Origin of the sequence: Bacteroides sp. AF20-13LB (assembly GCF_003603065.1) — a bacterium.
Taxonomy (GTDB): Bacteria; Bacteroidota; Bacteroidia; order Bacteroidales; family Bacteroidaceae; genus Bacteroides; species Bacteroides uniformis.
The window spans coordinates 1-115,343 of record NZ_QTMH01000008.1 but is presented as its reverse complement, the minus strand read 5'-3'; the positions used below and the strand labels follow the sequence as shown (position 1 = coordinate 115,343).

Here is a 115,343-nt window from a genome sequence, read left to right as displayed (position 1 = left end):
GCTTTATAATGTCCCCGGTCGTACCGGCGTGAACATGAAGGCAGAAACAACCCTGCGCATTGCACGTGATTTCAAGAATGTGATAGCCGTCAAAGAAGCTTCGGGCGACATCACGCAGATGGACGACATCATCAAAAACAAACCGGCCAATTTCGACGTTATTTCGGGCGATGACGGCATCACCTTCCCTCTGATTACCCTGGGGGCCGTCGGCATTATCTCGGTCATCGGAAACGCGTTCCCACGTGAGTTCAGCCGTATGGTACGTCTGGCACTGCAAGGGGACTATGCCAATGCATTGACCATTCACCACAAATTTGCCGAATTATTCAAGCTTCTGTTTGTAGACGGCAACCCTGCCGGAGTAAAAGCCATGCTGAATGTAATGGGAATGATTGAGAACAAGCTCCGCCTGCCATTGGTGCCGACCAGAATCACTACTTTCGAAGCCATGCGCAAGATTCTGGATGAATTGAACATCAAATGCTAAGGCCTTATACCGCCCCTATAGGATATTAATTTCCAGTATACAACATATTAATATCAGATATGCAAGGAGTTAATTTTGTGGAAACACGGAATTAACTCCTTCTTTTTTTCCTATGTGACTATATTTATCAGTACAATAATCCCAAAACAGTCTACTGATTACGTTATAAAGCAAAAAGACATCTGGTTAAATCGAGAAAAAGACGTCTCTAGCTCAATCAAGACAAGACTATTATTTCAGCTAATCTATTAGTTCACAACACTGAACACTTTGTTTCAGCAGAGAAAAACACTTTGTTTTTATATGATGGAACAAAGTGTTCAGTCAAGGGAAACAAAGTGTTCTCCATAATGAAACAAAGTGTTTAGTTAAGGGAAACAGTTTGTTTCATTATGGAGAACACGCGCCAGTGCCATACAAGGGAAGAACATCAACTATATGCCATTGCTGTAAAAACAAAGAACCTCCGCAAGTTTTCTTGCGGAGGTTCTTTGTGATCGCGACAGGATTCAAACCTGTAACCGGCTGATCCGTAGTCAGCTACTCTATTCAGTTGAGCTACGCGACCCTTAAAAAAATTATGAAAACTTGTGACCGCGACAGGATTCAAACCTGTAACCGGCTGATCCGTAGTCAGCTACTCTATTCAGTTGAGCTACGCGACCCTTAAAAAAATTATGAAAACTTGTGACCGCGACAGGATTCAAACCTGTAACCGGCTGATCCGTAGTCAGCTACTCTATTCAGTTGAGCTACGCGGCCTCTTTGTTTAACGGGTGCAAAGATACGTACTTTTTCCGAATTAGCAAACGATATACAAACTTTTTTTGAAGAAATTTATTCGACAAAGCGATAATTAAACAACTGCCAGCCGATGGTCATCCCCACATTCCACTCCCTTCTCGGTGAGCTATAATGATTTACATAAGCAGAGATGGCTCCGAAGGGCAAATGACAAATAACAGAAACTTCTCCCATATACTCAAAGCGGGAGAATGCTTTTCCATAATATGCTTTATTCAATGCATTCTTTTTTATCGGAAAAATCGGTGTAAAGCCATAAAATTCTGTCCGGAACTGGAACATGTCGTTCAAAACATATATGGGTTTGATACCGGCAGCCACATACTGGTTGGCACGAAAAGCTTCATTGTACATCAGTTTACTATGCGGAGTCGGTGCAAATTCTCCTGCCTGCATCATGGTTGCCGTATAATTCTCAGAGAAATTTTTCGACGAATACAGTGCTTCTGCCATCCATCCCAGGGTGAACTTCGGCCCCATTGTGTGATATGCCTCTTTCATATAAGAAATTTGCAACCATGATTGCCGTTCTTGCGGAGAAGGACTGTACCCTTCTTGCGGATTCCCCGGTTCAAATCTTTCCCTCCCGGTAAATACCTGGGCTATCAGTTTCTCCAGATAGCCTTTTGTCGCGTATTGCCGCGTATTCAGGGTACTCCCATAGAAACCGATGGAACCTCCCAAAAGTTTGTAGGTACTTCTGTCCGAACGGTCCTTATCGAAATCTATTACGCTGGATTGAAAGTAGTTATCTTCCAGTTGGCCATATCCCAGACTGAACTCCGCACGCTTATTGGCCAAAAACGGCAAGGCAACCATCAACTTCACAAAACGTTCGTCCTTTGAATTGAATGAAGGTTTGTCATTCCTGGAAAACAGCTTGTCCTTCTTGTAGTAATCGAAGGTACTGATTGAAGCAATAAAACGAAAGGACGTAGATATGTGGGTAGGCAAATCAATCTTACCCATCAACTGGGCATTATTATAAATCTTACCCAACTGACCGTCAAAAGTGATTTCCTTGGAATAATAATTCAAGTTCTGATATCCTATTCCCAAATAGATTTGATTTGAGCTCGTGGTAGAGACACTGCCCCCCAGACGCACGGAAAAATTATCCTCCATCTTCACCTTCAAATGCAGCTCATACAAATCGGATTCCGAATCATACACAGCATGAGGAACTATTTCCGAAATCATATTATCTGCCAGCAAACGAAAATACCCGCGCTTCAAGTCTTCATAAGTAAAGACTTCATGCTCTTCATCATGGAACTCTTTTTTGATGTAGGCTTGCTGTTGGGCATTCGCCCCTTCAATAATGATATCCCGAAAACGGAATTGAGGCAGGTTACTCCGGAAGACAAGACGCCTCAAACGCACATTATCAGCATTCACCCTACGATGAACACGGCTTTTGATGGAATCCATCATATTAAGGGTACGATTGTAACCTATATCGTGCAATTCCTGCAGACGGTCAAAATCCAGCAAGTTGACATCATCATATTTGAAGGTCATGACTATACCCAACGAGTCCGGAATGGAGTAATCGGTCTTCTGCATAATCATATTCTCCAATTGGCTCATCAGGTCATTCTCCTTCGGCTTACCGGGATTGGCCGCTACCACACTGCCAATAATGACATCCGGATGAAAATCCTCCCGCATCACATCCGTAGGGAAATTATTGTAAATGCCGCCATCATAAGCAAGCGTACTGTCTATTTCTATCGGTTTGAAGACAAATGGAAAGCTCATGGAAGCACGTACCGCATCTCCCAAATCCCCTTTACTCAATACCAATGGCTTTTTATTGTACACATCGGATGCTATACAGCGAAAAGGAACAAACAGTTTGTTGAAATTACCGCCACATGCAGCCGTAGCACGTGCAAACAATTCCACAAATACCAGGTTCATCTGTATGGGGTTGACCATGCTTGTGGGAAGTATCTGGGGCTTTATATGCAGCGAGTCCCTAAAAGCAAAACGGATATTAAAAAATTCCGGTGAAGGACGATTCTTCTTAAAATAATACTCGTATTTAGGCTCCACTTTGCCCGAATACCAACGCTTAAAGTCGGGAGAGCGCAACAGCGCCTCCATATCGTCCGGGGAATACCCCATAGCATACAGAGAACCGATGATAGCTCCCATAGAGGTTCCGGTTATATAATCAATGGGGATATTATTCTCTTCCAAAGCCCGGATAATGCCTATATGAGTCATGCCTTTTGCTCCACCGCCACTCAGTACAAGCCCCACTTTCTGAGCTTGTAAAATAAAGCCACATAGAAGAAACGAAAAAAACAATAAAACTCTTTTCATAACTATGCTATTCCGAGTAAGATAAATGTTCATTGCCCCAAATATAAACAATAGTTTCTAAAAATGCCGTATTCAACGAAGAAAATCACACCCTAATTGGTGAAAATGAATAAAAAAAGGGTATTGCGACTCCGAAGAATCACAATACCCTTGCATATATTAAATGCAAATTTAAAGGGGCTTATTTTATCAGGTCAATGCTTCTCTTGACAAAGTTGTTCAAAGCTTCACCTTTCAACATACCATTCTGCAGCAGTGCCAAATCTATCAGTTGACGGACAACCTTATTCTTGGCAGCATAATCGGCGAAGATGCCTTCTTTCTGTGTTTTCAGTTCGTCCCACTTCTTATCCAGCTCATTCACTTTATCCTTTTCGGCAGTCGGTATATCCTCATCTTTCTTGCCTTCCTGCTTCTTTTTCAGGTCAGTACGCTGCTTGTTCACTTCATCCATCTCTGCCTGAACCGGAGCAACGGCAGCAGCACATTCCTTATCTTCATCTGCCAGAACTTCTTTTACCAGCTTATGGTCTGAATTCAATACCAGGTTAAACATATCCGGCATTTCGCCATAGAAGCTCATTCCAGCCTGGATATTCGCCATTTCCTTCATACGGCGCATGTACTCGCTCTGAGTTATCATGATAGGAGTGGCATTTTCGCCCAAAGCCTGCGCCGTGATGTTGAACTCCGTCTTATCCATCTTGGGCAACTGGCTCTTGAAGATGGAAGAAAGAACTTCCTGCTTGCCGGCTTCCAACGCTTCGTTCTTCTTGTCTTCCTTGACAATCAGATTATCAATAATATCGCTGTCTACACGAGTGAAGCGAACCTTTTCGAACTTCTGTTCCAACATGCTCACCACCGCAATGTCCAGCTGTCCATCCATCAACAGCACATTGTATCCTTTATTCGTAGCGGCCTCTATGTAGCTGTATTGTTCATCTTTATTGTTGGCATACAGATAAATCAGATTTCCATCCTTATCCGTCTGGTTATCTTTAATCAACGTCTTATACTCTTCGAAAGTATAATATTTGCTGTCTGTATCGGTGAAAAGGGCAAAATCCTTGGCTCTATCATAGAAATCTTCCTGCGTAAGCATTCCGTAGTTGATGAAGATTTTCAAGTCATTCCACTTTTCCTCAAACTGTTTACGGTCATTCTTGAAGATAGACTGCAAACGGTCTGACACCTTCTTCGTGATATATGTAGAAATCTTCTTCACGTTGGCATCGCTCTGCAAATAAGAACGGGAAACGTTCAATGGAATGTCCGGTGAATCGAGCACACCATGCAGCAGGGTCAAGAAGTCGGGAACAATACCTTCTACCGAATCCGTCACATATACCTGGTTGCAATAAAGCTGAATCTTATTCTTGTTCAACTCGATGTTGCTTTTCACTTTGGGGAAGTACAGAATACCGGTAAGGTGGAACGGATAATCCACATTCAGATGAATCCAGAATAAAGGTTCGTCGGACATAGGATAAAGGTCACGGTAGAACTTCTTGTAATCTTCATCTTTCAATTCGCTGGGTTTCAGCGTCCACAACGGGTTGGAGTCATTGATGATATTATCCTCGGCAGTTTCAACCTGCTTGCCGTCTTTCCATTCTTTCTTCTTGCCGAATGCAACCGGAATAGGGAGGAAGCTGCAATACTTCTTCAACAAAGAAGAAATGCGCGCTTCTTCAAGGAACTCCTTGCAGTCATCGTCTATATAGAGAACGATATCCGTACCACGTTCAGCCTTATCAGTGTCTTCAATCGTAAACTCCGGACTGCCATCGCAAGTCCACTTTACAGCCTGGGCGCCTTCCTGATAGGACTTAGTGATGATTTCGACTTTCTTGGCAACCATAAAAGCCGAATAGAACCCCAATCCAAAATGACCGATGATGGCATTGGCATCGTTTTTATATTTCTCAAGGAAGTCATTGGCACCAGAGAAAGCTATCTGGTTAATATACTTGTCTATTTCTTCAGCCGTAAGCCCAATACCATGATCGGACACCGTAATGGTATCTTTTCCCAGCGAAACATGTACGGTTAAATCGCCAACTTCACCCTTGAACTCACCGATAGAGGAGAGTGTTTTCAGCTTCTGTGTAGCATCAACCGCGTTAGAAACCAACTCACGGAGAAAAATTTCATGATCACTATACAAGAATTTTTTAATGACGGGGAAGATATTCTCAGTAGTTACCCCAATATTACCTTTTTGCATACTACATTTATATTTTTTAGATTTATATTTTTAATTATTCCGGCAGATATAGCACAAAAAAAATGCCAGCCCATAAGGACTGACATTTTGACGGTTTTTATAAAGAACTGCTTATACCTTCTTGATGCTCAGCTCATCTTTTTCTTTGTCTACTGATACATTTACCGTATCACCCGGCTGTAACTCTGCCGCCACTATCAGCTCGGAAAGTCCATCCTCCAAGTGGTTCTGAATGGCACGCTTCAATGGGCGCGCACCAAACTGTACATCGTACCCTTTCGAAGCAAGGAATGTCTTTGCATCATCCTCCACAACCAGCTTGTAACCAATTGCTTCAACCCGTTCGTACAAGCCTTTCAGCTCAATGTCCACAATCTTTGTGATAGCCTCCAAGGAGAGCTGGTCGAAAGTAATGATTTCATCCAAACGATTCAAAAATTCGGGAGCAAAAGTCTTGTTCAGAGCCTTTTGTATCACACTGCGCGAATGTTCATTGTCATCCGTGCGGTTTTGCGCCGCAAAACCTACGCCACGGCCAAACTCCTTCAACTGCCGCGTACCGATATTGGAGGTCATAATGATAACCGTATTCTTGAAATCGATGGTTCTGCCATAATTGTCAGTCAAACGACCTTCATCCAGTACCTGGAGCAAGATGTTGAACACGTCCGGATGGGCTTTCTCAATCTCATCCAGCAAGACAATGGAATACGGCTTGCGACGCACCTTTTCAGTCAACTGGCCGCCTTCCTCATAGCCCACATATCCCGGAGCGGCACCAATCATACGAGATACGGTGTATTTCTCCATATACTCGCTCATATCGATACGTATCAAGGCATCGGCAGAGCCAAACATATATTTTGCCAATTGCTTTGCCAAATGCGTCTTACCCACACCAGTAGGGCCAAGGAACATAAAAGTTCCGATGGGATGGTTCGGGTCTTTCAACCCTACACGGCTACGCAAGATTGCTTTGGTAAGTTTCTCTATCGCAGCATCTTGAGCTATCACCTTCGCCTGTAGTTCTTCCTTCATTCCGGCCAGTTTAAGTCCTTCTGCCTGCGCCATGCGCTGTACGGGTACACCGGACATCATTGAAATAACATTGGCTATTTCCTCTTCACCTACCGTTTGGCGGTCATCCTTCAAACGGGCTTCCCACTCAACCTTCATCTCCTCCAAGCGGACAGAAAGTTCCTTCTCACGGTCGCGGTAGCTGGCAGCCAGCTCAAAATTCTGTGACTTTACAGCTTCAGCCTTCAGGCTACGTGCCTCTTCAATCAGCTTTTCCTGTTCCTCAATTTCTTTCGGAACATTAATATTCGTCAAATGCACACGCGAACCCGCCTCGTCCAAAGCATCAATAGCTTTATCCGGGAAGTTGCGGTCGGTTATATAGCGTGCTGACAACTTGACACATGCTTCCAAGGCTTCATCCGTGTAGCTCACGTTATGATGGTCTTCATACTTCTCCTTGATATTCTTCAATATCTGAAGCGTTTCTTCAGCTGTGGTAGGCTCTACAATCACCTTTTGGAAACGACGTTCCAAAGCACCGTCTTTCTCGATATTCTTTCTGTATTCATCGAGAGTGGTAGCTCCAATACACTGTATTTCACCACGCGCTAAAGCTGGTTTCAGCATATTGGCAGCATCCATGGAACCGGCAGCAGCACCGGCACCTACAATCGTATGGATTTCATCGATGAAAAGGATGACATTCGGATTTTTCTGCAACTCGTTGATGATAGAGCGGATACGTTCCTCAAACTGACCACGGTATTTTGTTCCCGCCACCACAGAGGCCATATCAAGCATCACCACGCGCTTTTCAAACAAAATGCGCGAAACTTTCTTTTGCACAATACGCAATGCCAAACCCTCTACGATGGCAGATTTTCCGACTCCAGGTTCACCGATAAGCACCGGATTGTTCTTCTTACGGCGGCTCAAGATTTGCGCCAGACGTTCAATCTCGCGTTCGCGACCCACAACCGGGTCCAGCTTGCCTTCTTCGGCAGCCCGCGTCATGTCTACGCCGAAATTGTCCAGCACAGGAGTATCATTGGACGGCTTTCTGGATGCAGCCTGTGCAGCCGAAGCCGAACCAGCTCCCCCAGTACGGGAGGAGCGGGACATATTCATATCTTCTTCATCCTCTTCATCATCCTCGGTGAATCCCATTCCCGCATTCGGATTGGTCGATTTCATCGAAAGCTGTTCAAATACAGCCTGATAATCCACCCGGTGTTCTTCCAAAACAGTTGCAGCAAGATTGTCGCCATCTTTCAAGATAGCCAGCAATACATGTTCCGTATCGGCAGTTGCACTTTTCAGCAAACGCGCTTCAAGCATACACATCTTCAATATCTTAGCCGTCATCGGGGACAAGGGCACTTCAGCGTCCGGCAAGAGAGTATCGTCCTCGGCATCCTTTAGGAAACCCTCCAGACGACTTTTTACTCGTTTTAAATCTATATCAAGTTTCAACAATATTTCAATAGCTTTTCCTCCGCCATCACGCAGCATGCCGAGCAGAAGGTGTTCCGGACCAATATAGCGATTTCTCAATCGATTGGCTTCTTCCTTGCTATAAGTAATTATGTCTGAAACTCTTTGTGAAAATTGATTGTTCATATTTTATAATTCTCCTCAATTAAAAAGGTTATCCACGACAAAGATACGCATTTATTAATTCAGCGTATCATATTTAACTGATTTAATAGTATACAAATCCCGTGCCATAAATTTCAAATCTGTTTTTCCACTTTATACCTTATATATTAATAGCAATTTGGTGAGGAAGGGAGGGAGTACTTCCATATTTATGTTGCAGGCAACAAAGTTTATGGAGGAAAACTTTTGTATATCGTAAAAAAGCAGTACTTTAGCGTGGTTTTTCACGAACCCGAAAATGTATAATTAATAATCTTTTTAAATGCTTGAACAAGACAGAATTATAAAGATTAACATCGAGGAGGAAATGAAGTCATCGTACATTGACTACTCTATGTCGGTCATTGTTTCACGTGCCCTTCCGGATGTTAGAGATGGTTTTAAACCCGTTCACCGAAGAATTCTTTTCGGAATGATGGGATTAGGAAATACCTCCGACAAACCTTATAAAAAATCAGCCAGAGTTGTAGGTGAAGTATTAGGTAAATATCACCCTCATGGCGACTCGTCCGTTTACGGAGCTCTTGTACGTATGGCTCAGCCTTGGGCAATGCGTTACATGTTGGTAGATGGACAAGGTAACTACGGTTCAGTAGACGGTGACAGTGCTGCTGCCATGCGTTATACAGAGTGTCGTTTGCGAAAAATTGGTGAAGACATGATGACAGACCTTGAGAAAGAGACTGTTGACATGCAGAACAATTTCGATGACTCTTTGCAAGAGCCTACCGTCATGCCGGCCCGTATTCCGAATCTTTTGGTAAATGGTGCATCTGGTATTGCCGTAGGTATGGCTACCAATATGCCGACCCATAATCTATCTGAGGTTATTGACGCTTGTATTGCATACATTGAAAACAATGACATCGATATAGAAGAGCTGATGACGTATGTCAAAGCTCCTGATTTCCCGACCGGAGGCTATATATACGGTATGAGCGGTGTTCGCGAAGCCTATCTCACGGGACGCGGACGTGTCATAATGCGTGCTAGAGCCGAAATTGAGACTGGTTCGACGCACGATAAAATCGTTGTGACAGAAATTCCCTATGGTGTCAACAAAGCTGAATTGATTAAGAATATAGCCGATCTGGCCAACGAAAAGAAAATTGAAGGTATTGCCAATGCTAATGACGAATCCGACCGTGAAGGTATGCGTATCGTTATTGATGTAAAACGTGATGCAAATGCCAGCATTGTACTCAACAAGCTCTACAAGATGACAATGCTGCAGACATCTTTTGGTGTGAACAATGTTGCATTGGTACATGGCCGTCCACGTCTGTTGAATCTGAAAGATTTGATAAAACACTTCGTTGAGCACAGACACGACGTAGTCATCCGCCGTACTCAGTATGATTTGCGCAAGGCCAAAGAACGTGCACATATTCTGGAAGGATTAATCATTGCATCTGATAATATCGACGAAGTAATCAAGATTATCCGTGCTGCTAAAACCCCGAATGATGCTATATCAGGTTTGATGGAGCGATTCCAACTCAGTGAAATTCAGTCACGTGCCATTGTTGAAATGCGTTTGCGTCAGCTCACAGGATTGATGCAAGACCAGCTGCACGCCGAATATGAGGAAATTCAGAAGCAGATTGCTTATTTGGAAGAAATCCTTGTCAATGACGAACTCTGCCGCAAAGTCATTAAAGATGAACTGATTGAAGTAAAAGAGAAGTATGGTGACGAACGTCGCTCGGAAATTGTCTATTCATCAGAAGAATTCAATCCGGAAGACTTCTATGCAGATGATGAAATGATTATCACCATCTCGCACATGGGATACATCAAACGCACACCGCTGAGCGAATTCCGTGCGCAAAACCGTGGTGGGGTAGGCTCCAAAGGTACCGAAACCCGCGATGCAGACTTTGTAGAGCATATTTATCCTGCAACCATGCATAATACCATGATGTTCTTTACACAGAAAGGTAAGTGTTACTGGCTGAAGGTATACGAAATCCCCGAAGGTACTAAGAATTCGAAAGGTCGTGCCATCCAGAATTTGTTGAATATCGACTCTGACGATGCTGTAAACGCCTATTTGCGCGTGAAGAACCTGAACGACCAAGAATTTATCAACAGCCATTATGTATTGTTCTGTACTAAGAATGGTGTCATTAAGAAAACATTGCTTGAGCAGTATTCACGTCCTCGCCAAAATGGTGTAAATGCTATCACTATCCGTGAAGACGACCGTGTAATCGAAGTGCGTATGACAAACGGCGACAATGAAATCATCATTGCCAACCGTAACGGACGTGCCATTCGTTTCCATGAAAGTGCTGTGCGCGTTATGGGACGTACTGCCACCGGTGTACGTGGTATGACATTGGATGAAGACGGTCAAGACGAAGTAGTAGGTATGATATGCATCAAAGATCCTGAAGCGGAAACAATTATGGTTGTATCGGAACAAGGATATGGCAAACGTTCGGATATTGAAGATTATCGCAAGACCAATCGTGGAGGTAAAGGTGTGAAAACAATGAATATCACCGATAAAACGGGTAAATTAGTAACTATCAAGTCTGTTACAGATGAAAATGACTTGATGATTATTAATAAATCCGGTATTACCATCCGTCTGAAAGTCGCCGATGTTCGTATCATGGGACGTGCTACACAAGGTGTGCGTCTAATCAACCTTGAGAAACGTAATGACGAAATCGGCTCTGTATGTAAAGTCACTTCAGAAAATGAAGAGGAACTTATAGAGGAGGGGGAAGAAAATACCCTTGAAAGCCCTCAGAACGAGGTAAACAATGAAAATGAAGAATAGACATAATATTAATTTAAATTTTCTACAATCATGAAAAGAGTATTATTTTCAATGGTTTTACTACTTGTCGCAAGCTTTACTTTCGCCCAAGAAAAGAACGTAAAAGAGGCTAAAAGTATTGCTAACGGAGTAAATCCTGACTTTGCCAAAGCAGAGGAACTGATAAATCAGGCTTTAACCAATCCCGAAACAAAGGACAATGCCGAAACGTGGGATGTAGCAGGTCTTATCCAAAGAAAAAGAAGTGAGAAAGAAATGGAAAATGCCTATCTGAGAAAACCTTATGACACTCTTCAGGTATATAATAGCGCATTGAACATGTGTAAATTCTACTTCAAATGTGACGAATTGGCACAAATTCCCAATGAAAAGGGCAAAATCAAGAATAAATATAGAAAATCTAATTCTGCTACAATTTTAGCAGAACGCGGTAATCTGATCAATGGCGGTATCCAATTCTTTAATTTGGCCTCACAGAAAGAAGGCGATGCAGCCAATGAAGACAATAAAAAAGCATTAGATTTCTTTGCAACATACATTGATATTGCTATCAACCCGATGTTTGAAAAGGAAAATCTATTACAAACAGATACTGTATTACCCCAAATAGCATATTATGCAAGTTTAGCAGCTGCTAAGATGGAAGATTATCCTAGTATTTTGAAGTATGCTCCTTATGCGCAAGATGATAAAGAAGTTGGGAAATACGCAATGGAATTTATCTCTACTGCATTGAAAGCTGAAGGTGATACTGTTAAATGGATTGCTTCTTTAAAAGAAGGTATCCAGAAATATCCTGAACATTCATTCTTCTTCGGTCACTTGATTGATTATTATAGCAATAACAACAAATATGACGAAGCTATGCAGTTTGCTGATGATATGTTGGCTAAAGATCCTAACAATACATTCTATTTGTATGTAAAAGGCTACCTTTATCACAATATGAAGGACTATGATAAAGCTATTGAATTCTATAAAAAAACTATAGAAGTAGATCCTAATTATGCAGAAGCATACTCTAATTTAGGCTTGATTTACTGCTTACAAGCACAAGATTTCTCAGAAAAAGCAACTACAGATATTAATGATCCGAAGTATAAAGAAGACCAGGCTACTCTGAAGACTTTCTATGAAAAGGCAAAACCTTATTATGAAAAGGCAAGAGAACTGAAACCTGATCAAAAAGATTTGTGGTTAAATGGTCTGTATAGAGTGTATTATAATTTGCAAATGGGCCCTGAATTCGAAGAAATTGAAAAGTTGATGTAATACTTTCATAATAATAAAAGCCTAATTAAATTATTAATTAGGCTTTTATTATTGTTATATCATTAAGTAAAGAATGTTATTTCTTAAGTGAGGGAGAGAAGAAATTAAAATTAGATTAAATTATTCCAGCGCTATATTAAACATAATGCTGATATTGAATAGAAACCATATATACCTATATTCAACACCTAATTCGGTCTTCCGTAAATTACCAACAATGGTGTATCAGAATGGAAAATCATCTTTCTGGCAATGCCAGGGTTAAATAAGCGCGAAAATATATTTCTTTTATAAGAAGTTAATGTTATAATATCAATATGATTACTTTTGATATAACTGTCTAAACTACTAAGCAGATTATCGTTCTTTACCACATCATAGTATATTTCCAATTGTGGATATTGTTTTTGAAAATATTCCTTAATACCAGCCAGTTTTATTTCATTCCATGTATTCTGAACATCTGAAAGATGTATCAGAGACACTGAAAACTTAAATGATTTCAGATTATTTATTAGCGAATCAAAAGCTATTAAATCACGTTGATCAAAATTAGTAATGAATGCAATACGCTTAGCTTCAGAAAATTGCTTGAATGGAGTATTTTCAGGAATGGCCAATACCGGTACACGGCTACGTTCAATCACTTCAGCCGTTACACTGCCGATCAAATCAATATCCTTCTGACTTTTACCACGAGTTCCCATTATGATAATGCGTGGCCGATATTCCTTGGTATAGCGGAGTACCTCTTCTTCAGGAATACCTTCACGCAAAACACAAGTATATTTAATATCTGGAAACTCGCCGGAAGCTACCTTCTCTTTTACTTTATCAGATAATGCATTCAAATCAGCATGAACTTTTTGTAAGATACTCCTTACATTCTCCTCATCACTTAGCTGATAGTTAAATACGTCTCCGTATGGCAAAGAAGTTGCATATATAGGAGTAAAATAAACATGTAGCAAAACAACTTCTGCACCTATATTCTGAGCGAAATTGAAACCGAACTCGCAAGCCTTCAAAGAATAATTGGAAAAATCCACTGGAATCAGCACTTTATTACTAACCTTCTCCAGTTTAGGTGACTTCCCCCCCACTACCTCTTCAGATAACCACGCAGAGCTTTCAGTAATTTTCAGAGCATGAGGTAAGTCACTCTCCTTAATACGTACACGTACGCCAGAAGAAACAACCGGTTGTATCTGGTTTACATTGTGAATATAAGTCTCAATACCTTCATTTTCAAGAACATTTTTCAATATTTGAGCTTTCGCGTACGTTAAGATTGCCAAAGTAACTAATTTATCTTCCATATATCATTGATTTTGAGATTAAAACAAACAAGAAATCCCAATTGTTGTCAGCAATTGGGATTCTATCTAACTTTCTCTTCTTAAGCTCGAACAGCTTCTTCAGTCTTACCTGCCATTTCATCTAAAATTTTTAAAGCTCGCTCTAAAACAGTAGTATCATCAATCATAACCAATCCACCATCTGGTCCAGGTTCCAAGTGAATCCCAACACTTTTCCCCTCCTTAAAATTGTGTCCACCGAAAAAATTTCTTACAGTGTCAACATTCAGTCCAAGTTCATCGGCTATTCTATGCATACTACCACTAGGCAATGAGTCTTTAATCTTACGTAATTCATTAAATGTTATTGTTCTCATATTCATAAATTTAATGGTTAATACTCTGTACTTTTTATTATCACGCTATAAACTTAAGGAAAAAAAAGGATAAAACAAACTATTTCTTTATCTTTTTTCAAAAAGAATATTGCCTCTCCAAAAAATAATCATTTTCAAGTATGCAGAATTATAAGTACAGAGAAAAAGCTCCTAAAAATAGACAGAAACAGCTCGTATAAAGCAGAATTATCGGGTTTATACGAGCTGTTTTTAGAATACAGGGAAAATTTAAATACCTTCTATGGCAGAAGCTGGAACCCACCCTACTTTACCATCTTCCAAACGAATTTCTTTCCATTCACGCATAGAGTTGTCTTTTATCTCAACTTTACGTCCCTCATGAAGAATGAACAGACTTGTACCACTTTCACTGGGAGTACTACGCACTGTGACACTAGGTGCCAACACTATAGCTTCGTTACGTTCCATCAGTTCGCCTTTTTGCTGAGCAGCAAACACATTACTCAATATAACAAGAACCAGGAATACTATTCCTGCAATAAATCCCACTTTCTTTCCCGTAATCTGTTTTGAAAAGAAAAAGAGATAGAACGAAACGAGTAATAGTACAAAGAACACAATCCCCAACTTAGCCCATGCGTCTACGCTAAGACAATTAATCAACGATTTAGTCCAAGATACAAAGAAAACCTCAGGAATTGGGATTACCTTATCGATTGTCTTAGAACGTGCTATCTCCAAATTTGCACGAATATCAGCATTACCAGGTTCCAACAACAAGGCACGCTCATAATTCAATATAGCTCTTGCTATATCATCTGCCTTATAATAACTGTTGCCAAGATTATAATAGACCTCTGCAGCCTCTCCCTTCTTTAACAGATTCTCATATATTTGAATGGCAGAAGCATAATCATTCCGTATATAAGCGCTGTCACCTTCAGCCTTTGTCACATTGCTTTCTTGCCTTGCAGCAGAGAATTCCGCATGTGAACCGACGGATGTAGAGTCACTAGCAGTCTGTAATGTATCTACAGATGCAGAATTCTGCCCATAGGCAGTAATTGCCATCACTAGACTAAGAGTAAAAAACAATATTTTATTCATTACCATTTCCTCCTGATTAATGTTTTATCGAGTTTTCCATTTTACTGATAACTTCCAAAGAAGCTGAATATACCTTATCCATAGCCTGGTTATCATCACCCGGAGCAAAGCGGGCAAACTCACAGTTATTCAATGCATCGAGGAATTCCTTTATCAACGCATCATTCACACCATAATTACGAAGTTCCTCTTCGATATTATCCTTAGACAAACGGGATACCGGAATGTTCAGTTTATCACTGATATACCCCCAAAGAGCCTTCAAAACCTCATCATAAAACGCATCTTTCTTATTCTCAACCAATAATTTACCAGCTTGCTTCATACGTTTCACCGCCACTTTATTGGCTTTCTTGGTACGCATCTTTGCTACATTTGCATTGGCTGCTATTTGCTTACGATAGATGATAAAGAATGTAATGAATGCAATACCCGGTATCAAATAAAGTAACCAATACGTCAACGAACCGAAGAAGAAATCACCTTTGGGAGACAGAGTAACATTATTCTGCTTGATAAAACGAATATCCTCGTTCAATACTTTCAACTCTTCCTTGCTTGTAAAGTTTGCAATAGTCTGAGCAGCATTGCCTGCTCCCTTTTCCACATGCAATTCATACTCTTCCGTAGTCAACGTTTTATACGAACGGGAATTAATATCAAAATAACTGAACTTTACGGCAGGAATCTTATAAGTTCCCGCATTACGAGGAATTGCCAGATACTCAATGACCTTGCTACCGGAGAGGCCCGAATTTGTCAGACGGAATTTATTGTCCACCTTCGGATCATATACTTCAAAATCCTCGGGGAATTTAACTTCCGGATTAGAGAGCAATTTCAGATTACCGGTACCAGAAATGACAAGTTTGACAGTAACAGCATCATTGGTCTTGACATTTGTACTATTGATAGAAGAAGTTATATTGAACTCTCCCACTCCTCCCGAAAAATCGGCTGGCTTACCTGCCGGCAAGGGCTTTACGTCAATTGTCAGTTGCGGAGTCAAAATTGTCTTTTTAACTTCTACGTAATTGCTTCCTCCATTGAAAAATGCCTCGAACGGATCAGCAACTTGTGTAGCCTTTGCAATGGAAGCATCAAAGCGTGCTGCATCAATTGTCAGCTTACCGTCTTGTTGCGGGAACAACACAAACTGACGATAGATTGTAGACTGATAATTTCTACCTTTATAATGCTCCAATCCCCATCTTCTGTCATTAGGCAATTCTACTTCCTGAGAATGGAATCCTTTGAAGTCAGGCAATTTCACATTATCAAACATACGTAAGTCCACCAAGGTATATATCTTGTATGTCAGCAGAAAAGCCTCTTGTTCATACACCGTCATCTTACTGGCAGTAGCTGTAATAAACAAATCACTATTCGATACAGATGTCCCGGAAGAAGCGCGGCTGGCAGTGCCCTCACTCTGTTTGCCACCATTTCCAGAAGCTCCATTAGCAGCCTGATCTGCCGGAAGAACCCTTACTTGTACAGAATTCGAAACCATTTGGTTACCATCAGCAGTGATAGTGGCTCCTGGAATAGTAAAATCACCTTCTGCAGTCGCCATTAAAATATAAGTGAATGTAATACTGCTGGTTGAAGTCGTCTGCCCATTAATCATCTGCACGCTACTCTGTTGCGAGCGGCTGGGCCCCATCAACACATCAAATCCCTTCATAGAAGGAGCACGAAAGTCCCTTACCTTTTGTGTAGTCACCGTATACGACAGTCTGAACTGGTCTCCTACCGCCACAGCGTCAGGAGCGGACGCAGTAAACGATACCTTGCCATCGGCAAAGGCATTCATACTGACTGCAATCAGTGCTATCCATAAGAAAACTATTTTTCTCATATATTATTCCTATTATGTTTGTTACCAATCTTTTTCCAGACGACCTCCTTGAAGTACCTGCTGCTTTTTCACTTTATCCTGCACATCCTTCTCGTCTTGCATGACAGAGTTTAACAGCTGCTCGGCATTTTCCTTAGACATCTCATTATCTTTCTTTTCCGGCTGAGAAGGTTGTTGTTGCTGGTCTTGATTCTGTTGCTGGTCTTTCTGCTGATCCTGCTGTTTATCCTGCTCCTTCTGTTGGTCCTGTTTATCCTGATCTTGATTCTGATCCTGGTTCTGCTGCTGGTCTTGCAATTGTTTCTGTGCCAAAGCAAGGTTATAGCGCGTTTCATCATCTTTCGGATTATTGCGTAACGACTCCTTATAGGCTTCTACCGCCTTTGCATAATCCTTCTGAGAATGAAAGATGACTCCCATATTATGATAAATCTGTGCTAAGTTCGATTTGTCCTTTTCTATCTTGGTAGCTCCCACATATTGCTCCATCGCTTCCTGCAGCTTGTTCTGCTGGGTCAATGTATTTCCCAGGTTGAACATGGAAACCGTTGACTTCGGGTTTACCTCCAAAGCCTTCCGATAGTTCACTTCTGCATCCACATATACGCTATCCTTAAAAAAACGGTTTCCCTTACGGATATAATCGCGTTCCGCCTTCTGTGCAGAAGCTGAAACTGCCACTAACAGCAGCAAAACTATTCCAATATACTTTTTCTGTAACATACGCATCATTTCTTATTAGAGAATAAATGAATGTTGCGGAACAGAGGATTCTTGCGCTCCAATATCAACATCTCAGCCAGTAACAACAGCAGAATAATCCATGCCACTGCCTGAAACTGTTCATTGAATTCCGTGTACACCTGTGTTTCCACATCTGCCTTTGCCATCTTGTTGATTTCCTGACTAATCGCTTTCTGTGCACCGTTGGTATTGTCTACGCGCACATAAATACCATTTCCTGCCTGAGCAATTTCCTGACACATCTGCTCATTCAAGCGAGTAACGATTACATTACCTTCACGATCACGACGATAATCATTAGTACCCTCTATTGGAATGGGGGCACCCTCAGGCATACCTACCCCTAATACATTGACCTGGATACCTTTCTCTGCAGCAGCCTTAGCAGCTTCTACGGCACCACCTTCATGGTTTTCACCGTCGGTGATGACAATAACAGTACGTCCCACTCCTTCTTGAGGTGTAAAACTCCGGGCAGCCAGATTTATTGCAGCTCCAATTGCCGTACCTTGCTTGGAAATCAGCGAAGGGTCGATGGACTCCAAAAACATCTTGGCAGAAATATAATCACTCGTAATAGGTAACTGGGTAAATGCGTCACCTGCAAAAACAATCATACCGACCTTGTCATTCTGCATCTTATCTACCAACTGCGCCACCAGCCGTTTTGCCTTCTGCAAGCGGCTTGGCTGTACGTCTTGTGCCAGCATGGAATTGGATATATCCAACGCAATCATCACTTCCACTCCCTGGCGTTTTACCGTCTCCAGTTTGGAACCAAACTGCGGACGTGCCAGCAGTACCGTGAACAACCCGATAGCCGCAAAAACCAACCAAAACTTCACATCCGGACGGTATTTGGAAACATCCGGCATTAGCTGTGCCATCAGTATAGGGTCACCAAATTTACGAATGGCTTTCCTCCTCCGATAATTGGAGTACAAGTAGAAGGCCGCCAATAAAGGCAGCAGCAGCAACAAGTACAAATATGCAGGTTCTTCAAATCGAAACATCTTTTTATTTACAATTTAGCAATTTACAATTTACAATTTGGCTACGCAATGACTGATACACTAAAAGACATTCTCCGTTTTTACGGTATCTTCTTCAATATAGAGTTGCGTAACAGTACCTCCAGTAATACACACAAGAAAGCAGCCAACGCAAACCAGCGGTACTCTTCCTGGCGCTTGCTGTATTCTTTTACATTCAATTTTGTTTTCTCCAGCTTGTCTATCTCCTCGTACACTTCCTTCAACTTCGAGTTGCTGGTGGCACGGAAATAGTTACCTTCCGTTGTTCCGGCAATCTGTGTCAAAGTCTTTTCATCAATTTCGACGGGCATATTGACATATTGCACTGTTCCGCCTACCGGATAAGGATAAGGAGCCATACCATTGGTTCCTACCCCAATAGTATAAACGCGAATGCCAAAACTCTTGGCTATTTCAGCAGCCGTCAAAGGAGAAATATCACCTTTATTATTGACACCGTCCGTCAGCAGAATAATGACTTTCGACTTTGCCTTGCTATCCTTCAAACGGGTAACGGCATTGGCAATACCCATACCGATTGCCGTTCCGTCTTCAATCAGCCCACACTTCATATCTTTAAGCAAGTTCAACAATACGGCATGGTCTACTGTCAACGGACATTGCGTAAAGCTTTCTCCAGCAAACAAAGTTATACCTATATTGTCATTCGGACGTCCGTTAATAAACTCTGCCGCCACATCCTTCGCCGCTTCCAACCGATTAGGTTTCAGGTCTTCGGCCAGCATACTGGTAGAAACGTCCATAGCAAGCATGATATCAATACCCTCAATCTCACTGTTCTGCCAGCTATCGGTGGTTTGCGGACGTGCCAAAACAAGAATAATCAGTATCAAGGCAATTATCCGCAATACAAACGGTACATGCAACAAATAGTTCTTATAGCTTTTAGGGGTATGGGCATACACACGGGCATCCGAAATCTGAAGCGTAGCTTCACTACTCTTCCGCTTCATAATATACCATACTATATAAGGTATAAGCAACAGCAGCAAAAATAAATATTCAATATTGGCAAAAACCATATTTATGTACGATTTAACGATTTACAATTCAGCTTCGCTCCAAACATCCTTCATTTTTCACTCATGTATATCCGATTGAAGTCACTTTTCCAGCATTAAGCAAAATAATTATACAACTCCAATCCGATATATATCAATGAACAGGCAAGAGCTACAGCCAACACCACAATACCCGCTCCCAGCAAAATCTTGGTACGCAAAGAACGTTTCTCGATAATGGTAATCTCAGTAGGCTGCGGCTTGGCATTCTCCTCTTCTTTCTCCTTGGTTTCATTAATAAAGTCAATGGCATTAATCAAGTTAGCGTCATTTTCGTTCATCAATGGATTATGCTTGGCAAATTTCACCAAATCAGCAGTCTGGAACAATTCACGCAAATCTGATATAGCTTCCTTATCTTTCATTTCCAGCAACTTATCTATGATTTCCGTAGAAGTCATTTCCAAAGCATTGAAACCAAAACGGTCTTTTATATATGTACGAAGAGCATCAGTCAATTCCGTATAATATTCCTTCGGTTCCCCTTTCTGCCATACCTTCTCATTCTTGATACGTTCTATCTCCTGCATAGCCAACTGATGGGGAGGCAGCTTAGGTTCTACCTTCACCTTACGGATAATAGGCTTATTGTCGAAGAAGCGCATTATCAGATAGACAAGTAATATCCCTATCGGGATAATCAGCGCACCACAAGCCATAAGACCATACCAGTCTTCCCAGGCAAAAGGCGCTTGCATCACTGTTTTGGGACCGAAGAACTGTTCCGGATTCTCCGGGTCTAACGGGACATTCACCGAATATACTTTCAAGGCCAACGCTTTGGAGCGATACTTCTCATTATCCACTGTCACTTCCATAGGCGGCAGATAATAAAGAGCCGAGTCGAAAGAGGTAACTGTATACTCTTGAGTTATCAATGCACGCCGGCCATCATTCAGCAGTTGCGTATCCAGCTTGGCCACATCAATAATTTCAACCCCATTCACCAGCGTATCGGTATATACCGGGAATATGGCACGCTTATCGGCATCCAGAGATACTTGAAGCTTTATCTTTGCCTGCTCTCCAATAAGAATCTGCAAAGAGTCAATCGTAGCATCTACCGTTACCGACTGGGCTACTACCCTTCCCGACCATGCTATCAATAACGCTATCAGAAATAAATATCTTTTCATTTTCCGATTAATTTCGTTTCGCAAACAAATTCATCAATGCCTTGACATAATCCTGGTCGGTACGTACCGACACATTGTCGACATTACTCTTGGTAAACGTTTCATTCAATTCCGCCTGCTTGTTCACCCACCAATCATGATGGGCACGGCGCACGGCACGCGAGGAGGTGTCAATCCACTGCTCATGTCCCGTCTCGGCATCCCTAATCTTCATCAGTCCCACGGGTGGCAATTCTTCCACACGACGGTCGTACACCTGAACGGCAACCAGGTCATGCTTACGATTGGCAATGGTCATGGCGTTCTTGAAACTTTCCTGGTCGATGAAGTCGGACAAGACAAATGCCGTGCAACGGCGTTTCATCACATTCGTCAGATATTCCAATCCCAAACGGATGTTCGTCCTCCGGCTTTCCGCATGAAAATCTATCAGTTCGCGGATGATGTAAAGTATATGCTTACGTCCCTTCTTGGGCGGAATAAACTTCTCAATCCGGTCCGAAAAGAAGATGACACCAATCTTGTCATTATTCTGAATGGCAGAGAATGCCAGTGTAGCGGCAATTTCCGTCACCATATCCTTCTTCATCTGCTTTACCGTACCGAACTCCAAACTACCGGAAACATCTACCAACAACATCACTGTCAATTCGCGCTCCTCCTCAAACACCTTGACGTAAGGCTTGTTGAAGCGGGCGGTCACATTCCAGTCAATGTCGCGTATGTCATCGCCAAACTGATACTCGCGCACCTCGGAGAATGCCATACCTCTACCCTTGAAGGCAGAGTGATACTGCCCGGCAAAGATATTGTTGGACAATCCGCGCGTCTTTATCTCAATCTGACGGACTTTCTTCAAAAGTTCTGTTGTTTCCATTGATTTATTTTAATAATCTCATTTAAGCACACAAGCGCAATTTAGTTTATAACAGAAACTTCCCTATGAAAAGGGGTGAGGTTTTCGGTACTCAACCCTAAGGTTTACCACGCTAAACCTCAGGTATAGGATTGTAAACCTCAAGTTTACGAAAACCTCTATTATGCGTTAGGGCACTTCAACCTTGTTCAGTATCTTGCTGACGATTTCATCAGATGTCATATTGCTGGCTTCCGCCTCGTAAGTCAAGCCGATACGGTGGCGAAGTACGTCGTGTGCCACAGCGCGCACATCCTCCGGAATGACATAACCGCGACGCTTGATGAACGCGTAGCTACGGGCAGCCAAGGCCAAGTTGATGGAAGCACGGGGCGAACCGCCGAAACCAATCATGTCTTTCAGTTCTTTTAAATCATATTTTTCCGGATAACGGGTAGCAAATACAATATCAACAATATATTTTTCTATTTTCTCATCCAGATACACCTGGCGAACCACTTTACGAGCTTCAATAATTTCGTCTGCCTTCAAAATGGGCTTCACTTCAAATTTATCACCATTGATATTCTGACGGATAATCAGTTTCTCCTCTTCCAGCTTCGGATAGTCTATTACGACTTTCAGCATGAAACGGTCCACTTGCGCTTCGGGCAGCGGATAAGTACCTTCCTGCTCGATAGGATTCTGTGTGGCAAGCACCAGGAATGGTTTGGGCAACCCGAAAGTTTCATTGCCGATAGTAACTTGACGTTCCTGCATGGCTTCCAGCAAAGCACTCTGTACTTTGGCCGGAGCACGGTTGATTTCATCAGCCAAAACAAAGTTTGCGAAGACCGGACCTTTTTTTACTTGGAACGTTTCATCCTTCTGGCTGTAAACCATTGTACCTATTACGTCGGCAGGCAACAAGTCAGGCGTAAACTGAATGCGGCTGTATTGCGCATCAATCAACGAAGCAAGCGTCTTGATAGCTAAAGTCTTTGCCAAACCGGGCACACCTTCCAACAACACATGTCCATCGGACAACAAACCAATTAACAACGACTCTACCAGATGCTTTTGTCCTACAATGACCTGGTCCATACCTGTGGTAAGATTGGTAACGAAAGCACTTTGTCTTTCAATCCGCTCATTCAGTTCGCGGATGTCAATTGTTTCAGCCATAAATCAATCTATTTTTTAATGTTTAATTTCTTCATTTATCCGGTTTTGAACCGGCAATTATTTTTTTCGCTCCCAAAAGTACGGGAATAAATTAACCATACCAACTAATTTTTATTAAAAAACTATGCGAAACCTTTTAGATTAAACTACTTTCATAGAGTTTAGTATTTAACAAAAAAGAAGCAGTAATTTTTTACTGCTTCTTGGCTAATTTCGGTATCTTGATAGTGGTACCATAAGGTACATTATCCGGATTCTTGATTACGCCGGGATTATGCTTCACGATATAAGGCCAAAGAGCTTTTGTCCCATAAAAACGAAGCGCTACCCTAGTCAGCGTTTCCCCTTCCTTGATGGTATAAGTGGTTTCTGTTCCCACAATCGTATACCCCACAGAATCCGGCTCAAACGGTGCAACTGTCTTTTTCTGCTCTTTTTTAGGAGCGGGAGACTGTGCCTGTACATTTTCCTTTGGAGTTGTTGTAAGCGCAGGAGTTGTTGTAGCAACAGTTTCTGCCACAGTATCTGTCCGGGCAGGAACTACAACATCTTTTGAAACAATGCTGTCTGTCAAGGCAATATTGTCTTGACCGACAGGGACATCCACCTTTTCAGTAACAGATTCCTTCACATCCGAGTCTGCAACCTCTTCTACAAGAGGCTTTGCAGTAAGTTTGTCAAGCAAGTCCGGATAATACATGAAAGCTACGGCACCACCACACAACAACACTACAAATACAACGATGCCTATAAAATATTTCATAGTCGAAGAATCTGCCGTATCTTTTATCACTGGCTCAGACGGTTCCGGTTCAACAGCAACTATATTTTCAGGCATTGCTTCAGGTTCAGTTTTTTCCGGTTTCTCCTCTTCAACTTCCGGTTCGGGCTCAACTAACGGCTCTTCGACTACAGTTTCCACCAAAGGTTCTTCTATCGTGGCTTCTTCCACTAAGGCAACCTTCTCCTCCACCTCTTGTTCCGGAGTTTTGATTTCAGTATCTTCATCATCTTCACTGTCATTTTCCTGCAGGGTGTCCTCAAGCACCGTAGCGTCATTCAAAACTACAGTTTCAAAATGCGAAAATGGTCTATTGATAATATCTTTCAAAGCCGGTTCCGGTGTAAACGACACTTTTGTATGCCCTTGTATCTCAAACCTTTCCCCCGTATTCACATTAACGCTTTCACGACTCCCGACATCTATCAGCTTGAAAGTCCCCAAACCTCGTATCTTCACATATTTGTCCTTCTCCAAAGACTCCTCAATCAGCTGGAAAAATTCTTTCACAAAACTATCCGCATTCTTCTTGCTCATGCCATGCCTTTCAGCCAGCGTGTCAATCAGGTCTTGTATGTTCAGTTTCTCATTCATAATACGGGAGATTTTTTAAAAGCCGGTTACTTAAACTTATCCTTTAACAATGTACTCGGCTTATAGGTCAACACCAATTTGGGAGGCACCAGCATACGTTGCTTTGTAGTCGGATTCACAGATATACGCTCTGCCTTCTTTTTCACTTCGAATGTACCGAACCCTTGTATAGAGATAATATTCCCCTCCTCCAACTGCCGTGTCATATCTACCAGCAATGAAGCAACCAGCTCAGAAGTATCTTTCAATGTGTACCCTAACCTCCGCGACAATTCAGAAGTAAACTCTTTGTTATTCAAAATGTAAGCCTTTAAATTGAACTACGGTGCTATATTAGCAAATCTTCTTCACATATGCAAGAAGATAAGGAAAAATCTTTAAATTATTCGTCCAAAAAGGTCGAAATCATCGGAATTTACTATCTCTACGTGGTAAAAGTTACCTATATGCAACGCCCTGTCTCCACGCTCAATCAAAACCTCAGGATCCACTTCGGGAGAATCAAATTCTGTACGTCCAATATAATATTCGCCTTCCAGCCGGTCAATGATTACTTTCATCTGCCTGCCTACTTTCTCCGCACTCAACTCCCCTGAAATGCCTTGTTGAATAGACATTAACTCATCCAAGCGCGCTTGTTTCACTTCCTGGGGAATAGAATCCTCATATTCAGCAGCGGCATACGTCCCTTCTTCTTCCGAATACGCAAAAGCCCCCATTCTATCGAAACGCACTTTACGGACAAACTCTTTCAGCTCCTCAAAATCGGCTTCAGTTTCTCCTGGATGCCCCACCATCAGTGTAGTACGGAGATGGATACCGGGAACCTCCTCACGGAATTGTTCTATCAGCTTATACGTCTCATCCTTCGTCACATGGCGGCGCATCTTTTGCAGCATATTGTCGCTGATATGTTGCAGGGCAATATCCATATATTTGCATACATTGTCACGCTCGCGCATCACACGGAATAAATCAGCCGGAAAATGTGCCGGATAGGCATAATGCAAGCGTATCCACTCCACTCCGGGAATATCCGAAATCCGCTCAACAAGCTCGGGCAACATTTGCTTCTTATATAAATCTACTCCGTAATAGGTCAACTCCTGGGCTATAACCTGGAATTCCTTTACACCCCGTGCAACCAGATACTTCACCTCGTCAAGTATTTCCTCCATCGGGCGCGACACATGCCTTCCCGTAATGATGGGAATAGCGCAATAAGAACATTTACGGTCACACCCTTCGGATATCTTCAAATAGGCATAATGCTTGGGAGTGGTCAATGTGCGCTCTATGTGCAGCTCGTCATGATAGGCCTTTCCCAAATCCTGCAGCAACTCTCTCCAATTGAATTTACCATAGAATTTATCCACCTGGGGAATTTCAACGGCCAATTCCTTCAGATAACGTTCCGAAAGGCAACCCATTACATAAAGCTTCTCCAAGTTTCCTTCCTCCTTGGCCTGCGCAAATTCCAGAATCATATTAATGGATTCCTCCTTGGCGTCACCGATGAAACCGCAAGTATTGATTACGGCAATCTGTCCCTTCGGTCTTTCCGCATCATGTGTCACATGGAATCCCACTTCCTCCAACTGACGCATCAAATGTTCCGAATCCACCAGGTTTTTAGAACATCCTAAAGTGATGATATCTATAGTCTTCCGTTTCATGCATTCTCCCCGAACAGTGAATCAACAAATTCCTTTTTACGGAACACCTGCAAATCTTCCATTCCTTCACCCAATCCAATATATTTAACCGGAATTTTAAACTGGTCTGAAATGCCGATGACTACGCCACCCTTGGCTGTTCCGTCCAACTTTGTAACAGCCATTGCCGTAACCTCCGTTGCCAGAGTGAACTGCTTGGCTTGTTCGAATGCATTCTGTCCGGTTGAGCCATCCAACACAAGCAACACCTCATTCGGAGCATCAGGAACAACCTTCTTCATCACATTCTTGATTTTCGTCAGTTCATTCATCAAACCGACTTTATTATGAAGGCGTCCTGCCGTATCTATAATTACCACATCGGCATTATTGGCAGTTGCGGAACTCAGTGTGTCAAAAGCGACAGAAGCCGGGTCAGCACCCATTTTCTGCTTTACAACAGGCACACCTACCCGTTCACCCCATATCACCAACTGCTCCACAGCAGCAGCACGGAAAGTATCGGCAGCACCCAGATAAACAGACTTTCCGGCTTTCTTGAACTGATAAGCCAGTTTGCCAATCGTAGTAGTCTTCCCTACACCATTGACGCCCACTACCATAATGACGTATGGTTTCTTCGCAATCGGCGCTTCAAAGTCATCCACATCCTCCGAATTATTCTCTGTAAGCAACGCTGCGATTTCATCACGTAAAATATGATTCAGCTCAGTGGCATTCATATATTTGTCGGCTGCTGCACGCTTTTCGATACGTTCAATAATTTTCAGTGTCGTTTCCACGCCCACATCCGAAGTTATCAACACCTCTTCCAGATTATCCAATACTTCATCATCAACTTTTGACTTTCCTGCCACAGCACGCGCAATCTTGCCAAACACACTTTCTTTGGTCTTAGATAATCCTTTATCTAATGTTTCCTTTTTTTCCTTGGAGAAAAAACTAAAAAATCCCATACACTAATTATTTTTATGCAACCTGTTTTCGCATTCCCTGCAAAGATAGTGCAAACCGGATGCAGAATAAAATGAACCCGTTCATTTTTTATGCTGAGGTGCAGCCTATCTTCGCATTTTCAGCAAAGATATAACAAAACTGACGAATATTAAAAACTTCGTCCTCTTTTTAAAAAGAAATCCCCTTACCGGAAATACCGACAAGGGGGATCTTTATAAGTCATCAGCGCTTTACAGCCACTGTATTTATCTTATTTCTTAAAGAAGTTCTGAACATCTTCATTACGGACCATCTGTTCATCAAAGATGTAAGCACCAGTCTTAGGAGACTTCACCATTTTGATAACCTTTGTATAAGAACGTCCTTCTTTGCTTCCTTCGTGCAAGGTTGCTACCGCTTTCTTTGCCATAAGTTATAGATTTATTATTTAATTTCTTTATGTACTGTCACTCTCTTCAGAATCGGATTGTATTTCTTCAACTCCAATCTCTCTGTGGTATTCTTTCTGTTCTTCGTCGTAATATAACGAGAAGTACCCGGCATACCGCTATCCTTGTGTTCTGTGCATTCCAGAATCACCTGTACTCTGTTACCTTTTGCTTTCTTTGCCATAATCAGTATTCTCCTCTACTTTAGCCAATAACTTTAATGCTTTTCCAATCACAATAACCTTTAGCTACCGCATCTTTCAAAGCAGCGTCCAGTCCTTTCTTATTAATAATGCGCAAACCATTAGCGCAAATGCTAAGGCTGATCCAGCAATCCTGCTCTACATAGTAGAACTTCTTGTTAAACAAGTTCAAATCAAAGGTTCTCTTTGTTCTTCTCTTTGAGTGTGAAACATTGTTGCCAATCATGGCCTTCTTTCCGGTAATTTGACAAATCTTTGACATTTCTATCTTAATTTTATAGTTTTCTTTTTTGCCTATTTCAAACAGAGCGCAAAGTAAGCACTTTTATCGTTACCAAACAAGTTTTTCTTAAAATAATTCACTGTATGATAGCATTTTTTCCTCATTTCAGCTTCTCACAAAGCAACAAAAGGGCATTTTGAATTGCTTTTTCCACATTTCCCTTTCTTCCCTCGTCCCCCTCCTGCTTCATGGCAACTATTTCATTTTTATAGGCAGCAGCTATCCACACCGTACCCACTGGTTTTTCCGGAGTCCCACCTCCAGGACCTGCAATACCGGAAGTAGCCACTGCACAATCTGTTTTCAGCGTTTTCATCGCACCTTTCACCATTTCTGTAACAGTTTCGCGGCTTACTGCTCCATGTTTTTCCAAAGTTTCGGCAGATACATGCAGCAAAGACATCTTTATTTCATTGGAATACGCCACTATACTACCATTAAAGTATTCCGAACTGCCGGGAACGGAAGTAATCAGAGCGGCAATCCCTCCACCCGTACAACTTTCTGCGGTGGAAAGGGACAATTTCTTTGCTTTCAGCAGCTCTCCTACCTTTTCTTCCAACTTCATACCTTATTATATATTATCCTAAAGTTACGCGTGAATAAGCAGGTGCTTCCATCGGACAAAAATCCTTATCCATATACTTGAAGTATCCGGTAATGGCAATCATGGCAGCGTTATCCGTTGTGTAGCTGAACTTCGGAATAAATATTTTCCAACCATACTTCCCGGCATGCTCACGGAAAGCATTACGCAATCCGTTATTGGCAGAAACGCCTCCTGCAACAGCCACTTCCTTTATTTTATATTGTTTGGCAGCTTTGCGCAACTTATCCATCAAGATATCTACAACGGTAGCTTCCAGTGATGCCGCCAAATCCGTCTTGTGATGTTCGATGAAATCGGGGTCGTCCTTCATCCAGTCGCGCAGAGAGTAAAGAAACGAGGTCTTAAGTCCGCTGAAACTATAATCCAACCCTGGAATATGCGGTTTGCTGAACGAGAAGGCTTTAGGATTACCTTGCCGAGCCAGTTTGTCAATAATCGGACCACCCGGATATCCCAATCCCATTACCTTCGAGCATTTGTCAATGGCTTCACCGGCGGCATCATCAATGGTCTGCCCCAAAATTTCCATATCGTTATAGGCTTTCACCAAGATAATCTGTGAGTTTCCACCGGAAACCAGCAAGCAGAGGAAAGGAAATTCCGGCTGCACATTATCTTCACCTTCTGCTTTAATGAAATGAGCTAACACATGACCAGTCAAATGATTAACATCAATCATAGGAATACCTAATGAACGGGCAAACCCTTTGGCGAAAGATACCCCCACCAACAACGACCCCATCAATCCCGGTCCACGCGTAAAGGCCACAGCACTCAATTCCTCTTTGGTTACTCCGGCGCGTTTCAATGCCTCATGCACTACCGGAACTATATTTTGTTGGTGCGCGCGGGAAGCCAGTTCAGGCACTACCCCGCCGTATGCTTCATGCACAGCTTGGCTGGCCACCACATTCGAAAGCAGATAACCATCTTTGATGACAGCTGCAGAAGTGTCATCACAAGAAGATTCTATTCCCAAGATTATTGTACTCATAATGTTTATTTACGTTTAAACGCTGCAAAAGTAGTGATAAAAGTACGATTCATAACGTATTATTTCATATTTTTGTTGGCTGATTATAAAAATTAACCGCCTATCAGAAAGCTAAAAAAAACAGTACGCTGGGTACTCGGTATTGTATTGGGATTGTATATCGGTACCATATTGTTGCTGAACATTCCATCCGTTCAGCGACAAATGTCTGTATTTGTTGCCAATGAACTGGCTTCCATACTGGACAGCAAGATTTCCATTGGGCGAATAAACATAGGATTGCTGAACCGCATCATCATCGACGACCTGCTCCTGGACGACCAGTCTGGCAAGGAAATGCTGAAGGTGACCCGTCTTTCTGCCAAATTCGATATTCTCCCCCTATTCAGCGGCAAAATATCCATCAGTAACATACAATTGTTCGGCTTTAACATCAATCTGAACAAGCAGACTCCCAAGGATAAACCTAATTTTCAGTTTGTACTCGACGCATTCGCATCCAAAGATACGGTTCAAAAGAAAAACAACCTGGATCTCCGTATCAATTCCTTACTGATACGCCGCGGAAAGGTTTCATATGATGTGCTGTCCGAGAAAGAGACTCCGGGAAAGTTCAATCCACAGCATCTCCGCTTGCGTAACATTATTGCAAACATCTCCCTAAAAGCATTGCAAAATGATTCTATCAATGCTGCCATCAAGCGTCTGAGCATCGAAGAAGAACATTCCGGATTTGAATTGAAGAAACTAAGCCTAAAGGTTATCGGCAATGACCAACGGATGAAAATCGAAAATTTCGCCATCGACCTCCCCAACACCTCTTTGGCAATGGATACTATACACATGGATTATGACAGTCTGGGGGCATTTGACAATCTTGCCCAAGATGTCCGTTTCTCATTCCATTTGCTGCCCTCTCAAATCGCCTTGCAGGATTTATCGGCTTTTGTTCCGGCTTTTGGTTCTTTCAAGGAAAAATTGCAAGTAGAGGTACAGACGGACGGCACTGTCAATCAACTGAATTGCCCGCACCTTTCCGTCTCTGTCGGAAATCATTTTTATCTGAGGGGAGACGTATCACTACAAGACCTTTCCCATCCGGAAAATGCTTATATATTCGGCAATTTGTCCAATTTGTACGCAGACCCGGAAGGAATTGCCTTCTTTGTCCGGAATTTCAGCAAGAACTATAATGGAGTACCTCCCGTCCTGCAACACTTAGGAACGGTTTCCTTCCGTGGAGAAGTATCGGGCTACTTCACAGACCTCGTAACTTACGGACAAGTACGCACTGACATCGGAACCATCCAAACTGACGTAAAACTAAGTTCTAACAAAGATAAAGGTTATTTTGCCTATTCCGGTGCAGTGAAAACCAAAGAGTTTGAGCTGGGCAAGATGCTGGGTAACAAAAAACTGGGTAAAGTAACTTTCAATCTGGATGTCAACAGCAGCCATTACGAAAACCAATACCCATCCGTACTGCTGAAAGGGCTGGTTGCCTCCATTGATTACAGCGACTACAATTACGAAAATATCACCCTGGATGGAGAATACAAGCAGGGAGGCTTCACGGGAAAAGTCGCCTTGGATGACACCAATGGTTCTGTTATTTTGAACGGTACCATCAATACCGCCAGTCGGGTACCGACTTTCAACTTTCAGGCAAGCATCGACAAATTTCGTCCTCATGCCCTACATCTGACACCCAACTATGAAGATACGGAAATATCAGTCAAAGTCAAGGCTGACTTCACCGGCGGTTCCATTGACGAGATGAACGGTGAAATCAACGTTGACAGCTTACTGTTCGCAGCTCCGGAAACACAATACTTCCTGGACAATCTGAAGATATCCGCCATCAGAGAAAGCGAAGACCAGAAACGGCTGACCATCCAATCCAACTTTCTCCAAGGTCGCATAGAAGGCGATTATTCTTATCGTACCCTGCCTGCCAGTGTACTGAATATCATGCGTCGTTATATCCCCGCCTTGATTCTGCCAGACAAGAAACCCATAGAGACGGAGAACAATTTCCATTTCGACATGCACATTTACAATACGGAACTACTCTCCACCGTCTTTCAGATTCCGGTAAAAGTATATACCCATTCCACCATTAAAGGATACTTCAATGACAAGGCACAGCGACTCCGTGTAGAAGGCTATTTTCCCCGTCTCCGCTATGAAAACAAATTCATCGAATCCGGAATGTTCCTTTGCGAGAATCCCGGTGACCAGTTCCATACACGCCTACGCTTCAGCAACCGCAAATCAAGCGGCGCTGTCAATATAGCTTTAGAAGCGCAAGCCCAGAACAACAGCATACAGACCACGCTGAACTGGGGTAACAGCAGCACTGTAACCTACAGCGGGAAACTCGCCGCCGTCGCCCACTTCATCCGTGAACAGAAAGAAGCGAATGAAAACAAGAGGAAACTTCCCCCCTTAAAAACCGTCATTGATGTCCAGCCCACCAACGTGATACTGAACGATACGCTATGGGATATACATCCCTCCCAAGTGGTACTCGACTCCGGCAAAGTGTATGTCAATGATTTCTACTTCAGCCATAAAGACCGGCACTTGCGTATCAATGGTATCGTTTCACCACAACCCGAAGATACAGTACGTCTGGATTTGAAGGAAATCAACATCGGTTATGTGTTCGACATTGCAGACCTCGGAGTCAATTTCAAAGGAGAAGCCACCGGTCCGGCTTTCGCCAGCGGAGTACTGGAAACCCCCGTCATGAGCACCGACTTGTTTATCCGCAATCTCGGATTGAACGAAGGCTTGCTGGGTGATGCCAACATACACGGAGAATGGCACCACGACGTGAAGGGCATCTATCTGGATGCCCATATCCGGGAGAAAGATATCGCCAAAAGCCATGTGTATGGCTATGTCTATCCCTTGAAGCCCACCAGTTCATTGGATCTCCAAATTGAAGCGGGCGGTACCAACTTGAAGTTTATACATCATTATATGAGCAGCATCACGCCCGAATTCAACGGACGTGCCACCGGCCATGTACATTTCTATGGCAAATTCAAGGCTCTCACCATGGAAGGGCGTGTATTCGGCGATGCTTCCATGAAGGTAGACGTGCTCAACACCACTTTCTCCGTCAAAGACAGCATCTACATCGAGCCCGGCGGGTTGACCTTCCGCAACAACCGCATTTTCGACACGCAAGGGCATCAAGGCAGCATGAGCGGCTATCTGCAATATCAGCATTTCAAGAACCTGGAGTACCGTTTCAATTTCAATGTCAACGACATGCTGGTGATGAATACCAAAGAATCACCGGACTATCCCTTCTACGGCACCGTCTACGGTACGGGGAATGCCACTATTGCCGGTAATGCCCAAGATGGCGTTAACATTGACGTTGCAATGACTACCAATCGTAACACCACCTTTACCTATATAAAGGATAACGTATCTACAGCAGTCAGCAACCAGTTCATCAAGTTTGTGGACAAGACGCCACGCCGTGCCGTACAAGACTCTGTTCGCCTTTCCGACTACGAGATTGCCCAAAAGGAAATCGAGGAAGAGAAAGAGAGCGACACTGACATCCGGCTGAATCTCTTGGTAGACGCCACCTCCGACGCTACCATGAAGATTATCATGGACCCTATCGCCGGCGACTATATCAGTGGACGGGGAACCGGAAATATCCGTACTGAGTTCTTCAATAAAGGAGATGTAAAAATGTTCGGCAGTTACCGGATAAACCAGGGAGTCTATAAATTCAGTCTGCAAGAGGTTATCCGAAAGGACTTTATTATCAGGGATGGAAGTACCATTACATTCAACGGTTCGCCGCTGGATGCCACTCTGGACATAAAAGCAGGCTATACGGTCAACTCAGCATCCTTAAATGACCTAATGCCCAACGAGGCAACCTCCGGCTACATCAGCCAGACAAATGTAAAAGTGAACTGTATGATGGACCTTACCGGACAATTGACTTCACCCGATGTAAAATTCGACATCGAGCTGCCCAACGAACGCGATGAAGTGCAGGCCATTGTCCGTAACTATATTCCTACTGACGAGCAAATGAACATGCAGATACTCTATCTGTTGGCTATCGGCAAGTTCTATACCCCGGAAAACTTGGGAGCCACCCAGAATTCGAATATGATGTCCAGTGTTGTTTCATCCACCCTTTCCGGACAGTTGAATAACGCTTTATCGAACATTCTCGATGTTAATAACTGGAACTTCGGCACCAATTTCAGTACCGGTGAAAGAGGCTGGACAGACATGGAGTTCGAGACCATGCTTTCGGGGCAATTATTGAATAACCGACTACTTATCAATGGTAATTTTGGCTATCGTGACAATCCGATGGCAAATACCAATTTTGTGGGAGACTTTGAAGCAGAATGGCTCGTCAACCGTTCCGGAGACATCCGCCTGAAAGCGTACAACGAAACGAACGACCGCTACTACACCCGGACAAATCTGACAACACAAGGTATTGGCATTATCTTCAAAAAGGATTTCAACAAATGGAGTGAGCTCCTTTTCTGGAACAGATGGAAACTCAACCGGCTGAGAAAGGAACAAAAAATAAAACAAGATACTCTATCCACTGATAAAATAAACACAGAACAGCAGATGCCCGAGACACAATCAAAACGGAAAAGGGAGCAAAAGTAAGATTGACGTTCTTACTGTCCACATTGAAGATTTTAGAATAAGTAAATAGGCTCAAATACAGTATTTAACATGGCTACACCCTTTGTACCTAAAGGTGTAGCCATCACTCTACGATGGTATAGGCATTCAAGGCAAAGGGTGTAGCCATAAAAATACATCAGAAAGGTAATGGCCCGTCCGACCCCACACCTCCAAACGGGTTGTCCGTCTGTGGCGGAAAATCAGCAGCCGATGGAGGAGGCGGTGTTGCCGTACTTCCGATAGGCGCATTCATACGTGAACCGAATGTAGCTCCTCCACCCTCCGTCGGAGGTGGGATAACCATATCATCCTCCGGATTCTGGAAACGGGTGTACTGTCCGATAAATCTCAGACGCACATCCCCCACGGCACCGTTACGGTGCTTTGCTATGATGATTTCCGCCATACCGCGCAAGTCACTGCCATCGGCAGAAGTATAAATCTTGTAATATTCGGGACGGTGGATGAAGCACACCATATCGGCATCCTGCTCGATGGCACCGGATTCACGAAGGTCACTCAACTGGGGACGCTTGCCTTCCTCGCCTTCACGGTTCTCCACACCACGGTTCAACTGCGACAAGGCGATGATAGGAATGTTCAGCTCCTTGGCCAAACCTTTCAATGAACGCGAAATGGTACTGACTTCCTCCTGACGGCTACCAAAAGACATTCCGCTTGCATTCATCAGCTGAAGGTAGTCGATGATGATAATCTTCACTCCGTGTTCACGTACCAGACGCCGTGCCTTCGTACGGAGTTCGAATACCGACAAAGAAGGCGTATCGTCCACATAAAGCGGAGCATCCAGCAAGTCACGCAGTTTGTAATCCAACTGCTGCCATTCATAGTCTGCCAACTGGCCACTCTTGATTTTCTCACTCGGAATCTCGCACACGTTGGATATCAGACGGTTCACCAGCTGCACGTTACTCATTTCAAGCGAGAACAGTGCTACGGGATTGCGGAAATTCACGGCAATGTTTTTTGCCATGGAAAGTACGAACGCCGTTTTACCCATGGCAGGACGGGCCGCAATAATGATGAGGTCGGACTTCTGCCATCCGGAAGTCATCTTGTCCAGCTTGGTATACCCACTTTCCAAGCCACTCAAACCATCGGTACGGGCGGCAGCTTTCTGAATCAAATCATAGGCTTCGGCAATGACAGGATTAATTTGTGTATAATCCTTCTTCATGTTCTGCTGGGAAATCTCGAACAGCTTTCCTTCGGCCTCCTGCATCAGGTCGTCCACATCCAGCGTCTCGTCGAAAGCCTTGCTCTGGATATTGCTGGTAAAAGTGATCAGTTCACGTGCCAAAGCTTTCTGTGCAATGATACGTGCATGGTATTCGATGTGTGCAGAAGATGCCACCTTACTGCTAAGTTGGGTAATATAGAACGGGCCGCCCACTTCCTCCAATTCTCCCCGCTTGGAAAGCTGCTCCTTCACGGTGAGGATATCGACCGGCTTCTGATTCACGGCCAAATCGGTAATAGCGGAATATATCAACTGATGTCTATGCTCATAGAATGACTCCGGACGAAGAATTTCACTTACCAGCGAATAAGCGTCCTTCTCAATCATCAAGGCTCCCAAGACAGCTTCTTCCAGCTCCGGCGCTTGCGGCTGGATACGTCCGTAGTCTGTTACGGGCTGTGGTGCCTTTCCTTTCGGAGTACGGGATGTTCTTCTTTGTTCTGCCACTTTAAGAATTAAAAAATGAAAATTAAAAATTAAATGAACTTCCCTTTTTAGAAAGGGGAAGCAAAGATAGTGCAAACCGAATACATAACTTTCATGCTTGCATGAAAAAGTTATGTTGAGGTGCAGCCTATCTTCGCTCGTATGGCAAAGATAAGCGAATTTATTTATAAGCAGTAAATAAATCATTGTTAAGTTTTCAATCTACTATGAACAGAAATCACTAACTTTGTCTTTGGAAGCTGCACTCCAATAGCTTCTCCTTTTAATTTTAAATTATTAATTCTTAATTTTCAACGCCATGCTGACTTTTCCAAATGCCAAAATAAACCTGGGACTGAATATCACAGAAAAGCGTCCGGACGGATACCATAATCTGGAAACCATTTTCTATCCGGTTCCCATAGAAGATGCTTTGGAAATAAATATCTTGAACGAAGGAAACGGAAAGTTCCGTCTGCATCAAGCAGGTCTGGAAATTGAGGGAGAAGCAGAGAGTAACCTGGTAGTGAAAGCCTACAAGTTACTGGATGACCGGTTCAACCTTCCTCCGGTAGATATTCATCTCTTCAAGCATATTCCCTCGGGAGCCGGACTGGGTGGCGGTTCGGCCGATGCAGCCTTCATGCTGAAGCTTCTGAATAATAAGTTTGAACTCGGACTGCCGGATGACACTCTGGAAGAGTATGCCGCCAAGCTGGGTGCCGATTGTGCCTTCTTCATCAAAAACCGTCCGACTTACGCAGAAGGTATCGGAAACATATTTTCTCCCCTTCCCCTCTCACTGAAAGGATATCGGATATGGTTGGTGAAGCCGGACATTTTCGTCTCTACACGGGATGCCTTTGCAAAAATAAAACCGCATCATCCGGAAATGTCCCTGAAAGAAATTGCCCAACTTCCCGTAGAAGAATGGAACGGACGAATGGTCAATGACTTTGAAGAAAGCGTATTCCCCCAATTCCCGGCTATTAAAGAAATCAAGGAAGAGATGTACCGGCAAGGAGCTGTATATGCCTCCATGAGTGGTTCGGGGTCATCTGTTTACGGATTATTCAAGGAAGATGCCGTATTACCGGAAGTGGATTTCGGAGAAAAAGCTTTTGTATACAAAGGCCGGTTCACTGATATTTAAAAATGCATCAACCAATATACTGATTTCCGGAAACAAAAATACAACAAGGTTGTTCTTACAGAAAACTCAAAACAACCTTGATTATGAAAAAGTTCAAATTCTGTATTCTGGCAGGACTACTTGCCTTGCTGTCGGTGTCCGCTTTTGCGGAAGGACGTCTTCCTGCAAATATACAAACAGCTTTTCAAACGCTCTATCCTCAAGCAACGGATGTAGAATGGGAGCAAATGGCCGGTTGCTACGTGGCAGAATTTATTGCAGATGGTCAGGAAATTGATGTCTGGTTCAATAAACAAGCGGAGTGGGTTATGACTGAAACGGATGTAGAGTCACTGGAAAAAGTGCCGGCTCCCGTGGCAGAAGCATTCATGAGCAGTACAATGACCGGCATGAGATTAAGGGATATAAGAATCATCACCTTTCCCAAACATCCCACAGTGATAATAATTGAGGTGGAACAATACAATTCCGATGAAGAATTCCAACTGTTCTATGCTCCGGATGGAAAACTATTACAAAGCCTCGATGTAACAGAACTTGGAGGAGAGATTTATCCCGGACTCTTTTTCAATGATTAATACTGACGATTGGTGATTTGTTGATGGTATCCATTCATCAACAAATCACCAATCATTCATCACTAATCATTAATATACCTCTACCCTATCAGCAATACGCTTCGCTTTGTCGCGCAGCGTGTCAAGATCACTGTCAAGAGGTGCATAACACAGCACTACACCCATACGGCGGTTTACGCGGGTAGTAGGCTTACCAAAAATACGCAGATAAGTATCCTCTTCTTTCGTAACCTCTTCCATGCCACGATAATTGGGACGTTCCTGACTGGCTATCGGAGAAAGGATGACAGCACTGGCTCCTATACGCTCCTGCTTGATGCCAGGGATAGGCAGACCAAGCACCGCACGACAGTGCAATTCAAACTCATTCAGATTCTGGGTTCCGGCCAGGGTTACCATACCCGTATCGTGCGGACGTGGAGAGAGTTCGGAGAAATAGACACCGTTCTCATGGCTGAGAAAGAATTCCACTCCCCACAATCCGGCACCGGTCAAGGCACGGGTCACTTTCTCTGCCATATCCTGCGCCTCCCTTAGATGGGCAGGGTCAATATGGGCAGGCTGGAAGCTTTCACGATAGTCCCCACCCTTCTGTACATGGCCGATAGGCGGGCAGAACAAGGTCGGACCATTCTTCTGTGTTACGGTGAGCAGTGTTATCTCACTGTCGAACTTGATGAACTCTTCAATGATAAGTTCTTTGATGTCTCCACGGCTACCATTACAGCCATACTCCCAGGCATGCTCCAGTTCGTCGGCACTCTTTACGAGAGACTGGCCTTTACCGGAAGAGGACATCAGCGGTTTCACCACACACGGGAAACCTATCTTTTCAGCAGCAGCTTTCAGTTCATCCAAAGATTTGGCATAAAAATATTTAGCAGTCTTCAATCCCAGCTCTTTAGCTGCAAGGTCACGTATGGCTTTACGGTTCATGGTAAAGTTCACGGCGCGTGCACTGGGCACTACCTGAATGCCTTCTTTCTCGAAATCATACAGACGTTCCGTACGGATAGCCTCAATTTCCGGAACAATAATATCCGGCTGGTGTTTGCGTACTACACGTTCCAAAGCATCTCCATCGAGCATGCTGAATACCTCACATTCATCTGCCACTTGCATGGCAGGCGCTCCGGCATACGAGTCGCAAGCAATGATATACTGGCCCTTACGTTGGGCAGAAATAACAAACTCCTTGCCCAACTCACCGGAACCTAACAATAAAATCTTTTTCATCAATTCTTTTATTTACAATTTTATATATTTACGATTTGACGACGTACGATGTACGATTAGAGTTACTTTAGACAATAAACCGCCACAAGCCAAAGCAATCCCAATCGTACATCGTAAATCGTCTAATAGTAAATCCTCTTATTGGTGTTGTTCTCTCAACAAGTCATTCACCGTCTTTACCGGATTGAATGTAGTCAGAGGCACTTCTACAAATACTGTGTTCCAATCACTCATAGCCCCGTTCCACAAACCGGGAAGTTCAAGCGCCTTCAGGTCCTTGCCGTTCTTGGACTTATAGGAGATGAACCCCGTCGCTTTATCCACATACTTCACAAGATTGAACTTATGTCCTTTATAGTCACGTACGGCGCAAACCAAATCCACCGGATTGAAATGGGTACCTTTTTCAAACATTTCCTTCTTTTCCGGGTCGTCCATATCAATCTGCGAACTTTCCAGAATCTGCAGAGAGATAGTACCGTCACTGTTGTATGCCAGGAACGGACCTCCGCCCGGTTCGCCTACGTTCTTCACCATACCGCAAACACGCATCGGACGGTTCAGCTTCTCTTTCAGATATATAACCAACTCGGCATCTTCCAGATTCTTTGTCTCCGGATTCTTGCAATAGAGTTGTTTCTGCAGGAATTGCAGAACTTCAAGAATTTGCTCGTGTGTATACTTCCCGCTGTCAAGCAACTGCAGATAAGCAAACGCTCTCTGCTGTAACGCTACCAGCACACCGGCAATCAGTTTCTTATATAATACGGTGTCACCTTTCAGCTTGTCGGGTACCACATTGTCTATATTCTTTATGAAGATAATATCCGCATCAAGGTCATTCAAGTTTTCAATCAAGGCGCCATGACCGCCGGGACGGAACAACAATTTGCCATTGTCGCGGAAGGGTTTGTTTTCCATATCGGCGGCAATGGTATCGGTGCTCGGCTTCTGTTCCGAAAAAGAGATGTTATAATCCACCCCATACTTCTTTGCATAAGCGGCAGCCTTTTCGTCTACCAAAGCCTTGAACAAGGCACGATGTTCGGGCGAAACCGTGAAATGCACATTCACCTTACCGTTCTTATTGGCAGCATACAATGCTCCTTCTACCAAGTGCTCTTCCAGCGGCGTGCGGCTACCGTCTTCATACTTATGGAACTTAAGCAATCCTTTGGGCAGAGCACCATAGTTCAGTCCGGCCCCTTCGAGTAAGGCAGCAACAACCGCCTTGTAGTTTCCAGCGGCAACCAAAGTCGGTATATCCTTTCCGGCAGTCCTCTGGCAAGCGGTATTCAAGTCATCATAGAAGGCAAACTTCTCTATTTTCTCAAAGAAAGTCTTTTCAAAGTTTGTCTGGGGAGTGTCATAGTCTGCCCCGAGAAATTCAAACAAGTTCTTGAACATACGGCTGGCAGCACCCGAAGCAGGCACAAACTTCACCACCACTTTATCGGTTTGTGTATATGCCTCCCAGGCATCCAGGTATTTCTTCTGTTCATCCGTATCCGGAGCCAGTATACCCTTTTCTACAGAAGCGGCGGCAGACAGCTTCAAGTATGGAAAACCTTTTTCGAAACAAGCCAACTGTTCGGCTATTTGTTCTTCGGAGATGCCTTTATTTTCGAGCAACTCTTTGTCTTGCGGTGTTATCATAATATCTTGTTTTATTAATTCATGCCCAAAAATACAAAAAAAGCAGAACTGCCGTCAAGAAAATGAAGAAAAAACTTACCTTTGAAGCATAAAATACGGACGATTATGGAAACTGATGAATTTTTCACTATCAAAGAGAAAGATTTACTCTTCTCGCTCTACCGCAAACTGTTGCAACTTTCCGGAGAAACCCTCCAGAAGGGGGACTGCAAAAAGCTGAAAACACATCTTGTCAATACTATACAGAACAACCGTATCCAGCGTGATATATTCGGTTTGAATCCCGTCATCAAAGATATGCAGACGGCTGTCATTGTAGCGGAAGAAATCGGAATGAAGCGTGCTTCTATCCTGGGGCTCATGCTGCACGACTCCGTGCGCTGCGGCACTTGTACCGCTCTGGAAGTGGAGCAAATCTATGGCGAGGATGTGGCAGGCATCATCCGGGGATTGATACGTGTAAACGAACTTTATTCCAAAAGCCCTACCATCGAGTCCGAGAATTTCCGCAACTTGTTGCTGACTTTCGCCGAAGACATGCGTGTCATTCTCATCATGATTGCCGACCGCGTAAACATCATGCGGCAGATAAAGGATTGCAAGAACGATGAAGCCCGTCGGCAGGTAGCCAACGAAGCGGCTTATCTCTATGCGCCCCTTGCCCATAAGCTGGGTCTGTACAAATTGAAGTCGGAACTGGAAGACCTCTCATTGAAATATACAGAAAAGGAAGTTTACTACCATATCAAGGAAAAACTGAATGAGACCAAGGCATCGCGTGACAAGTACATTGCCGCCTTCATTGCACCGGTACAGAAGAAGCTCGAAGAAGCCGGACTGAAGTTCCATATTAAAGGACGCACCAAGTCCATCCACTCCATCTACCAGAAAATGAAGAAGCAGAAATGCCCCTTCGAAGGCGTGTATGACCTGTTCGCCATCCGCGTCATCCTGGACTCTTGCCTGGAAAAGGAGAAACTGGAATGTTGGCAGGCCTACTCCATCGTAACAGATATGTACCAGCCTAACCCGAAAAGGCTACGCGACTGGCTGTCCGTACCTAAAAGCAACGGATATGAATCACTGCACATCACCGTGATGGGCCCCGAAGGCAAATGGGTGGAAGTACAAATACGTACCGAACGCATGGATGATATTGCCGAACGAGGCCTGGCCGCCCATTGGCGATACAAAGGAGTGAAAGGTGAATCTGGTCTTGACGAATGGCTGACTTCCGTACGCGAAGCCTTAGAGAGCTCGGACAGCAACGGACTGGAAACGATGGACCAGTTCAAACTGGATTTGTACGAAGACGAGGTATTTGTATTTACCCCCAAAGGTGATTTGTTCAAACTTGCCAAAGGCTCCACCGTGCTCGATTTTGCGTTCCACATCCATAGCAAACTGGGCTGCAAATGTATCGGTGCAAAAGTGAACGGCAAGAATGTACAGCTGAAGCAAATGCTGCATAGCGGTGACCAGGTGGAGATAATGACATCGAATACGCAGACGCCCAAGCAGGACTGGCTGAACATCGTAACCACCTCCAAGGCACGCACCAAAATACGCCAGGCATTGAAGGAAATGGCTGCACGCCAGCACGCCTTCGCTAAGGAAACCCTGGAACGCAAGTTCAAGAACCGGAAGATAGAGTATGATGAAGGAACCATGATGCGCCTCATCAAGCGCCTCGGTTTCAAGATAGTGACCGACTTCTATCAAGCCATAGCCGATGAAGAACTGGATGTCAACGAGATTATAGACAAATACCAGGAACAGCAAAGACGGGAAAATGATACGCGCGACGATATTGTCTACCGCAGTGCTGAAGGCTATAACCTTCAACAAGGCATACCGGAAGAGATAGGTACCAAAGAAGATGTACTGGTCATTGATCAAAATCTGAAAGGATTGGATTTCAAGTTGGCACGCTGCTGCAATCCCATCTATGGAGATGATGTATTCGGCTTTGTCAGTGTGACGGGAGGTATCAAGATACACCGTTGCGATTGTCCCAATGCCAGTGATTTGCACTCACGTTTCGGCTACCGTATCGTGAAGGCACGCTGGGCCGGAAAGTCACAAGGTACACAGTACCCCATCACCCTGCGCGTAGTGGGACACGATGACATCGGCATCGTGACCAACATCACTTCCATCATTTCCAAAGAAACGGGTATTACTTTGAGAAGCATCGGCATTGACTCGCATGACGGGCTGTTCTCCGGAACACTGACCATCATGGTGAGCGATACGGGACATCTGGAAGCACTTGTCAAGAAACTGAGAACAGTAAAGGGAGTGAAACAGGTTTCAAGGAATTAAGCAACAACTATAATCCATGAAGTACGACTTTAAAAAGCAGTTGCGCAGTTTCGGATATGCCTGGAAAGGTATCCGGTGTTGCATAGGAAAAGAACAGAACCTGAGCTTCCATCTGATAGCTACGGCTGTGGTAGTCATTGCAGGATTCGTTTTAGGCATTACTCGCATGGAGTGGATGATAATCATTCTCTGCATCGGAGTGGTGATAGCAGCCGAACTGTTCAATACCGCCATTGAGAAGCTGGTCGACCTGGTGTCTCCCCAACAGCATCCCGTGGCAGGGCAAGTAAAAGACATAGCCGCCGGAGCAGTACTGGTATGTGCTGCAACGGCGGCCATTATAGGATTGATTGTATTTATCCCTTACCTCACCCGCTTCTTCTTATAATAAGGATAGGTCAGCAGTACAAAGAAAAATACGGCAAGCATAGCAGCAACAGACGCCACATGGTATATCTGCGCTTTGTCCATCAGGTGGCAAGCCACAGCCATGCCCACCAGCAGCCCTGCCTCCATGAACAAATGGCAAGTGGTGTTTGCCGTTCCACGCTGGCAATGGTGCGACAGCTTGACGAACATCTTCATGAACGGGACTGTAATGAACACCAATACAGCCAATGCCGCCAATGACCAGTAATCGCCCACAAACATCAGTGGCAGCAACGCTCCCGGTACAAAAGCAATCAACAGCATATTGATGGCAGGTACCCATGCACGCGGCAATAAGAAGCGGTCCATATTGCACAACGACACGCCTATCGGAGCACGGAAAGCCACATATACCCTCGATGCGAAAAATATGCTAGCCAGTCCGGCCGCTACGGACAGATAGGTCACCATACGGAAACCATACATCTTATACATTCCAATGCCCAACACAACACCCACCAGCATGCCCAAGCGTGCAGCCCATGCATATACCATGTTTCCTGCGCTGCGGCGCGCGGAAGTCGTTATGTCGATGGCCACCGTAATGCCCGCTGTGGTTGCCAGCCCGAAACATGCTCCCTGCACAGCGGCAAGCAGCAGAAATTTCGTATAACCATCCACAAAGGCATATCCCAGAACAGCCGCCAGCATAATGAGTGCGGAGTAAAGGAGCACGTGTTTCCTTTTATATTCATCGACCAGATAGGCATGGAAAGGACCGACAGCAAACATGGCCACCGCAAAGACCAGAAACATGCTGCCCGCCTGCCCGACGGAAACACCCAACTGCTCTCCCATCACAAAAGGAAGCAAAGGGAAAAGCATATAGACGGATATGAACAGCAACAGATTTGCCGTACACATCCGCCAAAAATTGAGTGTCATGAGTTTGTTAGTACTGTTCTTTCTCATTCGGGAAATCTAAATTCTTCACATCGGATACATAACGGCTGATGGCATCCGTCATCACTGTATGCAGGTCGGCATAGCGACGCAGGAAACGGGGACGAAAACCGTTATTCATACCCAGCATATCCTGAACCACCAACACCTGGCCGTCCACATCGCCACCGGCACCGATGCCTATAACGGGTATAGTCAGCTCGCTTGCCACGCGGGCAGCCAATGCGGCAGGAATCTTCTCCAATACCAGTCCGAAGCATCCGGCTTCTTCCAGCAAATGCGCATCGCGTACCAGTTTCTCGGCTTCGGCATCATCCTTGGCACGGACCGTATATGTTCCATACTTGTTGATGGATTGGGGCATCAGTCCGAGATGTCCCATGATGGGAATACCGGCGCTGAGGATACGCTTCACCGTACCGATGATTTCCTCGCCTCCCTCCAGTTTGAGGGCGTCGGCATGGCTTTCTTTCATAATACGGATAGCGGAAGCCAATCCCTCCAGTTCGTTGCCCTGATAAGAGCCGAAAGGCATGTCGACAATGACCATGGCACGCTTCACACCGCGAACCACGGATTTGCCATGATAAATCATCTGGTCGAGCGTGATGGGAAGCGTGGTGACATTGCCTGCCATTACATTGGAAGCGGAATCTCCCACCAGAATCACGTCTACCCCGGCACCGTCCACAATCTGCGCCATAGTATAGTCATAAGATGTCAACATTGATATTTTTTCGCCTCTCTGTTTCATTTCGATAAGGCGATGTGTAGTCACTTTACGAGTGTCGTCTGAAATATAACCCATGATAGTATTTACAATTTGGCAATTTACAATTTACAATTACTCAATTTAATTTTCGGCGCAAAGGTAATCCTTTTTCTGATTACTTGTGCAATTGAGTTAATTTATCGTAAGTGAATCCCTGAAAGTCATCCAATACATAATGACACAACGGAGCTATGTCTTCACGGGAATTGGTGGTTGCCAACCCTATAACGGTAGCTCCTGAAGCCATGCCGGCTTTCAGCCCGTTGAAGGAATCCTCGAATACATATGTGGTGTCGGGAGTTGTGCCGAAAACCTCCATACCCAACAGAAAACAATCCGGTGCAGGCTTGGAAGCCGTAAACATCTCGGCCGTAAGGATACGGTCGAAAAGAGTCTTTATTTCGGGATGAACCCGATAGACAGCTGCCATCTTCGCTTCGTTGGAGCTGGTCACTACGGCAGTCTTCACCCCATTCCGGTGTAGGTCGGCAATGAAGTCAAGCACTCCGGGAATAAAGTCGAATGACATTTCCTGTTCAAAGCGGTTCAGCCGTTCGGTAATTTCGGCCTGTTCCTTCGCCATGTCCGGAAAAAAGGTATCATAAATATAGACCAGCGTCTGGCCCTTCACCCTGCCTTCAATATCATCCATACCCAAATACTGCTTTCCCATTTCATGCCAGAAGTGGCTGTACTGTGTCTCCGTGTCTACCACCACGCCGTCAAAATCAAAAAGTACGGCGGTTGCTTTTGTTGTGTCCATAAACTTTCTTTTACCTAAATCTGTTAATACCAAAACATTATAGTGTACAAAGGTGGGAATAATCTGCGAATCAAACAAATATTTCTTACCTTTGTGCTCCTTAATTGACTCATATCAAATGAACAACGCGCATATATTAGGAACCGAACGTATTGGCAAACTGCTTGTGCAGTACTCCATTCCGGCCATTATAGGCATGACGATTACTTCGTTGTACAACATCATCGACAGCATTTTCATCGGTCATGGCGTAGGTCCTATGGGCATTGCCGGACTCGCCATTACTTTCCCTCTGATGAATCTGGTCGTGGCTTTCTGTACGATGGTATCGGCAGGCGGTTCCACCATTTCGTCCATCCGTCTGGGGCAGAAAGACCTGGACGGAGCAACGGAAGTATTGGGAAACACACTGATGTTCTGCCTGGTCAACGCATTCATATTCGGCAGTGTTTCATTCATCTTTCTGGATGATATTCTGCGCTTCTTCGGTGCCAGCAATGATACGTTGCCATATGCCCGCGACTTTATGCAGGTGATATTACTGGGTACCCCCGTCACTTATACCATGATTGGCCTAAACAATATCATGCGTGCCACGGGATATCCCAAGAAAGCGATGCTCACGTCTATGGTAACGGTAGTCTGCAACATAATCCTCGCTCCCATTTTCATCTTCCAATTTGACTGGGGAATACGGGGAGCTGCAACGGCAACGGTCATCTCGCAGTTCATCGGCATGGTGTGGGTAGTGAGCCATTTCCTGCAAAAGACAAGTGTGGTACGTCTGCAACGGGGGTTCTGGAAGATGAAGAAACGCATCATCAGCAGTATATTATCCATCGGTATGTCACCGTTCCTAATGAACGTCACGGCATGTGTCATTGTGATTATCGTAAACAACAGCCTCCAACAGTACGGAGGCGATATGGCCATCGGGGCATATGGCATTATCAACCGGCTGCTGGTACTCTATGTAATGATTGTATTGGGGTTGACGATGGGAATGCAACCGATTGTAGGCTATAACTTCGGTGCGCAAAAACACGACCGTGTGAAGGCTACCCTGCGCCTGACCATCATTGCCGGAGTATGTATCACCAGTACAGGCTTCCTTATCTGCGAATTGTTCCCCCATGCCATATCTGCCATCTTTACCAGTGATGAAGAGTTGATAGATATTGCTTCCAGAGGCGTACGCATTGCCGTAGCCATATTCCCGCTGGTAGGTGCACAGATTGTCATCGGCAATTTCTTCCAAAGCATCGGGAAGGCGAAAATCAGTATCTTCTTGTCGCTGACACGCCAATTACTGTATCTGTTGCCGGGACTACTGATATTCCCGCATTACTTTGGGCTGGACGGCATCTGGATATGTATGCCGGTATCGGACTTCTTTGCTTTTGTAACGGCAGCGGTGGCATTGTGGATATATGTAAAGAGATTACCCACAGGAATTACCGAAAAAGCGAGGTGAAAGTGATTTATTCTACTGCAAATATTGCATTTTATGTTATAACAAATAAATTGTTCGAAAATATATCATTCATTCAGCCCAAACACATCATCTATTCGCCCCAAACAGATGGTCTGTCTACCCCAAACGCATGATGTATGTTGCGGCAACTTTATTCGCTCTTGATGCTCTTTACCGGATTTTCATTGGCAATGCACCATGCCTTCAACACCACGGTAGCAACGATAAACAACAGCAACAGACAACCTACAAGAATATATCCGCCTATAGGGAATGGCACAACATCAGAGAACTGGCTCGCCCAAAGCTTTCCGGCCCGGCATGCTCCCCCAATACCTATGGCGACAGACGGAATGGCCAGCCAAAGCACATCTCTTGACAATAACAGCAAAATACTTTCCGTCTCCGCTCCATTCACTTTACGAATGGCAATCTCTTTTGAACGCAGGCGGATTTCATCATTCACATAGCCTATCAGTCCCATCAGAATGATAAAGAGTATGGTCAATGAAACCAGCAGGGTAACATCACGAAATACCCGTACAGACTCGGCATAACTGCGCATTTCCTGCTCCACCGAACGGAATACGAGGCTTTTCTGAGGATAAATCCGATGCATCTCTTCATTGAGGCGGGCGAGATTTTCATCCAATGGCTCTTTGAGGCGAACATGCAGGGTGGCAGCTGTCTTCCCCGTCCATTCCACCATCACCGGCAAATTATCGTTGGGCATATCGGCAAAACTGAAACTGTCTAACAGCCCGACAACAGTGCCATAATCATTCACCCGCTTGCCTATGGGGCTGTCTGTCCAATTCATCTTCTCATAAAAGACACTGTTGACAAGCAACTGACCTTCTCCCGTCAAGTTATGCCCCTCTTTCAGTCTCAGACCAATGAAAGGAAGAAAATCACTGTCGAACCAAGTATTACGAGGATAGAAAAGCTCGTTACCCTGATTGTCAAGAATTGGCTGGTTAGAACCGAACCACAATATAGGGCGTTCTGCCGAAGCAACCCCTTCCACATAAGGCAAACTGCCGACAAGACTACGCAGGCTATTGCCATCCACTTCCCGCTGGGTGGTATATGCCACACGTTCAGGACGCCAACCACGGTCACGCGTCGTTACATAACTGTACTGTGAAACGACCATCAGCATCATCCCCAGAATGAATGCCGCTCCGATGAACTGAACAAAAAGCAGTACCCGTTTCCAGCCACGACGCCCGGAAGTGTAGCGGCGGAACACTTGTGTCACCGGAATACGAGCGAAAAGCATGGCAGGCAGGCAACCACCTAAAATAAACAGTAACAGTATCACCGACAATGGTGCCCAAAGATTCTGCCAGTCAAAAAGAGCACTGAGAGGTACAGCTGCCAATTCTTCCATTTTTTCGTGGAAAATATACACCAGCAGTCCAATGAGCAGCAAGGCAAGCCCTACTACTATAGCAGTCTCTACCATGAACATGGAAAAGATGCTACTTCCCGAAGCACCGCTGCATTTGTGTACACCGATGGCCTTAGCACGCTGTGTCAGCGAAGCCACGGAAACGAGTACATAATTCAATGCGGTCGTAAAAAGCAGCACGATACCCAGGAAGAACATAATCCAAATCATCTTCCGTACTTGAGGAGTCTCGACATGCAGATTATGGATAGGGACAATACGTACGCTCAATTCTAAACCACTTTCCGGTGGAATATGACGGGCAATAGCTATGGACATACGCTCATTCAGCCAATCAGCATCCTGCGGGCTGCGCAGCCTGAGATAACCGTCGTAGTTTCCGCCGCTTTGCCAACCCAGGTTCCACTTCAGATGCCGCCCTATAGTAGGAAAGGAAATGATTGCCTCTGGACGCCTCTCCAAAGAAGTGTTCAACGGAATATCGGCAAAGATACCCTTCACGAGCAGTGTAGTCTGATATCCCCAAAAATCATAACGCAGTGTTTTCCCTATCGGATTTTCGTCACCGAAGGCCTCCTTTGCTGACTTGGCGGAAAGGAATACGACATCCGGACCCGCCAAATCCTGTGGATTGCCTTCTATCATCTCCAAACCGAGTACAGAAAAATAAAGTGTATCTGCCATCACCGTGGACATATCTAATTGGCGCTCACCCAACTGGAAACTATTATCAAAAAGAGAACAGCTCACTGTGCTACTTTCCACTTGTTCCGGAAACTCTTCGGCAATGGCAGCCGGAATCGGAATGATGGTAAAGCGACTTTCGTTACCTTCCAACACTCCATTTTTCAACCAACCCGTCTTCACAATATAAAGGTTATCCGAATCATGATAAAAGTTATCAAAACTCAACTCGAATGCAATCCGTGCAAATAGAAATACAGACATCAGCAGTCCCAATGCCAAAGATACAATCTTAATGGCATTGGAACCTTGCTTGTGCAACAAGCTTTGTAATGTATAATAAATGTGCCGCCTCATAATTTCCTGAAGTTATTCTTTATTCACTCTTGATACTGTCTACCGGATTCTCATTGGCAATCCGCCATGCCTTGAATACTACACAACCGATGATGAGCAATAGTACAATGCATGCAATAAGCAAGAATCCGCAGATACCAAAATCCACTCCCTCCACAAACTGCTCTATCCAGACACCGCCTATATACCAGGCTCCCAGCCCTCCAAGAAAAACGGCCGGCAAGGATATCCAGAATATATCCTTCGAGAAAAGCCGGAGAATGGATGACGCTTCCGCACCATTCACTTTACGGATGGCAATTTCCTTGCTGCGGCGTTGTATCTCGTCATTGATGTAGCCAATCAACCCCATTAACGTAACAAAAAGGATGGTTATGGCAGCCAGTAAAGCCGCATTACGGAAATCCGTGACGGTACTGTTCTGGTCGTCAATGACCTTTTGGAACGAGGAAAATACAATGTCACGGGTAGGAAACAGCTTTTCCATATCTTCGTTCAAACGCTTGAGGTTATCGTCAAAAGGCTCTTTCAGACGTAATTGGATGTTTCCGGAAAATCGGTCAAGATAAGTTGCATACATAGGTTGCACCGCCACATAAGCGGCATTGGATGTGGCAAAGTCTTTCAGTACACCTACAATATTGCCCGCTATGCGATCGCCGTTGCGCACTTGCCTGCCTATCGGTTTATCTTCCCAATGCATCATTTTCAAAAATGTTTCATTGACCAATATCTGCCCAGGGGCATCCATATTCTTGCCTTCCGCAAATTCCAACTTCATAAACGGGGCATAGTCCTTGCCAAATTCCACCCAACGCATGCTCATCCACTGCCCGTTATCAGTCGTAACCCCTTCTCCGCTCAATCCGTCTGTAAGAAGATTACCGCTACAAGCTCCATCTTCCACATAAGGCAAAGAAAGCATCACACTACGATTTGCATCGCTTTCCGCATCCGAGTCAAAGGATACGCCCGAAGCATAAGCCACCCGGTGGTAATCGAATCCACGTTCTTTATTGGTGATGTAATGGCTCTGCATAAGCACCAGCCCCAACAAGCCGAAAATAAAAGAGGTACCGGCAAACTGCACAAACAAGAGCGGACGTTTCCAGCCTTTCTTGCCTTCGGTGTACCGGCGGAAAACCTGCGTCACCGGAATGCGGGCAAAAAGCTGCCCGGGCAACATGCCGCCTATCATAAACAAAATGACTATCACTGAAAGCGGTGCCCAAATGTTTTCCCAAGAGAAAAGACCGGCAAGACTAACGTCGAGCATGTCCTCCAACGGCTCACGGAAATTAAATAGAAGCAGCGCTACAAGCAGCAAGGAAGAAAGCATGATGACTCCGGTCTCCCATAAGAACATACCGAAAATAGTTCCCGTATTTGCCCCACTACATTTATGTACGCCTATAGCTTTGGCACGACGGTTCATGGCTGAGATGGAAATAAGCACATAATTCATCGCCACAATAAAAAGTATGGCGGTTCCCAGCGTCAACAGAATCCATACCATACGCATGGTACTGATACCAAATTCCATACGGTAGTCCTTTATCGGAACCAGACTGATAAACACATCATCGCTCTTGCGCACCTGCTCGGCAAGTTTCTCTATTCGGGTGTTCACATCGTCCAATTGCACCCCCGGGCGCAGACGGACAAAGGACATATAGCTGTCTCCACCTCCCCACCCCCAGTATCCCCAATGATGCTTGAAGGAGGTAGCCAGAGACATCACGACACCACTTCCATAGAAACTGGAGTTTTCGGGAAAATCTTCAAAAATGCCCTTCACGGTCATTGGCATCTGTTTGTTATAGACCACCGTCTGCCCGATGGGATTCTTATCGGCAAACATGCTGCCGGCCAGCTCCCTGCTGATGAAGACCACCTCCGGATTATTCAGCTCGCGAGGGTCTCCACTGACAACATCAATGCCCATAGTGGCAAAGAAACAAGAATCGGCCGTCATGGCATTGGTCTGGAAACGGCGTTCATTGGCAAACCAAGCCGAATTGCTCCACCATTGCTGGGTGACGGTAACACTCTCCACCTCGTCAGGCAGGTTTTCGGCAATGGTACCAGCCACCGGTCCAAGAGTTATATGCGAAGGATGATACTCGTTGTTGTAATACCATACTGTTTTGACAAGACACAAACGTTCATGGTCCTTGTAGCAGGTATCATAATTGAGCTCGAATGCCTGACGGGAAAAAATGAGGATACTGACTGCCAACCCCAGTCCCAAGGAAATAATCTTGATGAGGTTGGAGCCTTTTCCTCGTATCAGTGTCTGAAGAGTGTAATATAGTTGTCTCATGGAAGTTGTTTTAAAAGTCTGTTACAAATCCTGCGCTGCCACACTTGCCACCACACTACCGTCGAAAAGATGTATCGTGCGGTGTGCAAACGAGGCGTCGTGCTGGCTGTGGGTCACCATAATAATCGTAGTACCCTCTTTATTCAGTTCTGTCAACAGATTCATCACCTCAGCTCCGTTCTTGGAGTCCAAGTTACCGGTAGGCTCATCGGCGAGTATCAGCTTGGGATTGGTTACGACCGCACGGGCTATCGCCACACGCTGCTGCTGACCGCCGGAAAGCTGTTGCGGGAAGTGTTTGGCACGGTGGCTGATGTTCATCCGCTTCAGTATATCCTCTACCATGCGTTTGCGCTCACTTGCCTTCACGCCGAGGTACGTAAGGGGAAGTTCCACATTCTCGTAGACGTTCAGTTCGTCTATCAGGTTGAAGCTCTGGAACACGAATCCCAGCTTGCCCTTGCGCACACGGGTACGTTCCTTTTCCTTCAAGTCCGCTACTTCCTGACCGAGCAGCTTGTAACTGCCCTCCGTAGGATTGTCCAGCAGCCCGAGGATGTTCAGCAAGGTGGACTTGCCGCAACCTGACGGTCCCATAATGGCTACAAACTCCCCCTCCTTTACATCGAGGCTGACGTGGTTCAATGCTACTGTCTCTACTTCCGAAGTACGGAATACTTTGCTGATGTTGTTAATTTCAATCATGATATTCTATGTATTAATATTATTATCATTCGCTCTTAATGCTGTTTACCGGGTTCTCGTTCGCTATCCGCCAGGACTTCCAAAGTACGCAGGCTACGATAATCACCAAATTGGCCATCACTACCAGTACGTATACTGCCCAACTGACGGGAATACGCTCCGCGAACTGTTCCATCCACATTCCGTTGACATACCATGCCAATACCGTACCGATGACAACTGCCGGAGCTGCCACAACGAGTATATCCCTTGACAACATTTCCAAGATGCCAGAAGCCTCTGCGCCGTTCACTTTGCGGATGGCAATCTCCTTGCTGCGGCGGCGCACCTCATCGGTGGTATACCCAATCAGCCCCATCAGCATGATGAAGAACATGGTCACTGCCGCCATCAAAGTGGCATTGCGGAATACACGGACAGAATTATAGCTGTTCTCTATCCTTTTCTCATAACCGGTAAAGTCAATAGTCTGGTCATGGAAAGCCTCGGCTACATCGTGGTTCAACTTCTGCAGATTTTCGGTAAAGGGTTCTTTCAAACGGACATGTACCGTTCCATAAAAATTCTTGTTTCCCCGGGCTATGAAAGGCATCTTCTCGGTTCTGAAACTCTCTATCTGGAAATCCTTCAACTGCCCTACGACCTTGAATGTATTCCCTTCGGTATATACCGTACGGCCCACGACGTCGTCTCCCCAACGCATCATCTCGGCAAAGGTCTCGTTCACCACGACTTCCTCTTTATCGCGCGCCATACGTCCCGTCTTCATAGTCATGCCCATCAAAGCAGGAAAGTCCTCGCGCATGAAATAAGAAGAACGACAAGAGAACAGTGCCTGCCCGCTCTCACTATGAATCATCGAACCGCTATATCCGCTAATGGGCGTGCTGTTGGCGCTGGACACCGCTTCCACGTAGGGCAATCCCTTGAAGAACTGATAAGCCGCATCACGCGTCGCTTCATTATCCCAGTAGGCATTGCCTATGGCTATCTGCTTGGGATTATACCCCATATCCTTTTTCAGTACATACTGGTATTGCGACATCACCACACACATCAATCCACTAATGAATGCCACGCCTGCAAACTGGACAAACAGCAACGGACGCTTCCAGCCCTTCTTCCCCTCGGTATAGCGGCGGAACACCTGCGATACGGGAATACGCGCAAAGAGCCGGCCCGGCAATACGCCTCCCACTATAAACAGCAGAAGCACTACCGACAACGGTACCCAGATACGCTCCGGAGCCAACAAGGTGGAGAGCTTTACAACGACCGTGTCTTCCACAAAATCGCGGAAGTTGAGCATTATCAACGCCATCAGCAGCAATGCCGCCACAATGATGATACCCGTTTCCAGCAAAAACATGCTGAAAACCGTGCCACCGCTCGCACCGCTGCATTTATGTACGCCTACCGACTTGGCGCGGTAGCTCAAAGAGGAAATGGAAATCAGCACATAGTTCAACGCCGCAATGAAAAGAATGGCAAAACCAAGAATGCTCATGATGACACGCATCCGCTGCACATCATCATAATTGCGGTATGTATCACGGATGGGCTGCACAAAAGCCGTGTAGCCGTACTCTTTCTTATCTTCTGCCGGGCGATACTTGTCTATCATGGCATCAATACGCGCATTGACAACAGATTTGTCGGCACCGGGACGGAAACGGATAAACTCTACCCAACTGTCTCCCCCGCTCCACGAGTAGTTATTCCAGTTGCGGCTCCACAAGGTAGGCATCGAGATAACCGCTTCCGGATTGATTGTGGCGTTCTCAGGCAAATTGGCATAGATTCCCTTCACCGTCAGGTCAAACTGATGGTCATAATTAAGCGTTTTCCCTATAGGATTCTCCTCACCGAACACTTTCCTTGCAAAGCGTTCACTCAAGAAAATAATATCCTTCTGCACCAAGTCCTTTTCGGGATTCCCGTTCAGGACGTCGATACCCATGGTACGGAAGAACAGCGAATCGGCTGCAATCTTCCTGTCATCAAGACGCACGCTTCCATTGTAAAGAGGAGCAGATACCATAGACGTGCTCAAACTTACTGCCGACTCCACCTCTTTGGGGAAGTTCTCCAAAATGGCCCCTGCCACGGGACCGCAATTCCACTCTTGAGGCTCAAACTTCTCTCCTTTCACCGAGAATATCGACCATACCTGATACAAGTTATCATAATCCTTAAAGCAAGTGTCAAAACTCTGTTCATATGCCACGCGGGAGAAAAGCAGAATACTCATCGTCAATCCCAATCCCAAAGAAATGACCTTGATGATATTCGAACCGCGTCCCCGCAGTAAAGTCTGAATTACATAATAGATTTGTTTCATTCCGTTTATCGTTTATTAGATTTATTTTCTTGCTTTTCATATTGCAGAAAGCGTGCCAAAGAATACACAAACCTGATTATCAGCGCATATCGCATTTCAGAAGAAGACAAAGGTGTCTAATTTTTAGACACTCCCGTCTAAAAATTAGACAGAGGCCGAATCTCTGTTCAGCCTCATAGAACAAAAAAAAGGGAAATTAGAAAAGAATCCATAAGAATGAAAACTTTACCTTTGCCCACAGTTTTCTAAAGATAGAGTATAAACGTAAAATGAAGCACCTGCACATGAAATTCCCCAAACTCTTATATCCTTCATTCCTATGCCTGCTTATAGCCGGCTGCGACATGATAGATTATCACCCTTACGATGTACACATCAGCGGTGAAACCGATGTCAATGCCCACAACATTGCCCAAATAGAGCAGAACTGCCAGAACAAGACAACAATCCGGTTCGTAACAATGGGTGATTCCCAGCGCTGGTATGACGAGACCGACGACTTTGTAAGCCACCTCAACAAGCGGGACGACATAGATTTCGTCATTCATGGCGGAGACGTCAGTGACTTCGGTGTAACAGACGAGTTCCTTTGGCAACGGGACATTATGAACAAACTCAAGATACCCTATGTGGTACTTCTCGGCAACCACGACTGTCTGGGCACGGGCGAAGAGACTTATCGCGTAATATTCGGAGACCCCAATTTCTCCTTCATTGCAGGACGGGTAAAGTTTGTCTGCCTGAATACCAACGCCATCGAATTTGACTACTCCCGCCCCATTCCCGACTTCGAGTTTCTTGCCGCACAGATACGCGACCATGAAGAGGAATTCGATAAAACCGTTGTGTCCATGCATATACGCCCGTTCTGCAACGAGTTCAACAATAATGTGGCACACGTATTCCAGCGTTACATCAAGGAATTTCCCGGACTGCAGTTCTGTACATCCGCACACGAACACCATCGCTTCGAGAAAGACCTCTTTGAAGATGGGATAATGTATTACATGAGCGACTGCATGAAGAACCGCAATTACTATATATTCACCATAACCCCCGACGGATATGAACGCGAAGTGGCATATTATTAATCACCTGGCATGCGCCGTCGTCTTCTTGTCGGTATGCTCTTTTTCTGCTTTTTCACAAGAGAGAGATACCATCTTCATCATAGAACACGATACCGTATGGATGGACCTGCAACCGGATGCCGTCATTGAAAGCCAGACCAGAGAGAACCGTTATGACCGCCGCGTACACCGCTACCGCAGGCATTGGGAGGTCTTGATTCCGACGCACACCAAAATTCAGTTTGCCGGCAATATGGGGTTGCTGTCATTCGGTACCGGATGGGATTACGGCAGAAGAAACCAATGGGAAACAGACGTATTCTTCGGAGTATTGCCCAAATATGACTCCAAACGTACCAAGCTGACATTCACTGTCAAGCAGAACTACCTTCCCTGGAGCCTGCAAATAAAACAGAGCCGTTTTTCTGTAGAACCGCTGGCTTGCGGTATGTATCTGAACACGGTATTCGGCGATGAATTCTGGGTCAATGAACCGGAACGCTACCCTAAAGGATATTATGGTTTCTCCTCTAAGGTACGCATCCATGCATTCTTAGGACAGCGCATCACTTACGACATCGACCCGCAACGACGGTTCACGGCCAAAGAAATCACTTTCTTCTATGAAATAAGTACATGTGACCTATATGTAGTCAGCGCCTTCACCAACAAGTATCTGAAACCCAAGGATTATCTGAGCTTGTCATTTGGCATCAAACTGCAACTGCTATAAGTTCTTTTTTCAGTACCGCCACGAACTCTTACTGAAGTTGCTGCCAACTAATTTCTGTTTTACTTAAATCTATTCGTCCCACAATCGTTATATTATCGTCCGACAGTTGTTGAATTATCGTCCGACAGCTGTCGGACGATAATTCAACAACTGTCGGACGATTAATTCTTAGCAAGCAAAAATATAAAATAAAGCGGCATAAGGATTTGCTAAATGAGAAGGAGAATCTTAATACTTTGAAAACTGAGAGATTTACCGAATATAATGCAGATAAATCATTAACTTTGCCTGCAGAAAACAGAAATAGTTTATGGCAAAAAAAAACGGAAACATCCTGATTGTCGATGATAACCGAGGCGTACTTACCGCCTTGCAGCTTTTGTTAAAGCCATATTTTGAAGGGATAATCACACTTCCCTCTCCCGTAACCCTGCCCAGCGTATTGCGAGAAAGGTCATGGCAAGTGGTTCTTCTTGACATGAACTTCACCTCGGGCATCAATACCGGCAACGAGGGACTATACTGGCTCCATGAAATAAAGAAGCAATGTCCCACCCTGCCCGTAGTGCTGTTTACCGCCTATGCCGACATTGACCTTGCCGTACGGGGAATCAAGGAAGGAGCCACAGACTTCGTCGTGAAACCCTGGAACAACCAGAAACTGGTGGAAACCTTACTGAATGCCGTATCAGCTTCTGAAACAAAATCTCCGGCCAACGGCCCAAATGCCGGACGTACGGCAGAAAGCAGCCACCTGTTTGCAGATACCCGCAACATGTATTGGGGAAACAGCCCCGCCATGCAGCAGCTCCGCCTTTTGGTGGAAAAAGTGGCCTCTACCGATGCCAATATCCTTATTACGGGCGAGAACGGTACCGGTAAAGAGATGCTGGCACGCGAAATTCACTCCCTTTCACCGCGCAACCGGCAGGAGATGGTAAGTGTGGATATGGGTGCAGTCACCGAAAGCCTTTTCGAGAGCGAACTGTTCGGCCACATGAAAGGCTCTTTCACCGATGCCCATGCCGACCGTGCCGGCAAGTTCGAAGCAGCCAGCCGCAGCACCCTCTTTCTCGATGAAATAGGCAATCTCCCCTACCATCTGCAAGCCAAACTGCTGACCGCCATCCAACGACGCAGCATTGTCCGTGTAGGCAGCAACACTCCCATTCCCGTAGACATACGGCTGATTTGCGCTACAAACCGCAATCTGCCCGAGATGGTGGCAAAAGGCGAATTCCGCGAGGACTTGCTGTACCGCATCAACACGATACATCTCGAGATACCTTCGTTGCGCGAGCGGCCCGAAGACATCATCCCCCTTGCAGAGCTTTTCATCGCCCGCTTCTGCAAGCAATATGACAAGCCCCCTGTCAAGCTGACGGACGGCGCCTGCGAGAAACTTACGCTCCACCCCTGGTACGGCAATATCCGCGAACTGGAACATGCCATCGAAAAAGCCATTATCATCTGTGACAACGAAACCCTTCCCGCAGAACTGTTCCAGCTGGCACGGCGAACCGGCACTCCCGAAGCAGCCGCATCCACGCTCGAAGAAATGGAAATGCAGATGATACGGAAGACGCTCGACAAATGTAGCGGAAATCTCTCTGCCGTCGCCGCACAGCTGGGTATCACCCGCCAGACGTTGTACAACAAAATGAAGAAGTATGGCCTTTAATTATTCATTCCGTGTTGCCGTCAGTCTGGCAGTAGCGCTCCTTGCAGGGGTGATGTGGACTGTGGACGTATTTTGGGGCGCGCTCTGTACCGCGCTGCTTCCCATAGCCTTGTACTGGCAGCAGAAGCTATACCGCCATCATGTGCGGAAAGTGCTTTTCATGCTCGACGCCATCGAAAACAACGACAATGCCATCCACTTCTCCGAAACGGAAAACACTGCCGACGCACGACTCGTGAACCGTGCATTGAACCGGGTTGCCCATATACTTTATAATGTGAAAAGTGAAACAGCCCAGCAAGAAAAATACTACGAACTCATCCTGGACTGCGTGAATACCGGTATCCTTGTCCTGAACGACAATGGTGCCGTATATCAGAAAAACAGCGAAGCCCTCCGTTTGCTGGGCCTCAATGTCTTTACCCACGTCAGCCAGCTGAACCGCGTGGATCCGCGTCTTTCGTCCCTTCTTGCCAATTGCCGCCCGGGAGACAAATTGCAAATGCCTTTCAACAACGAGCGAGGCACTGTCAACATGTCTGTCCGCGTCAGCGACATCACAGTCCGTAAAGAACATCTGCGCATCCTCGCCTTGAACGACATCAACAACGAGCTGGATGAAAAGGAAATAGATTCCTGGATCAGGCTTACCCGCGTACTGACGCACGAAATAATGAACGCCGTCACTCCCATAACCTCCCTGAGCGATACACTGCTGGGACTGACCGAGGCACAAGCCTCCAAAGAAGAAATCAGAAACGGCCTGCAGACTATCAGCAGTACAGGCAAGGGCCTGCTCTCTTTTGTGGAATCATACCGGAAATTCACCCGTATTCCCACCCCCGAACCATCCTTGTTCTACGTAAAAAGCTTTATCGAGCGGATGGTCGAACTCGCCCGTCACCAGCACCCCGATGTCCGGGTCACCTTTCATACGGACATCGCGCCAAGCGACCTTATTCTATATGCCGATGAGAACCTGGTATCACAAGTGGTCATCAACCTACTGAAAAATGCCATACAAGCCATCGAATCGGATAAAAATACAGATAAAGAAGGACATATCAACATACGTGCCTACTGCAACGAAGCGGAAGCCATACTGATAGAAATTTCCAACAACGGACCTGCCATTCCCAATGACATTGCCGAACACATATTTATCCCCTTCTTTACGACCAAAGAGGGTGGAAGCGGTATTGGATTGAGTATTTCCCGGCAAATAATGAGGCTTTCCGGCGGAAATTTATCCTTATTGCCTGGTAAAGAAACCACCTTTATTTTAAAATTCAATTGAACTATTTTAGATTTGTATTTGTTAAACACATTGCATATCTTTGTACTATTAGACATAAGAAACATCACATTTCAAACTATATAGCATAGAATTTATGATATTTACAGCAGGAAACATACTACTTATAGGTTCCATATTACTTTTCGTCAGCATCATTGTCGGCAAGACCGGCTACCGTTTCGGAGTGCCTGCGTTATTGCTTTTCCTTGTCGTCGGTATGCTGTTCGGCAGTGACGGATTGGGATTGCAGTTCCACAACGCCAAGGAAGCACAGTTCATCGGCATGGTTGCACTCAGCATCATTCTGTTCTCCGGTGGCATGGACACCAAGTTTACGGAGATAAAGCCCATATTGACTCCCGGCATTGTTTTGTCAACTGCAGGAGTGCTGCTCACGGCCCTCTTTACCGGATTATTTATCTGGTGGCTGTCCGGCATGAGCTGGACCAACATCCACCTGCCGTTGATAACCTCCCTTTTGCTTGCATCCACCATGTCATCTACCGACTCAGCCTCTGTATTCGCCATTCTGCGTTCACAAAAAATGAACCTGAAGCATAATCTGCGCCCCATGCTGGAACTGGAAAGCGGTAGTAACGACCCGATGGCATATATGCTGACAATCGTGCTGATTCAATTCATCCAGTCCTCCGGAATGGGAGTTCCCCAGATATTGGGCTCTTTTGCCATACAGTTCATTGTCGGTGCCGCAACCGGTTATTTCCTCGGAAAGCTGGCCATCCTTATGCTGAACCGGCTGAATATAGACAACCAGGCACTCTATCCTATCCTGTTGCTGTCCTTTGTATTCTTCACCTTCTCCATCACCGACCTGCTGAAAGGCAACGGTTACCTGGCCGTGTATATCGCCGGAATGATGGTAGGCAATAACAAAATCATGCACCGGAAAGAGATTTATACTTTTATGGACGGACTGACCTGGCTTTTCCAAATCATCATGTTCCTCTGCCTCGGTCTGCTTGTCAACCCCCATGAGATGCTGGAAGTTGCAGTCGTGGCATTGCTCATCGGCGTCTTCATGATTGTCGTGGGACGTCCTCTCAGTGTTTTTCTCTGCCTGCTGCCTTTTGGCAAGAGAATCACCCTCAAGTCACGGCTATTCGTATCGTGGGTAGGATTACGTGGCGCAGTACCCATTATCTTTGCCACCTATCCCGTGGTGGCTAATGTGCCCGGCGCCCATGTCATCTTCAACATCGTATTTTTCATAACCATCGTCTCACTGGTCATCCAGGGTACCACAGTCTCCTGGGTAGCCCGGCTGCTTGGCCTCTCCACCCCGCTGGAAAAGACCGGAAATGATTTCGGAGTTGAACTGCCCGAAGAGATTGACTCCAACTTGCACGACATGACCATTACACAAGAAATGCTGGAGCAGGCAGACACCCTGAAAGACATGAACCTGCCCAAAGGCACACTGGTGATGATTGTAAAACGTGGCGATGAGTACCTCATTCCGAACGGAACATTAAAACTTCATGCCGGTGACAAGCTGCTTCTTATTTCGGAAAATAGCAAGGAATAAGAATTACAGATAAGTTTCTATCCGTTCCAGGGTAAGAAAAAAGTGGAAACTATTTGCTTTGCATCACTATAAGACCTATCTTTGCGCAGTTTTAACTAAAGTGTGCAACAGCTGAATGGAACAAGAACAAGGGTTCATCGATTATATAGAACAAAGCATTATTAAAAACTGGGATCGCAACGCCCTGACAGACTACAAAGGAATTACACTGCAATACAAAGATGTAGCACGGAAAATAGCCAAATTCCATATCGTATTGGAAAGCGCCGGCATCAGGCCCGGTGACAAGATTGCCGTTTGCGGACGTAACAGTGCACATTGGGCAGTCGCTTTTCTGGCGACGGTTACCTATGGAGCTGTCATTGTTCCCATTCTGCATGAGTTCAAGGCCGACAATATCCACAACATCGTCAACCATTCCGAAGCCAAGCTGCTGTTTGTCGGCGACCGGGCATGGGAAAACCTCAATGAAGAGGCAATGCCCCTGCTGATGGGTATCGTACTGCTGACGGACTTCACTCCGGTAGTTTGCCGCAACGAGCAGCTGATGGAGGCTTTCGAACATCGCAACGTCCTCTATGGCACACGTTTCCCCAAGAATTTCCGCCCCGAGCATATCAGCTACCGCAAGGAGGAATCACCCGAAGAACTGGCTGTCATCAACTATACTTCGGGCACCACGGGATATTCCAAAGGGGTCATGCTCCCCTATCGCAGCCTTTGGTCCAATGTTGCATATTGCCATGAGATGCTCCCCGTACGTCCGGGCGACCATATTGTATCCATGCTGCCTCTGGGACATGTATTTGGTATGGTGTACGATTTTCTATACGGTTTTTCCGCAGGCGCCCATCTGTATTTCCTTACCCGTATGCCGTCTCCCAAGATTATTGCACAGTCATTCTCCGAAATCAGGCCACGGGTCATTTCGTGTGTACCGCTTATCGTAGAAAAGATTATCAAGAAGGATATCCTGCCCCGGATAGACAATAAAATAGGCAAGCTGCTATTGCGGATGCCCATTGTCAACGATAAAATCAAGGCTGACATGCGCAAAAAGGCAATGGAAGTATTCGGCAGTAATTTCGATGAAATAATCATCGGAGGAGCACCGTTCAATGCCGAAGTGGAACGCTTCCTGAAGCAGATAGGCTTCCCCTATACCATTGCATACGGAATGACGGAATGCGGCCCCATCATTTGTTCCAGCCGCTGGGAAACATTGAAACTGGCCTCTTGTGGCAAGGCAACCACCCGCATGGAAGTAAAGATAGACTCTCCCGACCCTCAGAACGTGGCAGGAGAAATAATCTGTAAAGGTGCCAATCTGATGCTGGGCTATTACAAAAATGCCGAAGCGACTTCCCAAATCATCGATGTAAACGGCTGGCTGCACACCGGCGACCTTGCAACGATGGATACCGAAGGATATGTCACTGTCCGCGGACGCAGCAAAAACATGTTGCTCACAGCCAGTGGTCAGAACATCTACCCCGAGGAGATTGAAAGCAAACTGAACAACATGCCCTATGTGTCCGAATCACTGATCGTATTGCAGAAAGACAAGCTCGTGGCTCTTATCTATCCGGATTTTGACGATGCATTCGCCCATGGTATGGAACAATCGGACATCGAAAAGGTTATGGAGGACAATCGGAATGAATTGAATCTGCAATTACCGGCCTACAGCCAGATTACAAAAGTCAAGATACACTTCGAGGAGTTCGAGAAAACGGCAAAGAAGAGCATTAAAAGATTTATGTATCAGGAAGTAAAAGGGTAAGGGGAATGTGTCAAAACCTTCTTTAACGCTTTATTTTAGGCGCGGATGACGCAGATTTCACGGATTTAGTTTATTGAATCCGCATTATTCCGCGTAATCCGCGCCTAATATTATAACATTATAAAAGTCTTCATGTGCTTTTGACACATTCGCATCCTTTTTGTTAACAAAAATAGAAGCAAAGGAATAAACGGCTAATAAGTGTTATAAAACATACTTTTTTAGTTGGATAATTTGCAGATTTATCAAAAGTCCGTATCTTTGCAATGTGTTTTTCATAGTATTAGATTTAAGGTTAACAAAGGTTGGAGTACAGCGGTACTCCTTTTTTTATGCCCGTAAATCAGATATTCCCGGAAAGCCTCTTCAGTCCCTTCAATACAGATTTATCTTTCACCTCCATGATGCTGATGGCATAGCCGCCACCGGAAGCAGCTTTCAGTTTCAAGACCGTTTTGGGAGAAACGATACCTTCACGGATAACATAAGCTTGCGGATTTGTCTTATAATCGGCATCTTTTGCATCGGCATAGACGGTTGCAATATACTGCTTGTCTGCATCCAGGAAGTCCAGTTTCAGAGTTGAAGCATGTCCGTGCTCACTGCTGGTGCAACCGATAAACCAGTCATTCGTACCTTTTGCCTTACGGGCAACAGTGATGTAACGTCCCGGCTCAGCTTCCAGATAGCGGCTGTCGTCCCAATCCACAGCCACATCTTTGATGAACTGGAAAGCATCCATGAAACGCTCATAATTCTCAGGAAGGTCGGCAGCCATTTGTAGAGGGCTGTACATAGTGACATAAAGTGCCAGCTGACGCGCCAAGGTAGTATTGGCATGCGTATGGCTGTTCGGATTCAACTTATTGATGTCCATTTCAAAGATACCGGGCGTATAGTCCATCGGACCACCCTGCAAACGGGTAAACGGAAGTACCGTTGTGTGGAAGGGCTTGTTACCGGCAAAAGCCTCGTACTCCGTGCCTCGGGCAGATTCATTGCCTATCAGATTGGGATAGGTACGGCATAAACCAGTCGGACGTACCGCTTCATGGGCATTGACCATTATCTTGTGTTTGGCAGCTTCGGTCACGGCGTATAGGTAATGGTTGTTCATCCATTGTCCATAGTGATGCTCGCCACGGGGAATCATATTGCCTACGTAGCCACTCTTTACCGAATTATATCCATATTTATTCATCAGACGGTAGGCAGCTTCCATGTGCCGCTCATAGTTACGGACGGAAGCCGATGTTTCATGGTGCATCATCAGACGGACACCCTTGGAATGAGCATATTCATTCAGATACTTGATGTCAAAATCGGGATAAGGAGTCACGAAATCGAAAACATAATCCTTGGAATTACCGAACCAGTCTTCCCAACCCGTATTCCAACCCTCCACCAATACCTGGTCAAAACCGTGTTCGGCAGCAAAGTCTATGTACTTCTTCACATTAGCCGTGTTGGCCGGATGAATGCCGTTCGGTTTCATCTTGGAATAGTCCGTATCATCCAGTTTCACAGAAGGGAGGTCAAAAGTATATGCCCAGGGCTTTCCCCCTGCAATCATTTCCCACCATACGCCGACATATTTCACCGGCTTAATCCAGGAGGTATCATCATACTTGCAAGGCTCATTCAGATTGAGAATCAAATTGGAGGCCAGTATCTCGCGGGCATCATCACTGACTATGACCGTACGCCAGGGAGTATGGCAGGGAGACTGCATATACCCTTTATTTCCTTGGGCATCCGGGGTCAGCCAGGATTCAAAAACGAGGTTCTTGTCATCCAGGTTGAGATGCATGCAAGAGTAGTCTACCAAGGCTGCCTCGTGCAGGTTAAGGTACACTCCATCAGCTGTTTTAAGCTGTATGGAAGTCTGGACACCCGTCGGCGAAAAGACAGTTTGTGACGCATTGTCACTCACAGCTCCCTGCAGCAGTCCACGGATTTCAGAGAGTTTGGACTCCGTGTAATCATATTCCTGGGTATCATAATCTCCCGGAATCCACCAGGCAGTATGGTCGCCGGTCATGGCAAACCGGGAATGCTCTTCCTTTATCACAAAATAAACCAGATTCTTCTGTTGCGGAAACTCATAACGGAATCCCACGCCGTCATCATATACCCGAAAACGGATATTCATAAAACGAGTGGTAGACGGTTGTTCAAGTTCTACCAGCAATTCGTTGTAGTGGTTGCGGATATCTTTTGTTTCCCCCCACACCGGTTGCCAGGTTTCATCGAAAGTGGAAGTAGAAGTCTTTACTACTTTGAAACCATCCATCAGGCTGGTAGCTCCTTTCAGTTCCAATCCCAACGTACTGGGATTGATGACAGGAGCCCCTTTATAATCCACCTGATAGGCTGGTCTCCCGTCTTTTGTCAGTTCAAAATCCAGCTTCACCATGCCCGAAGGGGATGAAATGCCTTCAGCATTCCCCGCCAGGGCAGAAAAAAGCAAAGCCGCGCTAAGTACAAATTTCTTCATAATAATGATATGTTTTTTGTGTTAATAGATAAACTCAATGATATGTTCCTTTCCATCATCCGGCAACCTCAGCAGGCAGGTCCCCTGCTTCTTGTCGGGACACCAGGCAGTTATCGTAAACTCTGTCTCCCGATTTTCTTCCAGCTTTCCGACATTCGTTTTCTTGATTTTCTGACCGTCCAGCAAAGCTGTTCTCGGCATCTGTTCCGTATAGATGCAGAACATCAGGTTTCGTTGGCCGGGTAAGCTATATTTCTCACCGGTCCGTGTACCTACTTTCAGCGTATAGCCTTTGTCGGTAGTCTGGCAAGTAATAGGAGTGCGCATGAACTCTCCACGCAAATATCCTAAATCAGTTCCTGCATCTTCATAAAGCGAGAAGGTAGTTTCACTGCCCGCTGCAGCAGGAAATATCTCAAACGTAACCGGATAGACCGGTTTCTCATCCGTATAGTTCATGACCGGCATTTGAGGTATGATACTTCCCTGCTTTACAAACATAGGAATAGTATTGAGGGGAGCATCCACCGTCATCCATTGCTCACCGCTATATGCTGTGTGTTTGTTGTTGTAGTCAATCCAAGTTCCTTCAGGAAGATACACATTCTTGTTTCGCGCTCCTTTCTTTACCACCGGAGCAACCAGCAGTTCGCTGCCAAACATGAACTGGGCATCCGTTGAGAACGTTTCCATATCTGCCGGATATTCCAGAAACATCGGTCGCATGAGAGGCAACCCCGTTTCGTGTGCTTCGCGGGCATACGTATAGATATAAGGCAAAAGACGATACTTCAATTCGATGGCTGCCTTGGCATTCTTCTCGGCCTCTTCGCCGAACAGCCACGGCTCCACAGCCACGTTGCCCTCATGATGAATGCGGCTCAGGGGATTGAAAGCGCCCATCTGTATCCACCGCGTATAAAGTTCAGCCATCGCAGGATAATTCTCTATATCTCCGCAATAACCGGTAATGTCACAAGTAGTAAAAGGAATAATTCCCAAACCGGCAGACAACAGTACCGGAATCTGATTGGCCATCTGTCCCCAGCCCTGCGTCACGTCATCACCGTTTCCACAGTCACCGGTCCAGCCGAAGGTATAGCGTTGCAAGCCCGCAAAAGCGGCACGTGTCATCTGAAATACGCGACGGTTAGGATTCCGTTTCTCAAACTGCTCCTTCACCACCTTATCCCACGTAAGACCATAAACATTGTGAATCTCATCATGCATGCCCAAATGGTGTTTCATCACCAGGCGTTCCGTCTGCTCCTCATTGCTCCAGGCAGGTTCACCCATATCAGTCCAGAAACCGGCAATGCCATCATCAATGGGCTTCTGCTGATAAGCTCCCCACCAGTCTGCCACAGCAGGAAGGGTGAAGTCCACTACTCCACAATTACCACCCCAGGGCCAGGGCATGTCATAACTCCTGCCGTTGGTGGAGTCCTTTACCAGATACCCTAACCTATCGGCTTCCTCCCATTGCCGCTTATTGGCTTGTGAAATGACCGGATCTTGCGAAACCACCACCTTGAAGCCCATATCCTTGAGGTCTGCAAGCATCTTTTTCGGATTCTCGTAGTTCCCTTTCCGCCATTCAAAATCCTGCAAATACTGTGTCCAGCCTATGTCCTGGTAAATAACATCACAAGGAATTCCACGCTTACGATAGCCTTCAGCTATTTCATAAGACAATTTCTCGCTCGTCAGCAGTCCCCGGCATTGTGCAAAGCCCAATGCCCATTTAGGAGGCATTATGGGTTTTCCCGTTAGGTCGACATATTGTTTCATGATTTCCTTATAATCCTTCCCGAAGATGAAATAATAAATCATCTCTCCCCCAGGAGCCTCGAAACTGTAGTAATCGCGGCTTTCCGTACCAAACTTAAATTCGGTTTTATACGTATTGTCCAGGAAAATACCATAACGATAACTGCTCATAAAGAACGGAATACTCTTGTAGAGCGGGTCCTCAACGGCACTATAACAAGGCTTGTCACTGTTCCACATCTTGTAGGCTTCGCCGCGACGGTCCAGCTTGCCGGTCTTTTCTCCCAAGCCGAAGAAGTGTTCGTCACGACGGAGGGTCTTGTATTCCAATTTGCGCTGCCCGTTACTGATATGCCCCTTATCGGCATAATCACTGAACAGCAGTTTCTGATACTTGTCGAATATCTGTAAGTTAAACGGAGACTTGTTTACCCGGATACGGAGTTTAGGGGTAAAAATCTCGTAGCAGGCATTCTGTTCGTCCACATGGACGGTACCGACATCCTCCAGGTCCTCATTGACGACGGCAAAGGAAGGATTATTCCGCTGGAAACTACCGTCGGGAGAAAACCATATACGTACCGTAGACTGACTACACAGACGTAATTGTATGGCAGAACTGTCATTTAAATAGAAGGTCACACTGCGGTCGTCACTGGTATAAGAAGTGCAGTCTCCGGTGCGGTTCTGTGCATTCGCATATACTGAAAATGCACAGACGGCAAAAAATAAAAATATATATTTCTTCATTACCATAATCTGTTTGTTCCTTTATTGGATATTCTTATTCCATCACAAGCATGCTCCAGTACTTCAGCAAGGGCAAGGTAAAGGTAACCGTGCCGTCCTTCTGTTCGAATGACAGTTCCTGCGAAGCACCGGCATGGAAATCGGGCGATGCAACCCATATCTTGTTCACTTTACCGGAAACATTCATCTTCAACGGCACGTCGGACACCAGACGCGGTTCGGGCATTGTTCCGTTCAAATCCCTCCAGCTTAAGTTATCCGCATTGAGGAAGTTGAGCAGATGAATGACTTGCCTGCCATTTACATTCTTGGCATATACAGTGATGGCAGACTTCTGCGGCGGCCATGCATTCAGAGAAAGATTCCGCGCAGCATCCGTACAGTTCAGAGAAACGGAAATCTCCGCCTCCGTATCTTTATCACGAAGCAGGTTCTGATAAGCCGTCATAAAGTCATAATAACGAATCATGGCTGTTTTCAGTACATCGTTCATCTGCAAAGCCGTGCTTGGAAAGTACTCGCGGCATAGCATGTGGTCACCCAATTCCAAATGAGAGCCTCCCAAAGCAAATATCACAGCATCCGTCAGCAGCACACCCGGTGTATTGAACTCACCGGTACTGCTACCTGCCTTGTCATAGTTCATATATGCGGCAAACACCGTTTTCAAGGCATGGTTGCCATACTGGTCGTTCGCTTTGATAATGGTGTGCAGATCCTTGAAGCCTGCCTCATCGCCCCATACTTCATTATAAAGGAAATCCACTTTACCCGTACCAGCTATCTGGGAAGCTCCATAGCTGGAGACGGCATTCATCACCAAACGCTTGTCCGGATGCTTCTGTTTCATGGCTTCGATGAACGAGGCATATCCCTTAGGCAGATTTACCTTATTGCCATCATAGTCATAGCGGTCACCCCGGTTTCCCAGTTGGTCTATCTGATAACCGTCAAAGTCCAGATTGGCATAAACATCATCGTTTTTCTGGGCAATATATGCCTGCCATTCCGTATTGGCGGGATTGAGCAGGAAGATATTACTTTTCCAACTGGAGGGCAAGTCATGCGAATCCTTATCCATGCGTCCCGTGTTCTTGAATATGTACCATTCTTCCTTTACCCCGTCGGAAACGGCATCGTCCAAAGCTCCGAAACATAGATTGTAAAACATGGACTTCATGCCCAGGCTGTGTTGTGTAGAGATATACTTCTCCACTACCTCGGTATAGACCTCCCGGTTGGCAATGTCCTTATAGACCTCGTCCAGATGCTCACGCGTACCGCCCAACGGCCAATGATGCTTGTTGTGCCAATCCTGAAACTGTACTCCGTTAATGTGGCAACGGTTCAGGAAAGCCATCTCCTTCTCTATCACTCCATCCACCTTTTTCGAAGCATCAAAAGTGGCAACGAAACCATAACGTGGAAAACGTGTCCAGTCACTGGATACATCTACGGCAATAGTACCAAGAATAACCTCTGTTCCATTCTCTTTCGTACGGTACACATCCACTAGATAACCGGTATAATCGGTTGCCGGAGCAGTCCAAGTCCAAGTAGTACCGGCAGCAGCCTGCTCCGATACAACCTTGTCCATTGTCCGGTAGCGGATTTTAGCTCCGGCAGGAAGGGCGTCAGCTGTAAAAGAAACACTCTCGCCCGGCCGGTAACATGCCTTGTCGGTAGTGAGGTTGACCGTCAAGTCCGAGGTGACTGGGGTTACTTCCGTAACCCCTCCACTCTCTCCGCCTCCACCGGTACCGCTGCCGGTATCATCACTCTCCTTGCTGCATGCAACCAGCAGCAAGGCTACCAGTGTTGTATAAACTATCTTCTTCATCTATTGTAGATACCTATTGTTTCACGATTGAAATTGTCTCTTCCAGCTGATTCAAAGTAATCAAATAGGAACCTGCTGTCGTAATCTTCCACTTCTGGTCGATGCCGCCTACCATCACGTCCAGATATTGCGCTTTGAACGCTTCGTCTGATTTATCAAGGAAAAGCATCGGTTCTGTTTCTCCTGCAGGCTGTTTGTCTGCTACAGCCGGCATGAACCAGGCTCCATTCCAATCTTCCTGCTTATCACAAGTAAATTTCAACTCACCGGCATTCAGCGTACCTTTCCAAGTAAACACATACGGATTATCCGTTGTCTGCATCGGCGTAGCATCACCAATCGTCCAACCGGCCGGAGTAGCATCACCTACCATATAAATCATCTCATACGGAGTAAATTCGCTCATCATCATGCGTTCCTTACCACTACGGATATCCATGCAAATCTTGTAGGCCTTGCCGCATTCCCCATCTTTCAGCACCCATTTATTGTCCGGGTCGAACCCTTTCACAAACACCACTTCTGTATCGGTATAAGCAGCATCGGCATTCTTGGCCTTATACATGTTCTCCCAACTTCCATCGGAGGTTCCGAACTTGAATTCCCCTCCTTTGCCCACTTCAAAGAACTTGCCGAAGCGGAACAAGTATGGATCGAGCACATCTTGTTTCATCTTCACGAATCCCCAATCCGTAGCGTTACCCACAAAATAAAGCTGGTCGTAGGCAGGTGCCAACGTCTCTGTCTGGGTCAATGTAAGAACACCGGTAAACAGATTGGCTTCGACGATGTAATTATGGTCTTCTTCGACAACAAAAGGTTCATCCGGCTGGTCATCACTGCTACGAAGAACCAGCAATCCATCTGTTCCTTTGTTGTAAGAGGGCAGGAATAAGCCTAAGGTCGTGATGAACTTAAATTCACCGGCCACAAGCCGGCCCGTCCATGTAAAGATACCATTGTCCTTGCGGGTCATCTCTGTCGCATCATCGGCACTCCAGCCGCCCGGAGTGGCACTACCTATCAGATAAAGGGTGGATGTGAGCGGTTTATAGGCTGTAACACTGAAAGCAGTGGTAGACACCTGTTTTTCGTCCCGTTCTGTTACAGTAGCTGTCAAGCGCGCTTCCAACGAAATGTTCTCCCCGGCAGTTGCCCCAAAATGGTTGCGCAGGATGTCATTCAATTCCTCCACGCTCTTTTTCCATGAGTATTCTTGTACGGCATTCTCCACAGCTACATAAGAATCTGCAAAATCACTGCCGGTCTTGGTCAATTCCAGCGTATAGGAAATTTTATTACCCGTCCCATAATTGGTTCCCGTAGTCCAGGAAAGCTCCAGGGCATCATCGGCATGTGCCTGCTCATTCAAAACAACTTCCGTCTTGCTGGCCGTCAGTACAAGTTCATTCTGTCCTTTATCCAATTCCATGTAATCATCATCTACACAAGCAGATAAGGCTGCACAGCCCAGTAAGGCAAATACAAGGTGTGAAATATATTTCTTCATATTCTTCTGATTAAATTAATTAATAACCCGGGTTCTGCACCATTAAGGTATTAGCATCCATCTCCGTCTGCGGAATAGGGAACAGCAAGCGGTTCTTGTTCACGTTGCTCTTTCCAATGGAATGCAGGAATTTAATGGCATACTCTCCATTGTTGACACGAATCATGTCGAACCAGCGATGCCCTTCGAAAGCTAGTTCCATGCGGCGCTCATGGATAATCTTTTCACGCATGGTTTCCTGTGACAAGCCCGAAACCTCCGGCAGTCCGGCACGCTTACGTACAATATTCAAAGGCACGGCAGCCTGGTCAGGGCGTCCCATTTCATTCAAAGCTTCGGCCTTCTTCAGCAGGACGTCCGCATAACGATAAATCACGAAGTTGGCAGGATTGGTATTGTATTCCGGAGAAACCGTTTTCGACACCAGAAACTTGCGTACATTGTATCCCGTATTGGAATAAGAGCTTTTGTAAGCCTTACCGTCAAAATCCGGACATCCGGCATAAAGCACGGTCAAATCCTTACGTTTGTCACCGCTCTCATATTGACCCACAAATTCTTTTGTAGGCTGGTTCCAGCCATAACTGCCGGCAACAAAGTCCGAATTACGGGGACCCATGAAAGTAGAAAGCCAGGAAGACTGCGGATTGTTTCCCCAAAAATCATATTCCGTATTGCCCGAATACTGGACCTCGAACAAAGATTCCGGCCCGTTATTGACCAATGCATCGAAATTGTCCTCATACTTGCAGGAAGAAAGGTCATACCCCAAATTTGTTATCTCATCACACAAATCAGACACCTCTTGATAATATTCCGTATGATTAGGAGCCAGCGTCAGATAAATATCTGCCAACATGGCCAAAGCTGCATCTTTGCAGGCACGTCCCACGTTCTCGTCGTCGTAAGAAGACTTGGCAGGAAGCAGGTCAACCGCATTCTTACAATCGGAAATTATCTGGGCATAAGTCTCTTCGACTGTAGCGCGTGCAATGTCTGTCGGTTCTCCCGGATTATAAGGAGCCAAACGCAGTGGAACACCACCGTACAGACGTACCAATACATAGTAATAATGTGCACGGAGAAAATAAGCCTCTCCCAGACAGCGGTTCTTGATTCTCTCTGACACGGCTTCAGCCTCCAGAAGACTATTCAACACAATGTTGCATTGTCCTATCCCCACCCAGGGAGAACGCCACATGTACAATGCCATGCCATTGTCGCTCTGCGTTATGAAGTTAGAAGCTTGTATCGTTTCAAGGCCGTCGGTACCGCCACCGGCACCCACCAAACTGTTACCCGCCACAATATCCAGTGTCCAGATACGCTGGTTGTACATATTGGAAGACTGAAGGGTGCGATAGCAGGCATTGGTCAGAGCAATGGCCACATCATCGGTCACCGTCGTTTCCGGGTCAACCGTATTTTTAGGAGACTTGTCCAGAAAGTCGCTGCAGGAAGCCAGCAGCAATACTGCCAGCATATATAGTAAATTTGTTATCTTTTTCATATCCGAGTCAATCATTAAAAGTTAAAGTTTAATCCTAAGCTGAACGTACGGGAAATGGGGTAACGGTTCTGGTCTATTCCGTTAATACCCACTTCAGGGTCGAAACCGGAATATCCGGTGATGGTAGCCACATTCTCACAAGATAGGGAAAGGCGTGCATTTTCAATCTGGGTTTTCTGTAACCACTGCTTCGGGAAAGTGTATGAGAGTGTGATATTCTTCAAACGCAGATAAGAACCATTCTCCACAAAGCGGTCTGACACGCGTGTATTCTGATTGGGGTCGCCGAACACGGCACGCGGCATCGAATTGCTGGTCCCCTCTCCTTGCCAACGCTTCAGTACGTCGGTAGTCTGGTTATAGGCAGCTGCCATACCGGTATTGTCGATATTGTTGGCATTGTATATCTTATTTCCGGCTATACCTTGTAAGAAAACAGAAAGTTCGAAACCCTTATAGGAAAGGCTATTGTTCATGGAGAACAGCCAACTTGGGTTCGGGTTACCGATGACGGTACGGTCACTATCATTGATGACACCATCGTTGTTCAAATCCCTGAAACGGATATCACCCGGCTCAGCTCCCGGCTGCACGGCATGTGTATTCACTTCAGACTGGTTCTGGAAGATTCCGTCCGTAACATAGCCGTAGAAGACATTAATGGGATAGTCCTTTGCCAGCATCGTTACATAGGAGTTATTGATTTGGTTAATGTAATAAGGAACGTCGCTGTTCAAATCCTTAATTTTATTCTTGTTGTAAGTGGCGGTCAGGTTCGTTTCCCATCCCAGTTCACCGGTAAGATTGATGGTATGCAGACTCATTTCAATACCTTGATTACGTACTTTTCCGGCATTGGTATACGTGGTTGTAGTATCTTCAAATCCCGATGTGATGGGGATAGACGCCTTTACCAGCATGTCTCTCGTCTCCTTCAGATAAGCATCGAACGAGAACATAACGCGTGAATTGAACAGTGAGGCATCAAAACCGATGTTGGTTTGTGCCACCTCTTCCCAATGGATATACGGGTTGGCGAGAGTAGAAGAAACCAGCGCTGTCTGATTGCCGCTCGAAATGCCGAAAGGATATACACTGGTATTGTAGGATGCCAGATAGCTGTAGTTTCCAACACTTGCCTGGCTACCGGTCACACCGTATCCCGCACGCACTTTCAGGTCATTGATATAGTCGTTTTTTGGAAACCACTTTTCCTGAGAGGCACGCCATGCCACAGATACGGAAGGGAAAGTACCCCAGCGATGTTTCTTACCGAAACGGCTGGAACCGTCACGACGAATGGTTGCAGTCAGCAAATAGCGGTCTTCGTAAGAGTAGTTGACACGTGCCATGTAAGAGAGCAATGCCCACTCTGTCTCGTTTCCACCGATGGCATACATTTCCTCGCCATTATCCATTTCGTGCACATTGTCGAACATAAACACATTCTTCTGCGCATTCAGGTAGTCGTTGGTGTTCCATTGGGCAGACATACCGGCCATCAATCCCACACGATGTTTTTCTGCAAAAGTATGGTCGAATAGGAAATAGTTGTCCCACAAATAAGTGAACGACTTGTTATCGCTCTTATAACGTGAAGTCTCCTCTGTGGGAGTGGGTTTCCAGTTATACTTGGGGGTAAAGTTGTCTATGAACCAGAATTTGGCATCATAGCCGAAAGTACTTTTAAACTTAAGCCATTTGGTAAAAGTAAGTTCTGCCGTCAGGTTGGCCAGGAAGTTATATCCATCAGTCTGACTCTTGTTCAGTTCCGTCGGTCCAATGGGGTTGCGCGTGCTGCCATACCATTCCGAGTTACCATCAGGGCCACTCCAACTGCCATCTTCATTCTTCACCGGATAAATGGGGAGCGCTTTCAGCGCATCACCTATATTATAGCTGCCCGACTTCTTCGTATCGGCACTGAACGTAATGTTATTGGAGAACTTCAACCATTTCAAGACTTGCGCATCACTGTTGGACTGGAATGTGAAGCGACGGTAATTCACACTCTTCACGATACCGGACTGATCCAGAAAACCACCGGACACATAATAATGGGATTTCTCGTTACCGCCGGAATAACTTACCGTATAGTTCTGCATCACACCCGTACGGAGCAATTCATCCATCCAGTCGGTACCTGCACCCAATTCAGAAGGATTGGCCCATTCCGGATTAGGATTGCGTCCACTGTTCACCATCATGTCATTACTCAACTCGGCATACTGCGCCGCGTTCAATAAAGAAGGTACGTTCGTAGCATTCTGGAAAGAGTAATTGGCAGATACAGCAAGTTTTCCTTTTCCTTCCGTACCGCGTTTGGTGGTAATCATCACAACTCCATTAGCTCCCCGGGAACCGTAGATGGCTGTGGCCGAAGCATCCTTCAATACATCCAAACGTTCCACATCGGCCATATTTAAGGAAGACAAGCCCAAGTCGGTAGGCACTCCGTCAATCACGACCAGCGGGTCGCAGTTGTTGATAGAACCCAAACCACGAATCTTGATGGATACATTGTCTCCCGGTTTACCGGCATCTACAATCTGCACACCTGAGATTTTTCCCTGGATGGCTTGTCCCAAATTGGATACGGGGGAATCCTTGATATCCTTGTTACCGATGGAGGACACTGCTCCTGTAAGGTCGCTTTTCTTCATGGTGCCATACCCTATCACCACCACTTCATCCAGCATTTCGGCATCCTCAGACAAAACTACCTGAAGCTGTTTCTGTCCCTTCACCTGCACCTCTTGAGTCTTATAGCCTACAAATGAAACGACAAGAGTACCGTTCGGAGACATGTTCAAAGAGAAATCACCGTCAATACCGGTTATTGTCCCATTTGTGGTTCCTTTTTCCATTACACTGGCGCCAATAACCGTTTCACCGGTCTGGTCTTTCACTACACCTTGTACTGTAATTTGCTGTGCGAACATGCACATCGGAAGTAACATTCCTATCAGACAAACCATCATCCGTAGCCTGCTGATTGGCATTTTGTACTTTTGCATAATATAAGAATTTAAAGTTAATAATAAAAACATAAATCACATGTGTCACTCTTTCCGAAGAGGAACAATGCAAATGTATCAGATAAGAGAAGCCAATAGTGGAGGAAAGAGTAAAAAAGTAGTGGTTTACATCATTCAAAAAGACTTAAACCACTATATACCAATAATATATAAAATTATTACCCAACTAAAAAAGTAGTGAAAATATAAGCGTAAAAGAGACACTTCCAAGCTTCAAAACCCCTATTCTCAGTTCTTCGACTTGCCAATTGTCATCACTTCCTGTTCCAACAAGTCGCGGTCACCGGCAGCCTTGTTGCGAACCTTCGTACGATAGTTATAAATGGTGGTAACAGAATACCGAAGGAACTGGGCTATCTTCACGCTGTCAGTAATGCCCAAACGTATCAATGCAAAGATGCGCAACTCTGTATTCATCCGTTCGCCGGCTTTCAAGGATATTTGCTCATCATCGGCAAGCAGGGCATTGAAGTCTTCTACAAAAGTAGGAAACAGCTGCAGGAAGGTATTATCAAAGTTGGTATAGAATTCCTTTAATTCCCCCTCTATGAATTTAGAAGACTTGATGTTCTTGTAGAGTTCCTCCACATTTCCGGTAGCGGCAATCTTTCCCAGCGACCGGCGGTAATTGTCCATCTTTTCCAAATAGACCGAGCACTGGTCCATATAACGGCCGATATACTCCTCCTTCAGATAGGAGTTTTCGGCAATGCTGTGGTTGGCCTCCTTGAGTTGTGCATTGGAAAGGTGAAGCTCATCATTCAGCTCCTTCAACCGTTTGTTGGCGTCAATCACTTCCCTGCGGGCGGCAGCCACTTTCTTCATCTGCTTGTATACATAAAATATGGCAAGCAACAGAAAAAGTGAAAGCAGGCTGATAGATACCAGTGCCCATTTCATCTGCTCCTGCTGCTTCTCCGTCTTTTGCTGGTAAGCATCATTAATGATAGGAAAGATTTCCAGAATCTCCAGCTTGCGCAACCGGGCATTGCAGGCGGCTGCATCTTCCATACATATCTTTACATAAGAATAGGCACGCTCGATGTCTCCTTCCTGGTAAAGCAGTACGGCGAGCTTGCGTAAAGAGATATATTCACGGACAGCGGTTTTCATATCCGCCATAGCAGAAACAATCAGGTATTCCTTTTCCTTCTCTTTGTCCCCTTTCAGCCGGTAAGACTCTGATAAAGTATAGGCACAAATCGCAACGTCGTGTTCATAGTCCTTCTGCAGCGCCAGATAATCCGTCAGCAAACGGATGGCCTTGTCATATTCATTGCGTACATTATACTGGTCGGACTGAATCAAGGTATGTATCAGAAGATTATCTTTATTGACCAACAGCAACGAATCACGATATTTGTCCGTAAGCTCCGTATAAAGCTTCTTTTCATATGCCGTCACGGCATAATCGGCCATAAGGCCATAGACCGTACGGTAGATATGGTAATAATATGGATGGATATCCACCGGTAACCGGTCTATATGGATATTCCGCATCAAATCCATAACTTCCTTATACATACCGGTCATTCCCAAAACATCTGCTTTATTCATGCGGGCATTGTCTATGTATTCCCGGTTTCCAAGACGTATGGCTATCTGTTCCCTTTCCTCGGCCATGTGCAATGCAGAATCCGTATTGAACGAACGGTACTCATCCAGCAATGTGCCAAGAATGGCAAAACGTTCTTCATCCGGTATCTGCCGATGCAACAGTCTTTTCAGTTCCACCAGTTTCAGCTCTTTCTGCTCCATGTATATGGGACGCTCCTTTATCGCCTGGTCCAGTTTCAGCAGTAAAGAATCCGCCCGGCTGCTGTCTGCAGCATGAAGGCGGCACATACAGATGGTACAAAGACACAAGAATATGATTATATTTTTCATCCGGCTTTCCGATTAGTTAAAGGCAATACTTTCTGAGAATCCTCATGCAAAAGTAATTAAAATACCATAAAAACCTATTCCACTATCATTAAAAGCTCGAAAGCAGAGTGATAAAAAAGCATACTGCAAGCAAAAGAATCAAAATATTGAATTACCTTTACGGAAAATCCAAAGAAAGACCATATCATAAATATCATCCGAGCATCATGGATATACACACATTTATAGCCAATTATCAGGAAGCTTTCGGCCAACATACCGAACTCCCCATCGCCTTTTGGTATTCAGACCGAATGGAGGCATCTACAGAGAAAGTAACCGGTTGTCTCTTCAAATGCATGAAACAAGTCAGAGACGGCAAAACCGTCAGTCTCAGCAACGAAACAATCACCTGCGGAGGAGGCAAGTTCTATACCGGATTTACAGAAATGCCCGAGCGCGTCCCGGGTTTTGTCTCCTTGAAAGAGAAATACAAGAAGACTCCCGAAATGGTGGTAGATTTTGTCAATGAGCTACAGATTTCCAGAACTGACAAAGCCTATCTGCATTTTGCCCGCATAGACAAGATACCTTCCTTTGATGAAGTGGAAGGACTGCTGTTCCTGCCAACTCCCGACATTCTATCCGGACTGGCGACATGGACCTTCTTCGACAACAATGCATCGGATGCCGTGGCAGCCCCATTCGGCTCCGGCTGTTGCTCCGTCATTACCCAAACCATCATTGAAAACCGGAAACAAGGGAAACGCACTTTCCTGGGATTCTTCGACCCCTCCGTCCGCCCATACTTCGAAGCGGACTTATTGAGCTTCACTATCCCCATGTCCCGGTTCAAGGAGATGTATCACACCATGCGCGAAAGCTGTCTGTTCAATACACATGCCTGGGGAAAAATCAAGGAAAGGATACAGCTTTCCCAATCAAGAGACGTACATATCCTCTCCTCTCCCATTTCCTTCCCCATCCTTCCGGACATTTATCTGCAGGAAATCAGAATAGAAGATGCCGCAGCCATCTACCATGCCATCGACACACACCGGGACTACTTAAGAACATGGCTGCCATTTGTGGATAATATGCGCACAACAGCTGATGAAGAAGCTTTTTTACGTCAGGTATTATCTACTCCTGCCGAACGAAATGAGCCAATATTCGGTATTTGGAACCAACAACATGAAATCTGCGGACTGATAGGTTTCCATTTCTCCGATTTCGACAACCACCGTACAGAACTCGGCTATTGGCTACTGCCGGAATACCAGCATCGGGGCATCATTACTGAAAGTGTCCGCAAGCTGTGTCTGTGGGCCGTACAAGAAAAAGAGATAAAGCGGATACAAATTCGCTGTGCCGTGGGCAATGCAGCCAGCAACGCAGTACCGGTTCGCCTCGGTTTCATCCATGAGGGAACAGAACGTTGCGGAGAACTGCTGGCTTCTGGAGAATATACAGACATACATATATACAGCATCCTGAAAGAAGAAGTGCTGGCCAACCTCAAACGATAAAATATCAAATTATATATCAACTATTGAAATTATACATGGAACAACAACCTCATCTCAATGACCACAACAAGCAGGAGTACCCTCCTATGCATACAACGGAGCACATCATCAACCAAACCATGATAAGGTTATTCGGTTGCGGCCGCTCCATATCAGCACACATAGAACGGAAGAAAAGCAAGCTGGACTACCGTCTTGCCGCCTGCCCCACGGAAGAAGAAATAAAGAAGCTGGAAGAGGCCGTAAACGAGATAATCGCCCGACAGCTGCCCATCACAACAGAATTCATTACGCAAGAGGAAGCGCAAGGACGTTTCGACTTGGAACGCCTGCCCGATGGTGCTTCGGAAACGGTACGTGTCGTGAAAGTAGGCGATTACGACGAATGCCTCTGCATCGGAGTACATGTGGAGAATACATCAGAAATCGGAACCTTCAAAATCATCAGTCACGATTGGAACGAAGAAGCCAAGCGTTGGAGAATGCGTTTTAAATTAGTCTGAAAATCTATCAATTTTAAATAAATAAGATAGCAAAATGGCATTAAACAAGCAAATAAGTCAGTTCTTCAATGACAAATAGTCAATAAAGTCAGTAAAAACCGGTTGGCATAAGGTTTGCGATATTGTTAGCGAACGACGGTTCAAGAAACGGACGGTGAAAACCCAAAAGGCAGACACCCGAAGACAAAGAACCGGAGTTCAAAACTAAACAGCATGTTTAACTTAAACAATAGGAGACTATAACTATGATGCCTGTAAGAAGAAACCAAAATTGGTTACCGAGTATTTTTAATGATTTCTTTGACAATGATTGGATGGTAAAAGCAAATGCCACCGCCCCTGCCATCAACGTATTCGAAACAGCAAAAGAGTACAAAGTTGAATTGGCTGCTCCCGGTATGACAAAAGAAGACTTCAACGTTCACATCGATGAAGAAAACAATCTGGTCATCAGCATGGAAAAGAAAACAGAAAGCAAGGAAGAGAACAACAAGGACGAAAAGAAGGAAGGCCGCTACTTGCGCCGTGAATTCTCATACACCAAGTTCCAGCAAACCATGATTCTTCCGGACGATGTAGACAAGGAAAAGATTGGCGCCCATGTAGAAAACGGCGTGCTGAACATTACATTGCCTAAGTTTACAGAAGCAGAAAAAGAAAAGGCCAAGAAATTCATCGACGTAAAATAACGCCCGGCCATTAAAAAGAAAATCTCCCGCTGCACAAGATAATGCAGCGGGAGATTTTTTATATCCATAGCCATACGGAACTATTTCTTCTTCCCTTTCAGAAAACGGTCTGTCAGCCACTTGCGCACCGGTTCGTCGTACAGTTTCAAACAAGCATAAGCAAGGACAACAGCTCCCACGAAAGTAAGTATCATATAAGGGATACCTTCTGCCATTGTAGCGTTATTGTTGCATACCCAAGCTGTATAAGTGTATACCAGCGGATAATGGGTGATATAAATCGGATAGGAAATATCTCCCAGGAACTTGCATACGGCAGTAGAGCGCTTACCGGTCACCTTGCCGCCGGCTCCCATCGAAACAATGACCGGGAAGATGCAGATAATACAGAAAGCCTCGTAAAGCCCGTTCATCCAGTAACCATCCTCACCTCCGATACGGGGAATGGAAAGAACCACCACAATCAGCAGGCTGCACCACCAGAAAGCACGCTTTTCAAGCCGTATCAGCCAGCCGAGGCGTGACAGAAGCAATCCGCCGAAGAACGGATACATCAGCCGGACCATACCCACATACTGCTGTTCCCAGTTCAAGGCCCAACCACCCACAATATCGCCGGCAGGAGCAGTCAGACAACGGTATACCGTAAAACACCCTGCCACAAATACCAGCACCGACAGGGCCACCTTATTGAACTTGCGTACAAACAACGCATACAGGATATTACCGATATATTCATAATAGAGCGACCATGCCGGGCCATTCAACGGATGCATTTCCGTCCAGCCGCGAATGTCGAACTTCAGCGGAAGAGGAAGCAAGGTACAGCCCAGCAACATCACCAGCAGCATTGTTCCGATGGACGTATTCTCGATAGGCGGAAAACAAGACGACTCCTGAAAATAGAAAAAGGCAGCGCCCACAATGCTTCCCATAATCACCATAGGATGCAGGCGGATGATACGGCGTTTGAAGAAAGTGCCCACGGTCATCCGGTTCCAACGGTCATCATAAGCATAGCCGATAACAAAACCGGAAAGCATGAAGAAGAAATCCACTGCCAGATAACCATGATTGATAATTTGAGTAAGATGGCTGCCACCTGCATGTGCTTCAAAAAGATGGAAGATAATAACCATGACAGCCGCCACGCCACGAAGTCCGTCAAGAATCTCATAATGCGGTTTCGAGGCAAGATAAGTAGTTCGTGTATTCATTTTGGTATAAGATATTTATTTATTCGCGTGCAAAGATAAGAGTTTTTTCCAATAAGGGAACTGATAGATATCATATAAACTCTATCAATTAATTGACAAGTATAACAGTTGTCTTTATCATTAGATACATATCACTACTTGCACCTTTTTTTCCGCACAAAAAACAGCTTTTATTATCCATAATAAAAGGGCTACACCTTTTCCTTCTCATGGTGTAGCCTTAAACACAAAAGGGTGTAGCTATCCAAGGCAAATGGTGTAGCCCTTCTTCAAAAAAGAGAGCCAAATAGGATAATAATAAAGAAAAATCAGTTAACTACTTTTCTTATAACTTTTTACCGCCCACAGATTGAAGACCAATGCAAAGACCAACACGGCTCCCAGTTGCGGAAGCAGTTCGGCAAATCCGCCGCCACGGAGATAGATGGTACGCATCACCTCCACAAAATAGCGTAGCGGATTGATGCACGTAATCCATTGCGCCCACTCAGGCATACTGTGGATAGGGGTGAAAAGACCACTCATCAGAATAAGGATAAGCATGAAGAACCACATGACAAACATGGCCTGCTGCAACGTGGTCGAATGATTGGATATGACCAGCCCGAACCCCGACACCATCGGTAGAAAAAACAGCGCCATGCCGTAGATAGTGAGGAAATGTCCCGCCGGCAGAATGCCGTAAAGTACCCATGCCAGAACGAAACAGATGGTCAGCACCACAAAACCTATCAGCCAGTAAGGTATCAGCTTGGCGGCAATGAAAGTGAACTTGCCGACGGGGGTGACATTTATCTGCTCGATGGTGCCCACCTCCTTCTCGCCCACCACATTGAGGGCAGGGAGAAAACCGCAAATCAGCGTCAGCAGCATCACCATGAGGGCAGGAATCATGAAAAGCTTGTAGTTCAGCGTGGGGTTGTAAAGGTTCTGCGTAGTGATGTCCACCCGGGGAAGCGGCTTCCCGGCAAGCCCTTGCGAAGACGACTCCGAACCCAGTTCACGGGTATAGTCACTGATGATGGAAGACAAGTAGGATCCTCCCAGACTGCCCTTCGTGCCGTTCACGGCATTGGCCGCCACCAGCAGACGAGGCGCCTCTCCCTTCACCCAATCCTTTTCGAAATCACGGGGAATCTCCAGCACGACATCTGCCGAACCTGCTTCAATGGCCAGCAAAGCCTCATCGTATGTATCGGGAAGCGCTGTCAGGCAGAAATAAGTGGATGCACCGATTTTATCTACCAGACGGCGAGACAAGACGCTGTGGTCATTGTCCACTATATTCAGATTGATGTTCTTTATCTCCAGATTGGCGGCCCAGGGCATCAGTATCATAATCATGCACGGGAAAATGAAAATCAGCTTGGGCAGGAAGGAGTTGCGGAACAACTGCTTGAATTCCTTTTCAATGAGAAACTTTATCATAAGACGATATTTTAAAGATTTTAGACATAAGAACAAAAGAACAGATTTCCCGTATCCTTTTGTCCTTATGTTCTTCTGCCTGAATAATTAATATAAAATTCATATCCGCTCTTTACTCAAGCCGATGCTTGAATTTCTTGAAACTCACCGTTATCAGCAATACCGCCATCGTGGCAAGTATGCCGACCTCCATCAGCACAAGCGAAACATCCACTCCCTCAATCATCAGCTTACGCACCGCCTGGATATACCAGCGTGCAGGAAGCACAGCTGAAATGGCCTGCAGGATAACGGGCATACTCTCAATGGGGAATATCATGCCCGAAAGCAACATGGTGGGCATCATCAGCATCAGTCCGGACACCAGCATGGCGGCAACCTGCGTCCGGGTGACCGTAGAAATCAGCAGCCCCAGCGCCAGGGAGACAAAGATGAATAGCAGCGACACCACCACCAGCCAGAACAAGCTGCCCGCCACGGGAACATCGAGCACATAGACCGAAAGCAGAAGAATGGTGGTCAAGTTGACAAACGACAGCACAAAATAGGGCACCGCCTTTGCCAGAATGATGAAAAGCGGTTTGACGGGAGAAACCAGCAGGACCTCCATCGTCCCCGTCTCCTTCTCGCGCACAATGGAGATGGAGGTCATCATGGCGCAAATCAGCATCAGAATAAGCCCCATGACACCCGGCACGAAGTTGTAGGCACTCTTCATCTGCGGATTGTACAGCAGCTTGAGCTGGGGTACGATGGCAGCGGCATGCACTCCCGGCAGAAGCATCTCCTGCCCGGCAGAGGAGATGATGTTTGCGGCATAGCCTGCCTGCATAGTCGCCATATTGGGGTCTGTGGCGTCGGAGACAAGCTGCACGCGCGCCTCGCCGGTATAAAGCTTGTCCGAGAAACGCTCGCTGAAAACAAGCGCCATGTCAATCTCCCCTCTTCCGAAAGAAGCCTCCATATCGGCGGGAGAATGCAGGCGGCGGATGACGGTGAAGTATTCGCTTGCATCCATGCGGTCGATGATACGGCGGGTAACTACGTCATTCGACGGGTCGAGCACCGCCACACGCACGTTCTTCACCTCGGTGGTGATGGCAAAACCGAAAAGGATTATCTGCACGATGGGCATGCCCAGCAGAATCAGCATCGTGCGCCGGTCGCGGAAGATATGGAAGAACTCTTTTCGGATGAAAGATATGAATTGTTTCATTGTCTATATTTATATTTAGGCTCGGATAATGCGGATTTCACGGATTTTCAGTCGGCGGTTCGCACAGCTTGACGAGCCAGTTGTTGGAATACATCGTCCATCGTAGTGGCATTGAACTGCCGTTTCAGCTCCCCGGGAGTGTCGAGTGCACGGATGACGCCGTCTACCATGATGGAGATGCGGTCGCAATACTCCGCCTCGTCCATAAAGTGGGTGGTGACAAAGACGGTGATGCCCTCGTCGGCAGCCTGGTAAATCAGCTCCCAGAACTGGCGGCGCGTGGCAGGGTCCACCCCACCCGTAGGCTCATCCAGAAAGACAATCTTGGGACGGTGGAAGATGGAGACGGAGAAGGCCAGCTTCTGCTTCCAGCCCAGCGGAAGGCTTTTCACCAGTGTATCCCGTTCCTTTTCCAGCCCGAGGCGGAGGAGCAGCTCATCCGTCTTGGGGGCAATCTCCGCTTCGGGGATGCCGTAGATACCGGCAAAGAGGCGGATATTCTCCCACACCTTGAGGTCTTCGTAAAGGGAAAATTTCTGGCTCATGTAGCCGATGTTCTTCTTCACTTCTTCGGGTTGGGAAGCCACATCGAAACCTGCCACACATGCCTTGCCGCCGGTGGGGCGGCTAAGTCCCGTAAGCATGCGCATGGCGGTGGTCTTGCCTGCCCCGTTGGCTCCCAGGAAACCGAAAATCTCGCCCCGATGGACTTGGAAGGAGATGTGGTCTACAGCGGTGAAATTACCGAACCGCTTGGTCAACCCTTCCACTTCAATCACCTTGTTTTCGTGGTTTTCCACCCGTTCGTGCTGCAAGCCCGGAGGGCAGAGGATGCCCGCAAAGCGTGTCAGGATACGGTCGGGGGTATCGATGCCTTTTATCTCTCCTTCGTTGATGAAGGCGATGCGGTCGCATTGGCGCGCTTCGTCGATGATGGGGGTGGAAGCAATGATGGTGATACCCTGCTCCTTCAGTCGGCGAAGCATTCCCCAGAATTCCTTGCGGGACACGGGGTCGACGCCCGTAGTGGGTTCGTCCAGAAAGAGGACATCCGGTTTATGGATAAGGGCACAGCTAAGGGCGAGTTTCTGCTTCATGCCGCCGGACAACGCTCCGGCGCGGCGCTTGCGGAAAGGTTCTATCTGCCGGTAAATGTCGCGCACCAAATCATAATTCTCCTCGATGGTGGTGTGGAAGACGGTGGCGAAGAAATTGAGATTCTCCTCCACCGTCAAGTCCGGATAGAGGGAGAAGCGTCCGGGCATATACCCCACCCGCCTGCGGATGGCTTTGTAGTCCTTCACCACATCCAGACCGCAGACCGAAGCCGAGCCTCCGTCGGCAAGCAGCAAAGTGGTGAGGATGCGGAAAAGCGATGTCTTGCCCGCACCGTCCGGCCCGATGATGCCGAAAAGCTCACCGGGAGCCACTGACAGAGAGACACCCCGCAGGGCTTCCACGCTGCCGTAACGCTTGGAGATATTAGTTAAAGTTACAGCCTCCATACATTCCTATTTTCAGCATCCCGTCATTCTTCACGGCAATCTTTACGGCATAGACCAGATTGGCGCGCTCGTCTTTCGTCAGGATAGTTTTTGGAGTGAATTCGGACGTATCGGAAATCCAGGTGACGATGCCGGGGTATTCTTTCCGCACTTCCTTTCCATAATCCGCATAAACCTTCACTTGCTGCCCCAGCTTGATTTCGGCAAGCTGCTCGGAGGTGATGTAGGCACGGAGGTAAATCTGCTCCATATCCGCCACTTTGAAAAGAGGGGTGCCGGGAGCAGCCAGTTCTCCGGCTTCGGCATATTGGGCAAGGACGGTTCCCGTCAGCGGAGAGGTGATGTGGCATTTGCGCAACTGGTCTTCTATCTGCGCCACCTGGATGCCGACAGAGGAACTTTGCCACGTCAGGCTCCGGTCACTGTTGCGCAGGGTGGAGTTCTGTGCGTCGAGCTGCTTGCGGAGGACTTCGAGAAGGGACTCGGCATCATCCAGTTGCTTCTGGTTGGCGGCACCCACACGGAGCAGGTTGGACACACGGTCGCGCTCGCGCCGTGCCTGCACAATCTGTTCCTGAGTGGCGGCTACTTGCTTCAGGATATCAGGCCGCTGGCCTTCCACGGACTTGACACTGGCCTCCAACTGGAGTTTCTTCAGATAGAGTTGGACGGTATCTATAATGCCTACTTCCTGCCCGTCTATCAGTGTCGTGCCTTCCTCGATGTCGAAACTCAGCAGTTTTCCAGACGCCTCGGCAGAAACGATGACTTCGGTAGCCTCGAACGTTCCCGTCGCATCATATTTCGGAGTACCGCCGGTACAGGCGGCAAGGAGAAATAAAAAAGGAAATAATTTCAATGATTTCATACTATTTCAAGTTATAAATTACGGATTATAGTCATTAATTGTTCAGCGTATATTTCAGCTGCCAGATGTTCATCAGCAACTGCACCTCATGCAATGCCTTGGTCTGTCGTGCCATACTTTCGTTGGTAATCTCCCGCAGCATATCGGTCACGGTCATTGTCCCGTTCTGTACCTTGGCCTCGGCTGCACGGCGGATATTCCCACGCAGACGGATAATCTCGTCATCATCCGCCATCTGGCGGCGCATGGATACAATGCCCGCATCCTGCTGCGTAGCCTGCAGGCGAATGTTGAAAAGGAACACATCCCGGCCGGTCTCTATCTGTTGGCGGGTATTGTCTATCCTGCGGCGGTCGTTCTTCAACGTATACAGACTGCCGAAATTCCAGGACATGCGCACCCCCGCCATGTAATAGGCGTTGAATTCATCTTTCAGCATATTCAACCCCGGATTGCCGTATGCCCCTTGTACAAAAAGGCCGAAACGCGGCATCAACCGGGTGTTCAAGGCTGCCTCCTGCTGGTGGAGTTGCTCTCCCTGCGCATCGTACCAACGAAGTTCGGGGCGGTTGTTCATCTGCCGGTCTATGTTTTCTTCGGCAGCCGGTTTCAATAAAACCGTTTCGGAAGAGAGATCCTTGCCCGTAAAGGCAGCAAGCATGCTGAGGTATGCACGGCGGGTGGTCTCCAATTCCACACGGTGCTGCCTGGTGTTCAGTTGCTCTACGCTGACTGCATCCAGGTCGCTCAGGGTGGCGATGCCATTGGCTATATAGTCGGCTACCTGCTTGTGGGTTCTTCCTAAATCTTCTTGCAAGAGGCTGTTCAGTTTCAGCTGTTCGTCCAACAGCAGGATGCCGAAAAAGAGCTGGTTCACCCGGTCAGTCAAGGCATACATGTCTACATGCTGTTTTTCCAGTTCCACTTCCGAGGCGGCACGCGTCAATCGTTTTCTGGAACGTATATCCCCACCATCCCAGAGGACCTGCTGCACTTCGAGCATCACCTGATATTGGTCTTTCGGAACAGGCTCGATGTCGAGATTCGGGATTTCGACCGGCAGCCGGGTGATGTCACTCTGGTACGTGGCCTTGCCGGACAGGGAGAACTGGGGCAGGTAACCTTTTCCGGCATTGGAGAGGTCGTACCCGCGTGCCTTTTCTATCAGTCCGTATTGCCTGACCAACGGATAATTGTCTTGCGCCCGTCGCTGGCACTCCTCCAACGTGAGCTGGGCATGTGCCAGCATGGCGGCAAGAGAAAGGGTAAAAAAGAAAACGGTTCGTTTCATATCCATTCTGTTTCTTGTTTATTCTACATGGTTTTGTTCTATACACATGCAAAGATAAAGGCATAACCCTATAACCTTACAATCCATTTGTGCGCAAAGATGTTCTAATAGTACGACATTTCGTAGAAAAAGACAAATAATAGGAACACTTTATTATCTTTGCGGTGGAAATATACATTATTCATAAAGGGAAAGATATGGAAAAGAACAAACCGATAAGCGTCGCATTCGAGGACATCCGCAACAATCCGGATTTTATAGAACATTCCGAATACAGATTTATAAACGACGATTTGGGAATGGTCATCAGTTTTCAAGCAATGGGATTCAGGCTATTCCGCACCCAGCAACCTTATCGTGCCAAAGAAGGAAGGATTGTACGCATCATGCAAGGTAAGGGCCGAATCTCCATCAATCTTATCGAATATGAAGCTACAGCCCACGATATTATTATCATCCCTGACAATTCGCTGATAGAAATATCGGAAGTCAGTCCCGACTACGAATTCCAAGTCATCATGCCCACTGCCAATTTTCTGCCCGTACTACAGAATTCCATTCTTTCGGAAGCTTATACACGAAACGGAATCCGCCTTTCATGCAACAACGAGGAATGGGCACACATCAGCAGCTTCTTCTCTTTATTGTGGAATATACTACATTGTTTGCCCTACCGCCGCGGAGCTGTACAGCACTTGATTGTCTCACTTCTCTATAACCTTAAGTATATCCACGAGCACACATGCAAGTCAACTCCGTCACGCCTTTCACGCCAGGAAGAGCTATTCCGCCGCTTCATCGCTTTGGTGAACCAACACAGCAAGCACGAACGCAGCGTCAACTTCTATGCCGACAAACTATGCCTGACACCGCACTATCTGAGCTCGGTGATACGTGAAACAAGCGGACAAACCGTGATGCAATGGATTAATCAAGCAGTTATCCTCGAAGCCAAAGTATTGCTGAAACACAGTAATCTACTGGTGTTTCAAATATCAGACGAACTGAACTTTCCCAATCCGTCGTTCTTCTCGAAGTTCTTCAAACGTATGACGGGGATGACACCGGCGGAATACCAGAAACAAACCTGACCTCAAAACAGCTGTCCTATACGGGAGCCTGACGGTCCGTCGCAAGAGTCCGCTTCCAATGCCAGCATCCCTTGTTTGGCTGCCAGTCCACCGGCATAGCCTATCAGCGTATGATTGCTGCCCACCACACGATGGCAGGGGATGAGTATGGAGAGGGCATTTGCCCCATTGGCAGCCGCCACCGCGCGTACGGCTTTCGGATTGCCCAGCTTTCGTGAAAGCTCGCCGTAGGACACTGTTTTTCCGTAAGGGATGTTCTGCAACTCCTGCCACACCGTCCGCTGGAATTCTGTTCCGACTGCAAGCAGTGGAACATCGAATATGGTCCGCTTACAGGCAAAATACTCATCCAACTGGATGATTGCCCGCGAAATAACTTCCGAAGTGCCTTCCTCATAATCGGCATGCAGTGCCTGCCGTATGCGCTTATCAACGGTTACTCTACGTTTCTCGTTCAGCATCCAGTCGCATAGGCAGAGTTTATCGCCGAAAGAGCCGAGGAGCAACTCGCCATAAGGAGATTGATAGTATTGGGTCAAAATTGTTTCCATCGAACTTAGTTTTCAGCAAAGATAGCAAATTAAATCATCATTTGTACTCCGCCCACGACTTGATAGCCAAATCATCCGGCGTCATCGTGCAGAATGCATTGATGAACGCACTTGCCAGACGGGCATTCGTTATCAACGGAATATTGAGGTCGATGGCGGCACGGCGTATCTTGTAGCCGTTATCCAACTCGCCTGCGGTGAGGTTCTTCGGAATATTGACCACCATGTCTATCTCCTTGCGGTGCAGCATGTCGAGTGCCTGCGGCTGGCGTTCGGGTTCGCTGGGCCAGTAGACGCGCGTATTCTCCACACCGTTCTCCGTAAGGAAATTGCTGGAACCACCCGTGGCAAATATCTTATACCCCTTCTTCTGAAGCATACGCGCGGCAGAAAGCATGTCCACTTTCTGCTTCGGAGTACCGGTAGAAAGCAGGATATTTTTCTCTGGAATACGATATCCCACGGAGAGCATCGCCTTGAGAATGGCGCAGGAAGTATCGCTGCCGATGCAACCCACCTCGCCCGTGCTTGCCATATCCACACCCAGTACCGGGTCGGCCTTCTGCAGACGGTTGAAGGAGAACTGGCTCGCCTTGATGCCTACGTAATCCAAATCGAACAGATTCTTGTCCGGCTTCTGTACCGGAATGCCGAGCATCACCTTCGTGGCAAGTTCAATAAGGTTTATCTTCAGCACCTTGCTGACAAACGGGAACGAACGGCTGGCACGGAGGTTGCACTCAATCACCTTGATGTCGTTCTCGCGTGCCAGATACTGGATATTGAACGGACCGGAGATGTTCAGCTCACGGGCAATCTCGCGGCTGATGCGCTTGATGCGGCGCACCGTCTCCACATACAACTTTTGTGGCGGGAACTGGATAGTGGCGTCACCGGAATGCACTCCGGCAAACTCGATATGCTCACTGATGGCGTACGCGATAATCTCTCCATCTTGCGCCACAGCATCCATCTCCACCTCCTTGGCATGCTCGATGAACTGGCTCACCACTACGGGATGTTTCTTGCTGACATTCGCCGCCAGCTTCAGGAAGCGTTCCAGCTCCTCCCGGTTGGAACAGACGTTCATCGCAGCGCCGGACAATACGTAGGAAGGACGGACCAATACCGGGAAGCCCACCTTATCCACAAAGGCGTTGATGTCCTCCAGGGAGGTCAGCGCCCGCCATTCGGGTTGGTCTACACCAATGCGGTCGAGCATGGCGGAGAACTTGTCACGGTCCTCGGCATTGTCGATGCTCCTGGCGCTTGTGCCGAGAATAGGTACCTTCTGCGCATCGAGGCGCAGGGCAAGGTTATTCGGTATCTGACCACCGGTAGAGACAATCACCCCGTGGGGATTCTCCAGTTCGAGAATATCCATCACGCGCTCGAAGGTGAGCTCGTCGAAGTAAAGACGGTCGCACATGTCATAGTCCGTAGACACGGTTTCGGGGTTGTAGTTTATCATGACACTGCGGTAGCCTTCCTGGCGGATGGTGTTCAGGGCCTGCACGCCGCACCAGTCGAACTCTACGGAAGAACCGATGCGGTAGGCGCCGGAGCCCAATACGACAATGGACTTGCGGTCGCCGAGGTAACGGACATCATTTGCCGTGCCGCTATACGTCAGGTAGAGATAGTTGGTCTGTGCGGGATATTCGGCGGCAAGGGTATCTATCTGCTTCACTACGGGCAGAATGCCTGCACTCTTGCGGAAATTGCGGACGGCAAGGATGGCTTCTTCGCCGTCCATTGCTTGTTCCAAGCCGAGGGCACGGGCTATCTGGAAATCAGAGAAGCCTTGTACTTTGGCTTTACGCAATAAGTCCACGGGAATCATTGGCAACTCTCCATCAGCCATAAAAGAGTGCAGTTCCCTGCTGGTATCCATGATGTTCATCAACTTCTCCAGGAACCAACGGTCTATCTTGGTCAATTCGTGCACCTGGTCCACCGTATACCCGGCACGGAAGGCTTTGGAGATGACAAAGATACGCTTGTCCGTCGGTTCGCGCAGAGCCTTGTCCAAATCGGCAATCACCAGTTCCTTGTTCTCTACGAAGCCGTGCATGCCCTGGCCTATCATGCGAAGCCCCTTCTGGATGGCTTCCTCGAAAGTACGGCCGATAGCCATCACCTCGCCTACCGACTTCATGCTCGAACCCAGCTCTTTGTCCACCCCGTGGAACTTGCCCAAATCCCAACGCGGTATCTTGCAGACCACATAGTCCAGGGCGGGTTCGAAGAAAGCGCTTGTGGTCTTTGTCACAGAGTTGTTCAAGTCGAACAAGCCATAGCCCAAGCCGAGTTTTGCCGCTACAAATGCCAACGGATAACCCGTTGCTTTAGAGGCAAGTGCAGACGAACGGCTCAAGCGTGCATTTACCTCGATTACCCGGTAGTCCTCGCTCATCGGGTCGTAGGCATACTGCACGTTACACTCTCCCACAATGCCGATGTGACGGATAATGCGGATAGCGAGTTCACGCAATTTATGATAGTCCGTATTGCTCAACGTCTGTGACGGGGCAATAACGATGGACTCACCTGTATGGATGCCCAGGGGGTCGAAGTTCTCCATGTTGCAGACCGTGATGCAGTTGTCGAAGCGGTCGCGCACCACCTCGTATTCCACTTCCTTCCATCCCTTCAGCGATTTCTCCACCAGCACCTGCGGGGAGAAGGAGAAGGCTTTCTCCACCAGCACATTCAGCTCTTCTTCATTGTCGCAGAAGCCCGAACCCAGTCCGCCAAGCGCGTATGCGGCACGGACAATGACCGGATATCCCAGTTCCCGGGCTGCGCGACGGGCATCGGCGGCATTCTCCACGGCTTCGCTCTTGATGGTCTTCACATCAATCTCATTCAGTTTCTGCACAAAGATTTCACGGTCCTCCGTGTCAATGATGGCCTGCACGGGAGTGCCGAGAACCGTCACGCCGTACTTCTCGAAAATCTTGTCTTTATAGAGGGAAACACCGCAGTTCAGTGCCGTCTGCCCACCAAAAGCAAGCATGATGCCGTCCGGGCGCTCCTTCTCTATCACCTTCTCCACGAAGTAAGGAGTGACGGGCAGGAAGTAAATCTGGTCGGCAACTCCTTCCGAGGTCTGTACCGTGGCAATGTTCGGATTGATGAGAACCGTGTAGATGCCTTCCTCCTTCAATGCCTTGAGCGCCTGCGAACCGGAGTAGTCAAATTCTCCTGCCTCACCGATTTTCAGTGCGCCGGAACCGAGCAGCAGGACTTTCTTTATATTGTTTTCTTTCATTTGCATATCTGTTTATTAAAAATGTAATAGTAGTAATAAAACCTTATCTTTCTCTTACCTTACACAATCAGTCACTAATTGAATGGCATTCAGTATAGGACTGAAAGGTATTCACTCTGGGACTGAATGACATTCAGTATGGGACTCATTATACCGTCTTTTACATACTGATTATCAAGAGATTATAAACGCAATCATTCTTGATAAAATTCTCTTACTAAAGCAACTTCACAAAGTCATCAAAAAGAAACTCCGTATCCGTCGGCCCGCTGGCAGCTTCGGGATGAAACTGTGCGGAGAACCAGGGATTGCGTTTGTGGCGGATTCCTTCATTAGAACCATCGTTCATATTGATGAAAAGCGGTTCCCAGTCTTCTGTCAGCGTGTTGTTGTCTACGGCATACCCATGATTCTGTGAGGTGATGAAGCAACGTTCCGTACCCACCATACGCACCGGTTGGTTATGGCTGCGGTGGCCGTATTTCAATTTGTATATCTTGGCGCCCCCAGCTTTGGAAAGCAACTGGTTTCCCATACAGATGCCGAAGATGGGCAGTTTCTCGTTCTGCATTGTCTTGCGGATATGCTGCACGGCAGCATCGCAGGTATCGGGGTCGCCAGGGCCGTTGGAGATGAACAACCCGTCGAACTCCATCCCAGTATAATCATAGTCCCAGGGAACGCGAATCACTTCCACGTCACGTTTCAGCAGGCAGCGGATGATGTTATGCTTGACGCCGCAATCCACAAGGAGCACTTTCTTCTTACCGGTTCCTTCGTTGTAACGGATAACCTCCTTGCAGCTAACTTTATCCACATAATTCACATCGGCATAAGAGGCCTCAGGCATTTCATCCGATTCATCATCAAAGGCGATACGTCCCATCATCACCCCATGCTCGCGAAGCACCTTTGTCAGTTCGCGGGTATCGATGCCCGTGATGCCCGGAATCTGTTCGCGTTTCAGCCAGTCACCGAGGCTTTCCACCGCATTCCAATGGCTATAATTTTCGCTATAATCGCTTACAATAATGGCTTCGGCATGGATATGCTCGCTCTCCATAAAAGTGGCAAGCCCATTCGGTTCGAGAGTAAAAGGCGGCACACCGTAATTGCCCACCAACGGATAGGTGAGCGTCATCAGCTGTCCGGCATACGAAGGGTCGGTCAGGCTTTCGGGATAACCCGTCATGGCTGTGTTGAAGACCACCTCTCCCGCTACCGGTTTTTCAAAGCCGAACGACTTGCCGTGGAAGCGGCTCCCGTCGTCGAGGATTAGAGTTACATTTCTCATTGATTCAATTAAAATTGATAAACTTGTTCTATATAATCAATAAATGCCTTGTTCAGCAGCTTCACACCACCCGGCGTAGGATAATCGCCGCTGAAGTACCAGTCACCCGGATGCTTGGGGCAGGCCTCATGCAGCCCCTCGAGAGGCTGGTAGACAATCTGCACTTTGGCTTTCGTCCCTTTCGGAGTAAGAAGCTCCACCATCTTGGCAGAGATTTCCTCATCAGTGAAAGGAGCATAAATCTCCTTCACGTAATTCACCATCTGCTCTTTGGGCAGGCCTACCTGCTCCTTGGACTTGCGGTAGGCGGCGGCAATCACATCGCGCATCTCACGCTCCTTCAGCAGTTCCACAGCAGCCTTGAAGGCGATGAATTCGCTCATCTTAGCCATATCGATGCCATAGTAGTCGGGATAGCGTACCTGCGGTGAAGAGCTTACAATGACTATCTTCTTTGGCTCCAGACGGTCAAGGATGCCGATGATGCTCTGCTTCAGGGTGGTTCCACGCACTATCGAGTCGTCGATGATGACCAGATTATCCACTCCCGGGACAAGGCTTCCATAAGTGATGTCGTACACATGGGCGGCAAGGTCGTTCCGGCTGTTTCCTTCGGCAATAAAGGTACGCAGCTTGATGTCCTTGATTGCCACTTTCTCGCTCCGTATGCGCCGCGACAAGATATGCTCCAGTTCGTCGTGGCTGGGACTATGCCCCAAGGCGGCAATCTGCTGCACCTTCTCCTCGTTGAGGTAGTCGTCCAATCCCTGCAACATACCGTAGAAGGCGACTTCCGCCGTATTGGGGATGAAGGAGAAGACGGTATGGTCCACATCGTTGTCGATGGCTTTCAATATGTTGGGTACAAGTTTCTCACCCAGCAGTTTACGTTCCCGGTAAATGTCCACATCACTGCCCCGGCTGAAGTAGATGCGCTCGAAGGAACAAGGTTTCACCTCGCGCGGCTTGTTGATTTGCACGGTGCGCACCTTGCCGGCCTTGTTGATAAACATGGCTTGTCCGGGTTGCAGCTCCTTGATGGATTCGACAGGAACATTAAGGGCTGTCTGTATCACGGGACGTTCGCTGGCAAGCACCGCTATCTCGTCGTCCTGATACCAGAAGGCTGTACGGATGCCCCATGGGTCGCGTACGGCGAAAGTCTCTCCGCTGCCGGTAAGTCCGCACATCACGTATCCCCCGTCCCACTCCTTGCTCGAAGTGCGCAGCACGTTGGCAAGGTCGATGTGGTTTTCTATATAACGGGTGATGTCCATGCCTGCCAGCCCTTCCGCTTCGGCAAGGTTGAAGAGGCGCTCCACTTCGCGGTCGAGGCGATGTCCCAACTGCTCCAGCATGATGTAGGTATCGGCATATTTGCGCGGATGCTGGCCGATGGCGGTAATGCGTGCGAAGATTTCATCCACATTCGTCATGTTGAAATTGCCGCAGAGGGCAAGATTCTTGGCACGCCAGTTGTTTCTCCGGAGGAACGGGTGCACGTACGAGATGCCGGACTTTCCGGTAGTGGAGTAACGCAGGTGTCCCATATAGACCTCCCCTGCAAAGGGCAGCACACGCTTGGCATAGTCCGCATCGTGCAGCTGTTCCTTGGTCAAGTCCTTGAAGTGGCCCTGCACCGTACCGAAAATTTCGGTAATGGCGCCCGAGCCGAGAGCACGCTCACGGAACATATATTCCTCGCCGGGACTGGCTTCCAGTTTCACGCAGGCCAGTCCGGCACCTTCCTGCCCACGGTTGTGTTGTTTCTCCATCAGGAGATAGAGCTTGTTGAGTCCGTACATCCATGTTCCGTACTTCTCTTCATAGTACTCCAGCGGTTTCAGCAGGCGTATCATGGCAACGCCGCATTCATGCTTCAGTTGTTCCATCTATTTATTTACAATTTACCATTTACAATGTACAATTTTAAGTGTACAATTTTCTTTTCCTTATTATAGCATACAATTACCATTTACATTTACCCCTCCCAAGCGCAGCCCCATTGTACATTGTAAATGGTAAATTGTACATGTCCTCATTCTACAGTCACCGACTTCGCAAGATTCCTCGGCTGGTCCACATCCATTCCCTTGCACACGGCAATGTGATAGGCAAGTAATTGCAGAGGTACCGTAGTTATTAACGGATCAAGGCACTCCATTGTTTCGGGAAGCTCGATGCAAGTGTCGGCTATTTTACTGATGACCGTATCTCCCTTTGTCACAATGGCGATAACCCTGCCTTTACGCGCCTTTATTTCCTGGATATTGCTCAGCACCTTTTCATAAAGCCCATTCCGGGTGGCAATGACCACTACCGGCATTTCGGCATCCACCAGGGCAATGGGGCCGTGCTTCATTTCGGCGGCAGGATAGCCCTCGGCATGGATATACGAAATCTCCTTCAACTTCAAGGCGCCTTCCAAGGCTACGGGATAACTGTATCCGCGTCCCAGATAGATAAAGTTGTGTGCATAGGTGAATATCTTGGAAAGTTCCGCTATACGGTCGTTCAGTTTCAAGACCTCCTTCATCTTGTCGGGGATATGTCCCAATTCCTTGACAATTGCCAGGTATTGCCCTTCGTCCATCGTCTTTTTCTCTTTGGCAAGTGTCAGGGCCAGCATGGTAAGCACCGTTACCTGCCCGGTGAAGGCTTTGGTGGATGCCACCCCTATTTCCGGTCCCACGTGGATATAGGAACCCGTGTGCGTGGCACGGGGAATGCTGGAACCGACGGCATTGCAGATGCCGTATATAAATGCCCCACGGTTTCTGGCAAGCTCCACGGCAGCCAGCGTATCGGCCGTTTCACCGCTTTGCGAGATGGCAATCACCACATCGTTGCTGTCAATCACCGGGTCGCGGTAACGGAACTCACTGGCATACTCCACCTCCACCGGAATACGGCAGAAGCTTTCAATCAAATGCTTGCCGATGAGGGCGGCATGCCATGACGTACCGCATGCCACGATGACGAAGCGTTTGGCCGCCAGCAGACGTTCCTTATAATCAATCACTGCAGAAAGAACCACGTTCGTACCCTCCACATTGATACGCCCGCGCATGCAGTCGTGAATGCAGCCGGGCTGTTCGAAGATTTCCTTCAGCATGAAGTGCGGATAACCGCCCTTCTCCAGCTGGCCGAGATTGAGCGCTACCGTCTTTACCTCGTGCGGACATTCCACATTCTTCAGGTTAACAACCTTCAGCTTCTCTCCCCGACGGATGAGGGCAATCTCTTCGTCTTCCAGATACACCACCTTATCCGTGTATTCCACAATCGGCGTGGCATCCGAAGCCAGGAAAAACTCTCCTTCACCGATGCCCACCACCAGCGGACTGCTCTTGCGTGCAGCGATTATCCCATCCGGATTGTCCTTGTCGAGCACCGCAATGGCATACGCCCCAATCACTTCCTGCAAGGCAAGTTGCACCGCCGTCAGCAGGTCAATATGGTTTGTCACCTGAATGTATTCAATGAGCTGTACCAGCACCTCGGTATCAGTGCTGCTTTTAAATACATAACCTTTGGCTTGAAGTTTTTCTTTAAGGACGGCGTAGTTTTCAATAATGCCGTTATGGATGAGGGCGAGGCGTTCGGAAGAGGAATAATGGGGATGGGCATTGACGGAACAAGGTTCTCCATGAGTGGCCCAACGTGTATGTGCAATACCAATGCTACCGGAAATATCTTTTTGAGCAACGAAAGTTTCAAGTTCCGAAACCCTACCTTTCGCTTTGTACACGTTCAACTGTCGGTTATCACTGATTAATGCTACCCCCGCACTATCATATCCACGGTACTCCAACCGCTTCAGACCCTTGATAAGAATGGGGTAGGCTTTCCTTTGACCTATATAGCCTACTATTCCACACATAATGTATCAGTATTTGATTTTGCGTTGCAAATATACATATTCTTAAGAACATAAAGTTAATCTTTCCACTATTTATTTATCAAAAGAATAGAAAAAAGTTGTTTTTACATCAAAAAGTTAAAGAAAGTATTATTTTAAAAGCAAAAGGCTTAATTTATAAATCCAAATCAAACCGTCTGATTTTGATTTAGGATTAAAAGAAAACAGAGGGTGTTTTCTATCAATTCATAACTTCATCTTCTATCGCAGGAATTTTGCAAGAAAGAAGGCAGGAATACATATTAGCATTTTGCAATTAATACCATATATTTGCCGAACATTTTGAAACCACAAACAATATTATACAGCAATAAAGAAAGCTTATAATCATGAAACAAGAACTTTTTAACAACAAAACAAAAGCAGAGGATTACCAGCGACAGCCCAAACAGTTGGGCTTGTATGAGGCATCCCATGAGCACGATGCCTGCGGAGTAGGCATGCTGGTCAATATCCAGGGAGGAAAATCACATGAACTGGTAGAATCGGCATTGAAGGTACTGGAAAACATGCGCCACCGTGGAGCGGAAGGGGCGGACAACAAAACCGGAGACGGTGCCGGCATCATGCTGCAGATACCGCACGAATTCATTCTGTTGCAGGGCATTCCCGTTCCCGAGAAAGGAAAATACGGCACCGGCCTGCTTTTCCTTCCCAAAGACGGAAAAGACCAGGCTGTCATCTTGAGCGTCATTATCGAAGAGATTGAAAAGGAGAGATTGACCCTGATGCATCTGCGCAACGTGCCCACTTGCCCCGAAATATTGGGAGAAGCGGCTCTTGCCAACGAACCGGACATCAAGCAAATTTTCATCACCGGATTTACGGAAAGCGAAACCGCCGACCGCAAACTCTATATAATAAGGAAAAGGATAGAGAACAGAATACGCAAGTCGGACATCCCCACCCGCGAGGATTTCTACATCGTCTCGCTCTCTACGAAGAACATCGTCTACAAGGGCATGCTCTCTTCCTTGCAGTTGCGCAACTACTTCCCCGACCTCACCAACAGCTACTTCACCAGCGGACTGGCATTGGTGCACTCCCGTTTCAGCACCAACACTTTCCCCACCTGGGGACTGGCACAGCCTTTCCGCCTGCTGGCACACAACGGCGAAATCAATACCATCCGCGGCAACCGCGGCTGGATGGAAGCCCGTGAGAGTGTACTCTCCTCTCCCGCCCTGGGAGACATCCGGGAGATACGCCCCATCGTGCAACCGGGCATGAGCGACAGTGCCTCGCTGGACAATGTGCTCGAGTTTCTCATCATGTCGGGCCTGAGCCTGCCGCACGCCATGGCCATGCTTGTGCCGGAATCTTTCAACGAAAAGAATCCCATCAGCGAAGATTTGAAAGCTTTCTATGAATACCACTCCATCCTGATGGAGCCGTGGGACGGACCGGCGGCACTGCTTTTCAGCGACGGGCGCTATGCAGGCGGCATGCTCGACAGGAACGGACTGCGCCCTGCACGCTACCTGATTACGCAGGGCGGCATGATGGTAGTGGCCAGCGAAGTCGGCGTGATGGATTTCGAGCCGGGAGACATCAAGGAAAAAGGACGCCTGCAACCGGGCAAGATACTGCTTATAGACACCGAGAAAGGCGAAATATATTATGACGGCGAACTGAAGAAACAACTTGCCGAAGCCAAACCATACCGCACTTGGCTGGCCGGCAACCGCATCGAGCTGGACGAACTGAAAAGCGGTCGCAAAGTCTCCCATAGCGTGGAGAACTACGACAGCATGCTGCGCATCTTCGGCTACTCCAAAGAAGACGTGGAACGGCTGATTGTCCCGATGTGTACCACCGGTGCCGAACCCATCAACTCCATGGGCAATGACACCCCGCTGGCAGTACTCTCGGACAAGGCGCAACTACTGTACAACTATTTCCGCCAGCAGTTTGCCCAAGTCACCAACCCTCCTATCGACCCGATACGCGAAGAACTGGTAATGTCGCTGACCGAATACATCGGAGCCGTAGGCATGAACATACTGACACCCAGCGAAAACCATTGCAAGATGGTGAGGTTGAACCATCCCATCCTGAACAACGCCCAGCTGGATATTCTCTGCAACATCCGGTACAAAGGCTTCAAGACCGTGAAACTGCCCCTGCTCTTCGAAGTGGCAAAAGGGTGCCAGGGATTGCAGCAAGCATTGGCAACCCTCTGCAAGCAGGCGGAAGAATCCGTCAACGAAGGAGTGAACTACATCGTGCTTTCCGACCGCGACGTAGACGCCGCCCATGCCGCCATTCCGTCACTGCTTGCCGTGTCGGCGGTACACCACCATCTTATCTCCGTGGGCAAACGGGTGCAGACGGCACTGATTGTAGAAAGCGGCGAAATCCGCGAAGTGATGCACGCCGCACTACTGCTGGGCTTCGGAGCCAGCGCACTGAATCCGTATATGGCTTTTGCCGTCATCGACAAACTGGTGAACGAAAAGGAAATACAGCTCGATTACGCCACTGCCGAAAAGAAATATATCAAGTCCGTCTGCAAAGGCTTGTTCAAGATTATGAGCAAGATGGGCATCAGCACCATCCGTTCTTACCGGGGCGCGAAAATTTTCGAGGCCGTAGGACTGAGCGAGGAGTTGAGCAATGCCTACTTTGGCGGACTGAGTTCACGCATCGGAGGCATACGCTTGGATGAAGTGGCACGCGACGCCATCGCCTTCCACAAGGAAGGGATGGAGGTTCTTAAAAAGAAGGGGGAAGCGGAGCTATTGCCGAACCGCGGACTGTATGCCTTCCGCAAGGATGGTGAGAAGCACGCCTGGAACCCGGAAACCATCAGCACACTGCAACTTGCCACACGCCTGGGAAGCTATAAGAAATTCAAGGAGTTCACTGCCATGGTAGACAGCAAGGAATCTCCCATCTTCCTGCGCGATTTCCTCGACTTCCGCCGCGCTCCTATCAGCATAGACCGGGTGGAACCGGTAGAGAACATCGTACAGCGCTTTGTCACCGGCGCCATGTCCTACGGCTCCATCAGCCGCGAAGCCCACGAAGCCATGGCTATTGCCATGAACAAGCTGCATGGCCGGAGCAATACGGGCGAAGGAGGCGAAGACCGGGCACGCTTCATGCCGCGCGAAGACGGCACCAGTCTGCGCAGCGCCATCAAGCAGGTGGCCTCAGGACGTTTCGGTGTCACCGCAGAATATCTGGTGAATGCGGACGAAATACAGATAAAGATTGCCCAAGGCGCCAAGCCGGGCGAAGGTGGGCAGCTGCCGGGCTTCAAAGTGGATGAAGTGATTGCCAAGACACGCCACTCCATTCCGGGCATCTCGCTGATTTCCCCCCCGCCCCACCACGACATTTACTCCATCGAAGACCTGGCACAGCTCATCTTCGACCTGAAGAACGTGAACCCACGGGCAAAAATCAGCGTGAAGCTGGTGGCAGAAAGCGGTGTGGGCACCATTGCCGCCGGTGTGGCAAAGGCAAAGGCCGATTTGATAGTCATCTCGGGTGCAGAGGGCGGTACGGGAGCCTCTCCTGCATCATCCATCCGCTATGCCGGCATCTCGCCCGAACTCGGCTTGAGCGAAACGCAGCAGACACTGGTGCTGAACGGCCTGCGCGGACAAGTGATGCTGCAAGTGGACGGACAGCTCAAAACAGGCCGTGACATCATACTGATGGCAATGCTCGGAGCCGAAGAATTCGGTTTCGCCACCAGCGCCCTGATTGTACTGGGTTGCGTAATGATGCGCAAATGTCACCAGAACACCTGCCCCGTAGGGGTGGCGACACAGAACGAAAAACTGCGCAAACGCTTCCGCGGACGCAGCGAGTATCTGGTGAACTTCTTCACGTTCCTGGCGCAGGAAGTACGCGAATACCTGGCGGAAATCGGTGTGGAACGCCTGGATGACATCATTGGACGCACAGACCTTATCGTCCGCAAGCCGGATGACGGAATCAGGAAACATCAGTTGATAAGCTTCGACAAACTACTGGCACGCGTAGACAACGAAGCCGCCATCCGCCACGTCACCGACCAACAGCATGGCATCGACCATGTGAAAGATGTAGAGATGCTACATGCCGCCGCCGAAGCCGTAGAGAACCAGAAGGAAATCTCGCTGGAGTACACCATCGCCAATACCGACCGTGCCTGCGGTGCCATGCTCTCTGGTGTCATTGCCGCAAAATACGGAGAAAAAGGGCTGCCCGAACATACGCTGAACGTGAAGTTCAAAGGCTCCGCCGGGCAGAGTTTCGGGGCATTCCTTGTCCCGGGTGTCAACTTCAAGCTGGAAGGCGAGGCCAACGATTATCTGGGCAAAGGTCTGAGTGGCGGACGCATCGCCGTCCTGCCTCCGGTACGGAGCAACTTCGAGGCGGAGAAAAACACGATTGCAGGCAACACCCTGCTTTATGGCGCCACAAGCGGTGAAGTTTACATCAACGGCCGTGCAGGCGAGCGCTTTGCCGTCCGCAACTCCGGTGCCACAGCCGTAGTGGAGGGTGTAGGCGACCACTGCTGCGAGTATATGACCGGCGGGCGCGTGGTAGTACTCGGACAGACGGGACGCAACTTTGCCGCAGGCATGTCCGGCGGTGTGGCCTACGTATGGAACCGGGACGGCAACTTCGACTATTTCTGCAACATGGAAATGGTAGAACTGAGCCTCATCGAAGAGGCCTCCTACCGCAAGGAACTGCACGAGCTCATCCGCCAGCACTACCTGTACACCGGTTCCAAACTGGCACGCACCATGCTCGATGACTGGCCACGCTATGCCGACCAGTTCATCCAGGTAGTCCCTATCGAATACAAAAAAGTGCTGCAAGAGGAGCAGATGCAGAAATTGCAACAGAAGATTGCAGAGATGCAGAGAGACTATTAAAAGTACAATTGACTATTTATAATGTACAATTACCATGCGGATAACAGTTATATAGTAGCATCTGGAAATATACATTGTAAACGGACAAAGAGATTGTAAATTGTAAATTGCTAAATTGTAAATTTCAATATGGGAGATCCAAAAGCATTCCTCAATATCCCCCGCCAAGAGGCGGGTTACCGTCCGATACACGAACGTATCACAGACTTCAGCCAAGTGGAACAGACACTGAACAGCCACGACCGCAAACTCCAGGCCTCGCGCTGTATGGACTGCGGCGTACCCTTCTGCCACTGGGCATGTCCGCTGGGCAATAAAGACCCGGAATTCCAAGACGCGCTCTACCGGGGCAAATGGCGCGAAGCCTATCAAATACTGAACAGTACGAATGATTTTCCGGAATTTACGGGACGCATCTGCCCTGCCCTTTGCGAGAAGTCGTGCGTACTGAAACTCTCGTGCAACGAACCGGTCACTATCCGCGAGAACGAAGCCGCCATCGCCGAGGCTGCTTTTCGCGAGGGCTACATCACCCCCCTCCAGCCCGAACGCAACGGAAAGAAAGTAGCCGTCATCGGCGCCGGCCCTGCCGGATTGAGCGTTGCCGTACGGCTGAACGCCAAAGGTTACGAAGTTACCCTATTCGATAGCAAACCGATGCCGGGAGGACTGCTGCGCTATGGCATCCCCAACTTCAAGCTGGACAAAGCCGTCATCGACCGCCGCATGAAAATCCTCGAGGCCGAAGGAATCTTGTTCAAGATGGGAGTCCATGTCGATGTACAGAAACTGCCTGCCGGATTTGATGCCTACGCCATTTGTACCGGTACGCCCACCGCCCGCGACCTCTCCATTCCGGGCAGGGAGCTGAAAGGCATCTACTTTGCCCTCGACATGCTGGCACAGCAGAACCATATTCTGGATGGAGATACCTTCCCGAAAGACCAACTCGTTAACGCCCGCGGCAAACGGGTACTCGTCATCGGCGGCGGCGATACCGGGTCTGACTGTATAGGCACCAGCATTCGCCAGGGAGCCGTCAGCGTAACCCAGATTGAAATCATGCCCCAACCGCCCATAGGACACAACCCTGATACTCCCTGGCCTCAATGGCCCGTCGTACTGAAAACCACCAGCAGCCACGAAGAAGGCTGTACCCGTCGATGGTCCCTCGCCTCTACCCGGTTCATCGGAAAGAACGGCAAGGTATGCGGTGTGGAAGTGGAAGAAGTGGAGTGGCTTCCGGCAACAGACGGTAACCGCCCTACCATGAAATCTACGGGTAAGAAAGAGGTCATCGAAGCCGATATGGTGCTTCTTGCCATGGGTTTCCTCAAGCCCGAGCAACCGAAGTTTGCAGAGAACGTATTCGTGGCAGGCGATGCCGCCCACGGCGCCAGCCTCGTAGTACGTGCCTTGGCCGACGGACGACGAGTGGCAACAGAAATAGATCGTTACCTCGAACCTCTAAAAGAAAACAAGAAATGATTTCCCTTTCTTTAATTTTTAACCTTTAATTTTTAATTCTCATGTGTGGAATAGCAGGAATCTTCAACATACAGTATCAAACTCCTGAGTTGAGAAACAAAGCACTACGGATGGCGCAGAAAATCCGTCATCGTGGACCGGACTGGAGTGGTATCTACGTAGGCGGCTCCGCCATCCTCGCCCACGAACGCCTCTCCATTGTCGACCCGGAATCCGGCGGACAACCCTTATATTCACCCGACCGCAAACAGGTGCTTGCCGTCAATGGCGAGATTTACAACCATCGCGACATCCGTGCCCGCTATGCCGGAAAATACGCCTTCCAGACAGGTTCCGACTGCGAAGTCATCCTTGCCCTTTACAAAGACAAAGGCATCCGCTTCCTCGAAGAGCTGAATGGCATCTTCGCCTTCGCCCTCTATGATGAAGAAACGGACGATTACCTCATCGCCCGCGACCCCATCGGCGTAATCCCCCTTTATATAGGACGCGACAAAGACGGACACATCTACTTCGGCAGTGAGCTGAAAGCTCTTGAGGGTTTCTGCGATGAGTACGAGCCTTTCCTTCCCGGCCACTACTACCGTGGGCGCGAGGGCAAGATGCACCGCTGGTACACCCGCGACTGGATGGACTATGCCGCTGTGAAAGACAACTACACCCCTGCCGCCGAACGCAATGCCGCGCCGGCTTCGATAGGCCGGACAGCCTACAGCACACAAGTCACGGCTGTGCACGATGCCCTTGAAGCCGCCGTACAGCGCCAGTTGATGTCCGACGTCCCCTACGGTGTCCTGCTCAGTGGCGGACTCGATTCTTCCGTCATCTCTGCCATCGCCAAGAAATATGCCGCCAAACGCATCGAGACAGACAACAAGGCAGATGCCTGGTGGCCGCAGCTCCATTCCTTCGCCGTCGGCTTGAAGGGTGCTCCCGACTTGATTAAAGCCCGCGAAGTGGCCCGTCATATCGGTACCGTGCATCACGAGATAAACTATACCGTTCAGGAAGGCCTCGATGCTGTCCGCGACGTCATCTATTTCATTGAGACTTACGACATAACCACTGTCCGCGCCTCCACCCCCATGTATCTGCTGGCACGTGTCATCAAAAGCATGGGCATCAAGATGGTACTCAGCGGCGAAGGTGCGGACGAGGTGTTCGGCGGTTACCTTTACTTCCACAAGGCGCCCACACCGCAAGCCTTTCACGAAGAAACCGTGCGCAAGCTCTCCAAACTGCATCTGTACGACTGCCTCCGTGCCAACAAAAGCCTTGCAGCCTGGGGAGTGGAAGGACGTGTCCCCTTCCTCGACAAAGAATTCCTGGATGTTGCCATGCGCATCAATCCGGCAGTCAAGATGTGCCCCGGCAAGGAGATAGAAAAGAAAGTAGTCCGCGAAGCCTTTGCCGACATGCTCCCACAGAGCGTTGCCTGGCGGCAGAAAGAACAGTTCTCCGACGGTGTGGGCTACAGTTGGATTGATACGCTGAAAGCCGTCACTGCCGCTGCCGTCAGCGACGAACAGATGGCACATGCCGCCGAACGCTTCCCAGTACATACCCCGCAAAACAAGGAAGAGTACTATTATCGCACCATCTTCGAAGAGCATTTCCCCAGTGAAAGCGCGGCCCGAAGCGTTCCCAGCGTGCCCAGTGTGGCATGCTCCACCGCCGAAGCGCTGGCATGGGACGTCTCTTTCCAAGGAAAGAACGACCCCAGCGGACGGGCTGTAGCGGGGGTACACGAAGAAGCATACAAGGATTAAAAAAAGAGCTGCCGACAGATTTCCTGCCAGCAGCTCTTCTCATTTTTTATTTATCAAATCCTATCGGACTAAAACATCATTGTCTGTCCACCAATCACACCTGCCACAGCACTCGCTACGGCAATAATAAGTTTCAAAATCACATTCCACGTTTTCTTCATAAAGATTATCCATTATCTGATTAATAATTCATAGCTACTGTTATCCCAGTGGATTCTCACCTTGGTCTCCATCCGAATCCGAGCCTCCTCCTTCCGAACCGGAGCCGCCATCTGTAGAAGTCTTCCCCTTAAGATAATCATCCAAACTCACCAAATCCAGCCTCTCTCCAGCGCGGGTAGCAGCCTTCGATATCTTCAGTTCCCTATTCGCCTGAAAACAGATACGGACGCTCTCCACACTCTTGGCTGTCACGTCATCAGCCTTTTCCTCACCTTTCGATTTGGCTGCCAGTATAAAAACACCCAGCCCGGCTATATTAACCGTCTTTCCTTCCAGCAACTGCTCTTTCAGCTTTTCCACAAAGTTCTGCATCGTACTCTTGATGTCACCGATAGACAGAGAAGAGCGGTCCTGCATCTTCTGTGCAATAAACGCCAAATCCACGCTTTGCCCCAATGTTACCAACTGCGGATAATACTTCTTGGGAGAGTTTTCAACCCTGGGGTCCGACGGTCTCTCCACCGTCCTGAAAATTACACTCATACTTTTTTTTCTTTAGAGATTTAAATTCGTTTTCCTATTCACACGTTTCGTTGATCAACGATGCAAAGGTGAGGATTAAAAACTATGTAGCCAAAGAAAAAAGGTGCTTGGGAGTAGTTTTTCTGAGAAAAGTGATAAAGTGCTATAAATCAACAAAAAATATTTCTACAATATACAATTCTTCATTTCATCTACTATGTATCTCACATCCTCATCCATCACATAAGGACCGCTCGGCAAGCAAAGACCACGCTTGAACAAGCCCTCACTGACACCATTCACATAGGCAGGATTAGCCGCATAAACCGGCTGGAGATGCATGGGCTTCCATAAGGGACGGCTCTCGATACCGGCTTTATCCAAACAAACACGCATGGCCTCCACATTACGGTTAGGCTCACAAGAAGTATGGGCATTCACTGACTCATGAGTAACACCCGCAGCACCACCAACGGCACCTTTCACTGTCTCACGGTAGGCATCCTCCTCACCTCTCACATGCAGATTCCCGTCAAGCAGTACCGTGTTCAGCCAATAGTTGCTGTCATAACGTCCGGAAGGATTCTCATGAAGCGTGATTCCCTCCACATCGGCCAACAGCTCACGATACAGACCGCACAGATGCTTATGGTGTGCTATGTGCTCATCCACCACCGTCATCTGGCCGCGACCGATACCCGCACAAATGTTACTCATGCGATAGTTATAGCCTATCTTCTCATGCTGATAATAAGGATAAGCCTCACGTGCCTGTGTGGCATAGAACATAACCTCCTTCTTTGCCTCCGCATCCGGACAAATCAAGGCACCGCCACCGCTGGTGGTTATCATCTTGTTGCCATTGAAAGACAGCACACCATATTTGCCAAACGTACCACAAACCCGTCCTTTGTACCTACTGCCGAAACCTTCCGCAGCATCCTCAATCACCGGAATGCCATACTTCTCCGCCACAGCCATTATTTCATCCAACTTGGCTGGCATACCATATAGATAAACCGGGACAATAGCCTTTGGTTTCTTACCAGTTTTAGCGATGCGGTCTTTGATTGCCGCTTCCAGCAGCTGCGGATCCATATTCCAGGTATCCCCTTCTGAGTCCACAAACACAGGAGTAGCACCCAGATAAGTCATAGGATGGCTCGATGCGCAAAACGTAAAACTCTGCACCATCACTTCATCACCCTGTCCCACTCCACAAGCCACCAAAGCCAAGTGTACAGCAGCCGTACCGGCAGACAAAGCCACCACATGCTTATTCTCACCTACAAAAGCCTCCAAATCCTGTTCAAAGCCGCTTACGTTCGGACCGAGTGGAACCACCCAGTTCGTATCGAAAGCTTCTTGTATGAAGCCCATCTCCTTGCCGCTCATGTGAGCGAGGCAAAGATAAATTCTCTTATCCATAAAATATATGTGATTATTCTAATGATTCGATTTCCTCACGTAGTGGGGAATAAAAAGGAAAGAAAGGATTTTATAAATCTTTCCCAAGCACTGTGTAAATGATGATTTTGATGTCATTCCAAAAAGACCAACTATCCAAATATTCAATATTTATCCGCACTTTGTCCGGAAACAAAAACTCATCATTATATTTTTGAGGTTCCTTCTGTTCTGCCAATAATTCTTCCTCGTTCCGATACTTTAAACTTGCGGGGCCGGTAATGCCGGGTTTTAAGAGAAGTATTCTCCGATGCTCCCCCTCAAGCCTATCAGCATAACCGGGAACATCGGGACGAGGGCCAACGAAACTCATGTCACCAATCAACACATTCCATAACTCCGGCAATTCATCCAATTTATATTTCCGGAGTACTGCTCCTAACGGAGTGATACGACTCTCTCCTTTTACAGAAATGGAACTTCCAGAATGGGCGACAGTCATTGAACGGAACTTATACATCGTAAACAACCGCCCATATTGTCCAACTCTTTTCTGTTTAAATATGACAGGACCTCCGGGCATCTTGATACGAATCAAAATGCTGATTATAATTAAAACCGGGAATAAAAAGATTAAACCGAAGAGTGATGCACCACGGTCAAAGAGAGATTTGATAAACATTCAATCTTGTAAAATTATCTTAAAAACTTATAAGCAAATTGAGTTACATGAGGGATAGGAATAATAAATATAACAAAACGAGCACAAGCAAATATATAATTCACATATGATAAGTTCAGTTTTCTAATAACAAGACATCTATTTTTCAAATCAGATAGACTTTTTGATAAACCATTTCTTCTTAAATAAAAATCCTTATTTACACGTACCCGTACCAACACTTCATCTATATTGGCAAACTTACATCCTGATAAAAAACCATTTAGCCAAAATATTGTATCTTCATCTTTATCCGTATCAACGGGATATAAACCTGCTTTATGAAAATAAGATTTTCTAAAAATAACACTCATATGTGCCAATGGGTTTCTTTTCCCAAAGAAACATTTCATTTCATCATGTGATAGAGGATATCTTATAACCCCTATAGATTTTTTGTTTTCATCCATTTCTTCAATATGTCCTCCACATATATCTATATTTTTATGATTGTTCATATAGATTATTTGTTTTTCAAATCTATTTGAAAGACAAATATCATCAGCATCCATACGGAGAACGTAATCATACCCTTTAGATAGTACAATAGTTAACAACTCATTCAATGAATATGCCAACCCATAATTTTCATCTCTACCATAAACATGAAACCGACTATCATTTAACTCCATGAAGAAGTGTTCTATACCACTTTCAACAACTCCATCATATTGAACATAAACATGAAAATCCTTAAATGTTTGTTTTAGCAAACTGTCAACACATTGTGCTACATATATCAATTTATCATTTTTATAAATCGACATTATTACTGCTACCATTATTTATAATATAACGAGTTAATACCTTACATGAATTTTGCATCGGAATATCTCCCCAAAATATTTTTTTTATTCTGTTTTGTTCAGTAGTCAAACTATTACCATAATTCCAATCAGATAATATTTCCATTAATGAATCAAAACTATAGGCTCGAACACCTGGAGTATAATCATCAAAATCAAAAGCCAAATCCCTACATTGACAAATATATTTTTCATAATCAAAAGGGAATAAAACAATACCTTTATCCAATAACAAATAATCGTAAAAAATAGAAGAATAGTCTGTTATTAGTAAATCCGTAAATGGTAATATTGGATAAACATCTACATCCTTATCTAAGAAACGAATGTTAGAAAATATACTTGAAACATTAGATACTACAGTGGCAGGATGTAACTTAAATAAAAAAAGTTCATCACGTTTCTCCAAAAAATCATTCAATAAATCCAAATTAATACCTGAGGCTAACATAAAATCAGATTGGTCATCTCTGAAAGTTGGCATATAAATAATAGTATGGGAAAATTCTTGTATATCCTTTATCAGCCTATTAACTCCTTGCGGTTCATATTCTTCTACATATTTCTTTATTAAATTTGCATTTAAAAAGAATAACTCACATCTAGGATATCCCAAATTAAGACATTTACGTATATCTATTTGAAAGCATTTAGAAAAATGCATTGACATAAACACTGAAGTAGAAAGGAATAAATCAGGCTTACGAAATAAATAAGGAAATAAAATACGATTAAATATATTTTTTACATATATCTTAGAATCAATGCCAACAGTTGTTGCAAACTCAATTTTTTTTATTCCAACACCGTGCCATAGATTTACAGCAAAGCATCCTCCCGAAGTCCAATAATTAATATCTGATAAATGAGAAGAAAAAATATAATAGTAGGATGTCAAACAATGATATAGCCCATATAAACTCCATCTATAATATGCATTAATACCTTTTTCTCTTAATAACAATATTTCCGATTTATTAGAAGATATCCAAATAGGAATTACTGTTTTCTCATATTTATATAAATATCTATATAAATATTTCACATTGTCCGTAAAACCCACTTTATATCCCAAAACCCATTTTCTCTTACTTCTTGGAATTAAGTATGAAAGTAACAATAATGGATATCCTAGAAATAAGGAAATTAAACGATATATTATATCAGTATAATTTCTATTACTAAATACCCATTTTATAAAATGAAGATTATTCATAGTCAGTCTGTTTTACGTCTGACATCTATAACTTGTCCCGTCAATCCAGAAAGTAATGTCATTATTGAAGTTTCTGCAACAAATTGGGGACTTAATAAACTATTTTCCGGTTCTATACCAAAGTTTTGGATACGCATAGGTGTTTTAGTTCTTTCCGGATTAATACAATTAATCTTTATATTATAACTTTTCCATTCTTCAGATAAAGCCTGAACTAAATTCACAATTGCAGCTTTTGAAGATGAATATAGGCTATACATCGCTCTGCCTCGTGTATATGAACTGGAAGTAAATAGTAATAAACCTCCATGAGACTTCGCTAAATATGAGAATGATTCCTTCGCTACATTTATCGCTCCCAAATAATTTACACGTATTAAATTTAAAATATCATCATATTTCATTGTCATCAAAGGAATTTTCAATAATATACCTGCTGTATTTATAACGAAATCAATCTTTTTCTCAATCAGATATACTTTTTCCAAAGCTTCTTTTACTAATGATGCATCAGCAACATCTGTTCCAGTCTCACTTCGACTAAACGAATAAACCTTAGCTTTCAATCCGGTACACAGTTCTGCAATACTATGTCCTATACCATAACTTCCCCCAAAAATGACTATAACTTTATGCTCTAATGCGGTTTCTTGTCCATATAAAGAAACATCACTTACAGATTTTAATTGAAAAAGCTTATCCAACAAAAACAAATCTTCTTTATGCGTTAACTTCATATTAAATTTCTCTCCCGGTACAACTCCTATTGGTATATCAGGCATATATTTTAAAACAACCCCACAATCATCGGTTGTTTTAAAATTAGGATCTACCAATGCACGTTTATATGCTTCCCTAATAACGGATAATTTAAATGCTTGTGGGGTCTGTCCATTGTATAAAAATTGTCGGTTAGGAATATCCTCTATTTCATGCGTATTCAGATTCATTTTGATAATGGTATCTGTTGCAGGAATTGCAACATCAACAGCTCCATACTTACCCAACATAGTAATACAATCTGATATTATTCTTTTAGTAACTAAGGGACGTACACTATCATGAAATATTAAATTAATATCATTCTCTGTAGAAGCATAGGCATTTATAGCTGACAAACTTGAATAATAACGTTCACTTCCTCCTTGTAGAATTCGTCCTACTTTCTTAAAATTATTAATGCAACACAATTCCTCCACTTTTTCAAGATAATTAGGGTGTACCACAATTGCAATTTCATCAATAAGCGGATGGTTATCAAATACAGAAATGGTATGTTCTAAAACTGTTTTTCCCGAAACTTTAAAAAATTGTTTAGGCATTGTCCCTCCCATACGAGTTCCGACACCACCTGCTAAAATTACAGCAACATTTCTCATGCTAATTTCTTTATTCTAACTAATAATCCAATTAAAAAATAGTAAACATAAAACATTCTTACCTGTAACCAAGACAAAATCCTCCTCTTAAACCCTATTACATGGCAAGTACTACAATATAATAAAACTGATTTGTACCTGGAGTCTTGAGTTATAATTCGAGTTATTGAAATAGCTTTCTTATTGAATATGGCTATTCGAGGATATTTATAACTCACTGCATTAGAAACCCAATCATAAATAATCCAATAAAAAACATCTTTAATAACTGGATATTTATATTTTTCATATATCACAAATAATTCATTAACAGTAAACAAAATATCCAAATCCTTTTCTTTTATAGTATTAATAATACTATCGTTACGTCCTATATAATAATTATATAACAATTCATTTAACACATAAACTCGTGCCCCTTGTATCATACATTGGAAATTGAACAACAAATCTTCATAAACAATTCCCGATTTAAAGTTCAACCCTCTTTGTCGTAAAAATGATAATTTATATAATCTGTTACAGGCTGATGCGCTAAAGCGATTATTCAGCTTAGCCTGGACCAAATATTCCTTACCATCTAACAGATTATTTCCCCAATACGCAGGATCTCTAACTTTTTCTATGCAATCCTTTATCAAATATCGACCAAAAACCACTATATCAACCTCAAATCTCTCTATTACTTGCGATAACTCATAACATGTATTAGGCTCTATAGAATCATCACTATCTAAAAATAAAACATATTCTCCTGATGCTATATTTAATCCTGTATTACGAGCTTCACTTAAACCTTTATTTTTCTGATATATATATTTAATTCTTTCATCAAATAAATAACTTTTTATGATATTATCACTATTATCCGTCGAACCATCGTTTACCAATATAATTTCAATGTCCTGAAAAGACTGTTTCATGACACTATCTAAACATCTGTTCAAATATTTTTCAACATTATATATAGGAATGATAATTGAAATAAGCATAAAACTAAATGAATTTTATTTTAAGTTTCGGAACATATAGAATTAAACTATAAAAAAATAAGAATATCAAAATATTTATCAATGAAGGGAAAAATGAAGCACGAGGCATATACACTATATTAGGAACTAATATAAAAGCCAAAAACATGATAACACGAGTATTACGAACACTTTTCTCAAAATAACGAATAATATATCCAGCTAAAAAACTCATTAGTAGAAATCCGATTAATCCCAAATCCCAAAACTCTCCGAGAAAACTAGAACCAACTCCCTCTCCCCCCAAGTATGCATCCGGTGCTAAAAAATAAGTCAATCGATGTCCTAAACTATTAGTTTGCTCCACAAATTCCATAGATTGACCTTCAAAAGTTGATGTTAAGGATAAAGGATACAAAATATATGGTAATCCAGTATTTACAAATGTTGATTTATAAAATATCATATATGCAAATACTAATAACGAAACCCCTTGTTGAGAAAAAAACATCATAAATAAATCAGAATCATAACCAGTATCAACGTCCCCCCTCCGGAACTCCAATAATACTTGTGACAGAATAATACACACGATTGAAATCAATAATAATTTGCCTATTTTTTGTTTTTGTTGTTCAGAATAAAATGAATAATAATACCATAATAAAAATATAATAGGTAAAAATAGTTTAGAACGTCCACCCTTTAAAACATCTGCAATTCTTAAAGCAAAGAAAATTGACGATATGATAAAGAACTTCTTTTTAGAAGGTTTCGATGCTAAAAATAAGCAATATGAAAATTCAAAAATAGATATTGCTCCCGTCGTCCATATTGGATATTTCAAATTTGCAATAGTTCCATCATATACAGCTAAATATCCATGCTCCAACACAGCTTTAAACTGAATCAAATATTTAATAAAAGTACCTGGAACGGAGAATAGAAATAAGAAAGTAGATATTTTATCTAGATACCTCGAATATTCAAAATTTATCTTTCTATAAGACAAATATTTTCTACCCATCAAGCATCCAAGATGCATAAATAGCAATGAAAATGTTAACAATATTAATATTTGAAACTGTACGTTTATAGGGAAAATGAAATCATTATATTTATCTGCCCATGTCCAATTAAACAAACCATAAATATCCAAGAATATACGCGAATAAATAAACACACATAGCATATATAGAAAAAGAACATACAAATTGAATGTTCCACTTTCATGTATCGCAGAAAAAAGTGACCACAAAAAAATGAGTAACAATTCATATTGTAGTATATTAATTGTTACATCATTATATCCAAATCCAATACAAAATAAAAATTGGAGAAAATAGCAAATAATAATAAAAATCTGTATTACTTGAAAAATGGAATATTTCCACGTAAAACTTATCATCTAAATGTAAGCACTCAATTTAGGGCATCCCCCTTCGAAAGGGCACTTTTCAGTGCCCTAAA

Annotated in this window: 81 protein-coding genes and 3 tRNA genes (1 of these 84 running past the window's edge); 22 read left to right on the top strand and 62 right to left on the bottom strand. The window is 46.0% G+C overall.

Features of this window, described 5'->3' with window-relative positions; translation table 11 throughout:
- Positions 1-490, top strand: the 3' portion of a protein-coding gene (gene dapA, locus DWX62_RS10880; RefSeq protein WP_005827769.1) for a 4-hydroxy-tetrahydrodipicolinate synthase. It extends 404 nt beyond the left edge of the window; 490 of the gene's 894 nt are visible here — the last part of the coding sequence; the start codon falls outside the window, past its left edge; it ends in the stop codon at positions 488-490.
- A gap of 494 nt (positions 491-984) precedes the next feature.
- On the opposite strand, the gene DWX62_RS10875 is transcribed toward dapA, so the two are convergent.
- The 6 genes from DWX62_RS10875 to DWX62_RS10850 all read right to left on the bottom strand — a co-directional run bounded on the left by DWX62_RS10875 (position 985) and on the right by DWX62_RS10850 (position 8,495).
- Positions 985-1,058, bottom strand: a tRNA-Arg gene (locus DWX62_RS10875).
- Between the two features lie 23 nt (positions 1,059-1,081).
- Positions 1,082-1,155, bottom strand: a tRNA-Arg gene (locus DWX62_RS10870).
- Between the two features lie 23 nt (positions 1,156-1,178).
- Positions 1,179-1,252, bottom strand: a tRNA-Arg gene (locus DWX62_RS10865).
- Positions 1,253-1,327: 75 nt separating this feature from the next.
- A complete protein-coding gene (locus DWX62_RS10860) occupies positions 1,328-3,625 on the bottom strand; it encodes a patatin-like phospholipase family protein (RefSeq protein WP_008664510.1) in 2,298 nt (765 codons plus the stop codon).
- Between the two features lie 181 nt (positions 3,626-3,806).
- Entirely contained in the window at positions 3,807-5,855 is a 2,049-nt protein-coding gene (htpG, locus tag DWX62_RS10855) for a molecular chaperone HtpG (RefSeq protein WP_009038377.1), read from the bottom strand.
- Positions 5,856-5,966: 111 nt separating this feature from the next.
- Positions 5,967-8,495 carry an ATP-dependent Clp protease ATP-binding subunit gene (locus tag DWX62_RS10850; RefSeq protein ID WP_120172830.1) on the bottom strand — a complete coding sequence of 843 codons (2,529 nt, stop codon included), beginning with the start codon at positions 8,493-8,495 and terminating at the stop codon, positions 5,967-5,969.
- Between the two features lie 301 nt (positions 8,496-8,796).
- Between DWX62_RS10850 and gyrA the strand changes: the two genes are divergently transcribed.
- A complete protein-coding gene (gyrA, locus tag DWX62_RS10845) occupies positions 8,797-11,325 on the top strand; it encodes a DNA gyrase subunit A (protein WP_005827761.1) in 2,529 nt (842 codons plus the stop codon).
- 30 nt (positions 11,326-11,355) lie between these two features.
- Positions 11,356-12,597: a tetratricopeptide repeat protein gene (locus DWX62_RS10840; protein WP_005837195.1), complete on the top strand. Its 1,242-nt coding sequence runs from the start codon at positions 11,356-11,358 to the stop codon at positions 12,595-12,597.
- Positions 12,598-12,785: 188 nt separating this feature from the next.
- Here DWX62_RS10840 and DWX62_RS10835 read toward each other — a convergent pair whose 3' ends face one another.
- The 19 genes from DWX62_RS10835 to tsaD all read right to left on the bottom strand — a co-directional run bounded on the left by DWX62_RS10835 (position 12,786) and on the right by tsaD (position 29,785).
- Positions 12,786-13,916 (bottom strand): universal stress protein, encoded by a 1,131-nt coding sequence (locus DWX62_RS10835; RefSeq protein WP_005827758.1) that lies wholly within the window; start codon positions 13,914-13,916, stop codon positions 12,786-12,788.
- Between the two features lie 80 nt (positions 13,917-13,996).
- Positions 13,997-14,272, bottom strand: a complete 276-nt coding sequence (locus DWX62_RS10830) for a DNA-binding protein (protein ID WP_085929906.1) — start codon at positions 14,270-14,272, stop codon at positions 13,997-13,999.
- Positions 14,273-14,521: 249 nt separating this feature from the next.
- The gene (locus tag DWX62_RS10825) at positions 14,522-15,367 is read right to left on the bottom strand and encodes a tetratricopeptide repeat protein (RefSeq protein ID WP_022402395.1); all 846 of its coding nucleotides are present in this window, start codon (positions 15,365-15,367) and stop codon (positions 14,522-14,524) included.
- A gap of 10 nt (positions 15,368-15,377) precedes the next feature.
- A complete protein-coding gene (locus DWX62_RS10820) occupies positions 15,378-17,222 on the bottom strand; it encodes a BatD family protein (protein ID WP_120172829.1) in 1,845 nt (614 codons plus the stop codon).
- 21 nt (positions 17,223-17,243) lie between these two features.
- Positions 17,244-17,954, bottom strand: a complete 711-nt coding sequence (locus DWX62_RS10815) for a tetratricopeptide repeat protein (RefSeq protein ID WP_008664501.1) — start codon at positions 17,952-17,954, stop codon at positions 17,244-17,246.
- Positions 17,951-18,979, bottom strand: coding sequence for a VWA domain-containing protein (locus DWX62_RS10810; RefSeq protein WP_005827751.1), 1,029 nt, complete (start codon positions 18,977-18,979; stop codon positions 17,951-17,953). The genes DWX62_RS10815 and DWX62_RS10810 overlap by 4 nt, the downstream gene beginning before the upstream one ends.
- Before the next feature lie 80 nt (positions 18,980-19,059).
- Positions 19,060-20,043, bottom strand: coding sequence for a VWA domain-containing protein (locus DWX62_RS10805; protein WP_117681144.1), 984 nt, complete (start codon positions 20,041-20,043; stop codon positions 19,060-19,062).
- A gap of 95 nt (positions 20,044-20,138) precedes the next feature.
- Positions 20,139-21,218 (bottom strand): hypothetical protein, encoded by a 1,080-nt coding sequence (locus tag DWX62_RS10800; protein ID WP_035448568.1) that lies wholly within the window; start codon positions 21,216-21,218, stop codon positions 20,139-20,141.
- Positions 21,219-21,225: 7 nt separating this feature from the next.
- Positions 21,226-22,095: a DUF58 domain-containing protein gene (locus DWX62_RS10795; RefSeq protein WP_005827747.1), complete on the bottom strand. Its 870-nt coding sequence runs from the start codon at positions 22,093-22,095 to the stop codon at positions 21,226-21,228.
- A gap of 168 nt (positions 22,096-22,263) precedes the next feature.
- Complete coding sequence (locus DWX62_RS10790; RefSeq protein WP_005827745.1) at positions 22,264-23,259, bottom strand: MoxR family ATPase; 996 nt, start codon at positions 23,257-23,259, stop codon at positions 22,264-22,266.
- A gap of 193 nt (positions 23,260-23,452) precedes the next feature.
- The gene (locus tag DWX62_RS10785; RefSeq protein WP_117681143.1) at positions 23,453-24,634 is read right to left on the bottom strand and encodes an HU family DNA-binding protein; all 1,182 of its coding nucleotides are present in this window, start codon (positions 24,632-24,634) and stop codon (positions 23,453-23,455) included.
- Between the two features lie 26 nt (positions 24,635-24,660).
- Positions 24,661-24,933, bottom strand: coding sequence for an HU family DNA-binding protein (locus DWX62_RS10780; protein ID WP_117681142.1), 273 nt, complete (start codon positions 24,931-24,933; stop codon positions 24,661-24,663).
- 78 nt (positions 24,934-25,011) lie between these two features.
- On the bottom strand, positions 25,012-26,310 hold the full coding sequence (rimO, locus tag DWX62_RS10775) for a 30S ribosomal protein S12 methylthiotransferase RimO (protein WP_005837204.1): 1,299 nt from the start codon (positions 26,308-26,310) through the stop codon (positions 25,012-25,014).
- Positions 26,307-27,266: a signal recognition particle-docking protein FtsY gene (gene ftsY / locus DWX62_RS10770; protein WP_005827738.1), complete on the bottom strand. Its 960-nt coding sequence runs from the start codon at positions 27,264-27,266 to the stop codon at positions 26,307-26,309. Before ftsY ends, rimO begins: the two co-directional genes overlap by 4 nt.
- A 251-nt stretch (positions 27,267-27,517) precedes the next feature.
- Positions 27,518-27,676 carry a DUF4295 domain-containing protein gene (locus tag DWX62_RS10765; protein ID WP_005827735.1) on the bottom strand — a complete coding sequence of 53 codons (159 nt, stop codon included), beginning with the start codon at positions 27,674-27,676 and terminating at the stop codon, positions 27,518-27,520.
- 14 nt (positions 27,677-27,690) lie between these two features.
- Positions 27,691-27,879, bottom strand: a complete 189-nt coding sequence (gene rpmG / locus DWX62_RS10760) for a 50S ribosomal protein L33 (RefSeq protein ID WP_002560155.1) — start codon at positions 27,877-27,879, stop codon at positions 27,691-27,693.
- A gap of 20 nt (positions 27,880-27,899) precedes the next feature.
- Positions 27,900-28,160: a 50S ribosomal protein L28 gene (rpmB, locus tag DWX62_RS10755; protein ID WP_004291052.1), complete on the bottom strand. Its 261-nt coding sequence runs from the start codon at positions 28,158-28,160 to the stop codon at positions 27,900-27,902.
- 121 nt (positions 28,161-28,281) lie between these two features.
- Complete coding sequence (locus tag DWX62_RS10750; RefSeq protein ID WP_009038369.1) at positions 28,282-28,749, bottom strand: CinA family protein; 468 nt, start codon at positions 28,747-28,749, stop codon at positions 28,282-28,284.
- A 13-nt stretch (positions 28,750-28,762) separates the two neighbouring features.
- Positions 28,763-29,785: a tRNA (adenosine(37)-N6)-threonylcarbamoyltransferase complex transferase subunit TsaD gene (gene tsaD, locus DWX62_RS10745; protein ID WP_005827731.1), complete on the bottom strand. Its 1,023-nt coding sequence runs from the start codon at positions 29,783-29,785 to the stop codon at positions 28,763-28,765.
- A 204-nt stretch (positions 29,786-29,989) separates the two neighbouring features.
- Between tsaD and DWX62_RS10740 the strand changes: the two genes are divergently transcribed.
- Entirely contained in the window at positions 29,990-34,462 is a 4,473-nt protein-coding gene (locus tag DWX62_RS10740) for a translocation/assembly module TamB domain-containing protein (protein WP_009038368.1), read from the top strand.
- A 157-nt stretch (positions 34,463-34,619) separates the two neighbouring features.
- On the opposite strand, the gene dnaB is transcribed toward DWX62_RS10740, so the two are convergent.
- On the bottom strand, positions 34,620-36,191 hold the full coding sequence (gene dnaB, locus DWX62_RS10735; RefSeq protein WP_008664493.1) for a replicative DNA helicase: 1,572 nt from the start codon (positions 36,189-36,191) through the stop codon (positions 34,620-34,622).
- 298 nt (positions 36,192-36,489) lie between these two features.
- Between dnaB and ispE the strand changes: the two genes are divergently transcribed.
- Together ispE and DWX62_RS10725 are read left to right on the top strand one after the other, a co-directional pair.
- Entirely contained in the window at positions 36,490-37,323 is an 834-nt protein-coding gene (gene ispE, locus DWX62_RS10730; RefSeq protein ID WP_120172828.1) for a 4-(cytidine 5'-diphospho)-2-C-methyl-D-erythritol kinase, read from the top strand.
- Positions 37,324-37,406: 83 nt separating this feature from the next.
- Positions 37,407-37,901, top strand: coding sequence for a PepSY-like domain-containing protein (locus DWX62_RS10725; RefSeq protein ID WP_005827722.1), 495 nt, complete (start codon positions 37,407-37,409; stop codon positions 37,899-37,901).
- Between the two features lie 69 nt (positions 37,902-37,970).
- On the opposite strand, the gene purT is transcribed toward DWX62_RS10725, so the two are convergent.
- Together purT and DWX62_RS10715 are read right to left on the bottom strand one after the other, a co-directional pair.
- Positions 37,971-39,137: a formate-dependent phosphoribosylglycinamide formyltransferase gene (gene purT, locus DWX62_RS10720; RefSeq protein ID WP_005827720.1), complete on the bottom strand. Its 1,167-nt coding sequence runs from the start codon at positions 39,135-39,137 to the stop codon at positions 37,971-37,973.
- Positions 39,138-39,275: 138 nt separating this feature from the next.
- Positions 39,276-40,793 (bottom strand): DUF4301 family protein, encoded by a 1,518-nt coding sequence (locus DWX62_RS10715; RefSeq protein ID WP_016273801.1) that lies wholly within the window; start codon positions 40,791-40,793, stop codon positions 39,276-39,278.
- 105 nt (positions 40,794-40,898) lie between these two features.
- Between DWX62_RS10715 and DWX62_RS10710 the strand changes: the two genes are divergently transcribed.
- Both DWX62_RS10710 and DWX62_RS10705 read left to right on the top strand, forming a co-directional pair.
- Complete coding sequence (locus tag DWX62_RS10710; protein ID WP_005827714.1) at positions 40,899-43,118, top strand: RelA/SpoT family protein; 2,220 nt, start codon at positions 40,899-40,901, stop codon at positions 43,116-43,118.
- 16 nt (positions 43,119-43,134) lie between these two features.
- Positions 43,135-43,506: a diacylglycerol kinase family protein gene (locus DWX62_RS10705; protein WP_005827712.1), complete on the top strand. Its 372-nt coding sequence runs from the start codon at positions 43,135-43,137 to the stop codon at positions 43,504-43,506.
- Here DWX62_RS10705 and DWX62_RS10700 read toward each other — a convergent pair.
- The 3 genes from DWX62_RS10700 to DWX62_RS10690 all read right to left on the bottom strand — a co-directional run bounded on the left by DWX62_RS10700 (position 43,482) and on the right by DWX62_RS10690 (position 45,985).
- Complete coding sequence (locus tag DWX62_RS10700) at positions 43,482-44,459, bottom strand: MFS transporter (RefSeq protein ID WP_057281042.1); 978 nt, start codon at positions 44,457-44,459, stop codon at positions 43,482-43,484. The two genes, DWX62_RS10705 and DWX62_RS10700, sit on opposite strands and share 25 nt — an antisense overlap.
- Complete coding sequence (panB, locus tag DWX62_RS10695) at positions 44,440-45,261, bottom strand: 3-methyl-2-oxobutanoate hydroxymethyltransferase (RefSeq protein ID WP_034523185.1); 822 nt, start codon at positions 45,259-45,261, stop codon at positions 44,440-44,442. The genes DWX62_RS10700 and panB overlap by 20 nt, the downstream gene beginning before the upstream one ends.
- A gap of 76 nt (positions 45,262-45,337) precedes the next feature.
- A complete protein-coding gene (locus DWX62_RS10690; protein WP_120172827.1) occupies positions 45,338-45,985 on the bottom strand; it encodes an HAD family hydrolase in 648 nt (215 codons plus the stop codon).
- Between the two features lie 118 nt (positions 45,986-46,103).
- Here DWX62_RS10690 and DWX62_RS10685 point away from each other — a divergent pair, with 118 nt between their 5' ends.
- Positions 46,104-47,459, top strand: a complete 1,356-nt coding sequence (locus tag DWX62_RS10685; RefSeq protein ID WP_005827703.1) for an MATE family efflux transporter — start codon at positions 46,104-46,106, stop codon at positions 47,457-47,459.
- 151 nt (positions 47,460-47,610) lie between these two features.
- On the opposite strand, the gene DWX62_RS10680 is transcribed toward DWX62_RS10685, so the two are convergent.
- The 4 genes from DWX62_RS10680 to DWX62_RS10665 are packed head-to-tail and all read right to left on the bottom strand — an operon-like array spanning position 47,611 to position 55,283.
- Entirely contained in the window at positions 47,611-49,914 is a 2,304-nt protein-coding gene (locus tag DWX62_RS10680) for an FtsX-like permease family protein (RefSeq protein ID WP_120172826.1), read from the bottom strand.
- A 19-nt stretch (positions 49,915-49,933) separates the two neighbouring features.
- Entirely contained in the window at positions 49,934-52,237 is a 2,304-nt protein-coding gene (locus DWX62_RS10675) for an ABC transporter permease (RefSeq protein WP_008664474.1), read from the bottom strand.
- A 21-nt stretch (positions 52,238-52,258) separates the two neighbouring features.
- Positions 52,259-52,942: an ABC transporter ATP-binding protein gene (locus tag DWX62_RS10670; RefSeq protein ID WP_008664472.1), complete on the bottom strand. Its 684-nt coding sequence runs from the start codon at positions 52,940-52,942 to the stop codon at positions 52,259-52,261.
- A gap of 25 nt (positions 52,943-52,967) precedes the next feature.
- The gene (locus DWX62_RS10665; RefSeq protein ID WP_009038362.1) at positions 52,968-55,283 is read right to left on the bottom strand and encodes an FtsX-like permease family protein; all 2,316 of its coding nucleotides are present in this window, start codon (positions 55,281-55,283) and stop codon (positions 52,968-52,970) included.
- A gap of 284 nt (positions 55,284-55,567) precedes the next feature.
- Between DWX62_RS10665 and DWX62_RS10660 the strand changes: the two genes are divergently transcribed.
- The 6 genes from DWX62_RS10660 (at position 55,568) to DWX62_RS10635 (ending at position 63,393) form a co-directional block, all read left to right on the top strand.
- Entirely contained in the window at positions 55,568-56,374 is an 807-nt protein-coding gene (locus DWX62_RS10660) for a metallophosphoesterase (RefSeq protein WP_034529839.1), read from the top strand.
- Positions 56,349-57,086 (top strand): hypothetical protein, encoded by a 738-nt coding sequence (locus tag DWX62_RS10655; protein ID WP_120172825.1) that lies wholly within the window; start codon positions 56,349-56,351, stop codon positions 57,084-57,086. The genes DWX62_RS10660 and DWX62_RS10655 overlap by 26 nt, the downstream gene beginning before the upstream one ends.
- A 310-nt stretch (positions 57,087-57,396) precedes the next feature.
- Positions 57,397-58,767, top strand: a complete 1,371-nt coding sequence (locus tag DWX62_RS10650; protein WP_035448589.1) for a sigma-54 dependent transcriptional regulator — start codon at positions 57,397-57,399, stop codon at positions 58,765-58,767.
- A complete protein-coding gene (locus tag DWX62_RS10645) occupies positions 58,757-60,064 on the top strand; it encodes an ATP-binding protein (protein WP_035448591.1) in 1,308 nt (435 codons plus the stop codon). Before DWX62_RS10650 ends, DWX62_RS10645 begins: the two co-directional genes overlap by 11 nt.
- A gap of 94 nt (positions 60,065-60,158) precedes the next feature.
- Positions 60,159-61,610: a potassium/proton antiporter gene (locus tag DWX62_RS10640; protein ID WP_005827676.1), complete on the top strand. Its 1,452-nt coding sequence runs from the start codon at positions 60,159-60,161 to the stop codon at positions 61,608-61,610.
- Between the two features lie 115 nt (positions 61,611-61,725).
- A complete protein-coding gene (locus DWX62_RS10635) occupies positions 61,726-63,393 on the top strand; it encodes a long-chain fatty acid--CoA ligase (protein WP_005827674.1) in 1,668 nt (555 codons plus the stop codon).
- Between the two features lie 343 nt (positions 63,394-63,736).
- Here the strand turns inward: DWX62_RS10635 and DWX62_RS10630 are convergent, their stop codons facing one another.
- The 7 genes from DWX62_RS10630 to DWX62_RS10600 form a co-directional block, all read right to left on the bottom strand.
- Positions 63,737-65,890: a glycoside hydrolase family 97 protein gene (locus tag DWX62_RS10630; RefSeq protein ID WP_120172824.1), complete on the bottom strand. Its 2,154-nt coding sequence runs from the start codon at positions 65,888-65,890 to the stop codon at positions 63,737-63,739.
- 21 nt (positions 65,891-65,911) lie between these two features.
- Entirely contained in the window at positions 65,912-68,410 is a 2,499-nt protein-coding gene (locus tag DWX62_RS10625) for a TIM-barrel domain-containing protein (protein WP_120172840.1), read from the bottom strand.
- A gap of 34 nt (positions 68,411-68,444) precedes the next feature.
- Positions 68,445-70,250: a glycoside hydrolase family 66 protein gene (locus tag DWX62_RS10620; RefSeq protein ID WP_009038355.1), complete on the bottom strand. Its 1,806-nt coding sequence runs from the start codon at positions 70,248-70,250 to the stop codon at positions 68,445-68,447.
- A gap of 13 nt (positions 70,251-70,263) precedes the next feature.
- Complete coding sequence (locus tag DWX62_RS10615) at positions 70,264-71,760, bottom strand: SusF/SusE family outer membrane protein (RefSeq protein WP_009038354.1); 1,497 nt, start codon at positions 71,758-71,760, stop codon at positions 70,264-70,266.
- A gap of 19 nt (positions 71,761-71,779) precedes the next feature.
- The gene (locus DWX62_RS10610) at positions 71,780-73,270 is read right to left on the bottom strand and encodes a RagB/SusD family nutrient uptake outer membrane protein (protein ID WP_158589290.1); all 1,491 of its coding nucleotides are present in this window, start codon (positions 73,268-73,270) and stop codon (positions 71,780-71,782) included.
- 14 nt (positions 73,271-73,284) lie between these two features.
- A complete protein-coding gene (locus DWX62_RS10605; protein WP_118936675.1) occupies positions 73,285-76,287 on the bottom strand; it encodes a TonB-dependent receptor in 3,003 nt (1,000 codons plus the stop codon).
- A 249-nt stretch (positions 76,288-76,536) separates the two neighbouring features.
- Positions 76,537-78,195, bottom strand: coding sequence for a DUF6377 domain-containing protein (locus DWX62_RS10600; protein ID WP_016273864.1), 1,659 nt, complete (start codon positions 78,193-78,195; stop codon positions 76,537-76,539).
- Between the two features lie 206 nt (positions 78,196-78,401).
- Here DWX62_RS10600 and DWX62_RS10595 point away from each other — a divergent pair, with 206 nt between their 5' ends.
- The 3 genes from DWX62_RS10595 to DWX62_RS10585 all read left to right on the top strand — a co-directional run bounded on the left by DWX62_RS10595 (position 78,402) and on the right by DWX62_RS10585 (position 80,895).
- Positions 78,402-79,703, top strand: a complete 1,302-nt coding sequence (locus tag DWX62_RS10595; protein WP_120172839.1) for a GNAT family N-acetyltransferase — start codon at positions 78,402-78,404, stop codon at positions 79,701-79,703.
- Positions 79,704-79,738: 35 nt separating this feature from the next.
- Positions 79,739-80,206 (top strand): hypothetical protein, encoded by a 468-nt coding sequence (locus DWX62_RS10590; protein WP_120172823.1) that lies wholly within the window; start codon positions 79,739-79,741, stop codon positions 80,204-80,206.
- A 245-nt stretch (positions 80,207-80,451) separates the two neighbouring features.
- Positions 80,452-80,895, top strand: a complete 444-nt coding sequence (locus tag DWX62_RS10585; protein WP_005827646.1) for an Hsp20/alpha crystallin family protein — start codon at positions 80,452-80,454, stop codon at positions 80,893-80,895.
- Between the two features lie 80 nt (positions 80,896-80,975).
- Here the strand turns inward: DWX62_RS10585 and DWX62_RS10580 are convergent, their stop codons facing one another.
- From DWX62_RS10580 to DWX62_RS10555, 6 genes are all read right to left on the bottom strand, one after another.
- Positions 80,976-82,112 (bottom strand): acyltransferase, encoded by a 1,137-nt coding sequence (locus DWX62_RS10580; RefSeq protein ID WP_057097884.1) that lies wholly within the window; start codon positions 82,110-82,112, stop codon positions 80,976-80,978.
- Positions 82,113-82,424: 312 nt separating this feature from the next.
- The gene (locus DWX62_RS10575) at positions 82,425-83,540 is read right to left on the bottom strand and encodes an ABC transporter permease (RefSeq protein WP_120172822.1); all 1,116 of its coding nucleotides are present in this window, start codon (positions 83,538-83,540) and stop codon (positions 82,425-82,427) included.
- A 112-nt stretch (positions 83,541-83,652) separates the two neighbouring features.
- Positions 83,653-84,756 carry an ABC transporter permease gene (locus tag DWX62_RS10570; protein WP_008664442.1) on the bottom strand — a complete coding sequence of 368 codons (1,104 nt, stop codon included), beginning with the start codon at positions 84,754-84,756 and terminating at the stop codon, positions 83,653-83,655.
- 47 nt (positions 84,757-84,803) lie between these two features.
- On the bottom strand, positions 84,804-86,261 hold the full coding sequence (locus DWX62_RS10565) for an ATP-binding cassette domain-containing protein (RefSeq protein WP_016273870.1): 1,458 nt from the start codon (positions 86,259-86,261) through the stop codon (positions 84,804-84,806).
- Entirely contained in the window at positions 86,239-87,129 is an 891-nt protein-coding gene (locus tag DWX62_RS10560; RefSeq protein ID WP_005827632.1) for an HlyD family efflux transporter periplasmic adaptor subunit, read from the bottom strand. The genes DWX62_RS10565 and DWX62_RS10560 overlap by 23 nt, the downstream gene beginning before the upstream one ends.
- Positions 87,130-87,163: 34 nt before the next feature.
- Positions 87,164-88,426, bottom strand: a complete 1,263-nt coding sequence (locus DWX62_RS10555; RefSeq protein WP_120027158.1) for a TolC family protein — start codon at positions 88,424-88,426, stop codon at positions 87,164-87,166.
- 191 nt (positions 88,427-88,617) lie between these two features.
- Between DWX62_RS10555 and DWX62_RS10550 the strand changes: the two genes are divergently transcribed.
- Complete coding sequence (locus tag DWX62_RS10550) at positions 88,618-89,511, top strand: helix-turn-helix transcriptional regulator (RefSeq protein WP_005837252.1); 894 nt, start codon at positions 88,618-88,620, stop codon at positions 89,509-89,511.
- Between the two features lie 2 nt (positions 89,512-89,513).
- On the opposite strand, the gene DWX62_RS10545 is transcribed toward DWX62_RS10550, so the two are convergent.
- The 5 genes from DWX62_RS10545 to glmS all read right to left on the bottom strand — a co-directional run bounded on the left by DWX62_RS10545 (position 89,514) and on the right by glmS (position 98,513).
- Positions 89,514-90,062, bottom strand: coding sequence for a methylated-DNA--[protein]-cysteine S-methyltransferase (locus DWX62_RS10545; protein ID WP_120027157.1), 549 nt, complete (start codon positions 90,060-90,062; stop codon positions 89,514-89,516).
- A 37-nt stretch (positions 90,063-90,099) separates the two neighbouring features.
- A complete protein-coding gene (gene carB, locus DWX62_RS10540) occupies positions 90,100-93,336 on the bottom strand; it encodes a carbamoyl-phosphate synthase (glutamine-hydrolyzing) large subunit (protein ID WP_034529837.1) in 3,237 nt (1,078 codons plus the stop codon).
- A gap of 217 nt (positions 93,337-93,553) precedes the next feature.
- Complete coding sequence (carA, locus tag DWX62_RS10535; protein ID WP_005827621.1) at positions 93,554-94,630, bottom strand: glutamine-hydrolyzing carbamoyl-phosphate synthase small subunit; 1,077 nt, start codon at positions 94,628-94,630, stop codon at positions 93,554-93,556.
- An 8-nt stretch (positions 94,631-94,638) separates the two neighbouring features.
- Positions 94,639-96,522, bottom strand: coding sequence for an amidophosphoribosyltransferase (locus tag DWX62_RS10530; protein WP_005837255.1), 1,884 nt, complete (start codon positions 96,520-96,522; stop codon positions 94,639-94,641).
- Between the two features lie 146 nt (positions 96,523-96,668).
- Positions 96,669-98,513, bottom strand: a complete 1,845-nt coding sequence (gene glmS, locus DWX62_RS10525; protein ID WP_120172821.1) for a glutamine--fructose-6-phosphate transaminase (isomerizing) — start codon at positions 98,511-98,513, stop codon at positions 96,669-96,671.
- 368 nt (positions 98,514-98,881) lie between these two features.
- On the opposite strand from glmS, the gene gltB reads away from it, so the two are divergent.
- The 3 genes from gltB to asnB all read left to right on the top strand — a co-directional run bounded on the left by gltB (position 98,882) and on the right by asnB (position 106,689).
- A complete protein-coding gene (gltB, locus tag DWX62_RS10520; RefSeq protein WP_120172820.1) occupies positions 98,882-103,432 on the top strand; it encodes a glutamate synthase large subunit in 4,551 nt (1,516 codons plus the stop codon).
- A 129-nt stretch (positions 103,433-103,561) separates the two neighbouring features.
- Positions 103,562-104,920 (top strand): glutamate synthase subunit beta, encoded by a 1,359-nt coding sequence (locus DWX62_RS10515; protein WP_035449289.1) that lies wholly within the window; start codon positions 103,562-103,564, stop codon positions 104,918-104,920.
- 41 nt (positions 104,921-104,961) lie between these two features.
- Positions 104,962-106,689, top strand: coding sequence for an asparagine synthase B (gene asnB, locus DWX62_RS10510; protein ID WP_120172819.1), 1,728 nt, complete (start codon positions 104,962-104,964; stop codon positions 106,687-106,689).
- Between the two features lie 68 nt (positions 106,690-106,757).
- On the opposite strand, the gene DWX62_RS21955 is transcribed toward asnB, so the two are convergent.
- The 9 genes from DWX62_RS21955 to DWX62_RS10470 all read right to left on the bottom strand — a co-directional run bounded on the left by DWX62_RS21955 (position 106,758) and on the right by DWX62_RS10470 (position 115,281).
- Positions 106,758-106,850, bottom strand: a complete 93-nt coding sequence (locus DWX62_RS21955) for a smalltalk protein (RefSeq protein ID WP_005837261.1) — start codon at positions 106,848-106,850, stop codon at positions 106,758-106,760.
- 40 nt (positions 106,851-106,890) lie between these two features.
- Positions 106,891-107,394, bottom strand: a complete 504-nt coding sequence (locus DWX62_RS10505; protein ID WP_005827604.1) for an HU family DNA-binding protein — start codon at positions 107,392-107,394, stop codon at positions 106,891-106,893.
- A gap of 165 nt (positions 107,395-107,559) precedes the next feature.
- Positions 107,560-108,801, bottom strand: a complete 1,242-nt coding sequence (locus DWX62_RS10500; protein WP_005827597.1) for an aminotransferase class I/II-fold pyridoxal phosphate-dependent enzyme — start codon at positions 108,799-108,801, stop codon at positions 107,560-107,562.
- A 70-nt stretch (positions 108,802-108,871) separates the two neighbouring features.
- Positions 108,872-109,462 carry a sugar transferase gene (locus tag DWX62_RS10495; RefSeq protein WP_005827596.1) on the bottom strand — a complete coding sequence of 197 codons (591 nt, stop codon included), beginning with the start codon at positions 109,460-109,462 and terminating at the stop codon, positions 108,872-108,874.
- A 14-nt stretch (positions 109,463-109,476) separates the two neighbouring features.
- Positions 109,477-110,283 (bottom strand): glycosyltransferase, encoded by an 807-nt coding sequence (locus tag DWX62_RS10490; RefSeq protein ID WP_081027380.1) that lies wholly within the window; start codon positions 110,281-110,283, stop codon positions 109,477-109,479.
- The gene (locus DWX62_RS10485; RefSeq protein WP_005827594.1) at positions 110,255-111,523 is read right to left on the bottom strand and encodes a CDP-glycerol glycerophosphotransferase family protein; all 1,269 of its coding nucleotides are present in this window, start codon (positions 111,521-111,523) and stop codon (positions 110,255-110,257) included. Before DWX62_RS10485 ends, DWX62_RS10490 begins: the two co-directional genes overlap by 29 nt.
- Positions 111,524-111,525: 2 nt before the next feature.
- Positions 111,526-112,902, bottom strand: a complete 1,377-nt coding sequence (locus DWX62_RS10480; RefSeq protein ID WP_005827593.1) for a bifunctional cytidylyltransferase/SDR family oxidoreductase — start codon at positions 112,900-112,902, stop codon at positions 111,526-111,528.
- Entirely contained in the window at positions 112,899-113,894 is a 996-nt protein-coding gene (locus DWX62_RS10475) for a glycosyltransferase (protein WP_005827592.1), read from the bottom strand. The genes DWX62_RS10480 and DWX62_RS10475 overlap by 4 nt, the downstream gene beginning before the upstream one ends.
- 4 nt (positions 113,895-113,898) lie before the next feature.
- Positions 113,899-115,281 carry an O-antigen polysaccharide polymerase Wzy family protein gene (locus DWX62_RS10470; RefSeq protein WP_005827591.1) on the bottom strand — a complete coding sequence of 461 codons (1,383 nt, stop codon included), beginning with the start codon at positions 115,279-115,281 and terminating at the stop codon, positions 113,899-113,901.
- Positions 115,282-115,343: the final 62 nt, after the last annotated feature.

Excerpts from the sequence above, each read along its gene's own strand:
- DWX62_RS10595 (WP_120172839.1), top strand. The coding sequence starts at position 78,402 with ATGGATATACACACATTTATAGCCAATTATCAGGAAGCTTTCGGCCAA.
- DWX62_RS10750 (WP_009038369.1), bottom strand. The coding sequence starts at position 28,749 with ATGAAGTTGGAAGAAAAGGTAGGAGAGCTGCTGAAAGCAAAGAAATTG.
- DWX62_RS10825 (WP_022402395.1), bottom strand. The coding sequence starts at position 15,367 with ATGGTAATGAATAAAATATTGTTTTTTACTCTTAGTCTAGTGATGGCA.
- DWX62_RS10710 (WP_005827714.1), top strand. The coding sequence starts at position 40,899 with ATGGAAACTGATGAATTTTTCACTATCAAAGAGAAAGATTTACTCTTC.
- DWX62_RS10820 (WP_120172829.1), bottom strand. The coding sequence starts at position 17,222 with ATGAGAAAAATAGTTTTCTTATGGATAGCACTGATTGCAGTCAGTATG.
- DWX62_RS10795 (WP_005827747.1), bottom strand. The coding sequence starts at position 22,095 with ATGGAAACAACAGAACTTTTGAAGAAAGTCCGTCAGATTGAGATAAAG.
- DWX62_RS10805 (WP_117681144.1), bottom strand. The coding sequence starts at position 20,043 with ATGGTTTTTGCCAATATTGAATATTTATTTTTGCTGCTGTTGCTTATA.
- gltB (WP_120172820.1), top strand. The coding sequence starts at position 98,882 with ATGAAACAAGAACTTTTTAACAACAAAACAAAAGCAGAGGATTACCAG.
- DWX62_RS10835 (WP_005827758.1), bottom strand. The coding sequence starts at position 13,916 with ATGGAAGATAAATTAGTTACTTTGGCAATCTTAACGTACGCGAAAGCT.
- DWX62_RS10670 (WP_008664472.1), bottom strand. The coding sequence starts at position 52,942 with ATGATTGAAATTAACAACATCAGCAAAGTATTCCGTACTTCGGAAGTA.
- DWX62_RS10625 (WP_120172840.1), bottom strand. The coding sequence starts at position 68,410 with ATGAAGAAATATATATTTTTATTTTTTGCCGTCTGTGCATTTTCAGTA.
- DWX62_RS10700 (WP_057281042.1), bottom strand. The coding sequence starts at position 44,459 with ATGAGAAAGAACAGTACTAACAAACTCATGACACTCAATTTTTGGCGG.
- glmS (WP_120172821.1), bottom strand. The coding sequence starts at position 98,513 with ATGTGTGGAATAGTAGGCTATATAGGTCAAAGGAAAGCCTACCCCATT.
- ispE (WP_120172828.1), top strand. The coding sequence starts at position 36,490 with ATGCTGACTTTTCCAAATGCCAAAATAAACCTGGGACTGAATATCACA.
- DWX62_RS10470 (WP_005827591.1), bottom strand. The coding sequence starts at position 115,281 with ATGATAAGTTTTACGTGGAAATATTCCATTTTTCAAGTAATACAGATT.
- DWX62_RS10680 (WP_120172826.1), bottom strand. The coding sequence starts at position 49,914 with ATGAGGCGGCACATTTATTATACATTACAAAGCTTGTTGCACAAGCAA.
- DWX62_RS10640 (WP_005827676.1), top strand. The coding sequence starts at position 60,159 with ATGATATTTACAGCAGGAAACATACTACTTATAGGTTCCATATTACTT.
- DWX62_RS21955 (WP_005837261.1), bottom strand. The coding sequence starts at position 106,850 with ATGAAGAAAACGTGGAATGTGATTTTGAAACTTATTATTGCCGTAGCG.
- carB (WP_034529837.1), bottom strand. The coding sequence starts at position 93,336 with ATGAAAGAAAACAATATAAAGAAAGTCCTGCTGCTCGGTTCCGGCGCA.
- DWX62_RS10665 (WP_009038362.1), bottom strand. The coding sequence starts at position 55,283 with ATGAAACAAATCTATTATGTAATTCAGACTTTACTGCGGGGACGCGGT.
- DWX62_RS10605 (WP_118936675.1), bottom strand. The coding sequence starts at position 76,287 with ATGCAAAAGTACAAAATGCCAATCAGCAGGCTACGGATGATGGTTTGT.
- DWX62_RS10725 (WP_005827722.1), top strand. The coding sequence starts at position 37,407 with ATGAAAAAGTTCAAATTCTGTATTCTGGCAGGACTACTTGCCTTGCTG.
- carA (WP_005827621.1), bottom strand. The coding sequence starts at position 94,630 with ATGAGAAATGTAACTCTAATCCTCGACGACGGGAGCCGCTTCCACGGC.
- DWX62_RS10490 (WP_081027380.1), bottom strand. The coding sequence starts at position 110,283 with ATGGTAGCAGTAATAATGTCGATTTATAAAAATGATAAATTGATATAT.
- rimO (WP_005837204.1), bottom strand. The coding sequence starts at position 26,310 with ATGAAACGGAAGACTATAGATATCATCACTTTAGGATGTTCTAAAAAC.
- DWX62_RS10480 (WP_005827593.1), bottom strand. The coding sequence starts at position 112,902 with ATGAGAAATGTTGCTGTAATTTTAGCAGGTGGTGTCGGAACTCGTATG.
- DWX62_RS10565 (WP_016273870.1), bottom strand. The coding sequence starts at position 86,261 with ATGGAGGCTGTAACTTTAACTAATATCTCCAAGCGTTACGGCAGCGTG.
- purT (WP_005827720.1), bottom strand. The coding sequence starts at position 39,137 with ATGAAAAAGATTTTATTGTTAGGTTCCGGTGAGTTGGGCAAGGAGTTT.
- DWX62_RS10650 (WP_035448589.1), top strand. The coding sequence starts at position 57,397 with ATGGCAAAAAAAAACGGAAACATCCTGATTGTCGATGATAACCGAGGC.
- DWX62_RS10575 (WP_120172822.1), bottom strand. The coding sequence starts at position 83,540 with ATGATAAAGTTTCTCATTGAAAAGGAATTCAAGCAGTTGTTCCGCAAC.
- DWX62_RS10505 (WP_005827604.1), bottom strand. The coding sequence starts at position 107,394 with ATGAGTGTAATTTTCAGGACGGTGGAGAGACCGTCGGACCCCAGGGTT.
- DWX62_RS10600 (WP_016273864.1), bottom strand. The coding sequence starts at position 78,195 with ATGAAAAATATAATCATATTCTTGTGTCTTTGTACCATCTGTATGTGC.
- DWX62_RS10645 (WP_035448591.1), top strand. The coding sequence starts at position 58,757 with ATGGCCTTTAATTATTCATTCCGTGTTGCCGTCAGTCTGGCAGTAGCG.
- DWX62_RS10815 (WP_008664501.1), bottom strand. The coding sequence starts at position 17,954 with ATGATGCGTATGTTACAGAAAAAGTATATTGGAATAGTTTTGCTGCTG.
- DWX62_RS10620 (WP_009038355.1), bottom strand. The coding sequence starts at position 70,250 with ATGAAGAAGATAGTTTATACAACACTGGTAGCCTTGCTGCTGGTTGCA.
- DWX62_RS10660 (WP_034529839.1), top strand. The coding sequence starts at position 55,568 with ATGAAATTCCCCAAACTCTTATATCCTTCATTCCTATGCCTGCTTATA.
- DWX62_RS10785 (WP_117681143.1), bottom strand. The coding sequence starts at position 24,634 with ATGAATGAGAAACTGAACATACAAGACCTGATTGACACGCTGGCTGAA.
- DWX62_RS10630 (WP_120172824.1), bottom strand. The coding sequence starts at position 65,890 with ATGAAGAAATTTGTACTTAGCGCGGCTTTGCTTTTTTCTGCCCTGGCG.
- DWX62_RS10740 (WP_009038368.1), top strand. The coding sequence starts at position 29,990 with ATGTCTGTATTTGTTGCCAATGAACTGGCTTCCATACTGGACAGCAAG.
- htpG (WP_009038377.1), bottom strand. The coding sequence starts at position 5,855 with ATGCAAAAAGGTAATATTGGGGTAACTACTGAGAATATCTTCCCCGTC.
- gyrA (WP_005827761.1), top strand. The coding sequence starts at position 8,797 with ATGCTTGAACAAGACAGAATTATAAAGATTAACATCGAGGAGGAAATG.
- DWX62_RS10655 (WP_120172825.1), top strand. The coding sequence starts at position 56,349 with ATGAACGCGAAGTGGCATATTATTAATCACCTGGCATGCGCCGTCGTC.
- DWX62_RS10485 (WP_005827594.1), bottom strand. The coding sequence starts at position 111,523 with ATGAATAATCTTCATTTTATAAAATGGGTATTTAGTAATAGAAATTAT.
- DWX62_RS10475 (WP_005827592.1), bottom strand. The coding sequence starts at position 113,894 with ATGCTTATTTCAATTATCATTCCTATATATAATGTTGAAAAATATTTG.
- DWX62_RS10615 (WP_009038354.1), bottom strand. The coding sequence starts at position 71,760 with ATGAAGAAATATATTTCACACCTTGTATTTGCCTTACTGGGCTGTGCA.
- DWX62_RS10570 (WP_008664442.1), bottom strand. The coding sequence starts at position 84,756 with ATGAAACAATTCATATCTTTCATCCGAAAAGAGTTCTTCCATATCTTC.
- DWX62_RS10675 (WP_008664474.1), bottom strand. The coding sequence starts at position 52,237 with ATGAGACAACTATATTACACTCTTCAGACACTGATACGAGGAAAAGGC.
- DWX62_RS10590 (WP_120172823.1), top strand. The coding sequence starts at position 79,739 with ATGGAACAACAACCTCATCTCAATGACCACAACAAGCAGGAGTACCCT.
- DWX62_RS10800 (WP_035448568.1), bottom strand. The coding sequence starts at position 21,218 with ATGAAAAGATATTTATTTCTGATAGCGTTATTGATAGCATGGTCGGGA.
- DWX62_RS10560 (WP_005827632.1), bottom strand. The coding sequence starts at position 87,129 with ATGAAATCATTGAAATTATTTCCTTTTTTATTTCTCCTTGCCGCCTGT.
- DWX62_RS10550 (WP_005837252.1), top strand. The coding sequence starts at position 88,618 with ATGGAAAAGAACAAACCGATAAGCGTCGCATTCGAGGACATCCGCAAC.
- rpmB (WP_004291052.1), bottom strand. The coding sequence starts at position 28,160 with ATGTCAAAGATTTGTCAAATTACCGGAAAGAAGGCCATGATTGGCAAC.
- rpmG (WP_002560155.1), bottom strand. The coding sequence starts at position 27,879 with ATGGCAAAGAAAGCAAAAGGTAACAGAGTACAGGTGATTCTGGAATGC.
- DWX62_RS10610 (WP_158589290.1), bottom strand. The coding sequence starts at position 73,270 with ATGAAAAAGATAACAAATTTACTATATATGCTGGCAGTATTGCTGCTG.
- DWX62_RS10715 (WP_016273801.1), bottom strand. The coding sequence starts at position 40,793 with ATGATAACACCGCAAGACAAAGAGTTGCTCGAAAATAAAGGCATCTCC.
- ftsY (WP_005827738.1), bottom strand. The coding sequence starts at position 27,266 with ATGGGATTTTTTAGTTTTTTCTCCAAGGAAAAAAAGGAAACATTAGAT.
- DWX62_RS10840 (WP_005837195.1), top strand. The coding sequence starts at position 11,356 with ATGAAAAGAGTATTATTTTCAATGGTTTTACTACTTGTCGCAAGCTTT.
- DWX62_RS10860 (WP_008664510.1), bottom strand. The coding sequence starts at position 3,625 with ATGAAAAGAGTTTTATTGTTTTTTTCGTTTCTTCTATGTGGCTTTATT.
- asnB (WP_120172819.1), top strand. The coding sequence starts at position 104,962 with ATGTGTGGAATAGCAGGAATCTTCAACATACAGTATCAAACTCCTGAG.
- DWX62_RS10635 (WP_005827674.1), top strand. The coding sequence starts at position 61,726 with ATGGAACAAGAACAAGGGTTCATCGATTATATAGAACAAAGCATTATT.
- DWX62_RS10810 (WP_005827751.1), bottom strand. The coding sequence starts at position 18,979 with ATGTTTCGATTTGAAGAACCTGCATATTTGTACTTGTTGCTGCTGCTG.
- DWX62_RS10580 (WP_057097884.1), bottom strand. The coding sequence starts at position 82,112 with ATGAATACACGAACTACTTATCTTGCCTCGAAACCGCATTATGAGATT.
- DWX62_RS10690 (WP_120172827.1), bottom strand. The coding sequence starts at position 45,985 with ATGGACACAACAAAAGCAACCGCCGTACTTTTTGATTTTGACGGCGTG.
- tsaD (WP_005827731.1), bottom strand. The coding sequence starts at position 29,785 with ATGAGTACAATAATCTTGGGAATAGAATCTTCTTGTGATGACACTTCT.
- DWX62_RS10765 (WP_005827735.1), bottom strand. The coding sequence starts at position 27,676 with ATGGCAAAGAAAGCGGTAGCAACCTTGCACGAAGGAAGCAAAGAAGGA.
- DWX62_RS10830 (WP_085929906.1), bottom strand. The coding sequence starts at position 14,272 with ATGAGAACAATAACATTTAATGAATTACGTAAGATTAAAGACTCATTG.
- DWX62_RS10850 (WP_120172830.1), bottom strand. The coding sequence starts at position 8,495 with ATGAACAATCAATTTTCACAAAGAGTTTCAGACATAATTACTTATAGC.
- DWX62_RS10685 (WP_005827703.1), top strand. The coding sequence starts at position 46,104 with ATGAACAACGCGCATATATTAGGAACCGAACGTATTGGCAAACTGCTT.
- DWX62_RS10705 (WP_005827712.1), top strand. The coding sequence starts at position 43,135 with ATGAAGTACGACTTTAAAAAGCAGTTGCGCAGTTTCGGATATGCCTGG.
- DWX62_RS10585 (WP_005827646.1), top strand. The coding sequence starts at position 80,452 with ATGATGCCTGTAAGAAGAAACCAAAATTGGTTACCGAGTATTTTTAAT.
- DWX62_RS10555 (WP_120027158.1), bottom strand. The coding sequence starts at position 88,426 with ATGGATATGAAACGAACCGTTTTCTTTTTTACCCTTTCTCTTGCCGCC.
- DWX62_RS10530 (WP_005837255.1), bottom strand. The coding sequence starts at position 96,522 with ATGGAACAACTGAAGCATGAATGCGGCGTTGCCATGATACGCCTGCTG.
- DWX62_RS10495 (WP_005827596.1), bottom strand. The coding sequence starts at position 109,462 with ATGTTTATCAAATCTCTCTTTGACCGTGGTGCATCACTCTTCGGTTTA.
- DWX62_RS10545 (WP_120027157.1), bottom strand. The coding sequence starts at position 90,062 with ATGGAAACAATTTTGACCCAATACTATCAATCTCCTTATGGCGAGTTG.
- DWX62_RS10515 (WP_035449289.1), top strand. The coding sequence starts at position 103,562 with ATGGGAGATCCAAAAGCATTCCTCAATATCCCCCGCCAAGAGGCGGGT.
- DWX62_RS10500 (WP_005827597.1), bottom strand. The coding sequence starts at position 108,801 with ATGGATAAGAGAATTTATCTTTGCCTCGCTCACATGAGCGGCAAGGAG.
- DWX62_RS10790 (WP_005827745.1), bottom strand. The coding sequence starts at position 23,259 with ATGGCTGAAACAATTGACATCCGCGAACTGAATGAGCGGATTGAAAGA.